This is a genomic window from Cellulomonas sp. Leaf395, from assembly GCF_001424125.1.
Lineage (GTDB): Bacteria > Actinomycetota > Actinomycetes > Actinomycetales > Cellulomonadaceae > Cellulomonas.
Window position 1 is genome coordinate 535,914 of the sequence record NZ_LMQI01000005.1, and the last position, 115,343, is coordinate 651,256.

General features: G+C 70.8%; 105 protein-coding genes and 3 pseudogenes. 60 read left to right on the forward strand and 48 right to left on the reverse strand.

Features of this window, described 5'->3' with window-relative positions:
• Window positions 1-580, forward strand: a 580-nt coding sequence (locus ASG23_RS20335; protein ID WP_200941631.1) for a cellulose binding domain-containing protein, incomplete at its 5' end; no start/stop codon positions are given.
• A gap of 90 nt (window positions 581-670) precedes the next feature.
• Entirely contained in the window at window positions 671-2,893 is a 2,223-nt protein-coding gene (locus tag ASG23_RS17075) for a cellulase family glycosylhydrolase (protein ID WP_056027534.1), read from the forward strand.
• A gap of 40 nt (window positions 2,894-2,933) precedes the next feature.
• On the opposite strand, the gene ASG23_RS17080 is transcribed toward ASG23_RS17075, so the two are convergent.
• Window positions 2,934-3,980 carry a threonine aldolase family protein gene (locus ASG23_RS17080; protein ID WP_056027536.1) on the reverse strand — a complete coding sequence of 349 codons (1,047 nt, stop codon included), beginning with the start codon at window positions 3,978-3,980 and terminating at the stop codon, window positions 2,934-2,936.
• 85 nt (window positions 3,981-4,065) lie between these two features.
• Between ASG23_RS17080 and ASG23_RS17085 the strand changes: the two genes are divergently transcribed.
• Entirely contained in the window at window positions 4,066-4,554 is a 489-nt protein-coding gene (locus tag ASG23_RS17085) for a DUF6328 family protein (protein ID WP_442856826.1), read from the forward strand.
• A 62-nt stretch (window positions 4,555-4,616) separates the two neighbouring features.
• Here the strand turns inward: ASG23_RS17085 and ASG23_RS17090 are convergent, their stop codons facing one another.
• From ASG23_RS17090 to ku, 4 genes are all read right to left on the reverse strand, one after another.
• Complete coding sequence (locus ASG23_RS17090) at window positions 4,617-5,021, reverse strand: Fur family transcriptional regulator (protein WP_056028532.1); 405 nt, start codon at window positions 5,019-5,021, stop codon at window positions 4,617-4,619.
• A gap of 91 nt (window positions 5,022-5,112) precedes the next feature.
• Entirely contained in the window at window positions 5,113-5,394 is a 282-nt protein-coding gene (locus ASG23_RS17095; protein WP_056027540.1) for an HU family DNA-binding protein, read from the reverse strand.
• A 144-nt stretch (window positions 5,395-5,538) separates the two neighbouring features.
• Window positions 5,539-6,573 carry a PHP domain-containing protein gene (locus ASG23_RS17100; protein WP_056027542.1) on the reverse strand — a complete coding sequence of 345 codons (1,035 nt, stop codon included), beginning with the start codon at window positions 6,571-6,573 and terminating at the stop codon, window positions 5,539-5,541.
• Window positions 6,570-7,478 (reverse strand): non-homologous end joining protein Ku, encoded by a 909-nt coding sequence (ku, locus tag ASG23_RS17105; RefSeq protein WP_056027544.1) that lies wholly within the window; start codon window positions 7,476-7,478, stop codon window positions 6,570-6,572. The genes ASG23_RS17100 and ku overlap by 4 nt, the downstream gene beginning before the upstream one ends.
• 92 nt (window positions 7,479-7,570) lie before the next feature.
• Here ku and ligD (ASG23_RS17110) point away from each other — a divergent pair, with 92 nt between their 5' ends.
• The 4 genes from ligD (ASG23_RS17110) (at window position 7,571) to ASG23_RS17125 (ending at window position 11,200) form a co-directional block, all read left to right on the forward strand.
• The gene (ligD, locus tag ASG23_RS17110; RefSeq protein ID WP_327019482.1) at window positions 7,571-8,491 is read left to right on the forward strand and encodes a non-homologous end-joining DNA ligase; all 921 of its coding nucleotides are present in this window, start codon (window positions 7,571-7,573) and stop codon (window positions 8,489-8,491) included.
• Window positions 8,488-9,366: a non-homologous end-joining DNA ligase gene (ligD, locus tag ASG23_RS17115; RefSeq protein WP_082516352.1), complete on the forward strand. Its 879-nt coding sequence runs from the start codon at window positions 8,488-8,490 to the stop codon at window positions 9,364-9,366. Before ligD (ASG23_RS17110) ends, ligD (ASG23_RS17115) begins: the two co-directional genes overlap by 4 nt.
• An 86-nt stretch (window positions 9,367-9,452) precedes the next feature.
• Window positions 9,453-10,013: a Dps family protein gene (locus tag ASG23_RS17120; RefSeq protein ID WP_056027551.1), complete on the forward strand. Its 561-nt coding sequence runs from the start codon at window positions 9,453-9,455 to the stop codon at window positions 10,011-10,013.
• The gene (locus ASG23_RS17125; RefSeq protein ID WP_082516294.1) at window positions 10,010-11,200 is read left to right on the forward strand and encodes an App1 family protein; all 1,191 of its coding nucleotides are present in this window, start codon (window positions 10,010-10,012) and stop codon (window positions 11,198-11,200) included. Before ASG23_RS17120 ends, ASG23_RS17125 begins: the two co-directional genes overlap by 4 nt.
• Here ASG23_RS17125 and ASG23_RS17130 read toward each other — a convergent pair.
• Complete coding sequence (locus ASG23_RS17130; protein WP_056027553.1) at window positions 11,197-11,403, reverse strand: hypothetical protein; 207 nt, start codon at window positions 11,401-11,403, stop codon at window positions 11,197-11,199. The two genes, ASG23_RS17125 and ASG23_RS17130, sit on opposite strands and share 4 nt — an antisense overlap.
• A 231-nt stretch (window positions 11,404-11,634) precedes the next feature.
• Between ASG23_RS17130 and ASG23_RS17135 the strand changes: the two genes are divergently transcribed.
• From ASG23_RS17135 to ASG23_RS17145, 3 genes are all read left to right on the forward strand, one after another.
• Window positions 11,635-14,406 (forward strand): cellulose-binding domain-containing protein, encoded by a 2,772-nt coding sequence (locus ASG23_RS17135; RefSeq protein ID WP_056027556.1) that lies wholly within the window; start codon window positions 11,635-11,637, stop codon window positions 14,404-14,406.
• Window positions 14,407-14,584: 178 nt separating this feature from the next.
• Window positions 14,585-16,069 (forward strand): malate dehydrogenase (quinone), encoded by a 1,485-nt coding sequence (gene mqo / locus ASG23_RS17140; RefSeq protein ID WP_200941632.1) that lies wholly within the window; start codon window positions 14,585-14,587, stop codon window positions 16,067-16,069.
• Between the two features lie 32 nt (window positions 16,070-16,101).
• Window positions 16,102-16,365 carry a hypothetical protein gene (locus ASG23_RS17145; RefSeq protein WP_056027558.1) on the forward strand — a complete coding sequence of 88 codons (264 nt, stop codon included), beginning with the start codon at window positions 16,102-16,104 and terminating at the stop codon, window positions 16,363-16,365.
• Here ASG23_RS17145 and ASG23_RS17150 read toward each other — a convergent pair.
• Genes ASG23_RS17150 through ASG23_RS17160 form a run of 3 tightly spaced genes read right to left on the reverse strand, consistent with a single transcriptional unit; the run spans window position 16,362 to window position 17,799 of the window.
• Window positions 16,362-16,700, reverse strand: coding sequence for a DUF2277 domain-containing protein (locus tag ASG23_RS17150; RefSeq protein ID WP_056027560.1), 339 nt, complete (start codon window positions 16,698-16,700; stop codon window positions 16,362-16,364). The genes ASG23_RS17145 and ASG23_RS17150 overlap by 4 nt on opposite strands.
• A 29-nt stretch (window positions 16,701-16,729) precedes the next feature.
• Window positions 16,730-17,326: a methylated-DNA--[protein]-cysteine S-methyltransferase gene (locus ASG23_RS17155; RefSeq protein ID WP_056027562.1), complete on the reverse strand. Its 597-nt coding sequence runs from the start codon at window positions 17,324-17,326 to the stop codon at window positions 16,730-16,732.
• The gene (locus ASG23_RS17160; protein WP_200941633.1) at window positions 17,323-17,799 is read right to left on the reverse strand and encodes an RNA polymerase sigma factor; all 477 of its coding nucleotides are present in this window, start codon (window positions 17,797-17,799) and stop codon (window positions 17,323-17,325) included. Before ASG23_RS17160 ends, ASG23_RS17155 begins: the two co-directional genes overlap by 4 nt.
• A gap of 61 nt (window positions 17,800-17,860) precedes the next feature.
• Here ASG23_RS17160 and ASG23_RS17165 point away from each other — a divergent pair, with 61 nt between their 5' ends.
• The 7 genes from ASG23_RS17165 to ASG23_RS17195 all read left to right on the forward strand — a co-directional run bounded on the left by ASG23_RS17165 (window position 17,861) and on the right by ASG23_RS17195 (window position 25,982).
• Window positions 17,861-18,841 (forward strand): pirin family protein, encoded by a 981-nt coding sequence (locus ASG23_RS17165; protein WP_056027565.1) that lies wholly within the window; start codon window positions 17,861-17,863, stop codon window positions 18,839-18,841.
• Entirely contained in the window at window positions 18,838-19,323 is a 486-nt protein-coding gene (locus ASG23_RS17170; protein WP_056027567.1) for a YbaK/EbsC family protein, read from the forward strand. Before ASG23_RS17165 ends, ASG23_RS17170 begins: the two co-directional genes overlap by 4 nt.
• A gap of 62 nt (window positions 19,324-19,385) precedes the next feature.
• A complete protein-coding gene (locus ASG23_RS17175) occupies window positions 19,386-21,059 on the forward strand; it encodes an FAD-dependent oxidoreductase (protein ID WP_056027568.1) in 1,674 nt (557 codons plus the stop codon).
• Window positions 21,056-22,540, forward strand: coding sequence for an ATP-binding protein (locus ASG23_RS17180; RefSeq protein WP_082516295.1), 1,485 nt, complete (start codon window positions 21,056-21,058; stop codon window positions 22,538-22,540). The genes ASG23_RS17175 and ASG23_RS17180 overlap by 4 nt, the downstream gene beginning before the upstream one ends.
• Window positions 22,537-22,881, forward strand: a complete 345-nt coding sequence (locus tag ASG23_RS17185; protein WP_056027570.1) for a UBP-type zinc finger domain-containing protein — start codon at window positions 22,537-22,539, stop codon at window positions 22,879-22,881. Before ASG23_RS17180 ends, ASG23_RS17185 begins: the two co-directional genes overlap by 4 nt.
• Window positions 22,882-22,966: 85 nt before the next feature.
• On the forward strand, window positions 22,967-24,052 hold the full coding sequence (locus ASG23_RS17190) for an ANTAR domain-containing protein (RefSeq protein WP_056027572.1): 1,086 nt from the start codon (window positions 22,967-22,969) through the stop codon (window positions 24,050-24,052).
• A 13-nt stretch (window positions 24,053-24,065) separates the two neighbouring features.
• Window positions 24,066-25,982 carry a SpoIIE family protein phosphatase gene (locus tag ASG23_RS17195; protein WP_056027574.1) on the forward strand — a complete coding sequence of 639 codons (1,917 nt, stop codon included), beginning with the start codon at window positions 24,066-24,068 and terminating at the stop codon, window positions 25,980-25,982.
• A gap of 118 nt (window positions 25,983-26,100) precedes the next feature.
• Here the strand turns inward: ASG23_RS17195 and ASG23_RS17200 are convergent, their stop codons facing one another.
• Together ASG23_RS17200 and ASG23_RS17205 are read right to left on the reverse strand one after the other, a co-directional pair.
• A complete protein-coding gene (locus ASG23_RS17200) occupies window positions 26,101-26,823 on the reverse strand; it encodes an anti-sigma factor family protein (RefSeq protein WP_056027576.1) in 723 nt (240 codons plus the stop codon).
• Entirely contained in the window at window positions 26,820-27,326 is a 507-nt protein-coding gene (locus tag ASG23_RS17205; protein ID WP_056027578.1) for a sigma-70 family RNA polymerase sigma factor, read from the reverse strand. Before ASG23_RS17205 ends, ASG23_RS17200 begins: the two co-directional genes overlap by 4 nt.
• 152 nt (window positions 27,327-27,478) lie before the next feature.
• Here ASG23_RS17205 and ASG23_RS17210 point away from each other — a divergent pair, with 152 nt between their 5' ends.
• Window positions 27,479-27,985, forward strand: a complete 507-nt coding sequence (locus ASG23_RS17210) for a COG4315 family predicted lipoprotein (protein ID WP_056027580.1) — start codon at window positions 27,479-27,481, stop codon at window positions 27,983-27,985.
• Between the two features lie 57 nt (window positions 27,986-28,042).
• Here ASG23_RS17210 and ASG23_RS17215 read toward each other — a convergent pair whose 3' ends face one another.
• Entirely contained in the window at window positions 28,043-28,441 is a 399-nt protein-coding gene (locus tag ASG23_RS17215) for a VOC family protein (protein ID WP_056027582.1), read from the reverse strand.
• 151 nt (window positions 28,442-28,592) lie between these two features.
• Between ASG23_RS17215 and ASG23_RS17220 the strand changes: the two genes are divergently transcribed.
• The 4 genes from ASG23_RS17220 to ASG23_RS17235 all read left to right on the forward strand — a co-directional run bounded on the left by ASG23_RS17220 (window position 28,593) and on the right by ASG23_RS17235 (window position 30,641).
• Window positions 28,593-29,159 carry a DUF6529 family protein gene (locus tag ASG23_RS17220; RefSeq protein WP_056027584.1) on the forward strand — a complete coding sequence of 189 codons (567 nt, stop codon included), beginning with the start codon at window positions 28,593-28,595 and terminating at the stop codon, window positions 29,157-29,159.
• 1 nt (window position 29,160) lies between these two features.
• Window positions 29,161-29,622: a Rieske (2Fe-2S) protein gene (locus ASG23_RS17225; protein ID WP_056027586.1), complete on the forward strand. Its 462-nt coding sequence runs from the start codon at window positions 29,161-29,163 to the stop codon at window positions 29,620-29,622.
• A gap of 244 nt (window positions 29,623-29,866) precedes the next feature.
• Complete coding sequence (locus ASG23_RS17230) at window positions 29,867-30,316, forward strand: DUF6325 family protein (protein ID WP_056027588.1); 450 nt, start codon at window positions 29,867-29,869, stop codon at window positions 30,314-30,316.
• Between the two features lie 19 nt (window positions 30,317-30,335).
• A complete protein-coding gene (locus tag ASG23_RS17235; RefSeq protein WP_056027590.1) occupies window positions 30,336-30,641 on the forward strand; it encodes an SHOCT domain-containing protein in 306 nt (101 codons plus the stop codon).
• An 86-nt stretch (window positions 30,642-30,727) separates the two neighbouring features.
• Here ASG23_RS17235 and ASG23_RS17240 read toward each other — a convergent pair whose 3' ends face one another.
• Together ASG23_RS17240 and ASG23_RS17245 are read right to left on the reverse strand one after the other, a co-directional pair.
• Complete coding sequence (locus ASG23_RS17240) at window positions 30,728-31,489, reverse strand: deoxyribonuclease IV (protein WP_200941654.1); 762 nt, start codon at window positions 31,487-31,489, stop codon at window positions 30,728-30,730.
• Window positions 31,490-31,555: 66 nt separating this feature from the next.
• Window positions 31,556-32,125: a CGNR zinc finger domain-containing protein gene (locus tag ASG23_RS17245; RefSeq protein ID WP_056027592.1), complete on the reverse strand. Its 570-nt coding sequence runs from the start codon at window positions 32,123-32,125 to the stop codon at window positions 31,556-31,558.
• 85 nt (window positions 32,126-32,210) lie between these two features.
• On the opposite strand from ASG23_RS17245, the gene ASG23_RS17250 reads away from it, so the two are divergent.
• Window positions 32,211-33,179, forward strand: coding sequence for an EamA family transporter (locus ASG23_RS17250; RefSeq protein WP_056027594.1), 969 nt, complete (start codon window positions 32,211-32,213; stop codon window positions 33,177-33,179).
• On the opposite strand, the gene ASG23_RS17255 is transcribed toward ASG23_RS17250, so the two are convergent.
• On the reverse strand, window positions 33,176-34,684 hold the full coding sequence (locus ASG23_RS17255; RefSeq protein ID WP_056027596.1) for an MFS transporter: 1,509 nt from the start codon (window positions 34,682-34,684) through the stop codon (window positions 33,176-33,178). The genes ASG23_RS17250 and ASG23_RS17255 overlap by 4 nt on opposite strands.
• Window positions 34,685-34,741: 57 nt before the next feature.
• On the opposite strand from ASG23_RS17255, the gene ASG23_RS17260 reads away from it, so the two are divergent.
• Window positions 34,742-35,329, forward strand: a complete 588-nt coding sequence (locus ASG23_RS17260; RefSeq protein ID WP_157465722.1) for a CGNR zinc finger domain-containing protein — start codon at window positions 34,742-34,744, stop codon at window positions 35,327-35,329.
• Window positions 35,330-35,339: 10 nt separating this feature from the next.
• On the opposite strand, the gene ASG23_RS17265 is transcribed toward ASG23_RS17260, so the two are convergent.
• On the reverse strand, window positions 35,340-35,738 hold the full coding sequence (locus ASG23_RS17265; protein WP_200941634.1) for a VOC family protein: 399 nt from the start codon (window positions 35,736-35,738) through the stop codon (window positions 35,340-35,342).
• A gap of 260 nt (window positions 35,739-35,998) precedes the next feature.
• On the opposite strand from ASG23_RS17265, the gene ASG23_RS17270 reads away from it, so the two are divergent.
• On the forward strand, window positions 35,999-37,198 hold the full coding sequence (locus ASG23_RS17270; RefSeq protein WP_056027601.1) for a zinc-dependent alcohol dehydrogenase: 1,200 nt from the start codon (window positions 35,999-36,001) through the stop codon (window positions 37,196-37,198).
• A gap of 75 nt (window positions 37,199-37,273) precedes the next feature.
• On the opposite strand, the gene ASG23_RS17275 is transcribed toward ASG23_RS17270, so the two are convergent.
• Together ASG23_RS17275 and ASG23_RS17280 are read right to left on the reverse strand one after the other, a co-directional pair.
• Window positions 37,274-37,942 carry an anaerobic ribonucleoside-triphosphate reductase activating protein gene (locus tag ASG23_RS17275; RefSeq protein ID WP_056027603.1) on the reverse strand — a complete coding sequence of 223 codons (669 nt, stop codon included), beginning with the start codon at window positions 37,940-37,942 and terminating at the stop codon, window positions 37,274-37,276.
• Entirely contained in the window at window positions 37,939-39,753 is a 1,815-nt protein-coding gene (locus ASG23_RS17280) for a ribonucleoside triphosphate reductase (RefSeq protein WP_056027605.1), read from the reverse strand. Before ASG23_RS17280 ends, ASG23_RS17275 begins: the two co-directional genes overlap by 4 nt.
• Window positions 39,754-39,960: 207 nt before the next feature.
• On the opposite strand from ASG23_RS17280, the gene ASG23_RS17285 reads away from it, so the two are divergent.
• Window positions 39,961-40,647: a DNA alkylation repair protein gene (locus tag ASG23_RS17285; RefSeq protein WP_056027607.1), complete on the forward strand. Its 687-nt coding sequence runs from the start codon at window positions 39,961-39,963 to the stop codon at window positions 40,645-40,647.
• 7 nt (window positions 40,648-40,654) lie between these two features.
• The gene (locus tag ASG23_RS17290) at window positions 40,655-41,131 is read left to right on the forward strand and encodes a PPOX class F420-dependent oxidoreductase (RefSeq protein ID WP_056027609.1); all 477 of its coding nucleotides are present in this window, start codon (window positions 40,655-40,657) and stop codon (window positions 41,129-41,131) included.
• 126 nt (window positions 41,132-41,257) lie between these two features.
• On the opposite strand, the gene ASG23_RS17295 is transcribed toward ASG23_RS17290, so the two are convergent.
• From ASG23_RS17295 to ASG23_RS17310, 4 genes are all read right to left on the reverse strand, one after another.
• Window positions 41,258-41,818, reverse strand: coding sequence for a signal peptidase I (locus ASG23_RS17295; RefSeq protein WP_056027611.1), 561 nt, complete (start codon window positions 41,816-41,818; stop codon window positions 41,258-41,260).
• Window positions 41,819-41,859: 41 nt separating this feature from the next.
• A complete protein-coding gene (locus ASG23_RS17300) occupies window positions 41,860-43,098 on the reverse strand; it encodes an RCC1 domain-containing protein (protein ID WP_157465724.1) in 1,239 nt (412 codons plus the stop codon).
• Between the two features lie 143 nt (window positions 43,099-43,241).
• The gene (locus ASG23_RS17305) at window positions 43,242-43,934 is read right to left on the reverse strand and encodes a hypothetical protein (RefSeq protein ID WP_056027615.1); all 693 of its coding nucleotides are present in this window, start codon (window positions 43,932-43,934) and stop codon (window positions 43,242-43,244) included.
• 47 nt (window positions 43,935-43,981) lie between these two features.
• On the reverse strand, window positions 43,982-44,530 hold the full coding sequence (locus tag ASG23_RS17310; protein ID WP_056027617.1) for a SipW-dependent-type signal peptide-containing protein: 549 nt from the start codon (window positions 44,528-44,530) through the stop codon (window positions 43,982-43,984).
• A 766-nt stretch (window positions 44,531-45,296) separates the two neighbouring features.
• Between ASG23_RS17310 and ASG23_RS17315 the strand changes: the two genes are divergently transcribed.
• Window positions 45,297-46,166 (forward strand): hypothetical protein, encoded by an 870-nt coding sequence (locus tag ASG23_RS17315; protein ID WP_056027619.1) that lies wholly within the window; start codon window positions 45,297-45,299, stop codon window positions 46,164-46,166.
• A 110-nt stretch (window positions 46,167-46,276) separates the two neighbouring features.
• On the opposite strand, the gene ASG23_RS17320 is transcribed toward ASG23_RS17315, so the two are convergent.
• Window positions 46,277-47,098 (reverse strand): class I SAM-dependent methyltransferase, encoded by an 822-nt coding sequence (locus ASG23_RS17320; protein WP_235521203.1) that lies wholly within the window; start codon window positions 47,096-47,098, stop codon window positions 46,277-46,279.
• Between the two features lie 184 nt (window positions 47,099-47,282).
• On the opposite strand from ASG23_RS17320, the gene ASG23_RS17325 reads away from it, so the two are divergent.
• The 9 genes from ASG23_RS17325 (at window position 47,283) to ASG23_RS20340 (ending at window position 62,103) form a co-directional block, all read left to right on the forward strand.
• Window positions 47,283-50,036 (forward strand): cation-translocating P-type ATPase, encoded by a 2,754-nt coding sequence (locus ASG23_RS17325; protein ID WP_056027621.1) that lies wholly within the window; start codon window positions 47,283-47,285, stop codon window positions 50,034-50,036.
• Between the two features lie 181 nt (window positions 50,037-50,217).
• Entirely contained in the window at window positions 50,218-53,679 is a 3,462-nt protein-coding gene (locus ASG23_RS17330) for a hypothetical protein (RefSeq protein WP_056027623.1), read from the forward strand.
• A gap of 104 nt (window positions 53,680-53,783) precedes the next feature.
• Window positions 53,784-54,329, forward strand: coding sequence for a hypothetical protein (locus ASG23_RS17335; RefSeq protein ID WP_056027624.1), 546 nt, complete (start codon window positions 53,784-53,786; stop codon window positions 54,327-54,329).
• A 21-nt stretch (window positions 54,330-54,350) separates the two neighbouring features.
• Complete coding sequence (locus ASG23_RS17340; RefSeq protein WP_235521206.1) at window positions 54,351-56,492, forward strand: bifunctional polysaccharide deacetylase/glycosyltransferase family 2 protein; 2,142 nt, start codon at window positions 54,351-54,353, stop codon at window positions 56,490-56,492.
• A gap of 134 nt (window positions 56,493-56,626) precedes the next feature.
• Window positions 56,627-56,773 (forward strand): hypothetical protein, encoded by a 147-nt coding sequence (locus ASG23_RS20040; RefSeq protein WP_157465727.1) that lies wholly within the window; start codon window positions 56,627-56,629, stop codon window positions 56,771-56,773.
• On the forward strand, window positions 56,770-57,537 hold the full coding sequence (locus ASG23_RS17345) for a histidine phosphatase family protein (protein WP_056027626.1): 768 nt from the start codon (window positions 56,770-56,772) through the stop codon (window positions 57,535-57,537). Before ASG23_RS20040 ends, ASG23_RS17345 begins: the two co-directional genes overlap by 4 nt.
• A complete protein-coding gene (locus ASG23_RS17350) occupies window positions 57,521-58,384 on the forward strand; it encodes an NAD(P)H-hydrate dehydratase (RefSeq protein WP_200941635.1) in 864 nt (287 codons plus the stop codon). The genes ASG23_RS17345 and ASG23_RS17350 overlap by 17 nt, the downstream gene beginning before the upstream one ends.
• A 75-nt stretch (window positions 58,385-58,459) precedes the next feature.
• A complete protein-coding gene (locus ASG23_RS17355; RefSeq protein ID WP_056027628.1) occupies window positions 58,460-58,729 on the forward strand; it encodes a hypothetical protein in 270 nt (89 codons plus the stop codon).
• Window positions 58,730-59,229: 500 nt separating this feature from the next.
• Entirely contained in the window at window positions 59,230-62,103 is a 2,874-nt protein-coding gene (locus ASG23_RS20340) for a hypothetical protein (protein ID WP_056027630.1), read from the forward strand.
• 134 nt (window positions 62,104-62,237) lie between these two features.
• Here the strand turns inward: ASG23_RS20340 and ASG23_RS17365 are convergent, their stop codons facing one another.
• A complete protein-coding gene (locus ASG23_RS17365; protein ID WP_056027632.1) occupies window positions 62,238-65,207 on the reverse strand; it encodes a DUF5107 domain-containing protein in 2,970 nt (989 codons plus the stop codon).
• Window positions 65,204-67,579, reverse strand: a complete 2,376-nt coding sequence (locus ASG23_RS17370; RefSeq protein WP_056027635.1) for a beta-galactosidase — start codon at window positions 67,577-67,579, stop codon at window positions 65,204-65,206. The genes ASG23_RS17365 and ASG23_RS17370 overlap by 4 nt, the downstream gene beginning before the upstream one ends.
• A 266-nt stretch (window positions 67,580-67,845) precedes the next feature.
• Here ASG23_RS17370 and ASG23_RS17375 point away from each other — a divergent pair, with 266 nt between their 5' ends.
• The 4 genes from ASG23_RS17375 (at window position 67,846) to ASG23_RS17390 (ending at window position 72,462) form a co-directional block, all read left to right on the forward strand.
• The gene (locus ASG23_RS17375) at window positions 67,846-68,736 is read left to right on the forward strand and encodes a helix-turn-helix domain-containing protein (RefSeq protein WP_056027637.1); all 891 of its coding nucleotides are present in this window, start codon (window positions 67,846-67,848) and stop codon (window positions 68,734-68,736) included.
• 146 nt (window positions 68,737-68,882) lie between these two features.
• A complete protein-coding gene (locus ASG23_RS17380; RefSeq protein WP_056028558.1) occupies window positions 68,883-69,293 on the forward strand; it encodes a nuclear transport factor 2 family protein in 411 nt (136 codons plus the stop codon).
• A 96-nt stretch (window positions 69,294-69,389) separates the two neighbouring features.
• Complete coding sequence (locus ASG23_RS20815; protein WP_056027638.1) at window positions 69,390-71,939, forward strand: helix-turn-helix transcriptional regulator; 2,550 nt, start codon at window positions 69,390-69,392, stop codon at window positions 71,937-71,939.
• Between the two features lie 76 nt (window positions 71,940-72,015).
• Window positions 72,016-72,462 (forward strand): cupin domain-containing protein, encoded by a 447-nt coding sequence (locus ASG23_RS17390; RefSeq protein ID WP_056027640.1) that lies wholly within the window; start codon window positions 72,016-72,018, stop codon window positions 72,460-72,462.
• Between the two features lie 25 nt (window positions 72,463-72,487).
• Here ASG23_RS17390 and ASG23_RS17395 read toward each other — a convergent pair whose 3' ends face one another.
• The 3 genes from ASG23_RS17395 to ASG23_RS17405 form a co-directional block, all read right to left on the reverse strand.
• A complete protein-coding gene (locus tag ASG23_RS17395; RefSeq protein ID WP_056027642.1) occupies window positions 72,488-73,831 on the reverse strand; it encodes an oligosaccharide MFS transporter in 1,344 nt (447 codons plus the stop codon).
• On the reverse strand, window positions 73,828-74,844 hold the full coding sequence (locus ASG23_RS17400; protein WP_235521208.1) for a glycoside hydrolase family 43 protein: 1,017 nt from the start codon (window positions 74,842-74,844) through the stop codon (window positions 73,828-73,830). The genes ASG23_RS17395 and ASG23_RS17400 overlap by 4 nt, the downstream gene beginning before the upstream one ends.
• 156 nt (window positions 74,845-75,000) lie before the next feature.
• Window positions 75,001-75,642, reverse strand: coding sequence for a class I SAM-dependent methyltransferase (locus ASG23_RS17405; protein ID WP_056027647.1), 642 nt, complete (start codon window positions 75,640-75,642; stop codon window positions 75,001-75,003).
• 172 nt (window positions 75,643-75,814) lie between these two features.
• Here ASG23_RS17405 and ASG23_RS17410 point away from each other — a divergent pair, with 172 nt between their 5' ends.
• Both ASG23_RS17410 and ASG23_RS17415 read left to right on the forward strand, forming a co-directional pair.
• Entirely contained in the window at window positions 75,815-76,675 is an 861-nt protein-coding gene (locus ASG23_RS17410) for a universal stress protein (RefSeq protein WP_056027649.1), read from the forward strand.
• A gap of 35 nt (window positions 76,676-76,710) precedes the next feature.
• Window positions 76,711-76,998, forward strand: a complete 288-nt coding sequence (locus ASG23_RS17415; RefSeq protein ID WP_056027651.1) for a dsRBD fold-containing protein — start codon at window positions 76,711-76,713, stop codon at window positions 76,996-76,998.
• A gap of 120 nt (window positions 76,999-77,118) precedes the next feature.
• On the opposite strand, the gene ASG23_RS19660 is transcribed toward ASG23_RS17415, so the two are convergent.
• Window positions 77,119-79,413, reverse strand: a complete 2,295-nt coding sequence (locus tag ASG23_RS19660) for a pectinesterase family protein (protein WP_082516298.1) — start codon at window positions 79,411-79,413, stop codon at window positions 77,119-77,121.
• A 60-nt stretch (window positions 79,414-79,473) separates the two neighbouring features.
• Window positions 79,474-80,253: a rhamnogalacturonan acetylesterase gene (locus ASG23_RS17425; RefSeq protein WP_200941636.1), complete on the reverse strand. Its 780-nt coding sequence runs from the start codon at window positions 80,251-80,253 to the stop codon at window positions 79,474-79,476.
• Window positions 80,254-80,531: 278 nt separating this feature from the next.
• On the opposite strand from ASG23_RS17425, the gene ASG23_RS17430 reads away from it, so the two are divergent.
• From ASG23_RS17430 to ASG23_RS17450, 5 genes are all read left to right on the forward strand, one after another.
• On the forward strand, window positions 80,532-81,314 hold the full coding sequence (locus ASG23_RS17430) for a DUF899 family protein (RefSeq protein WP_056028561.1): 783 nt from the start codon (window positions 80,532-80,534) through the stop codon (window positions 81,312-81,314).
• A 273-nt stretch (window positions 81,315-81,587) separates the two neighbouring features.
• A complete protein-coding gene (locus ASG23_RS17435; RefSeq protein WP_082516299.1) occupies window positions 81,588-82,016 on the forward strand; it encodes a hotdog fold thioesterase in 429 nt (142 codons plus the stop codon).
• 51 nt (window positions 82,017-82,067) lie between these two features.
• The gene (locus tag ASG23_RS17440) at window positions 82,068-83,099 is read left to right on the forward strand and encodes an alpha/beta fold hydrolase (RefSeq protein WP_235521210.1); all 1,032 of its coding nucleotides are present in this window, start codon (window positions 82,068-82,070) and stop codon (window positions 83,097-83,099) included.
• 48 nt (window positions 83,100-83,147) lie between these two features.
• Window positions 83,148-83,978 (forward strand): methyltransferase family protein, encoded by an 831-nt coding sequence (locus ASG23_RS17445; RefSeq protein WP_082516300.1) that lies wholly within the window; start codon window positions 83,148-83,150, stop codon window positions 83,976-83,978.
• Between the two features lie 247 nt (window positions 83,979-84,225).
• Window positions 84,226-84,606, forward strand: coding sequence for a VOC family protein (locus ASG23_RS17450; protein WP_056027657.1), 381 nt, complete (start codon window positions 84,226-84,228; stop codon window positions 84,604-84,606).
• Window positions 84,607-84,657: 51 nt separating this feature from the next.
• Here ASG23_RS17450 and ASG23_RS17455 read toward each other — a convergent pair whose 3' ends face one another.
• Entirely contained in the window at window positions 84,658-85,938 is a 1,281-nt protein-coding gene (locus ASG23_RS17455) for a DUF2254 domain-containing protein (RefSeq protein WP_056027659.1), read from the reverse strand.
• 682 nt (window positions 85,939-86,620) lie between these two features.
• Between ASG23_RS17455 and ASG23_RS17460 the strand changes: the two genes are divergently transcribed.
• Together ASG23_RS17460 and ASG23_RS17465 are read left to right on the forward strand one after the other, a co-directional pair.
• Window positions 86,621-87,607 (forward strand): phosphotransferase family protein, encoded by a 987-nt coding sequence (locus tag ASG23_RS17460; RefSeq protein WP_056027661.1) that lies wholly within the window; start codon window positions 86,621-86,623, stop codon window positions 87,605-87,607.
• On the forward strand, window positions 87,604-89,025 hold the full coding sequence (locus ASG23_RS17465; protein WP_235521212.1) for an MATE family efflux transporter: 1,422 nt from the start codon (window positions 87,604-87,606) through the stop codon (window positions 89,023-89,025). The genes ASG23_RS17460 and ASG23_RS17465 overlap by 4 nt, the downstream gene beginning before the upstream one ends.
• Window positions 89,026-89,063: 38 nt before the next feature.
• Here the strand turns inward: ASG23_RS17465 and ASG23_RS17470 are convergent, their stop codons facing one another.
• Together ASG23_RS17470 and ASG23_RS17475 are read right to left on the reverse strand one after the other, a co-directional pair.
• Entirely contained in the window at window positions 89,064-89,570 is a 507-nt protein-coding gene (locus ASG23_RS17470) for a metallophosphoesterase family protein (protein ID WP_056027662.1), read from the reverse strand.
• Window positions 89,571-89,640: 70 nt separating this feature from the next.
• Complete coding sequence (locus tag ASG23_RS17475; protein ID WP_056027664.1) at window positions 89,641-90,381, reverse strand: hypothetical protein; 741 nt, start codon at window positions 90,379-90,381, stop codon at window positions 89,641-89,643.
• Between the two features lie 342 nt (window positions 90,382-90,723).
• Here ASG23_RS17475 and ASG23_RS17480 point away from each other — a divergent pair, with 342 nt between their 5' ends.
• Window positions 90,724-93,942, forward strand: a complete 3,219-nt coding sequence (locus ASG23_RS17480; protein ID WP_442856830.1) for an nSTAND1 domain-containing NTPase — start codon at window positions 90,724-90,726, stop codon at window positions 93,940-93,942.
• A gap of 177 nt (window positions 93,943-94,119) precedes the next feature.
• Here ASG23_RS17480 and ASG23_RS17485 read toward each other — a convergent pair whose 3' ends face one another.
• The 4 genes from ASG23_RS17485 to ASG23_RS17500 are packed head-to-tail and all read right to left on the reverse strand — an operon-like array spanning window position 94,120 to window position 96,966.
• Window positions 94,120-94,956: an alpha/beta fold hydrolase gene (locus ASG23_RS17485; RefSeq protein WP_056027667.1), complete on the reverse strand. Its 837-nt coding sequence runs from the start codon at window positions 94,954-94,956 to the stop codon at window positions 94,120-94,122.
• A 3-nt stretch (window positions 94,957-94,959) separates the two neighbouring features.
• Complete coding sequence (locus ASG23_RS20725; protein WP_268760896.1) at window positions 94,960-95,088, reverse strand: hypothetical protein; 129 nt, start codon at window positions 95,086-95,088, stop codon at window positions 94,960-94,962.
• Between the two features lie 40 nt (window positions 95,089-95,128).
• Complete coding sequence (locus tag ASG23_RS17495; RefSeq protein ID WP_056027671.1) at window positions 95,129-96,052, reverse strand: RNA polymerase sigma-70 factor; 924 nt, start codon at window positions 96,050-96,052, stop codon at window positions 95,129-95,131.
• On the reverse strand, window positions 96,052-96,966 hold the full coding sequence (locus ASG23_RS17500; protein WP_056027673.1) for an NAD-dependent epimerase/dehydratase family protein: 915 nt from the start codon (window positions 96,964-96,966) through the stop codon (window positions 96,052-96,054). The genes ASG23_RS17495 and ASG23_RS17500 overlap by 1 nt, the downstream gene beginning before the upstream one ends.
• Before the next feature lie 420 nt (window positions 96,967-97,386).
• On the opposite strand from ASG23_RS17500, the gene ASG23_RS17505 reads away from it, so the two are divergent.
• The 5 genes from ASG23_RS17505 to ASG23_RS17525 all read left to right on the forward strand — a co-directional run bounded on the left by ASG23_RS17505 (window position 97,387) and on the right by ASG23_RS17525 (window position 100,998).
• Complete coding sequence (locus tag ASG23_RS17505) at window positions 97,387-97,728, forward strand: YciI family protein (RefSeq protein WP_056027675.1); 342 nt, start codon at window positions 97,387-97,389, stop codon at window positions 97,726-97,728.
• Window positions 97,729-98,150: 422 nt separating this feature from the next.
• Window positions 98,151-98,819, forward strand: coding sequence for a hypothetical protein (locus ASG23_RS17510; RefSeq protein WP_162242704.1), 669 nt, complete (start codon window positions 98,151-98,153; stop codon window positions 98,817-98,819).
• 119 nt (window positions 98,820-98,938) lie between these two features.
• Complete coding sequence (locus ASG23_RS17515) at window positions 98,939-99,706, forward strand: methyltransferase domain-containing protein (protein WP_056027678.1); 768 nt, start codon at window positions 98,939-98,941, stop codon at window positions 99,704-99,706.
• Between the two features lie 4 nt (window positions 99,707-99,710).
• Entirely contained in the window at window positions 99,711-99,974 is a 264-nt protein-coding gene (locus ASG23_RS20345; RefSeq protein WP_200941637.1) for a hypothetical protein, read from the forward strand.
• 271 nt (window positions 99,975-100,245) lie between these two features.
• Window positions 100,246-100,998 (forward strand): hypothetical protein, encoded by a 753-nt coding sequence (locus ASG23_RS17525; RefSeq protein ID WP_157465731.1) that lies wholly within the window; start codon window positions 100,246-100,248, stop codon window positions 100,996-100,998.
• Here the strand turns inward: ASG23_RS17525 and ASG23_RS17530 are convergent.
• The 10 genes and pseudogenes from ASG23_RS17530 to ASG23_RS17565 all read right to left on the reverse strand — a co-directional run bounded on the left by ASG23_RS17530 (window position 100,941) and on the right by ASG23_RS17565 (window position 111,166).
• On the reverse strand, window positions 100,941-102,248 hold the full coding sequence (locus ASG23_RS17530) for a glycosyltransferase (RefSeq protein WP_056027684.1): 1,308 nt from the start codon (window positions 102,246-102,248) through the stop codon (window positions 100,941-100,943). The genes ASG23_RS17525 and ASG23_RS17530 overlap by 58 nt on opposite strands.
• Window positions 102,245-104,404 carry a glycosyltransferase gene (locus tag ASG23_RS17535; RefSeq protein WP_056027685.1) on the reverse strand — a complete coding sequence of 720 codons (2,160 nt, stop codon included), beginning with the start codon at window positions 104,402-104,404 and terminating at the stop codon, window positions 102,245-102,247. Before ASG23_RS17535 ends, ASG23_RS17530 begins: the two co-directional genes overlap by 4 nt.
• A 546-nt stretch (window positions 104,405-104,950) precedes the next feature.
• A complete protein-coding gene (locus ASG23_RS20165; RefSeq protein ID WP_162242698.1) occupies window positions 104,951-105,232 on the reverse strand; it encodes an excisionase family DNA-binding protein in 282 nt (93 codons plus the stop codon).
• 33 nt (window positions 105,233-105,265) lie between these two features.
• Window positions 105,266-105,358, reverse strand: a pseudogene (locus ASG23_RS20730) (KUP/HAK/KT family potassium transporter); the annotation flags it as partial.
• Between the two features lie 79 nt (window positions 105,359-105,437).
• Window positions 105,438-105,545 (reverse strand): annotated as a pseudogene (locus ASG23_RS20735) (KUP/HAK/KT family potassium transporter); the annotation flags it as partial.
• Window positions 105,542-105,721: a KUP/HAK/KT family potassium transporter gene (locus ASG23_RS20740; RefSeq protein ID WP_056027687.1), complete on the reverse strand. Its 180-nt coding sequence runs from the start codon at window positions 105,719-105,721 to the stop codon at window positions 105,542-105,544. The pseudogene ASG23_RS20735 and the gene ASG23_RS20740, both read right to left, overlap by 4 nt.
• Complete coding sequence (locus tag ASG23_RS17550) at window positions 105,721-106,737, reverse strand: magnesium and cobalt transport protein CorA (protein ID WP_056028569.1); 1,017 nt, start codon at window positions 106,735-106,737, stop codon at window positions 105,721-105,723. The genes ASG23_RS20740 and ASG23_RS17550 overlap by 1 nt, the downstream gene beginning before the upstream one ends.
• Before the next feature lie 392 nt (window positions 106,738-107,129).
• Window positions 107,130-108,932 carry a SulP family inorganic anion transporter gene (locus ASG23_RS17555; protein ID WP_235521220.1) on the reverse strand — a complete coding sequence of 601 codons (1,803 nt, stop codon included), beginning with the start codon at window positions 108,930-108,932 and terminating at the stop codon, window positions 107,130-107,132.
• 66 nt (window positions 108,933-108,998) lie between these two features.
• Window positions 108,999-109,253, reverse strand: coding sequence for an ATP-binding protein (locus tag ASG23_RS17560; RefSeq protein WP_056027689.1), 255 nt, complete (start codon window positions 109,251-109,253; stop codon window positions 108,999-109,001).
• Window positions 109,254-110,053: 800 nt separating this feature from the next.
• A complete protein-coding gene (locus ASG23_RS17565) occupies window positions 110,054-111,166 on the reverse strand; it encodes an ABC transporter ATP-binding protein (RefSeq protein WP_056027690.1) in 1,113 nt (370 codons plus the stop codon).
• Between the two features lie 361 nt (window positions 111,167-111,527).
• Here ASG23_RS17565 and ASG23_RS17570 point away from each other — a divergent pair, with 361 nt between their 5' ends.
• From ASG23_RS17570 to ASG23_RS17580, 3 genes are read left to right on the forward strand one after another with little or no spacing between them, the layout of a single operon-like run.
• Window positions 111,528-112,856, forward strand: coding sequence for an ABC transporter substrate-binding protein (locus ASG23_RS17570; RefSeq protein WP_157465732.1), 1,329 nt, complete (start codon window positions 111,528-111,530; stop codon window positions 112,854-112,856).
• A gap of 3 nt (window positions 112,857-112,859) precedes the next feature.
• Window positions 112,860-113,840: a carbohydrate ABC transporter permease gene (locus ASG23_RS17575; RefSeq protein ID WP_082516306.1), complete on the forward strand. Its 981-nt coding sequence runs from the start codon at window positions 112,860-112,862 to the stop codon at window positions 113,838-113,840.
• Window positions 113,837-114,736, forward strand: coding sequence for a carbohydrate ABC transporter permease (locus ASG23_RS17580; RefSeq protein ID WP_235521221.1), 900 nt, complete (start codon window positions 113,837-113,839; stop codon window positions 114,734-114,736). The genes ASG23_RS17575 and ASG23_RS17580 overlap by 4 nt, the downstream gene beginning before the upstream one ends.
• Before the next feature lie 99 nt (window positions 114,737-114,835).
• Here the strand turns inward: ASG23_RS17580 and ASG23_RS17585 are convergent.
• A pseudogene (locus ASG23_RS17585) lies at window positions 114,836-115,003 on the reverse strand (DUF933 domain-containing protein); the annotation flags it as partial.
• A gap of 49 nt (window positions 115,004-115,052) precedes the next feature.
• On the opposite strand from ASG23_RS17585, the gene ASG23_RS20170 reads away from it, so the two are divergent.
• Complete coding sequence (locus ASG23_RS20170) at window positions 115,053-115,190, forward strand: hypothetical protein (protein WP_162242699.1); 138 nt, start codon at window positions 115,053-115,055, stop codon at window positions 115,188-115,190.
• Window positions 115,191-115,343 lie beyond the last annotated feature (153 nt).

Sequence of the window (115,343 nt, forward strand, 5' to 3'; positions counted from 1 at the left end):
ATCGGGTCTGACGGCGGGCACCACCACGACGACGTCGGTCCCGCTGTCCTGGACCGCGTCCACCGACAACGTGGCCGTCACCGGYTACGASGTCTACCGCGGCWCCACSSTGGTGGGSACGACSACCTCGACGAGCTACACCGTGACCGGCCTSACCGCCGGCACCGCGTACTCGTTCACGGTCAAGGCCAAGGACGCCGCCGGCAACGTGTCGGCAGCATCGGCRGCCGTCTCGGCCACSACGCAGKCCGGCACCTCGACGGGTGCGTGCTCGGTCAAGTACATCGCGAACAGCTGGAACACCGGCTTCACCGGCTCGATCAAGGTGACGAACACCGGCACCACCCCGCTGGCCGGCTGGACGCTCGGCTTCTCCTTCGCCAACGGCCAGGCCGTCACGCAGGGCTGGAGCGCCGACTGGTCCCAGTCCGGTTCGGCCGTCACCGCGAAGGGTCTGTCGTGGAACTCCACGCTGGCGCCCGGAGCCTCGACGGACATCGGCTTCAACGGCTCGCACACGGGCACGAACAACGCGCCCACCGCCTTCACGATCAACGGTGCTGCCTGCACCGTCGCGTGATCTAGCGGCATGACGAGCGGGGGTCCTCCAGCGGAGGGCCCCCGCTCTGCATGCCGGGCCACCCATACCCTTCAGCACCCGAGGAGAACCGTGTCCCCCACCCACCGCCTACGCGTCCTCGCCACCAGCGTCGCCGCGACAGCCGCCCTGGCCGCGCCCCTGGTGATCGGCGCGGTTCCCGCTCACGCCGCTGCCGGTGACGACTGGCTGCACGTGTCGGGCAACAAGATCGTCGACGAGTCAGGCAAGGAGGTGTGGCTGACCGGCACCAACTGGTTCGGGTTCAACGCCGGCGAGCGCGTCTTCCACGGCCTCTGGTCCGCCAACATCACGACCCTGACCAAGAGCATGGCCGACCGCGGCATCAACACCGTCCGCGTGCCGATCTCCACGCAGCTCCTGCTCGAGTGGAAGGCCGGGACATTCCTCAAGCCGAACGTCAACACCTACGCCAACCCCGAGCTCGAGGGCAAGAACAGTCTCCAGATCTTCGACTACTGGCTGACTCTCTGTGAGAAGTACGGCATCAAGGTCTTCCTCGACGTGCACAGCGCAGAGGCGGACAACGCGGGCCACGTGTACCCGGTGTGGTGGAAGGGGTCCATCACCACCGAGGACGCGTACGCCGGCTGGGAGTGGGTGGCCGAGCGGTACAAGGACAACGACACGATCGTCGGCGCGGACGTCAAGAACGAGCCGCACGGGACCCAGGGGGCCACCGAGCGCGCCAAGTGGGACGGCTCGACGGACCAGGACAACTTCAAGCACTTCGCAGAGACGGCCGGTCGCAAGATCCTGGCGATCAACCCGCACTGGCTGATCTTCGTCGAGGGCATCGAGGTGTACCCGAAGCCGGGTGTCCCCTGGACGTCGACCGGCCTGACGGACTACTACGGCACCTGGTGGGGCGGGAACCTGCGGGGCGTCCGGGACTTCCCGATCGACCTGGGGTCGAACCAGGACCAGCTCGTCTACTCCCCGCACGACTACGGACCGCTCGTGTTCGAGCAGAAGTGGTTCCAGGGCACGTGGGACCGGACGACGCTCGAGCGTGACGTGTGGGACCCGAACTGGCTCTTCCTGCACAAGGAGAACATCTCGCCGCTGCTCATCGGCGAGTGGGGCGGCTTCATGGACGGCGGCCGGAACGAGAAGTGGATGGTCGCGATCCGCGACCTCATCGTCGACCGCCGGCTCAGCCACACGTTCTGGGTGCTCAACCCGAACTCCGGCGACACCGGTGGCCTGCTCGGCTACGACTGGACCACCTGGGACGAGCCCAAGTACGCGCTGCTCAAGCCGTCGCTGTGGCAGGACGGCGGCAAGTTCGTCGGCCTCGACCACCAGGTGCCGCTGGGCGGGGCCGGCAGCAGCACCGGCAAGTCCGTGTCGGACGTCGGCGGACAGCCCGGCGACACCACCCCGCCGTCCACGCCGGCCAACCTCGCAGCCGGGACCGCGGCGGCGACCAGCATGCCGCTGACGTGGTCGGCGTCGACCGACTCCGGCTCGGGCGTCGCGGGCTACCAGGTGTACCTGGGCACGACCCTCGTCGGCAGCACGACGTCGACGAGCCTGACGGTGACCGGGCTGGCCGCGGACACCGCGTACCAGTTCTCGGTGCGCGCCAAGGACGTCGCCGGCAACGTCTCGGCGGCGTCCCCCGCCGTCACCGCCCGGACCGCTGTCGGCACCGGCACGGACACGGTCGCGCCGAGCGTCCCGACCGGGCTCGAGGCCGGGACGGGGACGACGACCTCGATCCCGCTGCGGTGGAACGCGTCGACAGACAGCTCCGGCGGCTCCGGCGTCGCGGGGTACGACGTCTACCGCGCGGGCACGCTCGTCGGCAGCACGACGACACCCAGCTACACGGCCACCGGCCTCGCGGCCGGGAACCCGTACGTGTTCACGGTCGTCGCGAAGGACGTCGCCGGCAACCGGTCGGCCGCGTCGTCGGCCCTGACCGCGTACACCTCCCCGGACGTGCCCACCGGCTCGTGCTCGGTCACCTACACGGCGAACAGCTGGAGCACCGGGTTCACGGGGTCCGTGCGCATCACCAACACGGGCACCATCGCACTGACCGGGTGGGAGCTCGCGTTCTCCTACGCGAACGGCCAGCAGGTGACGCAGGGCTGGAGCGCGACCTGGTCGCAGACGGGCTCTGCCGTCATCGCCACCGGCGTGGCGTGGAACTCGACGCTCGCGCCCGGTGCGAGCACCGAGATCGGGTTCAACGGCACCCACTCCGGCACCAACACGGCGCCGACCGCGTTCACGGTGAACGGGGCCGCCTGCGCCGTGAAGTGACCGTCTGACGCGCGGGGGTCCGGACCCGGACCCCCGCGCGTCAGCTCACGGCGTCGGTGACCGCTGCGACGAGCTCGTCGATGTCGGTGTCCGTGGTGTCGAACGAGCACATCAGGCGGACCTCCCCGGTCTCGACTATCCAGTCGTAGAACCGCCACCGCCGCCTCAAGACGTCCGCGACGCCGGGCGGGAAGATCACGAAGATGCCGTTCGCCTGCGTCGGGCGGGTCACCTTGACCCCCGGCAGGTTCTCGATGCCGGCACGCAGCCGCGCCGCCATCGCGTTGGCGTGCTGCGCGGACCGGAGCCAGAGGTCGCCCTCGTAGAGCGCCACGAGCTGCGCGGAGACGAAGCGCATCTTGGAGGCGAGCTGCATGTCCATCTTGCGAAGGTAGGTCAGACCACCGTCCGCCGCGGGGTCGAGCACGACGACGGCCTCGCCATACAGCAGACCGTTCTTGGTGCCGCCGAGCGACAGGATGTCGACGCCGGCGTCGGTGGTGAACGCGCGCAGCGGCACGTCGAGGCTCGCCGCCGCGTTGGAGATCCGGGCGCCGTCGAGGTGGAGCCGGAGCCCGTGCTCGTGCGCCTGGTCGGCCAGGGCGCGGATCTCCTCGGGCGTGTACAGCGTGCCCAGCTCGGTGGACTGGGTGATCGACACGACGCCCGGCTGCGCGCGGTGCTCGTCGCCGAACCCCCACGCCTGCGTCGCGACAAGCTCGGGGGTCAGCTTGCCGTCGGGCGTCGGCACGGTGAGCAGCTTGATGCCACCCATCCGCTCCGGGGCCCCGTTCTCGTCGGTGTGGATGTGTGCGGTCTCCGCGCAGACGACCGCGCCCCACCGCGGCAGGACCGACTGCAGCGACAGCACGTTGGCACCCGTGCCGTTGAACACCGGGAACACCGTCGCCTGGTCACCGAAGTGCTGGACGACCACCTCGTGCAGCCGGGACGTGTACACGTCCTCGCCGTACGAGGTCTGGTGGCCACCGTTGGCCTCGGCGATCGCGGCGAGCACCTCGGGGTGCACCCCCGCGTAGTTGTCGGAGGCGAAGTCGCGGCGGTCGGCATCGTGCAGTCGGGTCACGTGACCAGTCTCTACGACGACGCCTGTCCACCTGCGCACGACCGGCGGGTGCGGCATGATCCGACCAGACCGAAGGAGGACGACCGTGCACCAGCACGAGGCCGACCCGGACGACGGCCGGGACGAGACCCACAACGAGCGAGCCGACCGCAACTGGAACGAGCTGCTGCAAGAGCTGCGCGTCACGCAGACCGGGACGCAGATCCTCACGGGTTTCCTGCTGACCATCCCGTTCCAGCAGCGGTTCGCCGACCTCGACGCGTACCAGGAGGACCTCTACCTGGTGCTCGTGATCCTCGCGGTGCTGGCCACGGCCCTGTTCGTCGCACCGGTGAGCCTGCACCGCGTGCTCTTCGGCCGACGGCTCAAGCCCGAGCTCGTCACGGCAGGGGCGCGGTTCGCCCGGGCAGGCCTGGTGGTGCTGGCGTTCGTGATGGCCGGCAGCGCGACGCTGATCTTCGACGTCGTCCTGTCACGCGAGGCGGGCTGGACGGTGGGGATCGCATCGCTCGTGCTGTTGTTCGCGTCGTGGTGGCTGGTCCCCCGGCTCATCGCGCGGTCCGCCGGAGACTAGGGCCGGTCGCGACGCTGCGGGGCTCGCAACACCGCGTGGGCGGCTCTGTCGCTGCTCGGGGATCAGGACGCGGCGGCGGCCCGGCAGGTCGCGCAGGTACCCACCAGCTCGATCGTGTGGTCGACGTCGTCGAACCCGTGCGCGGCACCGACCTGCGCCGCCCATGCCTCAGCCTGCCCGGCCTCGATCTCGACCGTGCGCCCGCAGCTGCGGCAGACCAGGTGGTGGTGGTGGCTGCGCTGCTCGCAGCGCCGGTAGACGGACTCGCCGTCCTCGGTCCGCAGGACGTCGACGTCCCCGTGCTCGGACAGGGACTGCACCGCGCGGTACACCGTGGCCAGACCGACGCTCGACCCGCGGGCACGGAGCATCTCGTGGAGCTGCTGGGCGCTGCGGAACTCGTCGACGTCCTCGAGGAGGTCGAGGATCTCGGCGCGCTGCCGCGTCTGACGTGGGACCACGACCACGATGCCGACCTCCCTCTTGAGACTGGTTCCCACTATAGCGCGACCGAGCCCTCGATCCCGGAGGATCGAGGGCCCGGTCGAGGTGCTGAGGTCAGCCCTGGACGGCGCGCTTGAGGGCGCTGCCGGCGGTGAGCTTCACGCGGTAGCCCGCGGGGATCTCCAGCTTCTCGCCCGTCTGGGGGTTGATGCCGGTGCGAGCACCACGCTCGGCGCGGGCCACGGCAAGGAAGCCGGGGATCGTCACGGCCTCGCCGGCGGCGAGGTTCTCGATGAGGACCTCCTGGAAGGCCTTGAGGGCCTTGTCCGCGTCGGTGTTGGTGAGGCCGGTCTTGGCCGCGACGGCCTGGACGAGCTCGGTGCGGTTCACGCTCACTGGATGTGCTCCTCTGTGTTCACTCGGACATGCGGGCCCACTTCCGGGCCGTTCCCCGGGGCGCGCGAAGTACCGCGAGCACCGGGGACGATCGGCTGACACTAACCCGGGAACCGCACGAATCCGTGCATCAGGCGTGTCGCGTCAGCCATGGGTACGCGCCAGGAGGTCCTCCACGGGCCACGTCGTGATCACGCGTGCAGGGTCCAGGTCGTGCTCCACGGCTCGCTCGCAGCCGGCCCCGAGCCAGTCCAGCTGGCCCGGCGCGTGGGCGTCCGTGTCGATGGAGAAGTCGCAGCCGGCCTCGATGGCGATCGCGAGCAGCTCGTGCGGCGGGTCCAGCCGGTCGGGGCGGCAGTTGATCTCCACCGCGACCCCGTGCTCCGCGCACGCGTCGAACACCGCACGCGCGTCGAACTCGCTCTGCGGCCGGCTCTTGCCCTTGATCTGCCGACCCGTGCAGTGCCCGAGGACGTCGGTGCGCGGGTTGCTCACCGCAGCGATCATCCGGCGGGTCATCGGCCCCGACTCCATCCGGAGCTTCGAGTGGACGGACGCCACCACGACGTCGAGCTGGTCCAGCAGGTCTGGGTCCTGGTCGAGCCCGCCGTCGTCGAGGATGTCGACCTCGATCCCGGTGAGCACCCGGAACGGACCGACGGCGCCGTTCAGTGCCCTGACCTGGTCCAGCTGGGCGCGCAGCCGCGAGGCGGACAACCCGTTGGCCACGGTGAGCCGGGGCGAGTGGTCCGTGATCGCGAGGTACTCGTGCCCCAGCTCGAGGGCCGCGAGGACCATCTCCTGGATCGGCGTCTTCCCGTCGGACGCCTCGGTGTGCGAGTGCAGGTCGCCGCGGAGCCGCTCCCGCAGTGCGGCAGCGCGCGGTTCGAGCGGTGCCGCATAGTCGCGCTCGAGCTGGTCCAGATACTCGACCGGCTTGCCCCGCAGCACGTGCGCGACGACGTCCGCCGTGCGCGCCCCGACCGCCGGCAGGTCCGCCAGCGACCCCGAGGCCGCCAGCGCAGCCAGACGGTCAGGTGCCTGCCGTTCGATGCTGCGCGCCGCACCGCGGAACGCCTCGCTGCGGTACGGGCTCGCCTGGGCGCGCTCCAGCAGGAAGGCGATGCGGCGCAGAGCCGCGACCGCGGCTGCCTGCCGGTCGGCGGACGAGCCGCTCACGACGCCTTACGACGCGTCTTGCGCGGGGTCGGCTCGTCCTCGTCGGCCTTCTTCTTCGGCTTCGCCTTGGACTTGGGCTTGGACTCCGCCTCGGCGGCGGGCTCGTCACCGCGAGCGCCGCGCGCTTTCTCGACGCTGCGCTGCAGGGCTGCCAGCAGGTCGACGACGTCTCCCCCGCCGTCGCCCGCACCCTCCTCGCCGGCCGGCAGTGGGACCGCCCGGGTGCTGCCCGACGACACCTTGGCCTCGATCAGCTGCTCGAGCGCACCCGCGTAGCGGTCCTCGTACTGCGACGGGTCGAAGTCCGCGGCCAGCGAGTCCACCAGGGACGCGGCCATCGCGAGCTCCTGCGGGCGCACCGAGACGTCCTCGTCGAGCACGGGGAAGTCGGCGGCGCGCACCTCGTCCGGCCACAGGAGCGTCTGCATCACGATCACGTTGTCGCGCACCCGCAGGACCGCCATCGACTCGCGCTGGCGCAGGGCAACCTTCACCACAGCCACCCGGTCGGCCTGCTCGAGCGCGCCGCGCAGCAGCGCGTACGGCTTCGCGGCGGTCTTCTCCGGCTCCAGGTAGTACGTCTTCTGCAGCAGGATCGGGTCCACCTGGTCCACGGGGACGAACTCGAGCACCTCGATCTCGCGCTCCGTGGACAGCGGCAGGGACTTGAAGTCCTCGTCGGTGAGCACCACCAGCTCGCCGTCGTCCGTCTCGTACCCCTTGGCGATGTCCGACATCTCGACCGGCTCGCCGTCGATGCTGCAGAACTTGCGGTACCGGATGCGCCCGCCGTCCTCCTTGTGCACCTGGTGCAGCGTCACCTCGTGCTCACCGGTCGCCGAGTACAACCGCACCGGGACGTTGACCAGCCCGAAGGCGACCGCGCCCTTCCAGATCGCTCGCATGGCCCTGTCCTGTCGTCGATGGCTGCTGGGCGTGTCGATATCCAGCCGCGCCGGGCGCGGCCTCCTATGGGCAGGATGGACCCGTGGAGCCCATGCTCGCCACCCCTTCGACCGGTCCGGCGGAGCTTCCGCGCGGGCCGGAGTGGGCGTACGAGGTGAAGTGGGACGGCGTGCGTGCGCTCGCGGACACCACGTCGGGCCGGCTTCGGCTGTGGAGCCGCAACGAACGGGAGATCACCGCCGCCTACCCGGAGCTGCGCGGGCTGGAGGCGGTCCAGGGTGCTGTGCTCGACGGGGAGATCGTGCTGATGGCCGACGGGATCCCGTCGTTCACCGCCCTCGCGGAACGCATGCACGTGCGCGACCCGCGCCGCGCCGAGGCGCTCGCCACCAGGCGCCCGGTGACGTTCCTCGTGTTCGACGTGCTCCGCCTGTACGGCGTCGACCTCACACGGAGCACCTACGACGAGCGGCGCGACACGTTGACGCGGCTCGAGCTCCCCGACCGGGTCGAGCTCTCCCCCGTCTACCCCGACGGGCAGGAGCTGTGGGAGGTCACCAAGCAGCTCGGGCTCGAGGGCGTCGTCGCCAAGCGCCGGTCCTCCCCGTACGTCGCAGGCCGACGGTCGCCCGACTGGGTCAAGGCTCCACACCGACGCACTCGAGCCGCACTGGTCGGCGGGTGGCGCGAGGAGACGAACGGCTCGGGCCGGATGGGCGCGGTCCTGTTCGGTGCGCGTGACGCCGACGGCGCCCTGCGCTACCTCGGTCGGGCAGGCAGCGGACTGACCGGGCGACGCGCGGCCGACCTGCAGAAGCTGTTGATACCGCGCAGCGACTCCCCGTTCGACGACGACGTGCCCGCCGTCGACGCCCGCGGCACCCGGTGGTGCGAGCCGACGGTCGTCGTCGACACGCTGTACCTCGCCCGCAACCCGACCGGGCGGCTCAGGCAGCCGGTCGTGCGGGCCGTCCGCACCGACACCGACGCCGACCCGTGGGAGCAGCCGTGACGCCAGAACGCCAGATGGTCGACGTCGAGGGTCGCCAGGTCCGGGTCAGCCACCTCGAGAAGGTGATGTACCCGTCGACGGGGATGACCAAGGCCGAGGTCATGAACTACCTCGTCCAGGTGGCCCCGGCTCTGCTCCCCCAGCTGCGCGACCGGCCGGTGACCCGGATCCGGTGGCCCGACGGCGTGGGGGGCGAGAAGTTCTTCGAGAAGAACACACCGCGTGGCGCCCCGGACTGGGTCCGTCGGCAGACGCTGCGGGCGGCGCCCGGTGCCGAGGACGAGGGGGCGGAGCTGGAGCTGCCGTTCCTCGACGACCTCGCCGCTCTGGTGTGGGCGGCGAACCAGGGGGCGCTCGAGCTGCACACGCCGCAGTGGCGCGTCGGGCCGCGCGGCAAGATCCACAAGCCGGACCGGCTGGTGGTCGACCTGGACCCGGGCGCACCTGCCGGGCTCAAGGAGTGCGCGGCGGTCGCCCACCTGGTGGCCGACCGGCTGCGCGCGGACGGCCTCGACACGACCGTGCCCGTCACCTCCGGCAGCAAGGGCATGCAGCTGTACGCCCCGCTGCCCGGGAACCAGACCGTGATGGAGATCAGGCAGTACGCCCGGGACGTCGCGTACGAGATCGCCGCGGCGCACCCCGGCCAGGTCGTCGCGATCATGAAGAAGGACCTGCGCGGCGGGAAGGTGCTCATCGACTGGTCGCAGAACCACCCGGCGAAGACGACCATCACGCCGTACTCGCTGCGGGGTCGCGACGTCCCGCACGTCGCCGCGCCGCGGTGGTGGGACGAGGTCGGGCCGGGGTTGCAGCACCTGACCCCCGACGAGGTGGCGACGCGCCTCGCGGAGCGCGGAGATCCGTTCGCCTGACCCGTTCCGATGGCGACACCGCCGCAGGTGGGGCAGCGTGGGTCCCAGCCGGGATCGACCCGCACGAACACGAGAAGGAGCATTCGATGGCGCTGCCGAAGTACACCGTCCCGTCCCTCACCCTCCAGCAGGGTGCCGACGTCGCCGCCGTGCTCCAGCAGCGGCTGGACGCGCTGAACGACCTGGCGCTCACGCTCAAGCACATCCACTGGAACGTCGTCGGTCCGCACTTCATCGCCGTCCACGAGATGCTCGACCCGCAGGTGGACGCCGTGCGCCTCATGGTCGACGCGATCGCCGAGCGCATCGCCACGCTGGGCGTCGCACCCGTCGGCACCCCGGGCGAGCTGGTGAAGAACCGCACGTGGGAGGACTACTCCATCGGGCGGGACAGCGCGATCGCCCACCTGGGCGCGCTCGACGTTGTCTACATCGGCGTGATCGAGGACCACCGCAAGGCCGCCAAGGACGTCGAGGAGATCGACGACGTCACCAACGACCTGCTGGTGGGGCACCTGCACGAGCTCGAGCTGTTCCACTGGTTCGTCCGCGCCCACCTGGAGTCCGCCGGCGGCGTGCTCACCACCGGCAACGCGCAGAGCGAGAAGACCGCCGCGCGAAAGGCGTCCGCCAAGGACAACGCGTGACGTCATCCCCCAGCGCCCGGCCCGTCGTCGGCTCGTCCGGCGGCGGGCCGGTGCTTCGTACCGCTCGCCCCGGGGGCCCGTCGGCCGCGTCCACCAACCCCGCGTCGTCCGTCCCCCGCACGCACCTTGCTGCGCGCCTCGAGAACGGCTTCGACCGCGCCGTGGCGCACCAGCTCCGTCGACGTGGGTGGACCGTGCGGATCGAGCCGTACGCCGGGTACGGGGCGACGGGGTGGGTCCGGATCCTCGCCCGGACGCTGCTCGCCGCGCCGCACGTCCGCGACGACGAGCTCCCGGGCGCCGGAAGCAGCGCGCAGGCGGGTGCACGTTCGGCGTCCGCGGTGCGCGGCTGGCGCAGCTTCGCGACGGCCCAGGTGCCGGGTGCCGAGCTGGAGGTGCAGGTCGGTGACCGGACGCACCGCGTCGTCACCGACCGCGGCGGCTACGTCGACACGATCCTGGAGTCCGACCTGGCACCCGGGTGGCACGACATCCGCCTCACGACCGCCGACGGCGACAGCGCGACCGCGCCCGTGCACGTGATCGGGCCGGACGTGCGGTTCGGCATCGTCAGCGACATCGACGACACCGTCATGGTGACGCGTCTGCCCCGCCCCTTCGTCGCCGCCTGGAACGTCTTCGTGCGGCACGAGAACGCGCGCGAGGCCGTGCCGGGGATGGCCCGGCTGTACGCCGAGCTGCGCGCGGGCGACCAGGACGTCCCGGTGGTCTACCTGTCGACCGGTGCCTGGAACGCCGCACCGACGCTCGCCCGCTTCCTGCGCCGGCACCGCTACCCGGCAGGGCCTCTCCTGCTCACGGACTGGGGTCCTACCAACAGCGGCTGGTTCCGCAGCGGACCGACCCACAAGGTGACGCAGCTGCGCCGCCTGTTCCACGAGCTGCCGGACGTCCAGTGGGTGCTCGTCGGCGACGACGGCCAGCGCGACCCGCAGATCTACGCCGGCGCCGCGCAGCACTTCGGCGAGCGGGTGCGGGCGATCCTCATCCGCCAGCTCACGTTCGGCGAGCACGTGCTCGCGCACGGTGTCCCAGTACCCACCGCGGAGTCGGTCCGCGCCGAGGAGCAGGCGGCCCGGCGGCCCGACGGGCTCCCTGTCCTCCAGGGAGCCGACGGCAAGGAGCTGCTCCGCCAGGTCCGGGACGTGGGGCTCACCGGGTCCTAGAGGCGCTCCGGGTCGTCCCAGTCGTCGCTGCTGGCGATGGCCTCGTCGTCGGCCGCGAGCTCGACGGCGTGCAGCGAGCGCGGAGCGTCGTCGGGGTTGCCCCCCGAACGCGCGTCGGCAGCGTCGAGCTCCGCCTGCACCCGCTCGGGGTCGGCGAGGTGCTCGGCGGACGGGTCGGACGTCAGGTCGCGGTAGCGGCTCATGGTCCGGTTCTACCGCTCGCCGTGTCCCGGCGCACGCCGGACCACCCCCTGGTCGGTGGCGTCCCGTGCCGAGTCGCCGGGACGTCGGTCAGGTTGGCTAAACGATTAGTGCACTCCTGCACCTTCGAAGCGCTTCGATACGGTCGCGGCGGCCGCCCTCAGCGTCGGTCCATCGGGAAGTCCGGCACTGCCGCCGGGTCCCCTCACCGCCATCACGAAGGAGTGCCGCGGATGTCCGCCCCCTCGCTCGTTCCCCGCGCACCAGCCCGGCTCGCGGCGCTCGCCGCCGCCGGAGCCCTGGTCGCCGGAGCATTCGTCGCCATCGCCGGCCAGGAGCCCGCGCACGCCGCAGAGTCCCCCTACTCGTGGGGCAACGTCGAGATCGTCGGTGGCGGGTTCGTCCCCGGCATCATCTACAACCAGTCCGAGCAGGGCCTCGTCTACGCCCGCACCGACATCGGTGGCGCGTACCGGCTCGACAAGACCACCACGCGCTGGATCCCGCTGCTCGACCACGTCGGGTGGGACGACTGGAGCCACAACGGCGTCCTGTCGCTGGCCACCGACCCGGTGAACCCGGACAAGGTGTTCGCCGCCGTCGGCACGTACACGAACAGCTGGGACCCGAACAACGGCGCGATCCTGCGGTCCTCGGACCGCGGCGCCACCTGGTCCAAGACCAACCTGCCGTTCAAGGTCGGCGGCAACATGCCCGGCCGCGGCATGGGTGAGCGTCTCCAGGTGGACCCGAACGACAACCGCGTCCTGTACTTCGGCACCGAGGGCGGCAACGGCCTGTGGCGGAGCACCGACTCCGGCGTCACCTGGGGCAAGGTCTCCAGCTTCACCAACGTGGGCACCTACGCGCAGGACCCCAGCGACCCCAACGGGTACCTCACCACCAACCAGGGTGTCGTGTGGGTGACCTTCGACCCGACCAGCGGCACCAAGGGCTCGCCGACCAAGACGATCTACGTCGGCGTCGCCGACAAGGAGAACACCGTCTACAGGTCGACCGACGCGGGTGCGACCTGGTCGCGGATCGCCGGCCAGCCCACCGGCTACATCGCCCACAAGGGTGTGTTCGACTCCGTGGGCAAGCAGCTCTACATCGCGACGAGCGACACCGGTGGACCGTACGACGGTGGGCACGGTGACATGTGGCGGCTGGACGCGGCGACCGGCGTGTGGACCCAGATCAGCCCCGTCCCGTCGTCCAGCACCGACAACTACTTCGGGTACGGCGGCCTGACGATCGACCGCTTGGACCCCGACACGATCATGGCGGTCACGCAGATCTCGTGGTTCCCGGACATCCAGGTGTTCCGGTCCACCGACCGTGGCGCCACGTGGTCCCGGATCTGGGACTGGAACGGCTACCCGGACCGCACCCTGCGGTACACGCTCGACATCTCCGGCTCCGGCTGGCTGACGTTCGGCAAGCAGGCGGCCCCGCCGGAGCCCAGCCCGAAGCTCGGCTGGATGACGGAGTCCTTCGAGATCGACCCGTTCGACTCCGACTCGTTCCTGTACGGCACCGGCGCCACCATCTACGGCGGCTCCAACCTCACGGCCTGGGACACCGGCGGCAAGGTGGCCATCGGCGTCAAGGCGCAGGGCCTCGAGGAGACGGCCGTGCTCGACCTCGCCGCCCCCCCGGGATCGGTCCAGCTGGTCTCCGGACTGGGTGACATCGGTGGCTTCGTGCACACCGACATCACCAAGGCGCCGTCGGCGTACTCCGCCACCGCCCCGTTCATGGGCTCGGTCAACGGCACCGACTTCGCGGAGAAGACGCCGGCCACCATGGTCCGCGTCGGCTCCGGCGACGCCGGCAGCTCGCACATCAGCGTCTCCACGTCGAGCGGCGGCTCCTGGTGGGCCGGCCAGGAGCCCTCCGGCGTGACCGGCGGCGGCAACGTGGCCATGAGCGCCGACGGCAGCCGGATCGTCTGGAGCGCGGACGGAGCCGGTGTGCACACGTCGTCGACGCTCGGTTCGAGCTGGACCAAGTCGACGGGCACGGCCACCGGCGCACGCGTCGAGGCAGACCGGGTCAACCCGTCGAAGTTCTACGCGTTCTCGGGCGGCACCTTCTCCACCTCCACCGACGGCGGCGCCACCTTCACGGCATCGTCGGCCACAGGGCTGCCCGCGACCGGGAACGTGCGGTTCGCCGCGGTGCCCGGCCGGGAAGGCGACATCTGGCTCACCGGCGGGACGACGAACGCCACCTACGGCATGTGGCACTCGACCGACTCGGGTGCCACGTTCACCAAGATCGCGGCGGTGAACGAGGGGGACGCGATCGGCTTCGGCAAGGCGGCACCGGGTGCGTCCTACCCGGCCATCTACACGTCGTCCAAGATCAACGGGGTCCGCGGGATCTTCCGGTCGATCGACGCCGGGGCCAGCTGGGTGCGGCTCAACGACGACCGGCACCAGTGGGGCTGGACGGGGTCGGTCGTGATCGGCGACCCCGACGTCTACGGACGGGTCTACGTCGGCACTAACGGGCGCGGCGTGATCGTCGGCAACCTCACGGGCACCGACCCGACGACGTCACCCACCACGCCCAACCCGACACCCACCACACCGGACCCGACCCCGACGACACCGGACCCGACGCCGACCACGCCCGACCCGACACCGACGACGCCGAGCCCGACGCCGACGGTGCAGCCGGGGGTGTGCACGGTGAGGTACGCGACCTCCGACTGGAACACGGGCTTCACCGCCTCGGTGAAGATCACCAACGGGAGCACCTCGGCGATCACCGGTTGGTCGTTGGGCTTCGCGTTCCCCGCGCGCCAGACGGTGACCAACTTCTGGTCCGGCGCCTTCACCCAGGCGGGATCAGCGGTGACGGTGACCAACGCCGCGTGGAACGGGACGATCGCGGCCGGCGGCAGCGTGGAGATCGGCTTCAACGGTTCCCACACGGGCACCAACACCAAGCCGACGGCGTTCACGCTGAACGGCAGCACCTGCACCACCGGATGAGCCGCGGCGCGGGCGGCGTGTGACACGGACATCGCCGCCCGCACCGCACCGGCCCGACGTGCCGCACCGACCCCGCGGCAGGTCGGGCCTTTGTGCCCTGGCACGGTGCCCGTCAGCGTGCGCAACGTCACACATCCCAGGACTCGAGGTATCTCGACGTCAACATACGATCGATCTCGTGCCAGAACGCGAAGAGATCATCGACGTCGTCCTCGTCGGGGGCGGGATCATGAGCGCGACCCTCGCCGCGCTGATCACCACTCTCGAACCCACGTGGACGGTCCAGATCCACGAGCGCCGCGCCGAGCTGGCGCAGGAGAGCTCGAACGCCTGGAACAACGCGGGCACCGGCCACGCGGCCCTCTGCGAGCTCAACTACACGCCGCAGCGGCCCGACGGCTCGATCGACATCGCCAAGGCCGTGACGATCAACGAGCAGTTCGAGCTGTCGCGCGAGCTCTGGCACCACCTGGCGACGCACGACCGGCTCCCCGGCGGCGACGGGTTCCTCTCGACCACCCCGCACATGACCTTCGTGCGCGGCGCCGACAACGCCGACTACCTGCGCCGTCGCTACGAGACGCTGCGCAAGCACCCCCTGTTCTCCGACCTGGAGTTCAGCACCGACCCGGCGCAGATCGCGCAGTGGGCGCCCTTGCTCGTGGAGGGCCGCGACCCCGACGAGGTGGTCGCCGCGACGCGCGCCGCCGCCGGCACGGACGTGGACTTCGGCCGGCTGACGCGCGCGATGATCGGCGACGCCGTCGACCGCGGCGCGCAGCTGCACCTCGAGAGCGAGATCACCAAGCTTCGTCAGAAGAGGGACGGCACATGGTCGCTGCGGGTCAGCGACCGGCGCTGGAACGGGCACGTGCGCAGCCGCAAGGTCCGCGCGCGGTTCGTGTTCGTCGGCGCCGGCGGTGGCGCCCTCCCCCTGCTGCAGAGGTCGGGCATCCCGGAGGCCAAGGGCTTCGGCGGGTTCCCGATCAGCGGCCAGTTCCTCAAGACGATGAACCCGCAGATCGTCGCGCAGCACAAGGCCAAGGTGTACGGGAAGGCCGACATCGGCGCTCCCCCGATGTCCGTGCCGCACCTCGACACCAGGGTGGTCGACGGTGGCACCGCGCTGCTGTTCGGCCCCTACGCGGGCTGGAGCATGAAGTTCCTCAAGCACGGCTCGTGGACCGACCTGATCCGCTCGATCCGGCCCGGCAACCTGGTCCCGATGCTCGCCGTCGGCGTGCGGAACCTGGACCTGGTGAAGTACCTCGTCGGTGAGGTCACCGCGACGGATACGGACCGCCTGCGCACGCTGCGGGCGTTCATGCCGACGGCGCACCCGCGCGACTGGGAGCTCGTCACCGCCGGCCAGCGCGTCCAGGTGATCAAGAAGGACAAGGCCCAGGGCGGCGTGCTGGAGTTCGGCACCGAGCTGGTCACCGCGGCGGACGGCTCCATCGCCGGGCTGCTGGGCGCCTCCCCGGGCGCCTCGACGGCCGTCGCGACGATGCTCGACCTGCTGGAGCGCTGCTTCCCCGAGCGCGTCGACGGCTGGCAGCCGCAGCTGCGCGCGATGATGCCGAGCCTGGGCGGCGCCGAGTGGGACGAGTCGTTCGAGCTCGAGCACCTGGCGGAGGACGAGCACGTCGGGTCCGAACGCTGAAGCCACTGGTTCCGCTGCGCGATCATGGGGGCATGAACCAGCCCGTCGAAGCCGTCAGCGCCGAGATGCGCCACGCGAAGGTCCGCGCGGCCACCGACCACACGACGGTCGGTCAGGTCACGACCACCGACGACGGCCGCGTCAGCATCGCGTGCGCGTGCGGCATGGATCTGACCAACGGCCCGACGTGGTCCCTGGACGAGCACATCCGGCTGCACCGCGCGGAGGCCCGCTTCCTCGCGCTCGCGGCGGTCGCGCCGGAGGGCATCCCCCGGCTGGTGCGCTGGCCCCTCTAGACGCCGGCGTGCTCGTGGTCGTCCGCGTGCTCGTGGGGCAGCCCCAGCTCGTGCGCCCGCTCGTGCGCCTCGCGGGCCGCGATCCGGGCCTGGACCTCGGCACGACGAAGGGGCGGCACCGTGGTCGGCGGCTGCCGCCGCTGCGGCAGGTCGTCGAGCAGGCGCGCGGTGATGTCCGCGATCTGCCGCACGGCGACCTCGAACGGCTCGCGCGTCGCGTCGCTGAGGGACTGGACCCCGGTCACCTTGCGGACGTACTGCCGGGCTGCGGCCTCGATCTCCTCCGGGGTGGCCGCAGGCTCGAGCCCTCGGAGCGTGGTGATGTTCCTGCACATGGTCCCCGACGTTACGCCGGTCATCTTGGCTACGCGGCGACGCCGACGCGCGCCTCAAGATCGAGCAGCGTCAGCTTGGCCGCCGCGCCGCCTGCGTACTGACCCGGCGTGCCGTCCGAGCGCACCACCCGGTGGCACGGCAGCACGACCGGCAGAGGGTTGAGCGCGCACGCGGTCCCGACCGCGCGGACAGCGCGGGGGCTCCCCGCGAGCTGCGCCATCTGGGCGTAGCTGGCCGTCCGCCCGTAGGCGATGTCCGGCAGGTGCAGGACGACGTCACGGCGGAAGCCCCGCAGGAGCTGCAGGTCGAGCGGCAGGTCGAAGGTGGTCCGTCGGCCCGCGAAGTACTCGTCGAGCTCGCGAGCGACGTCGTCGAGCTGCGCGGGCGCCTCGAGCACCCGGGGGCTGACCTGCTGGGCGAGCGCGGTCAGGACGGCCTCGTGGTCCTGGACCCCGTAGGCCACGCGGACAAGTCCGGCGGGCGTGCGCGCCAGGAGCAGGGTGCCGACGGGACTGTCCAGCGTCCGGTACGCGACGTCGAGCAGGTCGTCGGCCGCGGCCCGCGCGACGAGGTGTCCGTGCAGGCGCGCCAGCTCGTCGTCGGCGATGTCGGGTGCGAACGTCATGACTCCTCCTGGTCGATCACGGGATACGTGCGCCGCAGGGTGGCGACGCCGTCCGAGCCGGCGCGACGGGCAGCGGCTGCCGTGCCGCCGACGAGCGCGGCGACGTCGTCGTAGGGCAGCCCGCCGAGGTGGTGGTACGCGACCACCTGCCGCTGCTTGGTGGGCAGCGCCGCGATGGCCGCCCACAGGTCGAGGTCCCGACCCTGCGGCGTGATCACCCGGTCCGGGACCTCGGCGACCGGCACCGCGTGCCGCGCGGCGCGGCGCACGACGTCGATCGCCTTGCGGTGCGCGATCGTCACCAGCCACGCCTCGACGTTCGCGTCGGGCGGCAGGTCCGGGTAGGCGCGCAGGGCCGCGAGGAACGTCTCCGACCAGGCGTCGTCGGCGTCGACCGGCCCGACCACCGCGCGGCACACGCGCAGGACGGTGGCGCCGTGCTGGACGACCACACGCTCGAAGGGTTCCTTCACCATCACAGTGTGCAGACGCGCCGGCTCCCCCGGGTGTGAGGTCGGCTCCTACAGTGGCCCGATGACGAACCTCGAGGTGCGACCGGTGCCGGAGCTGTGCGACCTCGTCCCGACCCACGGGCCGGTGGTGGAGCTGCACGAGGCCCGTGACGTGCCGCTGGGCGGCGTCCGGGCGATGCGCGTGCGCAGGACGCTCCCCCAGCGCGCGCTGCCGATGGTCGGTGCCTGGTGCTTCCTCGACGAGTTCGGGCCGCAGCACGTGGACATGCGGGTGCTCCCCCACCCGCACACGGGTCTGCAGACGGTGACGTGGCCCGTCGCCGGCGAGATCCTGCACCGCGACAGCGTCGGCTCCGAGGCGGTGGTGCGGCCCGGGCAGCTCAACCTCATGACCGCTGGGCACGGTGTGTCCCACTCGGAGTTCTCGCTCGGCACGCAACCGCTGCTGCACGCGGTCCAGCTGTGGGTAGCGCTGCCCGACGGGGTGTCCGACGGTGCCGCCGGGTTCGAGCAGGTGAGCGACCTGCCCGTCTGGGAGGCGCCGCGTGCACGGGCCACGGTGTTCATCGGCGACCTCGACGGGACCTGGTCGCCGGCCCACGTGCACACGCCGCTGCTCGGCGCAGAGGTGGTGCTGGACGCGCACGCGGACATCGAGATCCCGCTGGTCCGTGGCTTCGAGCATGCCGTCCTGCTCCTCGGGGGGACCGCCGAGGTCGCCGGGACGCCGCACACCACGAGCGGACTGCTCTACCTCGGCGACGGCCGTGACCATGTCCGGGTCCGGTCGACCGAGGGCGCCCGGCTCCTGCTGGTCGGCGGGGCACCGTTCGCGCACGACCTGGTGATGTGGTGGAACTTCGTCGGCCGTACGCACGCCGACATCGCCCGAGCACGTGCCGAGTGGGAGTCCGACGCACGCGCGGACCGCTTCGGGGTCGTCGCCGGCCACGACGGATCCCGCATCCCCGCGCCGGAGCTGCCGAACATCCGCCTCCAGCCGCGCCGCCGCCTGCCCTCCACGCCGAAGGAGCCCTCGTGACGGACCTCTCCCACCTGCCGGCCCGCTCCCAGGTGGTGGCCGCCGCGCTCACCGACGCCGGGGTCGTCGGCGCGGTGGTCGAGCTGCCGGACTCCGCGCGGACGGCTGCCGAGGCTGCGGCAGCGCTCGGCACGGAGGTCGGTGCGATCGCGAACAGCCTCATCTTCTGGGCCGACGACCGACCGCTGCTCGTGCTGACCAGCGGCCGGCACCGGGTGGACACCGTGGCGCTCGCGGGGCAGCTGGGGAGAACGCACGTCGGGCGGGCGACGCCGGAGCAGGTCCGGGCCGCCACCGGCCAGGCGATCGGCGGCGTGGCACCCCTCGGGCACCCGGAACGGGTCGAGACCGTGGTCGACGTGGCGCTGGCGGACTACCCGCAGGTCTGGGCGGCCGGCGGGACCCCGCACACGATCTTCCCGACGACGTTCGACGAGCTGGTGCGGATCACGGGCGGGTCCGCCCTCGTGGTGGGCGACTGAGTGTCCGCCGGCGCAGCCTGACCCGACAAGAACCCGACGAGAACCTGACGAGAGGGGACCACGTGGAGGACGCTTCCACCCGCAAGCCGGTGCTGCTGACGGTCGACGACGACCCCGCGGTGTCCCGGTCGGTGGCGCGGGACCTGCGACGACGCTACGGGGACGCGTACCGTGTGGTCCGCGCCGACTCGGGTCCGCTCGCGCTGGACGCGTTGCGTGAGCTCCGGCTGCGCGGCGACCAGGTCGCCGTCCTGCTGGCAGACCACCGGATGCCGGGGATGACCGGCATCGAGTTCCTCGAGCAGGCGATGGACATCTACCCGCAGGCACGGCGCGTCCTGCTCACCGCGTACGCCGACACGGACGTCGCGATCGACGCGGTGAACGTGGTCGACCTCGACCACTACCTGCTCAAGCCGTGGGACCCGCCCGAGGAGAAGTTCTACCCGGTGCTCGACGCGCAGCTCGAGGCGTGGACCGCCCACCCGCCCAGGACCGTCCACGAGACGAAGGTGGTCGGCCACCGGTGGTCGGCGAGGTCGTCGGAGGTGCGGGAGTTCCTGGCGCGCAACCAGGTGCCGTACCGCTGGTACGCCAGCGACAGTCCCGAGGGCCGCGTCCTGCTCGACGTCGCCGGCGCGGACGACACGACCCTGCCCGTCGTGGTCACCACGCAGGGCGAGGTGCTCGTCGCACCCAGCGACGGTGAGCTGGCGGAGCAGGTCGGTCTGTCGGTGAGCCCGTCGGAACGCTTCTACGACCTGGTCGTCATCGGCGGCGGACCGGCGGGGCTGAGCGCCGCGCTGTACGGGGCGTCGGAGGGCCTGCGCACCGCACTGGTCGAGCGGACCGCCACGGGCGGGCAGGCCGGGCAGAGCTCGCGGATCGAGAACTACCTCGGCTTCCCCGACGGCGTCTCCGGCGCGCAGCTCACCGAGCGGGCACGGCGGCAGGCGCTGAAGTTCGGCGCGGAGATCGTCATGACCCGGGACGCCGTGGCCCTGGAGGTGCGCGGTGCGGCGCGGACGGTGCGGTTCGACGACGGCAGCACGGTCGACGCCCACACCGTCATCGTGGCCAGCGGCGTCGCCTACCGTGAGCTCGCCGGACCCGGGATCGGGGCGCTGACCGGGCGCGGGGTCTACTACGGCTCCGCCCTCACCGAGGCGAGCGCGTGCGAGGACCAGGACATCTACGTCGTCGGCGGCGCCAACTCCGCGGGGCAGGCCGCGATGTACCTGTCCAGGCACGCGAGGTCGGTGACGCTCGTCGTGCGCGCGGCGTCGCTGGACCAGTCGATGTCCCGGTACCTCATCGCGCAGGTGGAGCAGAACGACCGCATCCGCGTCCGTACCCGCAGCGAGGTGGTGGAGGCCGTCGGGGACGACCACCTCGAGCGGATCGTGCTGCGCGACACCGTCACGGGCGAGCAGGAATCCGTCGACACCGGTTGGTTGTTCGTGTTCATCGGGGCCGCACCCCTGACCACGTGGCTGGACGGCACCGTGACCCGCGACGACCACGGGTTCGTGTGTGCCGGTCATGACCTCCTGGTCGAGGGCAAGGTGCCCGACTCGTGGCCGCTCGACCGTCCTCCGTACCACCTGGAGACGAGCGTCCCCGGGGTCTTCGCGGCCGGCGACGTGCGTGCCGAGTCCGCCAAGCGCGTGGCGTCCGCCGTGGGCGAGGGCGCCATGGCCGTGATGCTCGTCCACCGCTACCTGGAGCAGCTGTGACCACCACGGAACCCACCACACCGCTCGCGACGACGATCCGCACGCACCTCGCCTGCGACATCGACGAGCTGCGCACCCTGTTCCTGTTCGAGCACCTGAGCGACGAGCAGCTCCTCTGGCTGTGCGGGCACGGCCACGTCGAGCACGTCGAGCCCGGGGTGCTCTACCGCGAGGGCGACCCGGCGACGGACTTCTACGTGCTGCTCGAGGGCTCGCTCGCCATGTACCGCCGGGTCGGTGCCGACGACGTCGAGATCGCGCGCACGGGCCAGGTCGGCGTGTACGCGGGGGCGTGGGGTGCCTACCTGGGCGACCGGGTGCCGCAGACCTACTCGCAGACCCTTCGCGTCCTGGAGCGGTCCCGGTACTACGTGCTCGCCGCCGCCGACTTCGCGTCGTTCATGACCGACTGGTTCCCGATGGCGGTCCACCTGCTGGAGGGCCTGTTCTTCGGTCAGCAGAGCTCGCAGGCGGCAACCGGCCAGCGCGAGCGTCTGCTGGCGCTGGGGTCCCTGTCAGCGGGCCTGACGCACGAGCTGAACAACCCTGCGGCCGCCGCGACCCGGGCCACCGCGACCCTGCGCGAGCGCGTCGCGGGGATGCGGCACAAGCTCGCGCTCATCGCGTCCGGACCGTACGACCGCGAGCAGCTGGCACAGATCATCCACCTGCAGGAGAAGGCTGTCGCCGCCCTGGCGGGCGCACGGGCGTCCGACGTGGTCCCGACGGCGCTGGAGGTCTCCGACCTGGAGGATGCGCTCGGCGAGTGGATGGAGGACCACGACATCGCCGGCGGCTGGGAGCTAGCTCCGAGCTTCGTCGCCGCCGGGCTGGGGACCCACTGGCTCGACACGGTCGCGTCCTGCGTCGGCCCCGAGGTGCTCGAGGGTGCGGTCCGGTGGCTCGCGTACACGCTGGAGACCGAGTCGCTGATGAACGAGGTCGAGGACGCGACCGGGCGGATCTCGGCGCTCGTCGGCGCTGCCAAGCAGTACTCGCAGATCGGCCGCGCACCGGACCAGACCGTCGACATCCACGAGCTGCTGGACAGCACGGTCACCATGCTCGAACGGCAGCTGGGCGACGGGGTCACCGTGGTCAAGGACTACGACCGGACGGTGCCGCCGATACACGTGTTCGGCGCCGAGCTCAACCAGGTGTGGACCAACCTCATCGACAACGCGGCGCAGGCGATGGACGGGTACGGAACCCTGACCCTGACCACCCGGCGCGTCGACGACTGGCTCGAGGTCGAGGTCGCCGACACCGGCGCCGGCATCCCGGAGAGCGTCGTCGGCCGGATCTTCGAACCGTTCTTCACCACCAAGCCCGTCGGCTCCGGCACCGGCCTCGGGCTCGACATCTCGTGGCGGATCGTCGTCGGGAAGCACCACGGCGACCTCACCGTCTCCTCCGAGCCGGGCGACACGCGCTTCCTCGTCCGGCTGCCGTACTCCCCGACGGAAGGACCCACCCCATGACGCAGGCCCCCATCGACCCGACGGTGCCGCCGAGCGGGACCGGCTGCCTCGAGTGCGATGCCACCGACGGCTGGTGGTTCCACCTGCGCCGCTGCGCCACCTGTGGCCACGTGGGCTGCTGCGACACCTCCCCGTCGCAGCACGCGACCGCGCACTTCCGCGAGACCGGGCACCCCGTGATGCGCACGTTCGAGCCCGGCGAGGGCTGGTTCTGGGACTTTGCGGCCGACGACTACACGCAGGGTCCCGCGCTCGCGGCCCCCGAGCACCGCCCCCTCGAGCAGACCGTGCCGGGCCCGGCCGGTCGCGTCCCCGACGACTGGCGCCGCCGCCTGCACTGACGCCTTCGACGGGCTGCACCGGACGCCCTCGACGAGCCCAGCGCCGCATCCTGACATACGCTGCGGATCGCATCATGTCGGGCTCGTGCCCGACCTCACCGGGTTCAGCAACGAGCCCACGGAGAGCTCACGCCCCGGCCTCCGGGGCGCCGCGGAGGACGTCGTGACCACCCACACCACTCCCCGAACCGCTCTGGTCGGCCGCTTCGAGTACACGGCGTCCACGGGCCGGTGGCGGTGGTCCGACGGGATGTTCCTGATCCACGGGATGGCGCCCGGCGACGTGGTTCCGACCCTCGCGATCATGTCGCGTCACATCCACCCCGAGGACCGCGGCCGTGTCCTGGACGCCCTCGGGCAGTGTGGCGTCGATGGGCTGCCGTTCGGTTGCCAGTACCGTCTGCTCGACCTCACGGGTGCGGAACGGTCCGTGACGCTTACCGGTTCGGGGGGCTCGGACGACGACACGCTCCGCACCGTGGCCGGCTTCCTGGTGGACATCACGGCCGCTCAGCGGGACGCCGTCGCGCTCCAGGTCAACGAGGAGCTGACGCAGGCGCTGCGCTCGCACGCCGTGATCGACCAGGCCAAGGGCGCGTTGATGCTCGGCTACGGAATCGACGGCGACGCGGCCTTCGAGCTGCTGCGGTGGGGCTCGCAGCAGCGCAACGTCCGGCTCCTGACGCTCGCGGAGCGGCTCGTCGCGGCCGTCGAGGCCGGGGGCGGGCTCGGCTCGGACACGCGGCAGCGGCTCGACGACTTCTACTTCGCGAGCCTCACCGACGGCGCACCGGAGCCGCCTGTGGGCCTGACGACCCCGGGGCTGCACACCACGTTCGACACGAAGGGCGAGGTGCCGATCGTCCGCGTCCAGGGACCGGTCGACCTGGCGACCGCCCACGAGCTCACGGCAGCCGTCACCCAGCTCATGATCAAGGCCCGCCAGGTGGGGTCGATGGTCGTCGACATGCGGCAGGTGACGCACCTGGGCTCAGTCGGCGTCTCGGCGCTGACCGCTGCCCACCGGCGCAGCGCGGCCGCAGGTGTGAAGATGCGTATCGTGCTCTCCTCCGGGGCCAGCCTCGGGCTGGCCGGAGCGCACGGCCTGGACGTCATCACCGCCCCCGCGGGCACGTCACCGGAGCTGGACCAGGCCGCACCGACCAGCTGAGGAGGCACCGAGGATGGCTGTCGACGGGTCACCCGACGAGGCCGCGGTCCTGCGAGCGTTCGACGCCTCCCCCGGTATCCAGATCGCCGTGCGCGCCCCCGACCTGCGCATCGTGGCGGCCAACCAGGGCGCCCGCACGCTCCTGCAGCACGACCACCTGGTGGGCGTCCGGCTCGAGGACCTGCGCGACCCCGGGATCCAGACCGTCGTGACGGCCCTGTCCGAGGTGGTCCGCACCGGTTCGCGGTTCCACGAGGACGCGATCCCCGTGGTGCCCGACTGGTCCGACCCGGCCTCCGGCCTGTGGATCGACCTGCGCGTCACGCCGTGGCAGGACGAGTCCGGTGCGCTGCTCGGTGCTATCGCGGCGGGTGTCGACGTCACCGCGCGCGTCCGCGCCGCGAATCTCGAGCGCTCCGGCGCCGCCACCGCCGACGAGCGGCTGGCGCGGGCCCGTGAGGTGGTGCTCCGCCTGCAGGGTGCCCTCCTCCCCTCGACCGTCCCGTTGCTGCCGCGCGTGGACGTCGCGGCGTCCTACCTGGTGGCAGGCCTGGAGCAGGCGGCCGGCGGGGACTGGTTCGACTCGGCGACGCTCCCGGACGGACGCGTGTCGCTGACCGTCGGCGACGTCGTGGGGCACGGCGTCGAGGCGTCGGCGATCATGAGCCAGCTGCGCGCCGTGCTGGCTGCCCGCCTGCTCGAGGGTGCCGGCATCCTCGACGCGCTGGACGCCGTCGAGGCGTTCGCCGGACGCGTGTCGGGTGCGTTCGCCGCCACCCTGTGCGTCGCGCTGCTCGACCCGCACACGGGCGACCTGGAGTACGCCACCCGGGGGCACCCCGCCCCCCTCGTGGTGGGTCCGGACGGTGCTCGCATCCTGCCGACCACCGGCGACGGGCCGCTCGGCTCGCGGACCGAGGGCCGCGTCTCGACCACCCGACTGCGGGACGGGGACGCGATCGTCCTGTTCACCGACGGCCTGGTGGAGAACCTCCACCGGCCGCTGCGTGAAGGCATCGCGGTGCTCGAGACCACGGCGGTCCAGGCCTACCGGGGGGCGTCGGAAGCGTTCCGTGCCAATCCCTCCATCGCGAGCCGCATCTGCCAGCACGTGCCCGCGGTCCTGACCGACGGGGGTTTCACCGACGACGTCACGGTCCTCGCCGCCCATCGCCGGGACGCCCCCGCACCGCTCCACATCGGTGTGCCGGCGCAGCCGGGCCAGCTCGCCGACGTCCGCGGGGAGATCGACGCGTGGGGCCGTGGTGTCGGGCTCGGCACGCGCGACCGGGCCGCGCTCGTCCTGGGCGTCAGCGAGGTCATGGCCAACGCGGTCGAGCACGCCTACCGCGACGCCCCGGAAGGCAGGACCGGGAAGGTCGAGATCGACGCCAGGATCCGGGACGACGCGATCATCGAGGTCGTCGTCCGCGACCACGGACGCTGGCGGGAACCGGACCTCGACCCGGGAGAACGAGGACGCGGGTTCAGCATGATGGCGTCCGCGGGTCTGCAGGTGAGCGTCCAGACCGCGGCCGACGGCACCACGGTGACCCTGGAGTGCCCGGCCCGCCGGCCTGCCCCCGTCGACCAGGCCGATGTCGTCGTCGGTCTGGGCCCGCGCGACACAGCGCCGCTGGCGGTCAACACCGACCGGTCCGACTCCCGCGTCGTAAGAGTCGGTGGGGCGGTCGACCACCGCGCCGCCGCGGCGCAGGTGCAGGCGGAGATCCTGCGGCTCTCCCGCAACGGGCTGGTGCCGGTCACGATCGACCTGCGCGACGTCGTGCACCTGGGCAGCGCCGGTGTGCGGGTCCTGGAGTCCCTCCTGCTGACCATCGACCGTCTCGAGGTCATCGCGCCCGCAGGGACGCCGGCCGCTCAGACCCTGGAGGTGGCGGGCACGCCGTTCGTCTCCTCGGACAGCTGATCGGCCGAGATCTTCCGGGACGTCTCGGGAGACGTCCCGGCTGCGCAGGCGTCCCGAGGCTGATGCCGCGGCGAGCACCGTCGCGGTGTCGGGACGGTGCTCGCCTGCGACGCTCAGGTCAGGTCCGCGCGGCTGCCAGCGCCGTGTCCGACCCCTGCACCCGGATCTCCACCCGCCGGATCGTGTCCGTGACGATGCTCGACGACGCGCCGAGCCCTCGTGCCCCGGTGGCACCCCCGGTCCACGTCGCGACGACCGTGCTCGTGCCGTCGTCGTCGACGAGCACCAGCTCGTACGTCGGCACCGTGTCGTAGGGCCCCGCCGACGACGGGTACCGGCACTCCCAGTCGATCCGGGTGCCCCAGCGCTTCTCCTGCAGGGTGAGGTCTGCGCTGACCGCGGCAGCACCGACCGGTTCCAGCTGCAGCTCCGTGACCTGCGAGGACGCCGACGGGACGGCCACCGGGGTCGCAGCCGGTCGACCGAGGAGCACACCGGCGACCCCGGCGAGCACCAGCAGCACCGCCGCCGCGCTCGCCAGCACGGCGGTGCGGCGCCGTCGTTCCCGGTGCACGGCACGTGCCACGGAGGCCAGCTCCACGACCTCGGCCGCCGGGTGCCCACCGAGGGCGGTCGCCTCGTCGGCCGGCACCATCCGCAGCAGCCCGGGCATCCCCGCCAGCTCGGCGACGGCCGCATGGCAGGAGGCGCACGTGCGCAGGTGGTCCTCGAACGCGCGGCGGTCCGCGGGGTCCAGCGACCCGAGCACGTAGGCCGCGTCCCACTCGCGGAACGGGTCCTCGCCCGTGGCCCGCTGGTCGTCCGTGTCGCGGCCGGTCATGCCGAGACTCCTCTCTCCTGGAGCGCGAGACGCAGCGCGCGCAGCGCGTAGTGCATCCGGGACTTCACGGTCCCCTCCGGGATCCGCTGCTCGCGGGCCAGCTCCGCGACGGATCGTCCGCCGTAATAGGCGCCGACCACGACGGCCCGGTGCTCGGGCGTGAGCTGCTCGAGCGCATCAGCCACCAACCAGCTGTCGAGCACCGCCTGGGACGCGTCGGGCTGCGGCGTGTCGGGAGCCGCGGCCGTCGTGCGCTCCCGCGCGTGGCGTGCGCTGCGGCGGTCGTCGATCACGAGGTTGCGGACCACGGTGTAGAGCCACGCGCGCGCCGCCCCCTCCTCGCGCGCGAGCACCTCCGGATGCTTCCACGCCCGCACCATCGCCTCCTGCACCACGTCCTCGGCGAGCGCACGGTCGCCGGTCAGGCGCACGACGTAGCTCTGCAGCGGTCGCGCGTAGGACTCGTGGAGAGCGCGCAGGAGCGCGTCGGGTTCCTCGGCCACGCCGCCTCCTGCCCGTCATCGGTCCGTCTACCCACTCAACGATGAACCCCCGCGGGAGGTTCAGCGGGTGCGTGAACCGTCGGGTCGGCGGCCTCGTAGTCCCACGTAGCAGGTCCCGGGGCCGGGGCCGGCTACGACCAGAGGAGACCATCGTGCGACGGACCATCCTGTACTCGATCACTGCGCTCGTGGCTGCGGCCACCCTGACTGCGTGCGGAGGCGGTTCTGACGAGGAGACGCCCGAACCGGCGGGCGACGCGACCAGCGCCGAGGAGTCGCCGGCGGAGGAGATGACGGAGGAGATGTCGGTCGACCTCACGACGGCCGACTCCGAGCTGGGCATGATCGTCGTCGACGGCGACGGCATGACCGCGTACTACTTCCTCAACGACACCAAGGACTCCGGCGCGAGCGCCTGCGAGGGCGACTGCCTGACGGCCTGGCCGCCCATCACCACGGAGTCCGACACACCGACGGTCGAGGGCGTGACCGGTGAGGTCGGCACGATCACCGCGACCGACGGGTCGACGCAGATCACCATCGACGGTCGACCGGTCTACACGTTCGCGCAGGACACGGCACCCGGAGACGTGAAGGGACAGGGCGTCAACGACGTCTGGTACGTCATCGCGCCGGACGGCTCCGAGATCGATGACTGACGCGCGCGGACCCGGACGTCGGTCGCGTCGGCCGTCGTCCGGGTCGGGCGCGGTCCGTCAGCCGAGACCGTTGCGCGGGTCCGTCTCGACGTTGAGGACGTTCCCGTCGGGGTCGGCGAACCAGGCCGCGCTCATGGTTCCGTCGGTCAGGACACCGTCGGTCCACGTGGCGTCGCCCGGCAGATCGAACGTCTGGAACTGGATCCCGGCGGCTCGCAGTGCGGCGATCTCGGTGTCGAACGCGTCCGAGGACAGCTGGAAGGAGATCCCGGTCGCCTTGTTGGTGCCGGCGTAGGCGGACGGGTATACCAGGAACCCGCCGTTGGACGTGCGGTAGATGACGCCGTCGGGCACGTCGGGACCGCTGGAGAACCCCAGCGTTCCCTCGTAGAACTCCCGGGCCCGGTCCAGGTCACTGACGGCGAGGACGGGGATGGCGGCGTGGTCGGCGAGCATGGTGCCTCCCGTTGCGGGCCAGCCGTCCGTCGGCGGGCCGGCTCCTCGACGCTAGAACCGTGACGGACGACCGTCCAGGGCTCGTGCACATGTGTGCAGCACCTCACCCGCAGGCCTTCCCCGTCGGCGCTTCTCGGGCCACCATCGACCGGTGAGCACCGACGCGCGCGCGCCCGAGGCCCCGTCGCAGTGGGGGCTGGCCGTGCTCGGGGCGGTCGGACTCGCCGTGGCGGCCGCGCTCGCGGCGTACGCGGAGATGCACCCGGGCGACGGAGCCGCCCTCACGACTCTCGGGTTCGCCAGCATGCTCGAGATGAAGGCGTGGCTGACCACCGCGGCCACCGCCCTCGTCGTCGTCCAGGTGCTCTCGGCCTTGGCGATGTGGGGTCGGCTTCCCGGGGTGACGGACACACCCGCCTGGGTGTCCGGTCTGCACCGATGGTCCGGCACCGTCGCGTTCCTGCTGACGCTGCCGGTGGTCTTCCACTGCGTGTGGTCCCTCGGCTTCGAGGACGAGTCCGTCCGCGTGCTCGTCCACTCCGTCGCCGGATGCGTGCTCTACGGCGTGTTCGCGGCGAAGATGCTGGCCCTGCGCCTGCGTGGGCTGCCCTCGATCACCGTGCCCCTCCTCGGCGGCCTCCTCGCGGGCGCCATCGTGGTCCTCTGGTTCAGCTCCGCGCTGTGGTTCTTCAGCCAGTCCGGGGAGGTGAGCTACTGACATGGGCACCCCACAGGTCAGCCGCCGGTCGGTGCTCGAGGGGACCGGCGTCGCGCTCGCGGCCGGCGCGCTCGGGTACGTCGGCTTCGTGGCGCTCGGACCGGTACCCGGCTCCGAGGGCGATAACGACGACGGCGACTCCTCGGGGAAGGGGTCCGGCGGTGACGGCGAGGACTCGCACTTCCTGGCGGCCGTCGACGACATCCCCGACGGCGGCGGCATGGTGCTGAGCGACGACAAGCTGGTGCTCACCCGCGACGGCGACTCGGTCCGGTGCTTCTCGGCGGTGTGCACCCACCAGGGCTGCCTCGTCGCCGGTGTGCAGGACGGCGAGATCCGGTGCCCCTGCCACGGCAGCGCGTTCGACGCGGCGACGGGCGCCGTGGTCCGGGGCCCGGCGAGCGACCCGCTGGAGCCGGAGGACATCGAGGTCACCGACCAGGGCGAGGTGCTGCGCGCATGAGGTCCTTCTGGGGGCGCCTGCCCACGCTCCTGTGGATCGCCGGAGCGGCCGCGACCGCCGGCGCGATGCTGGCGGCACTGCGCGGCTGAGACGTCGCCGCCTCTTGTCTGGACACGCCTGACCTGGGTGGTACGTTCCAAGACGACGGGCACGAGGCGACCGTGACGGCGCCGGTGCCCGGGCGACGGGGACGTGTCGAGTCCTCGTGCTGATGTCGAACGGAAACAGCGAGAGGACGGCCCGAATGACGCAGGATCTGGCGGGGCTCGAGGAGACAGGCCCCATCGACTACCTGGTAGTCGCTTTCCCGCACGCTCACTTCACCGGTGAGGCATTTCCCATCCTGGTCGACCTGGTGGAGCGCGGCATCATCCGCATCCTCGACCTGTCCTTCATCCAGAAGGCGGAGGACGGCTCCGTCTCCGGCCTGGAGCTGACCGAGCTGACCGACGGCGGTGTCGACCTCACGATCTTCGACGGCGCGTCGTCCGGCCTCCTGGGCGACGACGACCTCGCGGAGGCCGCGAACGCGCTGTCCCCTGGGGATGCCGCCGCGGTGTTCGTGTACGAGAACCTGTGGGCCGCCCCGTTCGCGGTGGCCCTGCGGCGCGCGGGTGGCCAGCTCGTCGCCAGCGGACGCATCCCGGTGCAGGCGGTCATCGCTGCCCTGGACGCCATCGAACCCGTCGCCTGAAACCGAGGAGGAGCTACCGATGCCAGGACTGATCCGCGGGGTCGCCAGGACCGCCGTCATCGCAGGAACCGCCACCAGCGTCTCGAACCGGGTCTCCCGGCGACAGGCCGGACGCTGGGCCGACCAGGAGCAGCAGCAGCAGGCCGCCGCCGCACCACCGCCGCCGCAGTACGCCGCTCCCGCGCCGGTCTACGCGCCGCCGCCCCCCGGCCCGGACATGGACGCCAAGCTGGCCCAGCTCGCCCAGCTGGGCTCGCTGCGGGACGCCGGCGTGCTCAGTGACACCGAGTTCGAGGTGCAGAAGAACCGCATCCTGACGAGCTGACGCGTCCGAGACGCACACGACCCCGGTCCGGCACGAGCTACGTGCCGGACCGGGGTCGTTCTGCGGGGATCAGGCGACCGCCGCGCTCACCCGGCGAGGGCCGCCCGCAGGAACGCGATGTCCTGAGCCTGGCTCTCCGCCGGGGTCTCGACGAGCGCGTCGCAGCCGGCCTCCCGCACGACGTGAGCGATCAGCTCGGGCGGGATCGTGCCCGACGCGAAGCCCGCGTGCCGGTCGCGCGCGGAGCCCTGCGCGTCACGCGAGCTGTTGGCATGCACCAGGTCGACCTGCCCCGTGATGCGCCGCACCCGCTCGACCACGGTCTCCAGGTCCTCCCCCGCCGCCCACGCGTGGCACGTGTCGAGGCACAGCCCGACGTCGTAGCCGCCGATCGCGTCCCAGAGCATCGCGAGCCCGTCGAGGGTCCGGGCGCACGCGTTCTCACCACCGGCCGTGTTCTCGACCAGGATCTTCACGGGGAACGTCGCGCGCTCGAACGTCTTGCGCCAGTTCTCGATGCCGACCGCGATGTCGTCACCGTCGCCGACGTGGCCCCCGTGCACGATGAGTGCTCGCGCGCCCAGGCCTGCTGCGGCGGCGGCGTGCTGCGCGATCATGTTCCGGCTCGGGATCCGGATCCGGTTGTTGGTCGACGCGACGTTCACCAGGTACGGCGCGTGCGCGTAGATGCCGAGGCCCGAGGCCACCAAGGCGTCTGCGTCGTCGCGCGGGACCGGCTTCTTCCAGCCTTGCGGGTCGGCCAAGAACAGCTGGACACACTCTGCGTCCAGCTCGGCGGCGGTTGCCACCGGGTCGTCACCACGCACATGGGCGCCGATGAGCACCACGTCGGTCTCCCTCCGGTCGGGCACGCGCCAGGCTAGACCGGACCGGTGACAGTCGCACAGGTGTGGTCAGTCCTCCTGGCGGAGGGCCGGCGCGCCGGCGCGACGGGCACGGTAGGCAGCGACGTGCGCCCGGTTCGCGCAGCCGTTGACGTCGCAGAACCGGCGCGACCGGTTCCGGGACAGGTCGACGAGGACGGCGTCGCAGTCGTCGGCCTCGCAACGCTGGAGCCGGTCGTACTCGGCGCTGCGCACCACGTCGGCCATCGCCATCGCCGTCTCGACGAGCAGGACGGTCGCCAGCGGGGAGTGGGGTGCGGTGCCGTGCAGGTGCCAGTCCAGGTCGTCGTGCCGCGTGAGGTAGGGCACCGCTCCCCCGCGCGCCAGCATCTCGTTGAGAGTGCCGGCCGCGGTGTCGCGGTCGACGTCCCACAGGGCTGCGATCTGGTCGCGTGCGTCGCGCACCGCGGCGAGCTCGGTGGTGTCTCCGTCGTGCCGCGCCGTGTAGCCCCAGCGCGTGTAGAACTCGGTGACGTCGTCGACGGTCGCCATCGCGTCGTGGCCGTCGCGGCGGCGAGCAGTGTTCACCATCTCGACGGCCGCGGCGATGCTCATCTCGGTGTCAGGCGCGAAAACCACTTTGACTCCTGTCGGCATCCTAGGTAGCGTCATGAGTGTAATCGAACTTCACTCATGACATCTGTGCGGACGGGAGACCACGGCGATGCCCCAGACCGTCGCGACGAACCGCTCCGTCGGCATCGTCGCAGGTCTCGTCGCCGCCGTCGCCTTCGCCACCAGCGGCCCGGTGGTCAAGCCGCTGCTCGTAGCCGGGTGGTCACCCGGTTCCGCGATCCTCGTGCGGCTCTCCGTCGCCGCGCTGCTGCTGGCCCTCCCGGCGGCGTGGGCCGTCCGCGGACGCTGGCACGTGGTGCGCGACGAGTGGCGCACCATCCTCGGCTTCGGCGTGCTGGGCGTGGCCACCGCCTCGACCATGTACTACCTCGCGGTGGACCGGCTCCCCGTCGCCGTCGCCCTGCTCATCGAGTACACCGGACCGATCCTGCTGGTCGCCTGGCGGTGGGCGAAGGATCGGCAGGCACCCACCCGCGCCACGCTCGTGGGCGCTGCGCTCGCGACCGGTGGACTGGTCTTCGTCCTCGACCTCACCGGGTCGTTGGAGCTGGACCCGGTCGGGCTGGTGTTCGCCCTCGTCTCCGCCGTCGGCAACGCCGCGTACTTCGCGTTCACCGGCCGCCCGTCCCAGCTCCCCCCGATCACCCTGGCCGGCGCCGGGATGGCGGTGGGAGCTCTCACGGTCGCCGTCGTCGCCGCGCTCGGGGTGCTCCCCCTGGCGGCGCCGGACGTGCGGGTCGAGATGCTCGGGGCACACGTGCACTGGATCGTGCCGCTGCTCGTCGTCGCCACCGTCCCGACCGCCTTCGCGTACGGCGTGAGCGCCCTGTCCGTGCGGCTCCTCGGGGAACGGCTCGCGTCCTTCCTGGCCCTGTCCGAGGTCCTCGTCGCCGTGCTGCTCGCGTGGGCACTGGTCGGTGAGGCACCGCTGCCCGTCCAGATCGTCGGGATGGTCCTCGTGATCGCCGGGATCGCCCTGGTCCGGCGCGGGACCGACGTGGTCGAGGTCGAGACCGTCCTCGACCCAGCCCGAACCGTGGCTGACGCCCGCGTCTAGCCTGCGGAGATCCGTCGCAGAAGTACCACGACACTGATCGCCGACGTGACGAGCAGGCCGGCGCCGAGCTCCTGAGTCACCTGGAACGCGTTGCCGAATGCCGCGCCCGCCGCGTCGAGCAGCGGTCCCGCCGTCGACGCAGGGAGGTCACGAGCGACGTCCACCGCACCTGCGATGGTGCCCCGAGCGGGAGACCGGTCGCCCGTCGGCACGCCCGGCAGCGGGCTGCGACGCATCTCGGCGCGGAACACGATCCCCGCCACGCTGCCCAGGACGGCGATCCCGAGCGCTCCGCCGAGGTTGGTGCACGTCTCGAGCAAGGCGGAGGCGATACCGGCCCTCTGCTCCGGCGCAGCCGACACCGCCAACCCGGTGGCGACGACGTAGACCGGCGCCAGGCCCACCGAGAGGATCACCGACGCCACGACGTACAGCGTCAGCCCACCGCCGCTCGGCACGGGGACGAGCAGACCGAACCCGACCGCCGACACCAGCAGACCGGCCCCGAGAGCGGAGCCGGGGCTCAGCCGGTGGGCGACGTGCGGCGCGATCGCCGACCCGACCAGGTAGCCGAGCGCCGACGGGATGGTCCACAGGCCCGCCTCGAGCGGTGACAGCCCGAGCACCAGCTGGAGGTACTGCGCGAGCAGGAACTGCATGCCGTAGAGCACGAAGAACGCGACGGCGTTCGTCACCACCGGCAGTGTGAATGCGCGGCACCGGAAGAGGTCCAGCCCGAACGTGGGTCGACGACGCTGACGCGAGAGGAACCGGGCGCCGACGGCCGAGCCGACGACGAGGGCGGCCAGCGGCTGCGGACCGGGGCCGGACTCGGCGAGCCGCGTGATCCCGTAGACGAGCAGGAGAACCGAGACCAGCGAGAGTGCGAAGCTGCGCACGTCCAGGGCGTGCGAGTCATCGCCGCGGAACTCGGGCAGCAGGCGCGGACCGAGCACGACGAGCAGGAGCATGACGGGCGGTGCGAGGAAAAACACCGACCCCCACCAGAATGCGCCGAGCAGCACGCCGCCGACGAGAGGACCGATCACGCCGCCGAGCGCGAAGCTCGCGGTCCACACGCCGAGTGCCGTGGTGCGCTGCCCCTGATCGGTGAACATCGAGCGGATGAGGGACAGCGTGGACGGCATGAGCGTCGCGCCGGCGACGCCCAGCAGCATCCGCACGACGATGAGCATCTCGGGCGTCGTGGACAGAGCCGCCACCAGGGACAGCGCTCCGTAAGCGCCGCCGCCGATCAGGAGGAGACGTCGACGTCCGATCCTGTCGGCCAGCGCTCCCATCGTCATCAGCGATCCGGCGAGCAGGAAGACGTACCCGTCGACGATCCACAGGAGCTGCTCGTTCGTCGTGCCCAGCGCACCGGAGATCCCCGGCAGCGCGAGGTGCAGGACGTTCGAACCCATCGACACGACGAGGCAGGGAAGCGCGAGCACCGCCAGGCCGGTCCACTCGCGGGCACCCGCCCGCGTCTCGACGACACTCATCACACCAGTGAACGCTATTGACCGGTGTGACACCAGTCAGACACGTACAGTGGTGTGATGCGCGATGTGAAGAGTGCCGACGCCGAGGTCCGGTCCGCGATCCCACCTGCGGCTCTCGTCGTCAAGGACATCATCAACTCGGCGGACCTCGCAGCAGGTACGGAGGAGCTCACCACTCCGGCGGTGCTGGGCGGATGGTTGAGATCGCACGGGCTCGTCGACACGTCGCCCCGCCTCCATGAGGCCGACCTCGCGCTCGTGGTGGCCGTGCGTGAAGGACTGCGGCAGCTGCTCCTGGTCAACGCCGGCCACGACCCTGACACCGGCGTCCTGGACCGCTGCAACGCGGCACTGCGCTCAACCCCGCTGGTCGTCCGGTTCGACGCGACAGGCCGGCGGGCGCTCGAGGCGGCCGAGCCCCGGCCGGTCGCGACCGCGATCGCGACGCTGCTCACCGCCGTCGACCAGGCCCGCGCCGACGGCGTCTGGGAGCGACTGAAGGTCTGCGCCCGTGACGAGTGCAGGTGGGCGTACTACGACGCCTCCCGCAACCGGTCGGGCCGCTGGTGCTCGATGACGGACTGCGGCAACCGCGTCAAGATGAAGCGTGCGTACGCCGCTCGGGTCGGCCGCACGGGCGAGTGAACCGAGGGCCTCAGCCGACGAAGATGCAGAACGGGTGCCCCGCCGGGTCGGCGTAGACCCGCAGCGGCTCCTCGGGATCGTCGGACCGGTCGCGCAGCAGCCGAGCCCCCAGCCCGAGCGCCCGCTCGTGCTGGACATCGAGCTCCGCGGTGTCCGGAACCGTCGTGTCGAGGTGCAGCTGCTGCGGGACCGGTCCCTCCGGCCACGTCACCGCCGGCAGGGTCTCCACCTGCTGGAACGCGAGCGGGACGCCGCTCGATGACCGCAGCACCAGCCAGTCCTTCTCGCCGGCCTCCGGCTCGTCGCCTGACCGGTACTCCAGGCCGAACAGCTCGCGGTAGAACTCCGCCAGTGCACGGATGTCGACCGCGTCGAGAACCACCTGTCGGATGGTGGGGAACGTCGCCACGAGCACTCTCCTGTCGATCCGGGCCGGCGGACGCGTCCGCAGGCGTCGTCATGAGCAGCCTCGCGAACGATGCTCCCGCTCTGCGACCTCGCTCGCACGCCGGCCGCGTGACTCGACGGGCAGCGCGTCGGGCGCCGGGTTAGCGTCGGATGGGCGCGAAGCCAGCGGCGCCGGCGCGGTTCCACGGAGCCGAGCACGAGAACCGGAGCCGACCTCATCGGCGTGGACGCTCGTGCACACCCCCGCGAGGAGAACTCCAGATGCAGGCGTTGACCTGGCAAGGACGCGAGAACGTGAGCGTGGAGGAGGTCGCCGACCCCGTGATCCAGGAGCCGACCGACGCGATCATCCGTGTCACCTCCACGGCCATCTGCGGGTCGGACCTCCACCTGTACTCCGTGCTCGGCGCCTACCTCGACGCCGGCGACGTCCTCGGCCACGAGGCGATGGGCGTCGTGCAGGAAGTCGGCACCCAGGCGGGCTCGCTGCGCGTCGGTGACCGCGTCGTCGTCCCCTTCGGGATCGCGTGCGGCACCTGCTGGATGTGCAGCCGCGGGCTGCACTCGCAGTGCGAGACCACCCAGGTGCGGGAGCAGGGCAAGGGTGCAGCACTGTTCGGGTACACCAAGCTCTACGGTCAGGTCCCCGGCGGCCAGGCGCAGTACCTTCGCGTCCCCCAGGCGCAGTTCGGTCCGGTCGTCGTCCCCGACGACGGGAGCCCGGACGAGCGCTACCTCTTCCTCTCCGACGTGCTGCCGACCGCCTGGCAGGCCGTCGAGTACGCGCAGCTCCCCGCTGGAGGCACCATCGGCGTCCTCGGGCTGGGGCCCATCGGACAGATGACCGCGCGCATCGCCGCGCACCGCGGAGCCTCCCGCGTGATCGGGATCGACCTGGTCCCCGAGCGTCTCGCCATGGCACGCCGGCACGGCATCGACGTGATCGACCTGAGCACCACCGACGACCTCGCCGCGGCCGTTCGGGAGCTCACCGACGGGCGAGGAGTCGACGCCGCCGTCGACGCGGTCGGCATGGAGGCGCACGGCTCCCCCGTCGCGTCGGTCGGGCAGCGCGCCGCCACCCTGCTGCCGGACGCGCTCGCGGCCCCCCTCATCGAGAAGGCCGGCATCGACCGGCTCGACGCCCTGCGCTCCGCGATCGACATCACGCGCCGCGGCGGCACCGTGTCGATCTCCGGCGTGTACGGCGGGGCTGTCGACCCGCTGCCGATGATGGACCTGTTCGACCGGCAGCTGACCCTGCGCATGGGGCAGGCCAACGTCCGCCGCTGGACCGACGACCTGCTCCCGCTCGTCACCGACGACTCCGATCCGCTCGGCGTCCTCGACCTGCGGACCCACCGCGTCAGCCTGCACGAGGCCCCCGCCGCCTACGAGATGTTCCAGAAGAAGCACGACGGATGCATCAAGGTCGTGCTCGACCCGCACGCGGCGGCATGAGCAGGGAGCACCGCGCCGGGTCTCGAGCCGTCGCGGCGCTCCGTGCTCTCTGGCGGTCGCAGAGCGTCCGGGCGATCAGGTGGCGGAGGCGCTCACCCCGGAGCCGACGAGGCTGAGGGCACGCTTGTACTCGTCCGTCGTCCCGTCCGCTCGCACCTGCTGGAGCACGTGCGAGCGGACGCCCAGCCCGGCGAGCACGTCCGTCAGCTCCGCGACGTCGTCGGGCCCGAGGACGGTCGGGTCGACGGTCGTCCTGACCTCTACGTCGACGCCGGAGTCGAGCACCAGCCGCAGGGAGGCGAACGTCGCGTCGGCGCTCGTCGTCGGGCCGCCCACCCGGGTGATGGCGCGGTAGAGGCCCGCCGGGGCCTTCACGTCGAACCCCACCCAGTCGACGAGCGGGAGCAGCGCCGGCAACCGGCTCGGGTACGCGCCCGACGTGTGCAGACCGACCCCGAACCCGGCCTCGCGCACCTGCGCTGCCGCCGCGACGAGAGCCCGCTGCCGGGTCGGCTCGCCACCGGAGAACACGAGCCCGTCGAGCAGCCCGTGCCGGCGCGCGAGCAGCTCGAGCACGTCCCGCCACGGCACCGTGCCCGGCGCACGCGGGTCCAGGATCGCCGCGTTGTGGCAGTACGTGCACCGCCACGGGCAGCCCTGGAGGAAGGCGGTCGCGACGAGCCTGCCGGGCCAGTCGCACGACGACAGCGGCGTCAGACCCGCGATGGCGAGCTCGACCGTCACGCGAGAGCCGCCACCGACTCGCGGAACGGGGTGCGCTCCGCGTGCTCGCCCTTCTTGCCGATGTTGAACGAGCTCACCGGGCGGTGGTAGCCCATGACCCGCGTCCACACCTCGCACTCCACCGAGCCGTGCCCCTCGTCGTGGCACCGCGAGCACGTCGGGTGCTCCCCCGCCAGGTAGCCGTGGCGTGGGCAGATGGAGAACGTCGGCGTCACCGTCAGGTAGGGCAGCCGGAACCGCGAGAGCGCACGACGGACCAGCTCGCGGGCAGCGTCGGGCGTCGAGAGCCGCTCGGCCATGTACAGGTGCAGCACCGTGCCTCCCGTGTACTTGGTCTGCAGCTCGTCCTGGCGCTCCAGAGCCTCGAAGGGGTCCTCGGTGAAGCCCACCGGCAGCTGCGAGGAGTTGGTGTAGTACGGGTTGTCGTCCGTCCCCGCCTGCAGGATCCCCGGGAACCGGCGACGGTCCTCCTTGGCGAACCGGTAGGTCGTCCCCTCGGCGGGCGTGGCCTCCAGGTTGTACAGGTGCCCGGTGGACTCCTGGAACTCCACCATCCGGGCCCGCACGTGGTCGAGCAGGCGGACAACGAGCTCGTGCCCCTCGGGATCGGTCAGGTCGTACCGGTCGCCGGTGAAGTTGCGCACCATCTCGTTCAGGCCGTTCACCCCGATGGTCGAGAAGTGGTTGTCGAGCGTGCCGAGGTAGCGCCGGGTGTACGGGAACAGTCCCTCGTCGAGGTAGCGCTGGATGACGGTCCGCTTGAGCTCCAGCGACGTCCGCGCCAGGTCCAGCAGCCGGTCGAGCGCCGCGAGCAGGCCTGCCTCGTCCCCCGGGTGCAGGAAACCGAGACGCCCGCAGTTCACGGTGACGACGCCGAGCGACCCGGTCTGCTCCGCCGAGCCGAACAGGCCGTTGCCGCGCTTGAGCAGCTCGCGCAGGTCCAGCTGCAGCCGGCAGCACATCGAGCGCACGTCGCCGGGGTTCATCTCGGAGTTGAGGAAGTTCTGGAAGTACGGCAACCCGTACCGTGCCGTCATCGCGAACAGGCGGTCGGCGTTCTCGCTGTGCCAGTCGAAGTCGTGCGTGATGTTGTACGTCGGGATCGGGAACGTGAAGACGCGGCCCGACGCGTCACCGTCGGTCATGACCTCGATGTACGCGCGGTTGATCAGGTCCATCTCGCGCTGCAGGTCGCCGTACGTGAAGTCGCAGGGCTCCCCCGCGACGAACGGCACCTCCTCGCGCAGGTCCTCCGGGCACGTCCAGTCGAACGTGAGGTTGGTGAACGGCGTCTGCGTGCCCCATCGCGACGGCACGTTGAGGTTGTAGACGAGCTCCTGGATCCCCTGCCGCACCTGCTCGTAGGAGAGCCCGTCGAGCCGCACGAACGGGGCCATGTACGTGTCGAACGAGCTGAACGCCTGCGCGCCCGCCCACTCGTTCTGCATCGTCCCGAGGAAGTTCACGATCTGCCCCACCGCCGACCCGAAGTGCTTCGGCGGGCGGGCGTCCACCTTCCCGGGCACGCCGTTGAGCCCTTCGGCCAGGAACGACCGCAGCGACCAGCCCGCGCAGTAGCCGGAGAGCATGTCGAGGTCGTGGATGTGGAGGTCGCCCTCCCGGTGCGCCTCGCCCACGTCCGCCGGGTACACGTGGCTCAGCCAGTAGTTCGCCACCACCTTGCCCGCCGTCTGCAGGATCAGCCCGCCCAACGAGTACCCCTGGTTCGCGTTGGCGTTCACCCGCCAGTCGGTGCGCTCCAGGTACTCGTCGATCGACGAGCCGACATCCACGACAACCTTGTCCGACATGTCCCACTCCGGTCTCTGCGTCGAGGCCCCTCAGGCGTCAACCACAACATGCTGTGGTCGATCCGGTCCTGGGGAACTAGATGTAGACGTTAGGGCTCGGCGGATGCTCGTCGGACGGGCCTTTGGTCCCTAGTCCGGAGACCGCGTGAGGACGGGTCGCGACGTACGATCCGTGACGAGGACGGACGACGTACCAGAGGAGATCGTGTGGCAACCGATGTGCTTTCCCAGGCCACGGTCGGCACGGTGCTGGCCGATCTCGCAGCGCTGGAGGACCCGAAGATCCGGGCGGTGAACGAGCGCCACGGTGACGACCACGGCGTGAACCTCACCAAGCTCCGCGCGGTGGCCAAGGGCCTCAAGACCGACCACGAGCTCGCCGGCCGGCTCTGGGAGACCGGGGACACCGCCGCCCGGCTGGTCGCCATCCTCATCAGCCGCCCCAAGGCGTACTCGGGAGCCGAGCTGGACGCGATGCTGCGAGAGGCGCGCGTCCCCAAGGTGCACGACTGGCTGGTCAGCTACGTCGTCAAGAAGAACCCCCACGTCGAAGAGCTGCGCGTCGCGTGGTTCACCGACCCCGATCCCGTCGTCGCCAGTGCCGGCTGGGCGTTGACCAGCGACCGCGTCGCCAAGGCCCCCGACGGGCTCGACCTCGGCGAGCTGCTCGACCTCGTCGAGGCACAGATGAAGGACGCACCGGACCGCCTGCAGTGGGCCATGAACGAGTGCCTCGCCGCCATCGGCATCCACCACCCCGAGCACCGTGCACGCGCGATCGACATCGGCGAACGGCTCGAGGTGCTCAAGGACTACCCGACGCCGCCCGGCTGCACGTCCCCGTTCGCGCCCATCTGGATCACCGAGATCGTCCGACGCCAGGCGGAGAGGTAGACCGGCCGTGCCCCGATCCATCGCCACCACGCGCACGGTCGACCTGACCGGGCTGCTCGAGTTCATCCGCGACCGGCACCACATCCTCCTGGTCACCACGCGCGCCGACGGTCGACCGCAGGTGTCACCCGTCACCGGCGGCGTCGACGAGCAGGGACGCCTGGTCATCTCCACCTATCCCGGCCGGGCGAAGGCGGTGAACGCGGAGCGCGACCCTCGGGTGACGGTCTGCGTGCTGTCCGACGACTTCGGGGGCGCATGGGTGCAGGTCGACGGGGACGCCGAGGTTCTGCACATGCCGGAGGCGGAGGACGCGCTCGTCGACTACTACCGGTGCATCGCGGGCGAGCACCCCGACTGGGACGAGTACCGCGCCGCCATGCGGACGCAGGGCAAGTCGCTGATCCGCGTCACGCCCACCCGGTGGGGACCGATCGCCACCGGCGGCTTCCCGGCGGACGTCGCCGCACGCCTGGACGGCTGACCGCGCGGACCCGGGCGCTCGGATCGACTCCGCCGCCGAAGCCGGCTGTCGAGCCATCTGCCGCTCTCGCCGGTGCGGGTGACGGGAACGCAGAATGGCGAAGCGCGGGTAGACGACGACCCTCGATCACGCGGTCGTGTGGTCGCTCAGCGACTCGAGCGCTCCCTGCTCGGCCGCAGGCTCCTCGTTCTTCCGGGGCGAGCCGGAGAGCAGACCGATCCCGACCAGCGCGAGCACGGTGATCACGACGGGGATCGCCACCGTCGGCTCGTTCGCCAGCCGGATCACCTGGCCGGCCCCGGGAACCGTCACCATCGGCACAAGTGCTGTCTGCACCTCGTAGGGCCGCGCGTCCTCCGCCGTGTTGGCGTCACCCTTCATCTCGATAGCCATCGTCCCCGGGGCTCCGGCCGGCGATGGCGCGATCGACACCACGCGATGGGTGACGACGACGCCGTCCCCGCGCGGCAGGCTCGCGACCTCGCCGACCTCGAGCGTGGACGCCGGCACCGCCCGGGCGAGGATCACATCGTCCACCTGGTAGAGCGGCACCATCGACTCGGAGATGACCACGAGGGTGTGAACCTTGCCCGTCTGGGCTCCGACGAACAGCGCAAGACCGAGCACGCCGATCACCGCCGCCACCGTGAGCAGCGAATCTCCGACGATGCCCAGCGCCCGGCGCATCCGGGGATGGCGTCGCTCTGCGGGTGTGCGGGCTGATCGCCTCATCCTGTCCACGTATCCGTCATCGGGGTCTGGGGACGGAAGACGATCGTCGGATTCGTCCCTGTCGCCTGCTCACCGGAGGTTCCGGAGCCCCAGCAGTAGACCTTCGCGTCGGAGCCGCGTGCGCACACGTGAGTCGTCCCTGCGTCAATCTGGGTGAACGTGACACCGGCCGGGAGCTGGGACATGTCGACGGCTACGGGGACCAGGGAGTTAGCGGTGAGGTTGTTACCGAGCTGCCCGTTCGAGTTCTGGCCCCAGCAATAGGCGCGTCCCGCGGCCGAGAGCGCGCACGAGAACTGGTCGCCCGTGACGACCTGGGTGAGAGTCACGCCCGCGAGCACCCCGGCAGTGTCGACCGCGACCGGCTCGTCGGCGAAATCGGTCTGTGAGTTGTCACCGAGTGCGCCAGCGGCGCGGAGGCCCGAGCAGTACGCCGCACCGCCAGACAGGAAGCACAGGTGAAACCTGCCCATCGATGCAAAGGTGATCGGGCCGGTCCCACTCGCGCCTCGAGGCAGCGCCCTGGGTGCCATCACCGCAGCGGCAGCCGGCGGGCCGAGCTGTCCCTGGGTGTTCGCCCCCCAGCAGTACATCGGGCCGGTCGCGATCACGGCGCAGGTGTTCTGGAACTCCGTGGTGAGGCTCTGGATCCGCGTTCCGGGCGGCAACTGACTGGCCGGGTTCTCAGCCGTGGTTGGCACGAGGATGGGCGATGAGACTACCCGCTCCGGGACGTCCCCGACGGGCCTCGTGAGGAACGTGTACAGGCCCCAGCACGCGGCGCGGCCGGTGTCCATCACAGCGCAGCCAGCCTGCTCTCCGGTGAACACGTCGACGACCGTCTCCTGGTACAGCGGTGATTGGTACCCCCAGAACAGCACGTCGTCGTCGGCCCCCGCGTAGACAGCCACGGGGTCTTTCGATGGCGGCATGTTGAACGGATCGGAGGGGTTGTAGTTGCCCAGGGCTCCACCGCCGGTGCCCCAGCAGTAGGCGGCGCCGCCGGCCACGACGCAGGTCTGGTCCAGTCCGGTGTCGAGCTGCGTGATCGCGGTCGTACCCCGGGCGCCCGGCTGCACGAGCGTCATCACGTTGGTGTTCACGATCTCCCCCGTCTTGGGGATATCGATGCGCGCCTCTCCCGAGCACCAGGCCTGGCCCTCGATCCGTATGCACGTGTACCTGCCGCCAGCCGAGACAGCGTCCACGGGCGTCGACCACGTGCCGATCAGCACGTCGCCTCGGGCGTAGACGGGGTCGGTCCATACGGCGGTCGTGGGGCGGAGTGCGCCGGAGGCTGCCAAGGTGCCGGCCAGGAGGCACAGCACCGCGGCGACAGCAATGCGGCACCGCCACCGCGCTTGCACGACTCGCGCGGTCATGCCGCCGCCCTCCGTCGGACGTGGGCCTGCACGGCGACGCCCAAGCCGATCAGCGACAACGCCGCGACCAGCAGGGCAAGGCTGTCAGCACCGGTGCTCGATAGGCCGCCGGCAGGCGGTGGGCCAGGCTGCGAGCTCCCGCCCGACCCCGACGTCGGCGTCGGCGTCGGTGGAACCACGTCGGCACCCTCCAGGCTCACCACGTAGTTCAGCTGCCCGCTCGTGCTGTTCGGCACGTCGTCGGAGACTCCCACAGCCACCTCGAGATAGAGCGTGTCTGACGTCTGGACCGGGATACTCAGGCCCTGCGACGCGGGCACCGCCGCGAACGGGAACAACGTCTGCTCCCCCGCCCTGCACACCCCCGCCTGCCACGGCACGTCACAGGCCCGCAGCCCGGTCAGCACGAACGGCAGCAACTCCGCCGAGCCATCAACCTCGGCCTGGACAACGTGTCCCGGACCAGGCTCGGCCACCGACAGCACCAGGTACCGCAGCGCGGTCTCCCCCGGCACCAGATTGGCGAAGCTCAGCACCTCCTGGTCCACGCTCGACGCCGTCCCGGGAATGGACGACCCCCTCGCCGTGGCACCGGCAGGCGCGACGATGCCGGCGCTGCCGAATGCAATGAGCAGCAGCACCAGCAACCATCGCGCCGCGCCGGGGCGCATGCGGGGGCAGGAGGCCATCAACCGAGGATCAGCTCGACCGTTTCAGGGCGTGTCCGTCGCTCGGCTCAAGGAACCGTCACGGGGCTGCCGACGACCTGGATGACAAGAGTTCCCGTCGCTCCCATCACTGTCGTGGGGGCACTATCGGCCAGAGTGACCGTCACCGTGAACGGAACCTGAGCCGCCGGTGCGACAGACACCGCGTTGGCCGGCACGTCGTAGGCGACCGAGACGGTCAGCTGGGCGGCTAGCGCCGGGTCGAGCAGGCTCGTGTTCGCGGTGATGGCGGAGACGTTCGCATTCACCGTGCTGGTCGGGTCGTTGCGGATAAACCCCGTCCAGGTGTCCGTCTGGCCGGCCACGAGCGGCCCCATGTCAGCGAAGGCGAGCTCGATCGTGGGCAGGCCCGTCGCGGTCCCGTCCCAGGTGTTCGACTCCAGCCACGTGGCCGGCAACTCGCCGGTTGCCCCCTGGATATTGAATTTCGCAACCGACACATCACCCTGGAAGAACACCTGGTCGCTCCAGACCGCGCTGGTTGCCGCCGCCCCCACACCCAGCACCGCCACCGCGGCCAACACGATCTTTGTCTTCCTGCGTGCGATCGCATCCATGGGACTCCCCGCCTTCTGCCCGGGCTCGCACGGATCGCGCTCGCCTACGAAATGCAATGTAAGCCCACTTGTGATTCCGGCATAGCGTGCACGCCCGCCCCTCGACGGTGAACCCGGATGCACCGCAGGCGAGGCGTGTAGCCCTCCCGCGCTTTCCAGCCGAATTCACGAGGGTCCACCAATGGGCCGTGGGACTTTCGGCAGCGATGCGCTGGTTCTGGGTTCGGTGTCTCGGTGCCAGTCCCCGGGGCGATGCCACGGCAGCAGATGTTCTCCAGCGTGCATGGCAGCCGGAGCTCATCGAGACCCCGAGCTGCGAGAGGTAGCTGCCGAATGGAGAACCCGCTGGTCCCGGCCATGGGCACCGCGCTGGCCACGGCGCACGTCTGGTCGAGCCCGCGTCGAGTCCGGTGAGCTTCCATGTGCGATCGCACGCCGGCAGCGGGCCATCACGATCGCCGTAGAGGGCTGCCCGGTCGCAGGGGCGCCGCCGGACGCCTCCCGTGCACCGGCCAGCCCGCTGGGAGCGTCACCGAGGCGGCCGCCGGGGCTGTACCTCCCACGGAAATCCGCGGCGGGTCGCGGGGCAAAGCGAAAGATCCAAGAATGCACCGACGCCGTCACTTTCTGCGGCAGAGCATATTGACGCCAGGCGCCGCGGCGCCCATCTGTTCCCTCGGCCGCCCGCCACGAGTACCGTGGACGCCACATTCGGCAGGTGAGCGCGGCGCGAGCGCGGGGGGCGTGATGAACGAGCCGGCCGGCCATGAGTGACGGGGCCGCGCGCGCGGACGAACCCGCGTCCGCCGTGGCACGGCGCTCGGGCGGCATCCTGAGCAACCCGCAACGGGCCAGGCTCGCCACCGAGGTGCGGGACCTGGGTGCTCGACTCGACGCGGCCGGTGCCGCACCCGACGTCGAGCTCGCCCGGGTGTACCACTCGCTGGCGCGCGACGCCCACGGCAGGGGCGACGTCGACGACGGATGGCACTTCGCGTACCGCACTGCCGAAGCCCTGGTACGGACCATGGATGACGAGACGCTGATGGCAGAGGCGAGCGACCTGGCCGCGGAGGTCGAGGCTCCCGGCAAGTTCACGACGTGGCGCGCCCACGCCATCCGGTCGCACCTGGAGCTCGTCTCTGACCCGTCGCAGTCGGACGAGCGTCGTCGCGTGGAGTTCGAAGCGGCCCTGCGGGTGCGGCACATGGAGTACGAGAACGTCTACCGCCGGCTTGGGATCCTGCGCCGCCACCAGGCCATCCTCCTGATCATCGGCACGCCGGCGCTGCTCGTCGTCCTCGTCCTGGTCGTCGTCCAGCCGGACTGGTCCTGGATCGTTGTCGCCTCTGCGTTCATCGGTGTGGTGGGCGCCGTCGTGAGCGCTGCGGAGCGGTCGACCCGACTGGCCGGGAGCCGCATCCCGACGCAGCTGAGCTCGACGGTGGCGTCGTTGTCACGCATCCCCATCGGCGCGGTCGCGGGACTCACCGTGTGGCTCGCCGCTTCCGCGACCCAGAGTGGTGCGGAGAACGTCTACTACGTGCTCATCACGGGGTTCGCCGCGGGCTTCAGCGAGCGGCTGGTGACACCCAGGGTCGGCGGAGGAAGCACGGGTGGCGCCACCTCGACCTAGCCGCACCCGTCGAGCTCGGCAGTGCCCACAGCTCGAGGTCCGCTCGGACACGAGTGCGCCGGCTCGGGCCGACATCACCGAGCCCTACCCGGCGCCGGTCGACGCTCGGATCACCCCCGGCGCGCGGACACGATCCAGGAGCGTGCGCCGAACCACACGCCGTCGTCTCGCAGATGTTCCGACAGCGCCTCTCGCAGACGGATCAGTCCCCGTTCCGCCTCGTCGGGATCGAGCCGGTGCAGCAGCTCGCTGGTGCACGTGAAGCCGCGGACCCAGGCGAGGGCAGCTGGCACGTCACGGCCGTAGAAGACCGGCTCGTCGACATCGGCGAAGGCGATGTCGACAAATCCCGCCGCAGCCAGGAATCGGCTCGTGCGCGACGGGTCCGCGAGCGAGAACGCCTCCGACGTGCCGCCTGGCTCCGAACCGCCGGAGAGGGACCGGCGGATGGCGACGTCCCACTCGTTGCGTTCGCCGGCCTGCCAGACCATCAGCACGAGCCGCCCCGAAGGGCGCAGAGCCCGTCTGACGTTGGTGAACGCGGCGGTGGCGTCGTCGAAGAACATCGAGCCGAACCGGCTGATCGCCAGGTCGAAGCTCTCCTGCCGGAAGGGATGGACCTGTGCGTCAGCGCGCTCGAACGCGACGTTGCTGAGCCCTTCCGCGACGGCCAGCCCGCGGGCGCGCTCGATGGCGGCTGTGGAGATGTCCACGCCCAGCGCACTACCCTCCTGCGCGGACCGCGCTGCTGCCCGGGTCGTCTGACCTGTGCCGCATCCGACATCGAGGACGCGGTCCGATGCCTGGACGGCACAGGCCCGTCTGAACACCGGGTCGAGCCGCTTGAGCTCGGAGTCATAGCCCGATGGATCGGCCGACTCCGGGCGGCCCGAGGCGTGGCGCGCGCCCACCACCTTGTCGCTCCCGCTCACGTCGTCAGTTGACGCGTCGATCCCGCGTTTCGCAACGCCGACGGTGCCGTCGCGCGTACGGAGCCTAGGGAGACGTCGGCGCGGATCGCCAACGCCGGCGCGCCACCGAGCGAAGTGTTCGGAGGGTCGCTGCGAGGATGGGAGCGGTGCCCACGCCCTACGACTCTTCCGAGGAGTACGCCGCATGACTCCAGTCGCACCTGATCGCCCCGCACGTGCCGATGAGCTGGCCGCGCCCTGGTCGCTCGCAGTCGAAGACGTCCTCCGAGCCGCAGGGGGCTCGACAGTCGGGCTGACGGTGCTGGAAGCCGGGGAGCGGCTGGCGCGCGACGGTCGGAACGAGCTGCCGGAGCCGCCCCAGCCGTCGACGTTGGCGCGCCTTCTGAGCCAGTACGCCGACGTGCTCATCTACATCCTCATCGCGGCGGCGGTGCTCAAGGCGATCACGGGTGACTGGGTCGACTTCGCGGTCATCGTCGTGGTGATCGTCGCGACGGGCCTGATCGGCTTCATCCAGGAGGGCCGGGCGGTGTCGGCCCTCGCGGGGCTGCGCAAGATGCAGTCGCTGAGCGCGCAGGTCCGGCGCGACGGTGACTGGGGGGTGATCGACTCCGCGACGCTCGTCGTCGGAGACGTGGTCCGGGTGCGCAGCGGCGACCGGGTCCCGGCGGACGTCCGGCTGCTGTCCTCGGCCCAGCTGCAGGTCGACGAGTCGGCGCTGACGGGCGAGTCGGTTGCGTCGGACAAGTCCGACGACGTCAACGACCCCGACGTGAGCATCGGCGACCGGACGTCGATGCTCTTCTCCGGGACGATCGTGACCGCCGGCACCGGCGAGGGCGTGGTCGTGGCGACGGGCGGTGACACGGAGATCGGCCGCATCTCGGCGCTCGTCGCCGAGCAGGACGCCATGGACACACCGCTGGCCCGGCAGCTCGAGCACCTGGGCAAGCAGCTGTCGGTCCTCATCGGCGTGCTCGCTGTCGTCATGCTGCTGGTCGGCCGGTTCGTGCACGGCCTGGACGTCGACGAGCTGATCGATGCGGCCATCGGGTTCGCCGTCGCCGCGGTGCCCGAGGGGCTCCCCGCCCTGGTGACCATCACGCTGGCGCTCGGCGTGCAGCAGATGGCCCGGCACCGTGCGATCACCCGGAAGATGTCGGCGGTCGAGACGCTCGGCTCGACGACGACGATCTGCTCGGACAAGACGGGCACCCTCACGCAGAACGAGATGACGGCTCGCACCGTGGTCACCGCCAGGGGGACCTACACCGTCGAGGGCACCGGCTACGACCCCGCCGGTCGAGTCGTCACCGCGCACGGTGGGACGGCGGACCTGGCGGCGCACCCTGATCTCGCCGCGTTCGTGCTGGCCGTCGGCCTGTGCAACGACGCCCACGTCGAGCCGACCGAGGACGGCTGGCGCGTCGTCGGGGCGCCGACGGAGGGCGCGCTGGACGTGCTAGCCGCGAAGTCCGGTGCGCGGACCAGCGACGCCGTCCGGGTCAGCGAGGTGCCGTTCGACTCCGGCCACAAGTTCGCCGCGACCCTGGACGACGTCCCTGCTGGTCCCGCGTATGAGCGTGCGACCCGTGTCGTGCACGCCGTCGGCGCCCCGGACCGCCTGCTCGATCGCGCCCACACCGAACGGTCCGCCGACGGCGTCGTCAGGCCGCTGGACAGGGCCGCCTGGGACGATCGGATCGACGCGCTGTCCGCCCGGGGCCTGCGGGTGCTCGCAGCAGCGGTCCGCCCGGCGGCCGGCGTCGACGGGATCACACTGGACGACCTCGACGACGGCCTGACGTTCCTCGGCGTCGTCGGCATCGTCGACCCGCCGCGCCCGGAGGCGACCGCCGCGATCGCGGAGGCGCACTCCGCGGGCATCCGCGTCAAGATGATCACGGGCGACCACCGTGGCACCGCGACAGCCATCGCTCGCGAGCTCGGCATCGCGCCCGAGCACGGCAAGGTTCCCGCGCTGACGGGCGCCGACCTTCAGGCCATGGACGACGACGAGCTGCGTGCGGTCGTGCGCGACGTCGACGTCTACGCCCGCACCTCCCCCGAGCACAAGCTCCGGATCGTCCGCGCCCTGCAGTCCCACGGCGAGGTCGTGGCGATGACCGGCGACGGTGTCAACGACGCCCCCTCGATCACCCGGGCGGACGTCGGCGTCGCCATGGGCATCAAGGGCACCGAGGCCACCAAGGAGGCCGCGGACATCGTCCTCGCCGACGACAACTTCGCGACCATCGAACGCGCCGTCGAGGAAGGGCGACGGATCTACGACAACATCCGCAAGGCCGTCGTGTTCCTGCTCCCCACGAACGGCGCGCAGTCCCTGGTGATCCTGGTCGCTGTCCTGGCCGGGCTGGCACTGCCGCTCTCGCCCGTGCAGATCCTCTGGATCAACCTCGCGACCGCGATCACGCTCTCCCTGACTCTCGCGGGTGAGCCGGCGGAGCCCGGCATCATGAAGCGCAAGCCGCGGTCCCCGACCGAGCAGGTGCTGTCGTCGCGCGCGATCGCCGTGGTCCTGATCGCCTCCGTCATCCTCGGCGCCGCGACGCTCGCCGTCTTCGTCCTGGAGCGCGACCGCACGGGCGACTACGCCGTCGCACAGACATCCGCCGTCATGATGCTGGCGCTCGGCCAGCTCGCCTTCCTGCTCAACTGCCGACTGCTCAACGGCTCCGCCTTCACCGTGCGGGTGCTCACCGGCAACCGGAGCCTCTGGATCTCGGCCGGCGCCCTGCTGGTGCTCCAGCTCCTGTTCACGTACGCCCCGTTCATGAACGTGTGGTTCGACTCCACCCCCATCGGCCTGCACAGCTGGCTCCTCACGGCCGGGATCGCCGTGGTGGTCTTCCTGCTCATGGAAGCGGCGAAGGCCGTCCTTCGTCGCGTCGGCGACCGTGACGGCGCGGGGTCGTAGCACGATCGAACCCTCGCCTCGGAGTCACGTGAGGCGGTCAGCACCAGCCGTTGGACGTGCTGGCGTTGCCCTTCACCGATGACACGTGTCAATGTATGGGAGCGCATCCACGGCCGCACCGACGCGGCCGCGTGCCCGCCCTCGAGCGGTCCGTCGCGCGCGCGAACGAAGGACATCGGCAATGGCGTCGCAGACTTTCACGGCCGCACCCACGGTTGACGGCCGGGTGCCCGACGCCTCCGAGGCTGGGCTCGTCGACCTCGACGGGCGACGCTTCTACCGCATCACGTCCTACGACGACCTGCCGCCGTTCTTCATGACGCTCGTCGGCGCGAGCGACCTGTGGGTGTTCATCTCCAGCACCGGCGGCGTCACCGCCGGGCGCGAGGAGGCCGACCGCGCGCTGTTCCCCTACGCCACCGAGGACAAGGTCACCGCGGGTGCCGGCCGGACCGGCGGGCTCACGCTCCTGCGCGTCGCCACCGCCGACGGCACCGTGTTCTGGCAGCCGTTCGCCCCGCGCCGTCCGGACGACCCGCACGTCGCGCGCAACCTCTACAAGGACCCGCTCGGCACGAGCCTCGTGTTCGAGGAGACCCGGCCCGACGTGGGCCTGCGCGTGCGCGTGGCGTGGCGGACCGCCGCCCGGTTCGGCATCGTGCGCGAGGTCGAGGTCGCCTCCACGACCGACCGGGCCGTCCGGGCCGAGGTCCTGGACGGCTTCCTCGACCTGCTGCCTGCGGGAGTCACCGTGCAGACGCAGGGTGAGCTCAGCAGCCTGCTCGACGCGTACAAGCGCTCCGAGGTCGACCCCGCGACCGGCCTCGGGCTCGTCTACCTGAACTCGACGCTCACCGACAAGGCCGACCCGAGCGAGTCGCTCTCGACGACCGTCGCCTGGCAGGTCGGACTCGACGACGTCGACCACCTGCTCTCCGCGCGCCAGGTCGAGGCGTTCGCAGCAGGCCGCCCGGTCGTCGCGGAGCACGAGGTCCGCGGCGAGAAGGGCGCCTACCTGGTCCGCACGCACCTCACGCTCGCTCCGGGCGAGCAGCAGCGCTGGAGCGTCGTCGCCGACGTCGACCAGAGCGCCGCCGACGTCGTGCGCCTGCAGACGCAGCTCGCCGACCCCGCCGCGGCCGCCGCGGCGCTCGCCGCGGACGTCGAGGGCACGCGCGCACACCTCGACCGGCTCGTCGGGACCGCCGACGCCGTGCAGCTCACGGGAGACGAGCTCGCCACCACCCACCACCGCGCGAACGTGCTGTTCAACATCATGCGCGGCGGCGTCCTCGTCGACGGGTACACCGTCAGCACGCCCGACCTGCGTGCGTTCGTCGGTCAGCGCAGCCCACGGACCGCGGACCGCACCGGCGCGTGGTTCGACGCGCTCGGCACGACCGAGCAGCTCGACGACGTCGTCGCGCGGGCCGACGCGTCCGGTGACCCGGACCTGCTGCGGCTCGTGCGCGAGTACCTGCCACTGACGTTCAGCCGCCGGCACGGCGACCCGAGCCGCCCGTGGAACAAGTTCAAGATCGCTCTCACCAACGAAGGCGGCGAGACGCTCGTCGACTTCCAGGGCAACTGGCGGGACATCTTCCAGAACTGGGAGGCGCTCGCGTGGTCGTTCCCGGAGTACGTCGAGTCGATGGTCGCGGTGTTCCTCGACGCGACGACGGCCGACGGGTACAACCCGTACCGCATCTCTCGCTCCGGCATCGACTGGGAGGTGCCCGAGCCGTCCAACCCGTGGGCGAACATCGGCTACTGGAGCGACCACCAGGTGATCTACCTGGTCAAGCTCCTGGAGGCGTCGCGCCGGTTCCACCCCGGTCGCCTGGAGGCGCTCGTCGACCGGGCCGTCTTCACGCACGCCGATGTGCCGTACCGCATCGCGACGTACGACGAGACGGTCGTGGAGCCGATCGCGACGATCGCGTTCGACACCGAGGCTCAGGAGCGGGTCGCCCAGCGCGTCGCGACCCAGGGCGCCGACGGGCGGCTCGTGCACGGGCCCGACGGCGAGCTCGTCCGCGTCTCGCTCGGGGAGAAGCTCCTGCTGACCATCCTGGCAAAGGTCGTCAACCTGGTGCCCGACGGCGGCATCTGGATGAACACGCAGCGTCCGGAGTGGAACGACGCCAACAACGCGCTCGTCGGCAAGGGCCTGTCAGTGGTCACCCTCGCCTACCTGCGCCGCGCCCTCACCTTGGCCCGGGACCTGCTGGCCGACGACCTCACCGTGACGAGCGAGCTCGCGACCCTGCTGACGGACGTGCACGCCGCGCTCGACGATCACGTCGGGCAGGCGCGCGACGGGTTCGAGGACCTCGGCCGGCGGGCTGTCATGGACGCGCTCGGCGCGGCCGGCACCGCGTACCGCACGCGCGTGTACGCCGGGTTCAGCGGCGGACGCACGGGGGTCTCGGCGACGACCGTGCAAGCGTTCCTCTCGAGTGCGCAGGTCTACGTCGACGCCGCGCTGCAGGCCAACCGTCGCGAGGACGGCCTGTTCCACGCGTACAACCTGCTCGACCTGCGCGACGGGGCGGCCGTCGGTCGCCTGCAGGAGATGCTCGAGGGTCAGGTCGCGGTGCTCTCGTCCGGCCTGCTCACGCCCGCGGAGGCGCTCGAGCTCGTCCGCGCGCTGCGTCGCAGCGCGCTCTACCGGGCGGACCAGCACTCCTACCTGCTCTACCCCGACCGCGACCTGCCGACGTTCCTGGCGCGCAACCTGCTCACCGCGGAGCAGGCCGCGTCCGCGCCGCTGCTGGCGACGCTCGTCGCGGCCGGCGACACGTCGGTGGTCCTGCGCGACGTGCGCGGCGACCACCGGTTCGCGCCCGGCCTGCACAACGCTCGCGACCTCGACGCAGCCCTCGATGCACTCCCCAGCCGTGTCCCGGGCGTGACCGCGCAGCAGGTCGCCGACGGTCGCCAGGCCGTGCTCGACGCGTTCGAGCAGGTGTTCCGCCATGCCCGCTTCACCGGTCGGTCAGGGTCGTTCTTCGCGTACGAGGGACTCGGCAGCATCTACTGGCACATGGTGTCCAAGCTCCTCCTCGCCGTCCAGGAGAACCATGAGCGCGCGGTGGTCGAAGGCGCCGACGCGGCCATTGTCGCGGGCCTCGCCGACGCCTACGAGGACATCCGGCTCGGCCTCGGCTACTGCAAGACACCGGACACGTACGGCGCGTTCCCCGTCGACCCGTACTCGCACACCCCGGCCGGCAAGGGTGCCCGGCAGCCCGGCATGACCGGCCAGGTCAAGGAGGAGATCCTCACCCGGCTCGGCGAGCTGGGTCTGCGGGTCGAGGACGGGCACGTCGTCGTGCGACCCGTGCTGCTCCGCGCCGACGAGTGGACCACGACCCCGACGACCTTCACGTACCACGACGTCACCCAGCAGGAGAGGGCCGTTCCTCTCCCCGCGGGGTCGCTCGCGTTCACGTTCTGCCAGGTGCCGATCGTCTACCGGCGCGTCGACGGACCCGGTGCTGCGCCCACCGTCGTCGCGCACCTGGCCGACGGCACCCGCGTGGCGGGCGTTCACGGCGCGCTCGACGCCGGCGTGAGCGGGCTCGTGTTCCGGCGCACGGGCGACGTGGTCCGCGTGGATGTCGAGGTCCCCGCCGGCTGACGCCCGCCTCGTGGCGGACGGGCACCTGGACGTCTGACCTGCACGTTTCACCCGATGAGTGCGGGCGATGGCAGAATTGCGCCGTTTCCGACGGAAGGCAGAGGGTGAGCGGTCATCCAGGTGCGTCCAGCGCGGTCTTCGTCGACCCCTCCGGCCGCCGTGGACGAACGGTCCGGCGGATCACCTGGGCGCTCGGGGCGCTCGTCGCGACGTACGCCGTGCTCGTTGTCGCAGCGCTCGTGGTCCCCGTCGGGATGAACCGCCTCGCCGTCCCCGGGCTGGGTCCCCTGCTGCCTGGTCCGATCGCTCCCGCGCTCGCCGGTACGGCAGGCGACCCCACTCCCCCCGCTCCGGCCCCACCGTCGCCGACGGCCACGCCGACCCCGTCGCCCTCGGCGTCGGCGTCGGCCCGGGAGGCCAGGACCGTCCCCGCGACTCCGGCTCCCACCCCTGCCGCGATCCTGGCGGCCGCCCCGCCGCCCGTTCCCTCGGCCACACCGACCCAGGCCGCTCGGGGCCCGTCTGTCGCAGCGCCCGGGCAGACGGACGACCAGCCCGGCAACGCACCGACCGCGAAGCCCGAACCCGCGAAGCCCGAACCCGCGTCGACCCACGCCGCGACGCCGACCCCCCGACCGAACAAGGGCTGACCGCGCGTGCTGGACCAGAGCGTGAGCGTGTCCTCGGCGCCCGCACGCCCTCGCCGGCGTCGGGCGCACGTCCAGTACGTCACCCGCCGCCCGGCCGTCGCGCACTGGGTCCTGCTCGTCGCGGTGCTCGCGGTGCTTCTGCTCGCGCTCGGACTCCAGACGATCACCGCGAGCGTGTGGCAGGCGGGGACGGCGACGACCGGGGAGCGCGTCCCCGTCGCGACACCGCCCGGTGGGCCCGTCCTTGTCGCCGATGGTGACACGCTCGTCGGCGTTCCGCTGCAGGAGCGGACGGTTGCGCTGACCTTCGACGACGGTCCGGACCCGCGCTGGACCCCGCAGATTCTCGACGTCCTCGCCCGCGAGAACGTCCCTGCCACGTTCTTCGTCGTCGGGTCGCACGCGGTCGAGGAGCCCGAGCTGCTCCGTCAGGTGGTCGCCGCCGGTCACGAGCTGGGCGGGCACACCTGGTCGCACGCCGACCTGTCGGCCGTGCCCACCTGGCGGGCCAACCTCGAGCTCTCCCTCGGGCAGCTGGGACTCGCCGGCGGGGCGGGGATCAGCACCTCGCTCCTGCGTCCGCCGTACTCGTCGTCACCCGGGGACCTCGACGCCGCCGAGCTGACAGCCGTCCAGCGCGCAGCTGACGCCGGCTACCTCGTGGTCCTCGCCGACCGGGACACCAAGGACTGGAGCCGGCCAGGGGTCGAGCAGATCGTCGCCGACGGCTCACCCACCGGGACCGAGGGCCAGATCGTCCTGCTGCACGACGGAGGCGGCGACAGGTCCGAGACGCTCGCGGCACTCCCCGCCCTGATCGAGCGCTACCGCGAGGCCGGGTATCGCTTCACGACGGTCTCCGACGGGCTCGGCCTCGCCGTCGGGGCAACCCGTCCCGCCGAAGCGATCCCCGCGGTGCAGGGCCAGGTGCTCGACGTGGCGGTGCGCGCGTCTGGCTGGCTGGTGACGGCGGTGAGCTGGGCGGTGCTCGGGTTCGGCGTCCTGTCGCTCCTGCGGACCGTCCTGGTCGTCGGCCTCGCACCTCGGCACGGCCGCGTGTCCAAGCGTCGCGTCGCCCGAGGACAGTGGCTGCCGCCGGTGACGGTGCTGGTCCCCGCGTACAACGAGGCCGTCGGGATCGAGCGGGCGGTGCGCTCGCTGGTCGCGTCCGACCATCCCGAGCTCGAGGTGGTCGTCATCGACGACGGGTCCACCGACGGCACCGGGGACGTCGTCGAGCGCCTCGGCCTGCCCGGCGTCCGGCTGGTCCGGCAGGCCAACGCGGGCAAGGCCGCGGCCCTGCGGACCGGCACCCGGGTGGCCTCGCACGACGTCCTGGTCATGCTGGACGGCGACACCGTGTTCGAGCCCGACACCATCCGTCAGCTCGTCCAGCCCCTGCGCGACCTCGCGGTCGGCGCCGTCAGCGGCAACACCAAGGTGGGCAACCGGACCGGCCTGCTCGGACGCTGGCAGCACCTCGAGTACGTCAGCGGCTTCAACCTCGACCGCCGGCTGCAGGACCTGCTGGGCTGCATCACCACCGTCCCGGGCGCGGCGGGGGCGTTCCGTCGGCAGGCCGTCGAGGCGGCCGGCGGGCTCAGCTCGGAGACGCTCGCCGAGGACACCGACATCACGATGGGGGTCCTGCGGGCCGGCTACCGGGTGGTCCACGAGGAGCGCGCACGCGCCTGGACCGAGGCGCCCAGCAGCGTGAACGACCTGTGGCGCCAGCGGTACCGCTGGAGCTACGGGACCATGCAGTGCATCTGGAAGCACCGCCACGCCGTGCGGGACTCCACCGACGGCGGGCGCCGGCTCGGATGGGTCGGGATCCCCTACATGCTGCTCTTCCAGGTGCTGCTGCCGCTGCTGGCCCCGGCGATCGACCTGTTCGCGCTCTACGGGCTCTTCACCGGCAACGCCCGGTCGGTGATGACCGTGTGGCTGGCGTTCGCCCTGGTCCAGCTGGCCACCACCGCCTACGCGCTGCGGCTCGACGGCGAGAGCCTCAAGCCGCTGTGGAGCTTGCCGCTGCAGCAGGTGTTCTACCGCCAGCTGATCTACCTGGTCGTCATCCAGTCCATCGCCAGTGCCGTCGCCGGAGCCCGTCTGCCGTGGCACAAGCTGCACCGTTCCGGCGACGTGGTCGTGCGCGCCTGACCCTGCTCGTCGGGCGGGCGACTCGCCGCGGGCGGTGCTGTCGCGCACGCAGCAGCGCCTCCTTACGCTGGGCTGAGGTCCAGAAACGGCCGTGTCTCTGCGCAACCACTGAACCGGCGGAGAACGGAGCGATCGTGAGCGAGACCCCGACGAGCACCGACGACACGAGTCCCCTTCCTGGCACCACACCGCAGGAAGGGGAGCCCGAGCAGGGCGACAACCAGGACGTCCCGGCGCGCCGGATCTACCCGACGGATCCCACGGGCGCTGACCTGGCGTGAGCACCGACCCGACCCCTGGGGTCTTCGGTGCCGCGCAGCTCATGCTGGTGCGACATGGCGAGAGCATCGGCAACGTCGCCGCGGGCGAGGCCGAACGTGCGGGTCTCGAGGTCATCGATCTCGAGACCCGTGACGCCGACACCCCGCTGTCGGCGCAAGGTGCGGAACAAGCGGAGGCGCTCGGGACGTGGTTGCGGGACCAGACGGGGGGAAGCGGCCCTGAGTCCCTGTGGTGCTCGCCCTACGTCCGTGCGGTGCAGACGGCGACGATCGCGCTGCAGGCTGCGGGCTCGAGCCTCGCCCTGCACCTCGACGAGCGGCTGCGCGACCGGGAGCTGGGCATCCTGGACCTGCTCACCACGACCGGCATCGACGCCCGGTACCCCGCGGAGGCAGCGCGACGCCGCCACCTCGGCAAGTTCTACTACCGTCCCCCGGGCGGGGAGTCCTGGGCGGATCTCGCGATGCGGGTGCGCGCGCTCCTGTCGGACCTCGACCGGGTCGAGCACGGGAGGCGGGTGCTCGTCGTGGCGCACGACGCCGTCATCATGACCATCCGGTACGTCTGCGAAGGCATGGTCGAGAAGGACGTGCTCGATCTCGCGCGCGCCACCCCGGTGCGCAACGCCGCTGTCACCCGCCTCGTCCGGACGTCCGCCGGGGCGCCGTGGACGTTGGCGGCGTTCAATGAGGACGGCCACCTCGATCGCGAGGGTGCGCCGGTGACCACGCACGCCGGGGACCGTGATGCCTACCCGCACTGAGACGATCACCCCCGCGCTGCTCCGTGGGTGGCCCCTTCCTGCGGACGCCACCTCGAAGTACGGCCGCGGGCAGGTGGTCGTCGTCGGCGGCGCACGCAGCACGCCCGGCGCCGCGCTCCTGGCCGGCGTCGCGGCGCTCCGGGTCGGCGCGGGACGGCTCACCATGGCGGTCGCACGATCGGTCGCCGTCCCGTTGGCGATCCAGATCCCGGAAGCCGGTGTGGTCGGGCTCCCGGAGACGGAGGAAGGAAGCCCCGACGGCACCGGTACCGAGCAGCTCATGGACGACCTGAGGACGGCCGACGCGGTGCTCGTCGGACCCGGCCTCGACGATCCCGAGCGGACGATCGCTCTGCTCGAGGCGCTCACCGACGGCATCCCCGGCAAGGTCCCCATGCTGCTCGACGCGTTCGCGCTGGGCATCCTCCCCCGGATCCCCGAGGTCGCCGAACGGCTGGCAGGGCGGCTCGTCCTGACCCCCAACCCGAAAGAAGCCGCCTTCCTGCTCGGAGTGGACGAGATCGACGACCAGTCGTGCTCCCGCATCGCGAGGAAGTACGACGCGACGGTCACCTGTCAAGGACGGATCGCCGCGCCGGACGGATCCCGGTGGGAGGTGTCGACCGGTCTACCGGGTCTGGCGACGTCGGGCAGCGGCGATGTCCTGGCCGGGACGCTGGTCGGGCTCCTTGCCCGTGGCGCGGACCCCGCACAGGCCACGTGCTGGGCGACGCACCTGCACGCGGCCGCCGGTGACCGCCTTGCCACCCGGATCGGCTCTCTCGGCTACCTCGCACGCGAGCTCCCGGACGAGCTTCCTGTGCTCCTCGACGAGCTCTCTCCCTGAGGGTGTCCGGGCACTGCAGGACGGCGTCGACTCGTCCCGCCCGCCACAGCTGGTCTGCTGCTCGTCGGAACCTCGATGGCCAGCGCCGGAGAGGTGAACGGCAACGGCGACGACATCCCTGGGACGACCGTCTCCCTCTCGATCTGTGCCTTCTCCGGCCAGAACGACGAACCGGAGGCACCGTTACCCAAGGGTGGCCGCGTCCAGAACTTCGGCCACGTACTGAAGGTGGTCAAGTCCTTCGGTCGGTCGAAGGACGACCTCAAGGCAACGGGTGAATATCCCGGCTTCGCCTGCAATGGCGACCACGGCTTCCTCTCCGGCGGTGGCGGCGGCGAGCCCTAGCATCCCGAGCGGCGAGGACTTCACCTGAGCGAGCAGGCACCGCGCGACGATGGCGCTGCAGCGGCGTCCTTGCCCGGGCTCGGACGGCCTGCCGGCCGTCGGGCGACTCTCCGATCCGCCTCATCACACGCAGACCAGCGGCCGCTCCGGTTCGCCGGGGACAGTCGCTGACCTGCGCCTGGACGGGTGGGGGGATAACGGAGTTCGAACCTGTGTGCCGCGACCCCCCACGGCGTCGCGGCATCCACCCGCATCGGCTTTGGTGCGGCGGAGGTGTGCCCTTTCTCCGCGGTGGACGGACGGGCGGCGACGAGCTCGACGGCCGTGGCGAGCACACCGAGCCCGCCGCACTCGTCATCCTCGTCGAGGTGCTGAGCGAGCAGGGTCGCGCACCTTGTCGTGCATCGATCGACGGCCCGACTACTGAATCTCACCCGTTCCCACCTGACCGAATTCTTCTGTTAAGAGCACTATGTCTCTATGACCGAAGGAGTACACCCATGCTGATGAAGAAGATCGTGAGTGCCAGCACAGCGTTCGTGCTGGCCGTAGCGGGGATCATGTTCACTTCCTCCGCGTTCGCTGACGACACCGTTGTCGTCGACGCCACCGAGACGGTCGTCACCGAGCCGGCCGCGGAACCCGTGGCCGAGCCCGTCACGGCTGATGAGGCATCGGAGTCCGTCGCCCCGGCCCCAGTGGTCGAGGCACCCGCCCCGGCCCCCGTGGTCGAGGCACCCGCCCCGGCCCCCGCGGTCGAGGCCGCACCTGCGCCTGCCGCCAAGGTCGAGGCTCCCGCCCCAGCCGCGGCTGAGGCCCGTCAGGGGAACGTGGACACTGCGAAGGCGCAGCCCGAGTTCATCTGCGACGAGACCGGGACCGGATGGCTCGCGAAGGTCGATTGGGACGGCGTCGGTAACCCCACCGTCGAGGCTCCCGACGGCTACCTGATCGATGGCTACTGCGTCAAGGCAGGGACCACCGAGCACATCATCTGGCTCGACGAGCCGGCCGATGAAGTCGTGATCGACCACCCGCTCAAGGACTCGGTGAGCCACTACCAGATCCACGTGGTGCCGATCCCGGACGAGCCTGAGATCGTGGCGGTCCAGTTCGATGTCACGCCGACCGCACCGACCTGTGAGGCCGCTGGCGAGCTGGACACCTCGGTGTTCCCGATCGTCCGCACCGGCTACACGCTGACGGTGGATCGGCCGTACGACGGTCCTGGTGACTACACCATCACCGCCACGGCGCACGAGGGCTTCGTGTTCTCAGGCGAGGGCAATGCCACCGTCCGTTCCATCACCGTCACGGTCGATGGCGCGCTCGGCTACCAGAACGACGACCCTTACGAGGACTGCTATGTCCAGCAGCCTCCGCCCAAGTACGACACGTCCCGAGAGTGCACCGCTCCTGGCGTCAGGACCATCACCACCTCCAAGGCGGAGTACGTGTGGGACGCCGAGGCCGGCGAGTACGTGCTCGGCGACTGGGTCGTCACCTTCCAGAAGGACGTCGACGACCCCTACTGCCTCGTGACCATCCCGGCTCCGTCGGCGGTCGTCAGCGAGCAGACCTGCGACAACCTCGCAGCGGACGTCACGCTGACGTTCGAGCACGCCACTGCGACGTACTCCCTCAACGGTGGACCGGCCACTGCTGTCACGGCCGGCTACTACGCCAACCCGGCACCGGGCACGTACGTCATCACCCTGATGGCGGACGCGGGCTACGAGTTCGAGGAGGGTGAGGACACTCTCACCGTCGTCGTCCCGGAACCTCTGGAGGAGTGCGTCACTCCGGTTGCTGTCGTCTTCGACGTGGAGCCCACCGCACCCACGTGTGACGCTGCCGGCGACCTCGACACCGACGTGTTCCCGATCGTTCGTGAGGGCTACACCCTGACGGTCGACCGCGACTACGACGGACCGGGCGAGTACGTCATCACGGCCACCGCGAACGAGGGCTTCACGTTCGAGGGTGAGGGCGACCCGTTCGTCCGCACCGTGACCATCACGGTCGACGCGGCCATCGGCTACCAGAACACCGACCCGTACGCGCCGTGCTACATGCCGCCGCCTCCGGAGTGTGTCGAGGGTGGAGACACCACGTACCAGCGGTACAGCTGGATCGGTGGACCGTGGGAGTCGGACGAGGCTCCGGAGTTCGGTGACGGATCCAACTGGCAGGCGAACGTGCAGGGCGACCCGCACAACGTCGGACAGGCCGGCGCCTACTTCCGCAGCCACGGCAACTCGGGCAACGGTGACTGGTTCTACCTCGAGGAGATCGAGATCCCGCCGTGCGACATCGAGGTAACTCCTACCGCGACGTGGACTCCGCCGACCTGTGACGAGGACGGTGAGCTCGTCCTCGGCCCCGAGGAGGGCGTCATGTGGAGTGCCGTTGACGGCGAGGAGCCCGGCTCGCTGGTTCTCACCGCCAGCCCTGCTGAGGGCTACGTCTTCCCGGACGACGCTCAGACGCAGTGGTACGTGCCGAACCTCGACCAGCTGACGGGCTACGAGTGCGCCGAGCTGACGGCGTCGGCGTCGTGGACCACCACGCCGCCCACCTGTGACGACCTCGACGGCGCGGGCTTCCTCGCCTACGAGAACGCCACGCTGGTCTCGGCCACGCTCAACGGCGAGGACTACCCGAGCCTGGGTGACTTCCCCGAGGGCAACCACCCGAACCCGGCTCCGTCCGGTGGCGAGTGGACGCTGACGTTCGAGGCGAACGAGGACGCCGTGTTCGAGAACGGTGAGACCACACTGGTGGTCGAGTTCACCGTTCCGGAGTACCTCACCGAGGAGGACTGCGCGGAGGTGATGCCGACCGGCATTCCGTTCAGTGCCCCGGTGCCCGCTCCGACCTGCACCGCCGGTGCCTCGTTCGACGCCGCCGCTCTTGGCGGCGTGTTCGACGCTGAGTCCGGTCGGTGGGACTTCCCGAACGTGTCGGTCGAGGTCGTCACCAGTGTTCCTGGTGAGGTCACGCTGAACGTGTTCGCGAACGAGGGCTACGTGATCGACGCCGACCTCGTCTCTGACGAGTGGTTCGTCGAGGCAGGCGGCGCTCGCGCCTCCCGCACCATCGAGCTGGCTCCCGCCATCGGGTTCCAGACGACCAACCCGCAGGCTGCGTGCTACCAGACGACGACGGTGACCACGCCGCCGCCTAGCAGCACGCCGTCCACCACGCCGACCACCACGGTCGTCCTGGCGACGAATACGCCCGCCGCCAGCCCGACGTCCGCAACGCTGGCCGTCACTGGTAGCAACGGCGCCGGCTTGATCGGCCTCGCGGCCGTCCTGGCCGGCTTGGCGGGGACGGGCCTCGTGCTCGCCCGCCGCAGACTGCGGGCCTGACCGCAGCGCGTTGACCGCCCGCCTCCCCCGCCACAGGGGGAGGCGGGCGGTCTCATGTCTGTCCCGCGGTTAGCACCAACCGGGAAAGGGGACGCCCGCCGGCGCTCGCGAGGACAGATCCGCCACCCGGCCGCTCACCGGGCTTGGTCATCCTCGTCGGGCTCGCGCGAGAACAGCAGGAGCTCGGGCAGGCTCGTGGCGAAGTAGTCGGTGACGCCGTCGTCGCGGACGGCTGCCGGTGCCACGTACTGCGCACGCGCCTCGCCGAGGTTGGGCGGCGGGTCGGTCAGCGGCAGACCCAGCGCCTGCAGCGCCGCGTCCCACGCCGCGACCGTGCGCCCTTCGCCGCCCTCCCACGGGTGGAACGAACGGGTGACGAGGATCTCGTAGGCCTGTGCGGCGAGCCCGGAGTCGGTGAGGAGACGGACGTAGGCGATGGTGAAGTCGTCGCGCGTCAGGACGAGGTGCTCGACGGGCCGGACCCGTGCGAGCCGCTCCTCGGCGGCGTGCCCGAGCCGGGCGGCGAGCTGGTCCTGCTCGTAGCGCAGCCGCGCGTCATCCGGCGCGACGGCGATCGCCTCCTCATACCGCTGCCACGCGCGGGCGTCGTCGTGGGCGATGTTGAACGCGGCCATCCCGGCGTTGCGCAGGAGCACAGGGTGCCGCAGACCCAGCTCGGTCGCCCGGTCCCACAGGCGCAAGGCCTCCGGGCGACGGCCGTGCGCGTAGAGCAGCATGCCGAGCAGCGACCGGGCGGTGGCGTCGTCGGGATCCGCGTCGACCGCGCGCTGGAGAGCGTCGTGCGCGTCGAGGCCGTAAGGGAACGCCCAGGTCACGTCTGCTGCTCGGGCCTCAGCTCGGCGGTCGGCCGCCTCGGCGTCGAGACCGCTCTCCTCGAGCAGGCAGGCAGCCTCGTAGTGGGCGACCGGCCGCAGGTTGCCCGCGACCGACACCGGGGCTGCGACGACCTGGTCCAGGAGCCGCAGGGCGGCGGTGTGCTCGCCCGCCCGGCGGAGGTCGGTCGCGACGTCCAGGAGAAGTCCCGCGTCCGTGGGCGGGCGCCGACCGGCCAGGACCCGCAGGACGGCGTCGAGCGGGTCGAGCGCGAGCGCGTGCTCGAGCACGTCGACCGCGTCCTGCTCGCGCCCGAGCCGGCGCAGGACGACGACCAGCAGCGCCGTGCGTCGGGTGTCGTGCCCGACGACGCCGTCGAGCGTGTCCAGCACGCGCAGCGCAGCGCGGTTGTGCCCTCGGTGGGCGAGCGACCGAGCGAGCTCCAGACCGGCGGCGGCAGCCCAGGTGCCGTCCCAGCCGGCCTTGCCGAAGGATCGCTCCGCGTCCTCGACGCGGCCCAGGCGATTCTGGACCAGCCCTGCCAGGTAGTACGCCTCGGCGTCGAGCGGGTTCGCGTTGCGCCGGTTCAGGCGGCGCAACGCCACCTCGACCTGCTCGAGCGCACGGTCGTAGCGACCGGCGCGATAGTCGCGGTCGGCCAGGGCGAGGTTCGTGCGGGAGTCCCCGGGGTCACGCCGGAGCGCCTCGTGCCAGTAGGGCAGCGGGGACCGCGTCGGGTGCCGGTACTGGCTCAGGTGCAGACCGGTGAGGTAGAGCTCCTCGACCGACTCCACCGCCGCGGGCAGGGGCGGTTCGTCGGCGACCCAGGGCTCCTCGTCGCTGGTCTCGGTCGGGGTCCAGCGCACCAGCAGACGGCCGGCGGAGTCGAGGAGCTCGGCGATCAGGTCGTTGCCTGCCACGCTCTCCGCGGTCACGGACCGGGGCACCCCCGGGACGAGGTCCGCGACGCTGGACGCCAGCACCTCACGGCCACGCAGGATGCGCAGCTCGGCCCCGGGCTGGGGTGTCGTCACCGCGAACGAGGCCACGACCGCGCCGTCCCGCTCGACGTTCACGGCCGCGTCGGGGGTTGCCTGGTGCGCCGCGCCGATGGCAGGGATCGGATACCAGTACTGGGTGAAGACCTTCGTCTCCCCAGGAAGCAGCCAGCTGAAGTCAGGCTGGTTGTCCGTGTACACGCCGGCCATGAGCTCGACGTACGGGCCGTCACCGTCGGTGAGCTGCGCGTCCCAGGCGTGGCCGAACGGGGCGTTGCCCCACGTCCACTGCTTCTTCCCGGGCGAGACCCGACGCTCGGCCCAGTGCACGAAACCGGCGCCCGCGGCGTGGTCGTAGCCGCCGAAGAAGTCCTGCTGGGAGTCGACGATCATGTAGGACGTCGGGACCGGGATGTTCCGGTAGAAGTCGATCCGGTCCGCTCCCGGTTCCTGGTCCGCCCGGGCCGGGTAGTCGACCCCGTAGTACGGGCGGTCGGCGCACGGGAACGCGGTCAGGGCGCGGCGGGCGTGGTCGGCCACGTAGCGCACGTCCTCGGGGAAGAACGACTGGTACTCGTCGTGCACCCGTGCGGCCACGTTCGCCCACCACAGGAACGTCTGGCGTTCGCTCGTGCGGTTGTGCAGCCGGACCACGAGCTCGACGACGGAGCTGTCCGCGCGGAGTCGGATGCCGTGCTGGGCCGACATCCGCGCGAACGGGTCGTGGTCGTGGCACCAGACGGTCACCGAGCCGTCGTCACCCTGCTCGATGAGCGTCTCGACGGGCAGGTAGGTGGCGGGCCGGTGATGCTGCGGCCAGTTGAACTCGACCCCACCGCTGATCCACGGTCCTCCGAGGCCCACCAGCGCGGGCTTGATGACGTTGTTGCGGTAGAAGAAGTCGTAGCTGGTGGTCTTGTCGTACCCGATGTGGATCCGGCCACCGAGCTCGGGCAGGACCACCAGACGCACGTACGCGTTCTCGAGGTGGACCGCCTGCCACTGCCGGTCGACCCCGACGTCGGCGACGTGCTCGACGAACGGCAGCGGGTAGACCTTGCCGCTGGACCCCTGGTACACCCGGTGGTCCAGGTACATCGGGTAGGCGCTCGGCTCCCCCGCGTCGTACGTGCGGATCGTCAGCGGCTCGCTCCACGCCACGGCGGCTCCGCGCGCGAGCGCCTCGCTCAGGTGGGCGGGCGCGTCCGGGAGCGTGAGCGTGGCGTCTGCGTCCGCCTGCGTGCCGCCGTCGAGCGGCAGGGACGCGGTCACGTGAGCTCCAGCTCGACGCGCTGGACGCGCACCACGTCGACCGCCTGCACCTCGATGCCGTCCTCGACTCCACGGACGGAGGGGTCCACCCAGACGCCGACCTCGTGCCGCCACGGGAACAGCTGCAAGGTGATCCCGTCGGTGGAGACGTCCGAGCGACGGGGTGTGAGATCGACCTCCCAGACCCGCCCGTGCCAGAAGTGGTCGCTGACGACGTCCTCACCGATCACCGCCCGCCCCACGTCGCCGGTCCAGGTCACGCGCAGGAGGGCCCTGTCGGTGCCCTCGAGCAGATGAGGGGGAACGTCGAGGTGGACCCGTGCCGCGCCGTCGAAATCGGTCGGTGCGCTCAGCCGCTGCAGCGGGCCGCCGCGCACGGGATCGGGCACGTCGGCCGCGGTGGGCCGCAGACCTTCCGCGATCCGGTGGGTCCCGGCGGACGGGATCTCGACGGTCCAGCGCGACCACGGGCCGACGGCGACCCCTGAGCCGGACGCGCCGCGCAGTCCGGCCGGCGCGGGCAGGACGGCGACCGAGGCGACCTCCTGGCTCGTGTGGAGGACCAGCGTTCCGTCTGGCGACGAGAAAGCCGGGACGTCACAGAGCACGAGCCGCTCCCGACCACCCAGCTCCAACCGGTAGAGCTGGTTCGCGGTGGCCTCGTCGAGCACGAGGATCCGGACGCCCGGCAGCTCCACCACGGTCGATGGACCGGGCGCCTGGGCCAGGTCGACCACGGTGGCGCCGTCGACCGCCCGGGTGGCCCCTGCACCTCCGACCGGGACCTGGCCTTCGAGCACCAGCTCGACGGGGATCCCGTCTGTGGCGGCCAGCACGACAAGCTCGCCGCCGTCCAGCTCGATGCGGGTGACCAGCTGCGCGGTCGCGCTGCGCAGCACGACGCCGTCGGTGAGCGGGTACCGCAGCGGCCACGCCACGCTGATGTCGGCGGGCACGTCCACCGGGTGCGAGGGGATGCGCACGACTGCGCCGTCGTCGAGCTCCACCTCGACCTGCACGCCGTCCTGGGCCGCGATCGGGTGGTGGCTCGGCTGGTAGGTGCTGAGGAAGACGTACCCGCGGTGCCCGTCGGAACGGACCGACCAGCGCAGCTCCTCGGGGTCCTCGCTGCCGCCCCCGACGGTCGTGGTCATCGCCGCCAGCGCCGCCCCCTCGGTCGCGAGCCACAGGTGCTGGCGTCGCAGGAGGTGGTGGTGCGGTCGGATCTGCCCGTGCTCACCGATCGGCGCGTGGAAGTCGTAGGTCCGCGTCGGGACGTCGTTGGGGTAGCCCGTGGCGTGCGACTCCTGCTGTGTCCCGCCGGGCCCGGTGCGCTGCGTCCCGCCGGCGTACATGTAGTAGCCCTGCCAGATGGAGCCGCTGCCGATCTTCGCCAGCGCGAGCGCGGCGACGTCCTCGGGCTGCACGAGCGGCCGGCGGTGGTAGGCGACGTGCATGCCGCCGCCCAGTTCGCAGGTCGCGAACGGCAGCGCATCGTCGTCCTTGAGAGGCACGGCGTCCGGGTCCACGACGATGCCGTCGAGCGCCTCGCGCAGGTCCGCACCGACGCTCAGGTCGTCGCGCACCGGGCTGTAGCGGAAGTGGAAGGCCGCGAAGCCGGGCCACTCGGTCGTCGTCTCCTCCCAGAACCCGTCCGAGTACGCGCTGTACACCGGGAGCAGCGAGTCGGGGACCTGTGCACCGCCCCAGCCGGTCGCGGTCCAGAGAGGCACGCGCAGACCGAGACCCTCAGCGATGGTCCGGAGCCGGGCGAGGTGCTGTGGCTGGTCGTAGAGCTCGTTGTCCATCTGGGCACCGACGACCGGGCCCCCCTCCGCATGCGTCAAGCCGGCGATCTGGGCGACGATCTGCGCGAAGAGCCGCTCGACGAGCTCGAGATACGCGGGATCGTTCGTCCGCGTCGCGATCCCCTGCTCCACCAGCCAGTCCGGGAAGCCGCCGTAGCGTGCCTCGCCGTGCGCCCACGGGCCCATCCGCACGACGACCTGCAGACCGTGCCGGCCGGCGAGCTCGACGAAGGCCCGCAGGTCGAGGTTGCCGGCCCAGCTGAACTGTCCGGGTCGCGGCTCGTGGGCTTGCCAGAAGACGTAGGTGGCCACGGAGTCGAGCCCTCCGGCTCGCGCATGGCTGATGACCTCCGACCAGCGCTCGCGCGGGATGCGCGAGTAGTGGATCTCGCCCGTGACGGGGAACCAGGGACGGCCACCGCGCTCGATCGAGCGGCTCGTGACCTCGACGCGGTCCGGCGAACCGTCCGGCTCCCCCAGGGGCAGGTGATCCCGGCGAGGTTCCACGGGCAGCGGCACACGGAGCCGAGGGACGGTCCCGGTGAGATCGACCTGCGTGTGCAATCTGTCTCCTTCTGCAGAACACCCCGCCGGGGTGCTGGACGTGTCTGGGGCCTCCGAGCGGACGAGGCGGCAGCGGTGCCGTTCATCCGCGGCGAGACGTGCTCGATGAGGCCGCGATGCGAGGTTATGCCGGACGACCCTGCGTGCGCGATGGCGGTTTCGACGGGCTCATGGACGAATTGACAACGGCTCAACGTCGGCATCCACGCAAAGAGGGGGCATCGGCGACTTGACCTGACTCTGCGCAGCAGGCTTCGATCCGGATCATGGACGAAAGCGTGGTCGTCGAGTCCGAGTCGCTCCGCGAGGGGTTCGTCGGCCAGCGCTTGTTCGTGCTTCCGCGACCGGCAATCCGGGCCGCGCTCGCGCGACCGGTGACCAACCGCCTGCTGGTCACCGACGCCGGGTTCTTCCCGCACGCCGCCCGGCACGGCCGGGCTCGTCCCCACGGTGCGGGCCAGCACATCCTCATGATCTGCACCGACGGATCAGGGTGGTGCCGTACCCCTGACGGGCGTTTCGCCGTCCAGCGCGGCGACGCGGTGCTGGTGCCCGCGTCGGTCGCGCACGAGTACGCGGCCTCCGAGTCGGACCCGTGGACCCTGTGGTGGCTCCACGTCGTCGGGCACGACGCCGCCGACCTTGTCCAGGCCGCGCACGTGGCTGCCGGGGGGCCGGTCTCCCACCTGAGGGACCCGGCCGCGATCGCCAGCCTCGTCTCCCACGCGATCGACGCGCTGGACACCGGGACAGCAGGCGGTCTGGTCAGTGCGTCGGGTGCCGCCTGGAACGCGCTCGCACAGGTGGCCGCCACCGGTCGGCGAGGCCCCGGTCCTTCCCTCAGTCCCGTGGAACGCGCCGTCGAGCACCTGCGCGCCACCAGCCCGCGTCGTATCCCGATGGAGTCGCTCGCCGCGATGGTGGGGCTCAGCCCGTCGCAGCTGCGCACGGTCTTCCGTCAGCAGGTCGGCGTGGCTCCCCTGCGCTACCAGAGTGACCTGCGCATGGCGAAGGCCAGGGAGCTGCTCGACACCAGCACCTTGACCGTCGCCGCCGTCGCCGCCACGTGCGGGTACGAGGATGCGCTCTACTTCTCACGGCAGTTCACCCGGACGCACGGGCAGTCGCCGTCCGCGTTCCGCGCCCGAGCCCACTGACAGGTCGAACACTCGTCTGAGCGGTTTCTCCATCCGGCTCTGCCGGCCTCAGTCTCAATCGACCTGACGCCGTAGCGCCGGTGCCGGCTGGTGTGCAGGTCGAGCGGAACCGCACCCGACGCGCCGATCGCGAGCATCATGGTGTCATGACCGAGCAGGAGGACTTCTTGGCCTGGGTCACCACGACGCTGCTCGCCGCCGAGAGGGCGTTGCTCGGCGGTGACGCGGACCCGCGGCGGGCGATCTGGTCCCGCAACGAGCCGGTGAGCATCCAGGGCGCATGGCGCAACGCCTTCGGACAGGCGGATGTGGAGAAGATCTTCCGCTTCCTCGAGGACACCTTCTCGGACTGCACCTCGTACGAGTTCGAGCTGCTGGCGCACGACGTCGTGGGCGACATGGCCTATACCGCCGGCCTCGAGCACAGCTCGGTGTCCGTCGACGGTCGGCCGCGGACGTTCACCCTGCGCGCGACGCAGGTGTACCGACGCGAGGACGGTGAGTGGCGCGTGGCCCATCGTCACGCCGACACGGTGAGCGAGACGGTCGTCGGGTGAGTGCAGACCCGAGTCAGCAGGCTCTGACGCACCCGTCGGGGAGCTCGAGGATGCTAGGAGTGCGCTGTTCATCTCAGGCTGGCTAGCCTGACGGCTATGGAGCGGACGTGGCCGCTCACCGGCCGGGACGACGAGCTGCGGCGGGTTGCGGCGTCGATCCGGCCGGGTGCGAGCGGGGTGGTCGTGGCGGGCCCCGCCGGGGTGGGCAAGACGCGGCTCGCCCGCGAGGCCCTGACGAAGCTGGCCGGTACCGGCGTCACCGTCGTGTGGGGCCACGGCAGCACGGCCGCCCGTCAGATGCCGCTCGGTGCGTTCGCGGGCCTGCTCGACGTCCCGGCCGGCTACACCGCGGAGACCATCGGTCGCGCACTGGACCAACTCGCCGTGAGACGGCCGCTGGTCCTTGCGGTCGATGACGCACACCTGCTTGACGAGCACTCGGCGATCGTGCTGCACCGCACGGTCGTACGCCGGCTGGCACCGGTCCTGGTGACCCTTCGGACCAGGGAGCCGGTCCCCGACATCGTGACGGCTCTCTGGAAGGACGATCACCTCCCGCGCTTGGACCTGTCCCCGCTGGACGAGGCTGAGACCACCGGTCTGGTCGCCCGGGTGCTCGGCGGGCCTGTCGACTCCGCCTCCGCGCACAGGTTGTGGACGTTGACCCAGGGCAGCCCGCTGTTCCTGCGTCACCTGCTGGCCGCCGAGGTGTCAGCGGGACGGTTCACCCCGGCGTCCGGGATCTGGCGGTGGACCAGTCAGCCGATGATCTCGCCCGAGCTGGCCGACCTCATCGAGCACGAGATCGGCCGTCTGGCACCGGGGGTGCGGGACGTCGTGGACCTGGTGGCGCTGGCCGAGCCCGTCGCAGTCTCGACGGTGTCCATGTTGGCCACGCCCTCGGCCCTCGAGGAGGCCGAGGAGCGGGGCCTCGTGCGCACCGATGGACTCGTGGCCCGGCTGGCGCACCCGCTGTACGGCGAGGTCCGCCGGACCGTGATGGGCGCCCTGCGTGCCCGTCGGCTGCGCGGACAGGTGGCCGTGACCCTGCCGGCGGCGCCGGACCCGATCCCCCGAGCCGTGCTCACCCTCGACTCCGACCTGCCTGCCGACCCCGCACTGTTCCTGGAGGCAGCCGAGGCGGCGACCCGGTTGTTCGACCTCCCGCTGGCGGAGCGGCTGGCCCGTGCGGCCGCGGGAACCGGCGCGCCGGTCGCCCGGCTGGTGCACGCTGCAGCTCTGTCGTGGCTCAGCCGCGGGGACGAGGCCGAGGCGATCCTGCGGGACCTCGCGGAGACCGCTCCGAGCACCGAGTTCCGCGCGATGGCCCAGGTGCACCGCACCGGCAACCTGCTGTGGACGATGGCTCGACCGGAGGAGGCACGCCAGGCACTGGACGCGGCCGAGGCCAGCGGCGCGCTTCCCGTCCATGTCGCCGCCATGTCACTCGCCGTGGCGGCGGCGGCCGGCGACCTCTCGCCCCTCCTCGACCGCGGCCCTCAGCTGCTGCACGAGGACCTTCCCGACGACCTGGCCCGGATCCTCGTCGCCTCCGCGGTGTCGGCGGCGGCAGCCCTGACCGGGAGGCGCGACCTCCTCGACGAGGCCGCCGTCGTGGGAGGGCTCACCGCCGACCGTGTGCCCACCGTGATCCCCGGGTTCGGGCTCGCGGACCTGCAGGTGCTCGGGCACCGGCTCGACGGCACACCCGCCCGCGGTGACGACCAGGCGCGGAGGATGCGGGCGGCTTCGGCCGACCTGCCTGGCCCAGCGAGGCTGATGGGACTTGTCGTCGCCGGGCATGCCGCGCTCGCCGGAGGCCGGGTCGTCGAGGCGCTGGCCCTGCTGCGCGAGGCGTGGGCCGGGCTGGCGGACTCGGGTCACGAGTTCCGGTTCCGGTGCCGGACGCTTCTGGCGACGGCCCTGGCGCAGGCCGGCAACGCCGCCGAGGCAGCTCCCCTGCTCACTGGGATCCTCATGGGTCAGCATCCGGCGTACCGGTTCCTCGCACCTGAGGACCTCCTGGCACTGGCGTGGGGTGCTGCCGCCGAGGGATCGACCACCGAGTCGCTCGACCGCGCCGTCGCAGCCGCTGAGGTCGCCCGAGAGTCGGGCGCGCCCGCGTTCGAGGTGCTCGCCTGGCAGACCGCAGTCCAGCTCGGCGATGCGACGTCGGCACTCCCCCGCCTCATGGCACTCGCGCAGCTCGGCCCACGGGCCCGCGTCGCGTGCGCCCATGCCCGGGCGTGGGCCGACGCGGACGGCGAGAGGCTTCTCGAGGCCGCCGAGGACTGGGCCCGGCTCGGCGACCTCGTCGCCGCCGGAGACGCGGCCGCCCAGGCGGCCGACGCCTACCGTCACCAGGGGAGACAGGGGTCAGCACTCTCCGCGTCGGCCCTCGCTGTGAAGCTGGCCGCCAGGTCCGGCGCCAACACCCCGGCGCTTGCGATCGCGGTCCGACCGCTGCCCTTGACCGCCAGAGAACGCGAGATCGTCGAGCTGGCGGCCAGGGGGCTGCCGAACAAGGACATCGCCGAGCGGCTGACGGTATCGGTGCGGACCGTCGAGGGTCACCTGTACCGAGCCGGCCTCAAGCTCGGCGTGTCCGAGCGCACCGCGCTCAAGGACGTCCTCGGACTCGAGTAGCCCACTACTCGCACCGTCGCTGCTCCGCCGCAGGAGGCTGTTCGCACCCAGGAACTCCGACGAAGGAGAAGGAGCCGTGACCACCATCCATGTCCCGCCCGGACAAGGCGAGCACTACCCGATGATCGACGGTGACCACGTCGCGAAGGCCGCCGTCCGCGACACCAACGGTGCCTTCGAGGTCTTCGAGGTGATCGCACCCGCCGCGCCGATGGCGCCTCCTCACGTCTCGCCGTGGACCGGAGTGCTGTTCCTGCTCGATGGCCGAGTCACTGCGCTGGTCGGCGACACGACGTACAAGGTCGAGCCCGGCGGAGTGCTGGTGGCCCCCGCGGGCACTCCCGTCACCTTCGAGGTCGTCGGGGACTTCGCCCGCTTCGTGGCCATCACCTCCGGTGACGGGGCCGGACGGTTCTTCGCCGACTTCTCGGGCTCTGTGCCGTCCGACCAACCCGTCGAGAAGTCGATGGAAGCGATCCTCTCGGTCACCCAGCGACACGGCGTCCAGCTCGCGAGTGCATGAGACGCAAGCCTCCCCCGCGACAAGATCATGCACGCGCGGCGGATCTCCTTTCGTCGTCGAGCTCGCCGGCGCCCCCGTCGGCGAGCTCGCCTGTGGGAGCCTCACGGCCCTTGTCGTCGCCCATGAGCAGGCTCGCGAGGATGGTCGCGACCAGGATCACCACGGACATGACCACGTAGGACTCGGAGAACCCGTACTTGTCGTAGCCGCGCCCGAACACCCCGGAGAACAGCGCGACTCCCAGGGATTTCGCGACGCCGAAACCGAGCATGTACGCGGTCGCGGAGATCTTCACGTCGAACATCCGGGTGATGTACTTCATCACGGAGACGAGCATGAACGGCATCTCGACCGCGGCGAGCAGACGCCAGGCGATCAGTGCCTCCGTGCTGGTGAAGAGCGCGGAGCCCAGCACCCGCACCACGAGGATCCCGGCGAAGATCTGCAGTCCGCGCTTGGCGCCGATCCGGTTGATGATCGCGGGCGTGAAGAGCATCACCACGGCCTCGAGCAGGATCTGGATCGACACCACCGTGCCGAACAGCGCCTCCGGGTCCGGGTGGTCGACAAGGTCGCTGAAGTAGATCGAGAACTGCTGGTCGAACACGTCGTACAGGGCGGCCGTGCCCATCATGAGGACCACGAAGCCGAGGAAGTTGCGGTCCGTGATCAGCCCGCGGATGTCTTCCTTGCTGACCTTGTGAGCCTTCGACTCGCCCCCGGCCTGCTTCGCACCGGCCGCCTGGCGCGGCACCCGCGCGACAAAGAGCAGCACGCCCAGCACGAGCGCAGCGAACGACGCCGCCCACCAGATGTTGTCGGGGTTGGTGGCCCAGATCACTCCGCCGATGGCCGATGCGAAGGAGCCGCCGAGCGAACCGAAGAGCCGCGCGTGGCCGTACTCGAACTCGTTGGCGCGGCTCGCGCGCTCGTTGAAGGCCTCGACCACGGACACGCCCGCGTAGGTGACGAGGCTGAGGTAGATGCCTCCGACTACGGCGGCGAGGGTCTGGTCGACATCGATGAGCGGCTTGAACACGAACTGGAAGAACGGCCCGATCAATGCGGCGCACACGACCACGAACGCGAACAGCGGCTTGCGGAAGCCCAGGCGGTCCTGCAGGAATCCGTACAGCGGCTGCAGGCACAGGGCGGTGAGCGCCATGACCGTGCTCACCCTGCCGATGCTCGTCGACGACATGCCCTGGTCGTCGAGCCACAGGCCCATGAACGTGAAGATGAACTGCCAGGCGACGAAGTAGAAGAAGTAGATCCCGCCGTAGTTCCACAGCACCAGGCGCTTGATCGAGTCCACGAACCTGGGCCCGGTGACCGGTGCCGCGGCGCCCTGACCGCCGCCGCCGCTCATCGGATCGTCCCGTCGGACGCAAGCACCTCGACGCCGGAGGGCACCGGACGGCTCAGCGGCTGTGGTACCCCCCATCGGGGCTCGCCGTCCACGAACGGCAGGACCTGCGCGCAGGCGTGCCGGTTGGGGTCCCACAAGGGGTTGCCGATGAGCTCCGTATAGGTGCGAGCGTGATAGACGAGCACCGTCTCCCCCTCAGTCGACTCCGTGAAGCTGTTGTGGCCCGGACCGTAGATGCCGTTCTCGGGGGCGCTCGTGAAGACCGGCTCGGAAGACTTGGTCCAGCTCCCGGGGTCGAGGACATCCGCATCCGCGGACGCGGTCAGCAGCCCCATCGCATAGTCGATGCCCGTCGCAGAGGCGCTGTACGTGAGGAACAGCCGCCCGTCCCGCTGCAGGACCGAAGGACCCTCGGCGACCCAGAACCCGATGATCTCCCAGTCGAGCTCCGGCCGGCACAGCATCACCGCGGGCGTCGCGAGCGTCCACGGATTCTCCATGCGCGCGATGTAGAGGTTCGAGTGCCCCTTCACCGCGAAGTCCTGCTGCGCCCACACCAGATACTGGTCGTCCCGGTGGACGAAGCTCGTCGCGTCGAGCGCGAACGACTCCCAGCCGGTGTCCACCTGGCCCTTCTCCGTCCAGGTGCCGGTGAGGGGGTCCGCGTCGAGGCACTCGAGGCAGTAGACACGGTGGTTGAAGGTGTCGTCCGCGTCGGGGACGTCGAAGGTGACGTCCGGGTTGGGCGCCGCGGCGTAGTAGATGTACCAGGCATCACCGATGCGGTGGAGCTCGGGCGCCCAGATGAGGTGGGACTGCGGCCCCTCGGCGTGCTTGCTCCAGATGGTCACCTCGGGCGCGGCTTGCAGGTCCGCGAGGCGTTCGGCCCGGCGCAGGACGATGCGGTCATACAACGGGTACGAACCCGTGAAGTAGTAATGGCCGTCATGGCGCAGGACGCATGGATCCGCGCGCTGAAGCACGATGGGGTTCGGCATGGGATCCACGGGCACGGAATGCCTCCTCGTCGCTGAGACAGGGCCAGGTTTGCAACGTAGCAGCATTGACCCCGTGTGTTTTTGCATTGTCAGGCTGCTTCGCCCCGCCATTCCGCGAGCCACCCGGGCTGCGCGGTCGCCACACATCGAGACCGCATGTCCGGGAAGCGCTCATCGTTCGAAACCGACCACGTCCCAGACCAGACCGTGATGACGGTAGCGACGGGTCAGACCCTGAGCTGTCAGGACGTCCACCATGGCCGGAGGCGAATGCACGAAGCCGCGGAAGTCGTTTCCCCTCAGTCGGCTCAACGCGTTGTCACACCACAGCGCCGCACGCGTCATGCCGTTACGCGGTGGGTGGGAAAAGACCAGCATCCGCCGTGCATGGCTGCCTGCAGCCGCGAGCAGCCTTTCGTAGTCCGGGTAACAGCACACGACGCGGTGCAGTACGACCAGGTCGGCCGGCTCGACGTCGTCCGGGGCGGTCGCGATGTCGAGGAACCGGCGGCTCACTCGTCCGGTCATTCCGGATTGCTCGAGCAGAAGTCGAGCCTCGTCCTCATAGTTGGTCGAGATCTCCAGGTTCGTCGCCGAGGCCGCTCCGCGGCGCAGGAGCTCGATCTCGATCTCGCCGACGCCCCCGCCGATCTCCAGAACCGTGGCGCCCTCGATACCGCGGTCGGTGAGAAACCCGACCAGCCGCTCCTCGACGCGGCTCAGGCCGCGCTTGCGGAACCGCCGTGCCATCCGGCGCGCGAACCGGTCGGTGAACGTGGCCTGGTAGTGGTCACGACCGCAGCAATCGTCCACACCGTCAGTATCGGGCTGTCCGGTGGGACAACGCCATCATCAGGGTGATGGTGCTACGGGTCTCCAGGGTCGAAGCCCAGGACTTCCGACTCTACGAACGACGACCGCCGGGTCCGCACGATCGAGGTATCCGAACGAACGGATGGGACGAGGAAGTCCTCGGAGGTGCGAGATGAACCGAGAGATCGTGGTGGGCTACGACGGCTCCAACCACGCGGACGAGGCACTGGTATGGGCTGCCAGAGCGGCCCGACGGCGGCACGCTCCCCTGCGGATCGTGCACGTCGCACGCACGTTCCTGGACGGCTACGTCATCGCTGACCGCCCGTCCGATCTGACCGCCCAGGTAGGTGGCCAGGTGCTCGCTGACGGGATCGAACGTCTGCGGGCGATCGACCCCGACCTCGAGGTGACGACGCAGCTTGAGCCGCAGGACAGCGTGGCCGCAGTCCTCACCGAGGCATCCAGGAGCGCCGGACTGCTCGTCGTGGGCTCGCGAGGCCGCGGAGGGTTCGCCGGTCTGCTGCTGGGATCGGTCAGTGTCACCGTCGCTTCGCACGCGCACTGCCCCGTCGTGGTCGTCAGGACGAACCCCGCAACCGCGGGCGAGCCCGGCCGACCGGTCGTGGTGGGCGTGGACGGCTCCCCGGCGAGCGTGAGCGCCGTGGACTACGCCTTCGACCAGGCATCCCGGTGGGGCCTGCCACTCGTCGCCGTGCACGCGTGGGAGCTCCCCTCGCTCTTCGGACCTGTACCGCCCTGGATGCCGGAGGAGGTGGAGGAGATGCGCATGGCAGAGAAGGCTCTGCTGTCCGAGAGCCTCGCGGGGCACATGGAGCGCTATCCCGACGTGAACGTGACCTCCATGGTTCACCGCGGCGGTCCGGCCCACGTCATCCTGACCGCCGCCGCCGACGCTGAGCTCCTGGTGGTCGGGTCGCGTGGCCTGGGAGGCTTCCGCGGCCTGCTGTTGGGGTCGGTGAGCCAGGCGGTCCTGCACCATGCCACGTGTCCTGTGGTGGTCGTCCGTTAGTGCTGACCCCGTCAGGCGGGAAGGGAGAACGTGCCATGAACACCTGGAAGGTCGCGATCTACCTGTTCGACGCCGACGACCACGGACACGACACCGGCGTGACGAAGGCGCACGCGGTGCTCAGCACCTCGAGCGGCACCACTCTCGACGGCTACGGACGGGCATGCCGAGCGCCACGTGACGACGACGTCCCGGAGATCGGCGAGGAGCTCGCCGCGGCTCGGGCGCTGCGCAACCTGGCGGACCGGCTTCTGTCGGCAACCTCCGACGACATCGAGGCTATCGAGCACGACGACGTGCAGCTCGTCCGCCTCTGGTCATGACCAGGAGCGTCTAGAACCGCTTCCGGACAGGGCGCCTACCGCCCTGTCCGGAGGCAATGACGCGGGCAGCCTCCCTCCCGCACGAGTTCCTGAAGGAGCTCGGCGGCGGGACCGACCTGGTCAGTCGGTGTTGCCGGTGGGATCCCAGCCGTCGGACCCGCTGAGGTAGTCCTGGATCTCGTAGTCGGCGGCCTGGGCATCGGTCAGCTGGGGCCGGTCGGGGTTGATGCCGGCACCGGGGCCGTCGTTGCGGTACTCCAGGGCCCGACCCTCGCTCCAGTCACGCCCGGACATCGAGGTCCAGGGGTCGTCCTTGATGTGGTTGCCGAGGAACGAGTCGCGGACGACGACCTGCGGCTCAGCCGACGGGAAGCTGCTCGGACGCCACGGCCGGCCGAGGAAGTAGCTGTCCGGCTTCGCGTTCGAGATGAGCTTGCTGTCGGTGACGAGGAACCCGAGCCAGCCGGGAGAGGACGTGCTCGGCGCGACGACGTAGCCGTTGGGGTCGCTGTCTCGCTTCAGCGCCTTGATCGTCGAGCCGTCGATGACGGCGCTCGCCCGGCCGAAGATGAAGTCCACGTCGCCCTCGATCCACGAGCCGTGGACGTAGGCACGCGCGGGCGTCGTCGCGTTCGGGGAGTCGAGGTAGAGGGTGTCCTGGTTGCCGAGGAAGCGGACGTTGTCGAAGACCATCCGGTCAGCGGTGGTCTTGACCGCGACCGCCTGCTGGTTGGTGATCTCGGGATGGGCCTGCTCGTCGAAGGAGTTCTCGAAGGTGAGGTACCTCGCGGTGAAGTCCGCGCCGGCCAGCGTCGCCGTCGCGCTCCCGCTCGTACCGTACGTGCCCGAGCCGTCGGGCTTCGGCGTTCCCGCAGCATTGTCATAGGTGATCACGACGTCCTCGGCCCGCCCGGTGGCGCCGACGAACGACAACTTCGGCTTGGTCCGGTCGACGCGGACGACCTCGCGGTAGACGCCCGGCTCGATCACGATCTCGACGGTGCGGGTGGAGGCGGTGGGTGCGGCGTCGACCGCCGCCTGGACGCTGGTGACGTCGCCCCCGTTGCCCTGAGCGACGGTGATGTGCTCGGGCCGGCCGAGTCCCTGCGGGCCGGCGAGCGCGCCGACGACACGCGGGACGGAGGTGGCCGGGTGGACGGTCCGCCGAAGGGTCGGGGTCCAGCCCGCGCCCTCGGCGATGTCGGGATCGTGCGCCGCGTTGTGGGCGGCGAGCAGGTCCACCGGCTCGCCGTTGACGAGGTTGCCACCCTCCGTCATCGTCGTGCCCTTCCAGTACTTGATGACGCTGGAGGGTTCGATGGTGGGGGCGAGGGTGAAGGCGTTGTGCTCAGCCACGAGCTTCGACTGCACGCCGATGCCCCAGCTGTACTGGTAGTTCCCGGCGTCGTCCTCGACGTAGAGGTTGTTGTACACGTCGACCTGGCCGTAGCGGACCCGAGGGGTGCGCTGGCCCAGGTCACGCCACTCGTTGTGGTGCAGCGTGATGCGCAGCTTGCCGTCGTCCGACGTCCGGGAGTCGCTGGAGCCGATGAGCATGACCTTGTCGTGGTCGCGGAACCGGTTCCACGAGACGGTGACGAGGTCGGAGCCGTGGGTGATGTCGAGGAGGGCGTCGTGCACCTGGTACTGGCGCCCGTAGTAGGTCGGCTGCTCGGAGTCCGGCATCCCCTCGTCGCTGAACTCGTTGGAGTCGATCCACACGTTGGTCGCGCCGTAGAGCGAGAGCGGGTCGTACTCGGAGTTCCACTCGCCGAACTCGCCGTCGCCCGGGTCCCACGCGGGGAAGCAGTCGTACGCGTTCTGGAACTCGACGCCCCGGAGGATGACGTTCGACTCGCCGTCGACCTTGAGGTTGGCACCCTTCACGAGCGCGCCGGGGAGGCCGACGAGCGTGGTGTTGGAGCCGATCGGGACCTGCACCCGGGCGGCCTGTGCCCGCTGGGACGCGCGACGGGCGTCCTCGAGCGGGCCCGCCGGGTCGACCTTGCCCCAGGTCGCCGGGTCGTACGCCTCGAGGAACGCCTCGAGCGTGTACCCGTCCCGCGCGAAGTCCGCGCAGGTCAGCGGCTGGTTGTCCTCGTCCACGTTGCCGTCGATGGTCCCGTCGATGTACACGATCTTGGGCTGGTCACCGGCGACCGCTGCGGCGAGCTCGTCGCGGGTGCTGACGGTGAACACCTGGTCCGGCGTGGCTGCGGAGCCGCCTGTCGTGCCGTTGCCGAACGAGGCCCACCCGTCACCGGTGGCGAGGGTCTCGCGTGCGACGGCGGAGGGGTCGGTCGGTGGCTGGGCCGGGCCTGGGGCGGCCTGGGCGGGAGACGCCGTGACGGCCAGGGCAGCGACGCAGGCGGTTGCCGTGGCGGCGCGGACGAGCGGGTGCGGGCTGAAGCGCATGGGAGTCCTTGTCCTCGTTGACAGGGTTTCGGGGGTCGTGCTGTCGGGTTGCCGGCGAGGTCACCACACCTCGGGACCGGCGGGCCGCTCGAGCGGCCAGTCGAGGGCCGAGTCCGGGATCTGGTCGCCCAGTGCCCGGGTGTCCTGCGGCTGGAGCACCCGCTGGTCCTTCAGGTCGCGGACGACGAGGCGCGCGAGCTCGATCGCGCCGCGCGCCTGGAAGTGGGTGTTGTCAGTCACGCCGTCCGGGTAGTTGGGGTGCTCGCCGGGCGCGAGGTGCAGGAACTCCTCCGTCGTGCCCTCCGGGCCGAGCTCGGCCCATCGCAGCAGGCTGAGATGTGTCAGGTCGACCAGCGGCACGTCCTCACGCTCGGCGAGCTGACGCATCGCGTCCGGGTACTGCCCGAGGGAGGTGCGGACACCACCGGCGGCGTCGAACCGTCGGCGCTCCACCGGGGTGACCAGGACCGGGTGCGCGCCACGCTCCCGGGCGCCGTCGATGTAGAGCTCGAGGTACTCCTGGTAGGTCGTGTAGGGGTCGGTGCTGCGGTCGTCGGTCTTGGAGTCGTTGTGGCCGAACGAGACGAGCAGGTAGTCCCCGGGCTCGATGTCCTCCAGGACCTGATCGAGCAGGCCGGCCTCGGCGAAGCTCTTCGAGCTGGCCCCCGACCAGGCTTGGTTCACAACCTCGACGTCCTTGGCGAGGAACTCCTCGAGTGCTTGTCCCCACCCGGCCCTGGGCGCCTCGTACTCCGCGTACGTCGCAGCCGTGGAGTCACCGGTGACGAAGACCGTGACGTCCCCGTCGGGCTCTGCCGCAGCCGCCTGAGAGGGGAGCACAACGACGGCGGCAAGAGCCGACACCGCGAGAAGACGTAGTCGCTGACGAACGTGCACAAGGGCCTCCGGAGTGTGTAAGCGCTTTCCTATGGTGGAGGACTATGACCGAGGTCACACCGTGGAGTCAAGCGTGGGGAACTGGCTCGAGTCCGGTCGACGGAGCCGATCCGGTGAGACATCCCGCCTCGTGTCGATCTGACGTCCGCCCGCGCGTCGTTGAGGTGACGTCGCAGAACGCCGTGCGACGCCACCCGGCACGACACACGACGGAGGACATGATGACGACAGCTCACGATGACCTGACCGGCACCCTGCCCGGCCTTCCGACGGTCGTCGACCTCGCGACCTGGCATGCCGCCCGTGACGAGCTCCTGGTCCGGGAGAAGGCGCACACCCACGCTGGTGACGCACTCGCGGCCGCCCGCCGCCGACTGCCGATGGTCGAGATCGACGGCACGGTCGAGATCGTCGGACCCCACGGGTCGGTCCCGTTCCTCGAGCTGTTCGAGGGACGCGACGAGCTCATGGTCTACAAGCACATGTGGCACGACGGCGCTCCTCACCAGGGGCAGTGCGAGGGCTGCACGGTGACGGCCTGGCACATGAGGGACGCCGTCTACCTGAACGCCCGCGGCGTCTCCTTCGCCATCCTGACGACGGGACGATGGGACGAGGTCGCCCCGTACGTCGACTTCATGGGCTACACCCAGCCCTGGTACTCGGTTCGCGACGTCGAACCGCCCGTCGGCGACGACATGGGCTCCTTCGCCTCGTTCCTGCGCGAGGGCGACCGCGTGTTCCTCACCTACTCCACGACGGGCCGTGGCGTCGAACCGGCCAGCGGGTCCTTTGGTCTGCTCGACATGACGCCCTACGGACGCGGCGAGGCCTGGGAGGACAACCCCGCCGGCCGGCCCGAGGGACAGGGCCCGTGCTGGTACTGGCGATCGGACGCGGACGGGAGTGCCGGGTGGGCACAGACGAGTCGGCCGGTACCGCAGTGGACCCGTCCGGGCGCGACGCCTGTGGAGACGCTCGGTCGCAACACACACCACCACTGACGGGTTTGCCGCGCGGCACGCCGTACGCACCATGTGCCGCGGTCAGCTCAAGCGCGGCGGCACCACTCGGGGACGCTCGCGCGGCTGGTGCGTGACTCACGGTCGTGACCAAGTGAGGTGGTTCCACGGCTGCCTCCGTGCCGGCGAGTCGGAAGCATGGACAACATGCCTCTAGCCCCGGAACCAGACCTCGACCTCCCACCCACACGCCTCGATCACGAGCACATCCGCGCGGTGCCGGCAGTCCACAGCGTGCCTGGACGTGCCCAGCCGATGAGCGCAGCAATCTGGCATGGCAGTCCTGACCTGGACCAGGCCAACGAGATGAGCGCCGGCTGTGCGATAGGTCACCTCGGCATCGAGTTCACCGAGCTCGGCCCGAACCACCTGATCGGTCGGATGCCCGTCGACAGCCGAACGCGCCAGCCGTTCGGGATCCTGCACGGCGGCGCCTCGGTGCTGCTCGCCGAGACCTTGGTGAGCTGTGCGGCCACGTTCGTCGCCGCCCCTGGCACGGCGTGCGTCGGCCAGGAGATCAACGCCAACCACCTGCGACCGGTCACGTCCGGCTGGGTCACCGGCACCGCCCGGCCGGTCTCGTTGGGCCGTCGCAGCCAGGTCTGGGAAGTCCGGATCGTCGACGACAATGACAGGCTCGTGTGCATCTCGCGGTGCACGATGGCGGTGATCGAAGCGCCGTGAAGCGGGCCGACGCACGACGAGGTCGTGCCAGTCGTGTTGTTCACTGGTGCCGTGGCTGTGCGTGACCAGCGCTGGGGGACGGCGCACCTGGAGGACGGCGGGAAGGTGGCCTATGCGCTGACCGGCACCGGTCCCCCGCTGGTGGTGGTGCCGGGCTGGCTGAGCCACCTCGAGCTCGGCTGGGCGATCCCGGCCGAGCGCATGTTCCACGAGGCGCTGTCATCCGGCCGGACGCTGGTGCGCTACGACCGCCCGGGCTGCGGCCTCTCCGATCCCTACGACGGACCCCGGACGATGGCGCTAGAGCTGGCCGCGATCCGTGCTGTGACCGAGGCCGTCGGCGCGACGCATTTCGACCTGTTCGGCTGGTCGCTGGGAGCACCGGTGGCGGCACAGTGGGCCTCGGAACGACCCGAGACGGTCTCGAGGCTCGTGCTCTACGGCGGCTGGGCCACCGGCTCCGCCATCGGGGACGACGACAGCAGGCGGCATGTACTCGGCCTCCTCGCAACCCACTGGGGGCTGGGCTCCGACCTGCTCACCGAGATCTTCGCTCCTGACGCGGACGCCGGGACCCGTCGGGCACTCGCCCAGTACCAGCGAGCGGCCTCCTCCGCCAGCACGGCGGTCGCCCTCCTCGGCCTGGCCTACGACCTGGACGTGTCTCCCACCCTTGCGCGGATCTCCGCGCCGACGCTTGTGCTGCACCGGCAGGGAGACCGTGCGGCTCCGGCCGCAGAGAGCAGGACGCTCGCGGACGGGATCCCGGGCGCTGCGCTGGTGGAGCTCGAGGGCCGGTCGCATCTTCCGGCCTTCGGCGATGCGGAGGCGGTCGTCGAGCAGGTGCGGCGCTTCTTGGGCTTGCCCCGGCTGCGGCGGGCTGTGCCCACCGGTCTCACCCCTCGCCAGACAGAGGTCGCCGCGCTGGTGGCCGACGGCCTCACGAACCGGGAGCTGGCGACACGCCTCGGGATCACCGAGCGGTCGGCCGAGTCGCACGTGGAACGCATCCGGCTGCGCCTAGGGTTCAGGTCGCGTTCCCAGGTTGCTGCCTGGTACGTCGCGCGGGAACCGCACACGTGAGGTAGTTCCACGGCTGCGCCGGGCCCGTCGCTCGCGGAGCATCGGGGCATGCGCCGAGATCCGATCCTCCTGACCCTGTCTGCCGCCGCCTGGGCGGGATTCGTCGCCGTCACGCTGTGGACCATCGCCTTCCTCGCCGACGTCATCGTCTCCCCCACCGTGGACGGGCCACCGCGGACGAACGCCCTGACCGCGGTGACGGTCGACCTGGCACTCCTGCTCCTGTTCGCCGTGCAGCACTCGGTGATGGCGCGCCCCCAGGTCAAGGCAGTGCTGCGCCGCCGGATCCCGGCGGCGCTGGAGCGCACCTCGTACGTCCTCGCCACCGACATCTGCCTCGTCCTGGTGCTGGTGCTGTGGCAACCCTGGGGCGGCGCGGTGTGGCTCGTCGACGGTCCGGCCGGCCTCGTCCTCTGGTCGCTCTGCGCGGCCGGCTGGCTCCTGGCGATCTCGGCGACGTTCGCCGTCGACCACCTTGAGCTCACCGGGTTACGCCAAGCTGGTTGGTGGACGCCTGTGGAGGCTGCACCGCCCAGCGGGCTGAAGGTCGAGGGACTGCACGCCATCGTGCGGCACCCCCTGATGACCGGACTGGTCCTGGCCTTCTGGGCGACCCCGCACATGGGCGCTTCGCACCTTCTGTTCGCTGTCACCGCGACCGTCTACGTCGCCGTCGGGATCAGGTTCGAAGAGCGCGACCTGCGGCGCACGTTCGGCGCCGCCTACGACGCCTACGCCGCTCGGGTCCCGGCTCTGCTGCCCAGACTGCCTCGTCGGACCAGACGCCCAGCGAGCCCGCCGCAGCGGGCTGCTGGCACGGAGCCGCTCCAGAGCCTGCCGACCTACGTGAACGTCGATCCGCAGGGTGCACCCGACTAGGAACGAACAGTGCGGCGGCGACGGCAGTCATCGCACGAACCGCCCGAGACGGTCACCGGTCTCCGGCGATGCGGACGATTCCCCTCATCGGCTCCGTGCACGGCGGGCGTCGACGGCGAGGCGGACGTCGACGCCATGAGGTCCACGGTCCGCGGCAAACGCCCTCCGCCGTGGCTCGTCTCATCGGCGGCGCTCGCTCGTGCCATGGATTGCGCACGGAACTGGTCCTGCGGTGCCACCCTGGAACATGCCCGTGCTGCGAAAGGTCGATGCCGTCACCATCCCGGTGCCGGACCTCGACACCGGGATCAGTTGCTACGTCACCGGGTTGGGCCATCGGCTCCTGTGGCGCAACGAGGCCGTCGGCCAGGCCGGCCTCGCCTTCCCCGACAGTGACACCGAGCTCGATCTGACGACCACGCTGCCGTACGAGCCGACCTGGCTCGTGGACGATGTGCTCGCTGCGGTGCAGGACTTTCGATCGGTCGGCGGTGATCTCGTCAGCGGCCCCGAGGAGGTGCCGGTCGGGCGGCTCGCGGTCGTCGTCGATCCGTACGGCAACCGGCTGGTGCTCCTCGACCTGTCAAAGGGCAGGTACGTCACCGACGACGAGGGAGCTGTGACCTGAGTCCGGTGCGGGATCTCATGTGAGATCGAGTATCGAGCCCACATCCAGCCGCTAGGGGCGACGCTCTCCCTCTCCCGCAGCGACCCCGAGGCCCTGGCGGTCCGCTGCGAGTGCGACCTCGACATCTCCGGCCCGGGCCACCGACTCCCGGATGGTCTCGCCGAGCAATATGAGCTGGCGCTCCAGCGGTGGGGCGCGGTCCGGCAGTGCGACATCGACGAGGTCGCTCAGCGCAGCGGTGAGGCGCCGGGAGACCTGCGGCGAGGTGGCGCCGGCGATGCGGATCTCGTCGAAGGCAAGGTGGACGTAGGCGTCCCAGTCCATCACCGGCTCCATCAGTCGAATCTCGCCGGAGGCATCCCGGTACAGGCCGTCCGAGAGTGGCCGCCGGGCGATCTGGCGCAGGCAGTCGTGCAGGCGGTCGATCGCCTGCACCGCGGTGGTCGGGTCCTGCAGCGGGGAGTCGGCCAGCGAGCGTTGCGCGATGTCTACCAGCATCCGCAACCCGTATGCCGCGTCTCTGTCGAGCGTCCGTTCGAGACCCAGCACGACCGCCTCGTTGACCTTGCGCTCGTCGAGGTCGACTGGCTCCCCGTGCACCTGGAACAGCGGCGCCCCGGCCGGGACGAACTCACCGAGCGCGGGCAGCAGCTCGAGGACGCAGCCCGCCTTGGTGGCCTCGTCCACCAGATGCTGGTAGCCGATGACCGTGACGACCCCCGACTGCGGCGCGCGCAGCAGCTGACGGCCGTCGTCCGGGATCTCTTCCCCGTCGTCTGGGTAGATCTCGTCCAAGAGCTTGCGGGTCTGCTCACCGACGAGCTCGACCAGGCTGGAAACTCGCAGCGACTGCCCGATGTGATGCACGTAGATGATCAGGATCGCGATGCTGATGACGACCAGGACGAACGCGGTGAGCACGGCGGTCCCGGGCACATGGCCGGTGCCGTCTCCGTTGGACGTCACCTCGTGCAGGGCGACGACAGCGAAGGCGAAGGTCGCGACGAACAGCCCGATGGCACTCTGACTGGGCTTGTCCCGCAGCAGTCGCTGCACGATCCGGGGAGAGAACTGACCCATCGCCAGCTGGACCACGACCATCGTGATCGTCAGCACCAATGCGGCCATGCTGATCATCGAGGTCGCGACGACCGACAGGGTGGCGATCGCCGCCTCCGGGCCGCCCACCACGGAGGTCGGGATCAGCGAGTAGTCGAATCGGCGGTCGATGGTGATCGTGACGAGCGCCAGCGCGACGCCCCCGAGCACGAACAGCACGGGCACGAGCCACAGGCTGTTGCGGACACTGACCCACAGCTTGTAGAGCCACATGCGCGGGACCGCCCATCGCTGAGGGCGAGCACCCTGCGCGCCCATGACGAACTGAACGTATGCCCACAATCGATCGCCCGCGACGGCAGCCGCACGAGAGCCACCGACCCGCCGGGCGTGCGCTCGAGCAACGAGTGCAGATTGTCGACGATCCGCGTGTGTGTTCGCCCGGACGACTGCACCGAGGTCACCTGCCCGTCGCCGTGCGTAGACGTGCGGATCGGACGACACTGAAGGTGACCGGCCCGAGCACAACCCCCCTGTGTGCTCGGGCCGGCCGGCGAGTGAGGTGAGGCGATGAGCAACCCCGTCCCGGACCCGGGCGCGATCCCGGACCGCCCTGTCGAACAACCGCCCTTGGACGATCCTCATCGTGAGCCTGGCGACGTCCCCGACGCGCCGGACGACCCAGCCGATCCGCCCGCCGTCGATGGGCCTCTCAACTCGGCCTGACGTCGCGACCACCTGAGACGGTGCACGCCCGTCCGTGCTGTCGCGTCGTGCGCTCGACCGACAGTCGCTGGGTCCCGGGTGGCCGGGAAGTAGTCGACCTGCCTCGAGGGCCTGTCGACAGTGCGTGCCGCCAGGATGGTGACCGCGCAGGCCCTAGAGTGGCCGGACGCTTCGGGACCCCGATGACGCGCCGCCGTGGCCGGACAGCCCGCACTTCGACGAGGACTCGATGGAGAGCATCACGAAGAACCGCCAGACGCCCGCGACGCTGCGTGCGATGGTCGAGCGGGCCTACGGCGCCGGGCAGGTGCCCACGGGCGAGCCGGACACCTGGCTGGCGGAGCTGGGGCATGGCTGGTTCAACGTCGCGTACCGGATCCTGTTGCGCGACGGCCGGGCCGTGGTCGTGAAGATCGCGCCGCCGCGGGACGTGCCGGTGATGACCGCCGAGCGCGGCGCGATGCGCATCGAGCTCGACTCGCTGGCGCTGATCGCGGAACGCACCGACGTCCCGGTCCCGCACGTCGACCACGCCGACCTGAGCCACGAGCTCGTCGACGCCGACTACTTCTTCATGCCGTACGTCGACGCCGACAACCTCGGCATCATCACCAAGGGTCTGAGCACCGAGCAGCGCGACGCGTACAACGAGGCGCTCGGCGCCGCCAACCGCGAGCTGAACTCGATCCGCGGGGACTGGTTCGGACCGCTCGCGGGCCCGGGTCACTCGTCCTGGCGAACCGCGTTCACCGGCATCGTCGAGGCTAACCTGGCCGACGGGGAGGCCCGCAACGTCGACATCGGCCGGGACTACGACGAGATCCGCAAGATCTTCGCCCTGCACGGCGACGTCCTCGACGACGTCACCGAGCCGAGGTTCGTCGAGTGGGACCTCTGGGACTCCAACGTCATGGTCCGCGACGGCAGGATCGTCACGATCATCGACCACGAACGCGCCCTGTACGGGGACCCGCTGATGGAGGCCGGCTTCGCCGCCCTCGACCTGCCCGACTTCGGCGACTCGACCGCGTTCATGCGCGGCTACGGCCACGAGGAGCTCACCTCGAGGGAGCAGACGCGCCGGCGCCTGTACAGCCTGCACCTGGTCGTGATCATGGCGATCGAGACCGTCTACCGCGGACACACCACAGCCAGCCAGTACGACTGGGCACGCGGGCAGATCGATCGGATGATGCGGATGCTCACCGAACCGTGAGGAGTCGGCGGCGCGACCAGCTCGTGGAACGGCACCGCACGTTCGACACCGCCGCCCTGGGCGAGCGGCCCGTCGGGCGGCTGCTGTGGCACGCCTGCACCCAGACGACTATCGCGGTCGGGGTCTACGGGATCTATGCGCTGACAAACGCCTGGTTCGTCGCCCGTGGCGTCGGGATGACGGCGATGGCGGCCGTCAACCTGGTCGCTCCGTTGCTCCTGGCGCTGGGCGCGGTCTCGACCGCGCTCGGCGTGGGAGCGGCCTCGGTCGTCTCGCGGCACCTGGGTGCGGGCGACACGAGCACAGCCGCACGGGCGGCCGGGAACGCCTTCATCGTGTTCTGGACCGCTGCCGTCACGACCACCGTGGTCGGGCTGAGCGGGCTCGAGCCGCTCCTGCGGCTGCTCGGTGCCCGGGGCGAGACCCTCGGCTACGCACGCGACTACGCCGTGATCATCCTGGCCGGCGCGATCGTCTCGACCGGGTTCTCCAGCCTCGTCCGCGCCGAGGGTCGGATGCGGTTCGCCACGATGCTGTGGGTCGTCCCCGTCGCGGTCCAGATCACCCTCGATCCGCTGCTCATCCTCGGACTGGATCTCGGCGTCCGCGGAGCAGCCCTGGGAACAGTCGGCGGCCAGACCGTCTCCGCCGCGATGAGCATGTGGTTCTTCTTCGCCCAGAAGCACCGCCCGTACCGCATCCGGAGGTCCGACCTCCGTCCCCACCTGCCGACGGTTCGGACTCTCGTGGGCATCGGCGCCCCGTCGTTCCTCGCCGGCTTCGGCGCCACCCTGCTCGTCGTGGTCGTCAACACCACGCTGTCCCGGGTCGCCGCCGCCACCGCAGCCCTGGCCGCGTTCGCGATCTGCTCCCGCATCCAGACGTTCGTCGCGATGCCCCAGCTCGGCATCAGCCAGGGGATGCAGCCCATCGTCGGGTACAACGCCGGCCGCCGGCTCACCGCACGCGTCCAACGCGCCCGGACCCTGTCATTGCGCGCCACCCTCGTCTACAGCACCGTCGCCGCCGGTTCCGTCGCGCTGCTCGCGGAGCCGATCACCGCCGCCTTCATCGACGACCCGACCGTCCACGCTGAGTCCGTCGACGCTCTGCGCATCCTGGCGATCGGCTTCGCCGCTGCCGGCGTCCCACCGCTGGTCTCCGCGTACTTCCAGGCTCTCGGCCGACCGCGACCGTCGTACCTCATCTCGATCGGAACCCTCCTGCTCGTCAAGGTCCCGCTCGTGCTCGCCCTCGGACGAACCGGTCCCATCGGCACCTGGGCCGGCCTGGCCGCGGGCGAGCTCCTGTCCGCGGGGGCCGCGCTGCTGGTGCTGCGCCGCCTCGATGTCCCGGCCGCGCGCGGCGGACGCGCGACATCGACGACGAACACGCCCGAACTCCCGCCCGTGCAGTGAGGTCCGGCTCGGACCTCTGCTCAGTTCCGTCGTCGCTCTCACCGGTCCGAGCGCTGGATCCGGTGCAGCTCGACGTCGCCCAGCGCGCCGTCGTGGACCGAGGCGGTCATGAACGTCGCGAACGGCTGACGACGTCGGTCCGTGGGCGAGCCAGGGTTCAGCAACCTCATGCCGGACGGGCTCACCGTGTCCCACGGGATGTGGCTGTGGCCGAAGACCAGCACGTCCACGTCTGGGTGCTCGGCGTCGCAGCGGCGCTCCCGGCCGGTCGCCTGTCCGGTCTCGTGCACGACGGTCAGCCGGATCCCTGCCAGCTCGACCCGTGCGACGCGCGGCAGCAGCCGGTGGAGCTCCGGACCGTCGTTGTTGCCGTGGCACCCGACCAGCCGCCGGGAGCGCCGGGACAACGCTTCGTACAGCTCCACGGACACCCAGTCGCCCGCGTGCACGACGACGTCGGCCGCTTCGATGGCAGACCAGACCGGAGCGGGAAGGTCGCGTGCCCGGCGCGGGACGTGTGTGTCGGCGAGCAGAACGAGGTGCACACCCGGATCATGCTGCGGTTCAGGGCGCCCGGCGAGCCAGGAGCCCACGGCCCAGTGGCGAGGCCGACCGTCACTCGTCGGGCCCGACGAACTCGATCGAGTCGAAGATGGCGCGTCCCTCGTCGATCAGCGCCGGATCGATCGATGGGTCGGATTGGCCCAGCTCGATCACGGCGCGCTCGCCGTGCAGGTCGACCACGAGGTAGGTTGCGCGCTCGCCCCTAGCCGTGTACGCGCGTTCGGTGCAACCCTGCGCGGAATTCGACCTGATGCATAACCGGCCGCCGTCGCAGGCGGTGAAGTCGACGTCGCTCTCGGCGGCGTGGTCGAACTCGAAGCCGGAGTAGTCGCCCACCGTGACCTCGGCGGCAGGGGTGCTTACCGTTGAACCCTGCGCCGCCATCGCATCGACCAACGCCTCAGCCGTCGGATCGATCTCGACGAGCGTGCCCTGCCACGCGCATGCGTCCGTCGGGACATAGGTGGCGGGGTAGAAAGTCAGGGAGACATTCCATTCATCCGGGAGATCCGGGTCGTCCCTGCCCAGTTCCACGCCGTTGTAGGTCACCCAGCCGTCTGGGACGGTGATCTCGAAGGGCACCGGGTAGCCGGTCACGAGGTATGTGCCGGCGAGGGCGCCGCTCTCCGGGAACGGTGCGACCGTGTCAGCCTCCGTGGTCGATGCGGGGGACGGCGGCTCGGTCGCGGTGCACGCGGCGAGGCCGACGCACGCCAGTACAGCGACGGCAACACCCACCCGCCGCGAGCGTGTCGCGTGAGCGGCGCGGGTGCGCCGGGTTGAGGTCCACATGTCCCCGTCCTTTCGTTCGATCCGTTCAGCGCGATGGCTGCTCGATCAGTGAAGGACACGCCGGTATCAGCAGGATATTGGCGCCCGCGGGTTCGGTATCGGCGCGATATCAGCGGTCTTGTCGGATGTCGGGGTCGGGGTCACAGTGGCCCCATGGTGGTGCGCGTTCTGGGAGCGCTGACACTCGACGACGGCCGGATTCCCCTGGCGCCGCGGGATCGTGCGGTGATGGCCGCGCTCACGATCCGCCTGGGTGCGGAGGTGTCGGCCGCATCCCTCGCGGCGGCGCTGTGGGGCGACAATCCGCCCGCCTCGTGGTCGAAGGTCATCCCCGGATGCGTCATGCGGTTGCGCCGCCTCATCGCGCCGGCGCGGATCGACACCACCGCTCACGGGTACCGACTCGTCGCGGAGTACGTCGAGGTCGACGCGGAGCGGTTCGAACGGCTCGTCACGCGGGGTACGCAGCAGCTGGAGCTCGGTGAGCCCGAACGCGCCGCGCACACGTTCTCGGCGGCGCTCGCGCTGTGGCGGGGGGAGCCCTACGTCGAACTTCCCGACTGGGAACCGGCTCAGATCGCGTCCGGACGTCTGGAGGAGATTCGGCTCGGTGTCGAGGAGCTGCTCCTGGATGCACGGCTCCAGGCGGGCGAGGTTGCGGAGGTCGCCGCGCTCGCACGCGCCCGCGCCGCCGAAGCACCGTTGCGCGAGCGGCGCTGGGTCGTGCTGAGCGTGGCGCAGTACCGGCAGGGCCGGCAGGCGGACGCGCTCGCCACCGTCCGCAGGGCGCGGGGGCTGCTCGCTGCCGAGCTCGGTCTGGATCCGTGCACGGAGCTCGCCGAGCTGGAGCAGGCGATCCTCCGCCAGGATCCCTCGCTGCTGTCCGACCGGGTGTTCCGGGCCGCGAACCCGGAGTGTCCGTACTTCGGCCTGCCTCCCGCGGGCACGGGTGACGCCGAACGGTTCTTCGGTCGCGAGCAGGAGCTGTCCGGGGCACTGCGGGCGCTCGAGGAGCACGGCGTACTGCTCGTCGCGGGCTCATCAGGCGTCGGAAAGTCCTCATTCGTGAGGGCGGGGATCGGTGCGCAGTTCCTTGCGCGCGGCGTCGAGGTCGCCGTCGTGACGCCCGGCGAGCACCCGGTCGACTCTCTTCGCCATCTCGATCTTCCTGCCGGGGAGTCGCTGCTCATCGTCGATCAGTGCGAGCAGGCGTTCGCCGTGGCCGACCCCGCCGAGGTCCGGGAGTTCTTCGACGCCCTCTCGCGCATGGTGTTCCGCGGCCCGCTCGTGGTGACGATCCGCGCCGACCGTCTCGGGGACCTGGCCGATCGCGAAGGCTTCGCCCAGATCATCCAGTCGCACATGCTCATGCTCACGGCGCTCGGCCCCGACGGGCTGCGGACCGTGATCGAGAAGCCCGCGGAGCAGTCCGGACTCATCTTGGAGCCGGGCCTCGTCGAGATCCTGGTCCGCGACGCCGACGGGCGAACCCTTCCGCTGCTCTCCCACGCCCTGCGCCAGGTGTGGTCCCGACGTGAGGGCCGCGTCCTGACCGTCGAGGGATACCGCGCTTCTGGAGAGATCGACGGTGCCGTCGCGAAGACCGCGGAAGAGGTCTTCGCGACACTGTCGGAGGACGGCGCGCGGTTGCTGCGCGACATCCTGCTCCGGCTCGTCGAATCCTCCGCAGACGGCGCGGTGATCTCTCGCCGGGTAGAGCGCACCCGGATCGCCATCGACGACGCCCATGCGAAGATCGTCGACCGGCTGGCGGACGCACGCCTGCTCACCACCGATGAAGAGTCCGTGCAGCTGTCGCACGAAGCACTCGCACGGGAGTGGCCACGATTGAAGGAATGGCTCGCCGATGATGTCGAGGGCCAGCGCATCATGCGACACCTCGGCTCCGCGGCCGCCGCCTGGGATGCGATGGAACGACCCGACAGCGAGTTCTATCGCGGCAGCCGACTGACGACCGCCCAGCACTGGCGGGACACGGCCGGTCCCGCGCTCACGGGAGTCGAACGAGAGTTCCTCGATGCCTCGTCGGCGAATGAGACCGCAGGGCTCGCTGCCGCGCAGAACCAGCTTCGCAAGGAGCGCCGCATGGTGCGGCGACTCTCCTGGGTGTCCGTGGGCGCGGCCGCGCTCGCGATCTTTGCGGTGACGGCGAGCCTCGTTGCCAGATTCCAGGCGAATCTCGCAAGCGAGCGCGACACGGTCGCAGAGGCCCGGCGCGTCGCGGGCCTCGCGCTGGAGGAGCCGGACTTCGACCGTGCGCTGCTACTCGCCGTGGAGGCCATCCACATCTGGGACGATTCCGACACTCGCGTCAACCTCGTACGCCTCATCTCCCGCGCACCCCGTCTGACGAGCATCATCCGCATCCCGGAAGACGGAGTCGCCGCCGCGAGCATGTCGCTCGCGGAGGACGGGACCCGGGCAGCGGTGATCGACAGCGACCACGACCTGCGCCTGTTCGACCTCGACGACCGATCACAGCTCGGCGAGTACTCCCCGTTCTCGACGATGATGCTGACATCGGCCGTCGACCCTGTCTCCGGGGCCGTCGCATTCAGCGAGACATCCGACCGCTGTACCGACGCCCTCTGTACTCGGCGAACGGGAACGCTCGATCTCGCAGAGCAGGGCCGCTCCGGCGTGGCAACCTACGAGGGGATGGGCGGGACCGCGATAGACGTCGAGTACTCGGCCGACGGATCCCTGTTCGCAGCGCTCGCGGCGACACAGCAGCCTGATTCACCCGTGAGCGTCGCCCTCTGGCGAGGCGGCGCGGGAGACCCGACCGGCCCGATACTCCTGGATCTCGGCGTGATCAGTTCCGACCCGACCTCCACGCCCGGTCAGGCCCCGCCCGGTCCGGCCTGGCAATACAGTGCGGTGAAGTTCTCACCGGACGGCTCGCGCATCTACGCCAGCGGTTTCGGACCGACCGTCGTACTCGACACGGCATCGGGCGAGGAGCTCGACCGGATCCCCGGCACCGGGATTCTCGCCGTCAGTCCGGATGGCCGCCAGATCGCCGTCCGCGATGGCTCGCGCGCGGTGCGCATCGTCGACCCCTCCGGCCAAGCACCACCCATCACCGTCTCGCTGTCGTCCTTTCCAGCGGTGGCCGACGTCAGCCCAGACGGCACTCAGCTCGCCATCGCCGCCGGCGATGACGTCGTGGTGGCGAGCACCGCGACCGGCGAGATCTCGGAGACGCTCCGGGATCATGACGGCGTGGTCACCGCGGCCGAGTTCCGACCGACCGGCGAACTGGTGACCGCCGGAGCGGACGGCGCGATCATCACGTCGGACTTCGGGGACTGGTCGGCGGCCATTCGCAGCGACCTGCGCCCACGAGACCTTGCACCCGCTGAGCTCGATGAGCGCACCGTCGCGCTCGAACAGTCCGACGGGCGTCGGCAGGTCGTCGTCGCCGAGCCGGCGGCGTGGGAGGAACGCGCGTGCGAGATCGCCGGACGAGTACTCACCCAGCAGGAGTGGGCGGAGCTCCTCGGGGCTCGGCCGTACGCCCCGGCATGCGGGGAATGATCTGGTGACCCATCCCAGCACGGAATCGTCACCGAGTCCTGGTCGCCGATCGGGGGTCAGGGGGTGCCGGTGCTCGAGCTGCCGATCGTCCAGGAGATCGCCTCGCTGGTGCGAGGGACGCGGATCGACCTGTGCACGCACTAACCGCCGTCGGACCCGCGCTCGGTGACCCGGGCCTCAGCCCGGGTCGCCGAGGAACGCGAGGATCGCCTCGGCGAGCTGCTCGGGCTGGTCCTCCGGGACGAGGGTCGAGGAGTCGGCGATCTCGATCAGGCGTCCCCCTGGGTAGAGGGCCGCAAGCCGGGGCCCGTGCTCGCGAGGCATCATCGGGTCGTCCAGCGCCCAGACCACCAGGACGGGTCCCGTGAAGTCGCCGAGCCGGTCGGACCAGGACAGGAGCGTCGCGCGGTCCGGTGCCGAGGACGCGAACGCCGCGAAGTCGCGCCGGATCGCCCGGGACCTCGTCGCCGGCGCGAACCAGTCGTCGAGCACCGCGTCCGGGATGCCGCGCAGGCTCATGGCGCCGTAGCCGCGTCGGCTGTGCCGAAACCGGCGGGATCGCAGCAGCTGCATGACCAGCCAGATCCCGCCCGGCACCCGGGCCGCCGCCGCGAGGGCCTTCGCCGGTGCGGGCGGGAAGTTGTCGAACGCCTCGCACGCCACCAGCACCATCCGCCCGACGCGTTGCGCCCGGCCCTCGGAGACCAGGAACTGGCCACCGCCCCAGTCGTTGAGCACGAGCGTCACGTCCGTGAGGTCCAGCCGCTCGAGGAGTTCGCCGAGCAGCAGCGCCACGCCGCGGTGGGACAGGTCCGCACCCGGGCGCATCGGCTGCCGGTGCCCGCCGAGCGGGAGGGTCGGCAGGATGCACCGGCGCCCGGCAAGCAGTGGCACGACCTTGCGCCACTGCGTCTCGTTCATGGGTACGCCGTGCGCCAGGACGAGCACGGGTCCGTCGCCGCCCGTGTCCTCGTAGTCGATGCGGCCCGCGCTCAGCTCGATGTGATGACGCATGGCTCAGACGCCCTGCGGGATGACCCAGGGCTTCACCAACGCCGCGGTGCTCACGGGGATCGTCATCGGCGTGGGCTTCCTCGCCAGCGCGACGGGCGAGTACACGCACGGCACGATCCGGACCATGCTCACCCGGGGTCCGGGTCGGCTTCCCATGACCGTGCCTACCGCTTCACGCCGGCGGGCGGCGAAAGTCGTTCGCCTCCCGTAAGAGGGCGTAGGCGTCGGCAACCGGGCCGACGTGCCCGAGCTTGTCAGGGTTGATCACCGAGCGGACTGCCTGGACGCGACCGTCGAGCACGTCGAGCGACACGATGTTGAACACGCGGCCGTCGCGGTCGCGCAGGATCGCGCCGGGCTGACCGTTCACGTCGTGGCGCTCGAGCGTGACGCCGATGCTGCTCACCAGCGTGACGGTCGCGACCAGCAGGCGGGCCACGTTCTCGGGGCCGTAGATGCGGTTGGGCCACGCCGGGGCCTTGCCGCCCGCGTCGCCGATCATCTGCACGTCGGCGGCGAGCAGCTCACGCAGACCGTCCATGTCGCCCGCCATGACGGCGTCGAAGAACCGCGCTGCGAGCTCGTCACGCGCACGCCGATCCGCCTGGAACCGGGTACGCCCGGCGTCCATGTGCCTTCGCGCCCGCCCCGCGAGCTGGCGGCAGGCCGGCGCGGAGCGCCCCACGATCGAGGCGATCGACGGGTAGTCGAACTCGAAGACCTCCCGCAGGACGAACACCGCGCGCTCCAGCGGGGTCAGGCGCTCGAGCAGCAGGAGTGCCGCCGTCGAGACCGAGTCTGACAGCTCCGCCGCTCGTGTCGGATCGTCGTAGGGGTCGTCGATCAACGGCTCGGGCAGCCACTCGCCGACGTACTGCTCGCGGCGGACGCGCGCCGAGCGCAGCTCGTCGATCGCGATCCGGGTGACGACGGCAGACAGGAACGCCTTGGTCGACGACGGTTCGTCCTCGTAGCCGGAGAACCGCAGCCACGTGTCCTGGACCGCGTCCTCTGCCTCGCTGACGCTGCCGAGGACGCGGTACGCGATCGCGAACAGCAGCGGGCGCAGCTCCTCGAAGTCGTCGGCTCGGCTCATCAGATGCCTTCCTTGAACCCCTGACGCCACGATGGGTACCGCAGCTCCCAGCCCAGCTCACGCTTGGCCTTGGCGTTCGAGAACCCGCGACCCTCCGTCATCATCACCACCGCTGCCTCACCAGCCAGCATCCGGGCCAGCCACACGGGCACGCGCATCGGCCGCTTGGCGCCGGCACTCTCGGCCAGGTAGGGCAGCCACTCGTTGGCGGGCGCGGGCTCGTCGTCGACGATGTTGAAGACGCCGGTCGCCTTCTGCTCGATCACCAGGACCGTCGCGCTCGCGGCGTCGTCGACATGGATCCACGAGGTGTACCCCGTGGCCTTCCCGACGAGCGGGAACTGGCGCTTCTTGATGAGCTCGACCTGGTCGTCGGTGGCGCCCGGTCCGTAGAGCGCGCCGTAGCGCAGAACCGCGCCCCCGAAGGATCCGACGGCCGCCTCGAGATGCTTGATGGCGTTGGTCACCGGCTCCGCGCCGACCACCCCCGGATCCATCGGGTCCTCTTCTGTCTTGACCCAGCCGCCCTCACGAAGACCGTTCCACGCCCCGTAGCTCTGTGCGACGAACTGCGTGACGCCCGTGGCCGACGCGGCCGCGAGCAGGTTGTCGGTGCCCTCGGTGCGCAGCCGGTTGGTCGCGGCGAACCACTGGGCGATGTGCTTCAGATCGGGTGTGCCGGAGATCGCCGTCATCTCGTGCACGATCACGTCCGGTCCTGCCGACGCCACCGCCTCGCCCACCGACGCCGCATCAAGCCCGTCCATCACGACGGCCTGGGCACCCAGGCGTTCCAGCTCGCCGAGCCGACCCGAGTGGCTCGTCGTCGCCACGACGTCGTGCCCCCTCGCCACCAGCTGTGGCACCAGCCGCCGACCGATGACCCCACTACCGCCTGCCACGAACACGCGCATGATCGTTCCTCCAGTGTTGTCGGATCCCGTTAACCGAGACGAGACAGGAGCGCACTCTGTGACACGACCGCGGTCACTGGGTTCTCGCCTGCCGCCTCTTGCTCAGCCTGCGTAGTCGCCACCGGCCAGCCCTCGTCGTCCCAGGCGAGCTCGCGGATGTCGAGGCGGAAGTCGCCACCGGCGGTGGCGGGTCTGGGCGGCGAGGCGCTCCCCGCGGAACGCGGACCGCGGCGGTTGTGGCGTGCGCGGCCCGCAGGGAGTACGCGGCGAGCGACGTGGCACAGCTCCGCCGACGCACCTGGCAGCGCCCGCCCTCGGCACCCACCAGCGCGCCTTGCTCGACCGGCCTGTCGATTCCGGCGAGGCTCGTCCGTCACAGTGGTGACAGGCCACACCGGGCGGCCGCACAGGAGGAGCGACATGACGCAGTACGCCATCTACTTCCACCAGCAGTGGGTCGGAGACCACCCGGCCGAGTGGTTCCAGACCCGCGTGGAGCCCAGCACGGCGGTCGTCCGTGACATGGAGGCAGCCGGGGTCCTGGTCTTCGCCGGCGGGCTCGAGGAGGACCTGGCCGACGCGTTCAGCGCCGACGCAACGAGCGGGACCGTGTCGATCTCCGACGGTCCCTACACCGAGACCACCGAGTACCTGGGCGGGATCACCATCATCGACGTGCCCGACCTAGAGACGGCCAAGATGTGGGCGGGCAGGATCGCCGAGGGTTGCGGCTGGCCCCAGGAGGTCCGGGTCATCAAGTAGATCCCCGACCTCTGCACCGTCGGCCCGCACGGGTCAGCCGACGGCGACGGGCTCGGCACGGGTGCGCCCGTGCAGTTTCCGGGACAGCCGGTAGCCGTACACCACCTGCGTACGCGAACGTGCTCGATCGGTGCCGTGGCAACACCTAAGGTTGCGCTCCCCGCCGTCCGGTACCGAGGCGCGTGCAACTCCCTGGTTTTTGGTGCGTCGCTCAACGCGCATCTCCCCGCCGACGATGCCGCGGTCGCGGCAGCATCCCAGTCCGCCAACTCCGAGCATCAGGTCCGGCGTCACCTCCCGTGCAGCGGACCCGACTCGAACCGAGCCAGTTCACCCTCGATCGGGTTCCCTCGGTCCCTAGCATCGTTCCCGTGCACGCAATCGGCAGCACGGGGCCAGGGAGAATCCGGATGCGGCTGAGGATGATCAGGTTGTGGGTCGCCGTCGTCCTGGCTGCGTCAGGTGCGCTGATGGTCGCCGCGTCGTGGCAGCGATGGGCGGGATCGTGCTCCGGGGCGGAGGCGTGCGCGTCGCGTCAGGACCACCTCTTCGATTTCCTGCCACCGGCGGAGCCCTGGGAGCAGGCCGGCAGCGCCGCGCAGCTGGGCGGCATGTCGTTGCTCGTCTTCGCGCTCGCACTTCCGCTGCTGCCGTGGGCACTGACCGGTCGCCGCCCCGGGCCCTTCTCCGCGATCGCCCTGCTCGCCTCCGAGCTCGCGCTCGTGGCGGTCGCCGTGGCGACGCTCCGGTCCGGACTCTCCGGGGTGGTTGTCGCACCCACGCTCGGCGGATCGTCGGTGGCGGTCTGGCTGATCGGGCCGCCGGTCCTGCTCGGACGGTTCGCCGTGAGCGCGCGCGGATGGGCGCGCGCGTCGTCCGTCCTCCTGATCATGGCCACACCCCTGGTCGCATCGGTCACCTACGCCATCGGCGAGTACGACACCCGGCCATGGTGGGAGGCGGTCTCCGGATCGATCACCGTTACCGCCGCCCTGTGCCTGCTCGTCGCAGCAGTCCGGCGAGCCGGCCGTTCCCACGGACCGGATGCGTCCATCAACGCAGAGGTCGGGTCCGCGACTCAGCCCCGGTAAGCCACCGGCGGGTCCCACAGCGGTCCAGCCACTGAGTTCTGCCTTTTTAGGCCGCGGTCCCGTCTGCCGAGAGCAGACCGCGTGGCGCTTCCGCCACGACGGCTGCCACGCTCGATCCCATGACTGCGGGCGTGGGCTTCACTGGCGAAGTCGTCGAGTACTACGCGAAGTACCGGCGCGGCTACCCGCCCGAGGTCGCGGACCGGATCGCGGCGGCCTTCTCGCTCACACCTGACGACATCGCCGTCGACCTCGGCTGCGGCACTGGCCAGCTCACGACTGTCTTGGCCGAGCGGGTCGGAACGATGATCGGCATGGACCCGGAGCCCGACATGCTTAGCGCCGCAGCGCGTGCCGCGACGGGCATCACGTGGGTGCTCGGCTCCGACCGTGATCTGCCCACACTTGGCCGGGCGCTGCGGCCCCTGGGCGTGCTCACGGTCGCGACGGCTATCCATTGGATGGACCGAGACACGCTGTTCCGGGCAGCACGTCCACTGCTTCGTCCGGGCGGCGGTATCGCGGTGGTCACCAACGGGTTGCCTCTGTGGCTGCAAGCAGCGGAGTGGTCGCGTGAGCTCGGGTCGTTCCTCGGGGAGTGGACGGGCCGGCCAGCCGCGACCTGCCAGACCGACGACGCTGGACGCCGAGTCACCAGAGACGCACTGGAAGGTGCTGGCTACGAAGTGATCGAGAGGACCGTGGACTACACCGCGCCGCTCAGCGTTGACGCCGTCATCGGTGGCGTTCTCTCCGCCATGCACCCGCTCCCCGAACCCGAGCGTCGGCGCCTCACCAGTGAGCTCGAGCGTCGACTTCGCCCGTACGGACCCATGACCGAGGAGGTCAGCGTGAAGCTCCAGCTGGCCACGAGAAGCCCCGAATGACGACGTGCGCGCGATGTTCTGTGCGCGGCCCGCTGGGTCGGAGCTGACCCGGTTGCCCGCGAGCCTGACGACGATCGACGGGCCACCGTCGAGCCACGGACGGGTCCGCGACAACGGTCCCGGCCCAGCGACCGACGGCGTCGTCGGCCACGGCCTCGCCGGGATGCGGGAACGGGTCGCGATGGCAGGCGGAACGTTGTGGACGGGCCCGGGATCGCTGGGCGGCTTCGTCGTGCACGAAGAGCTCCCGGTCGCGGACGCGTGGTGACGACGACCCGTGTCGTCGTGGTCGACGTACGTGAGCTACGCCGACGCACCCGCAGCGAGACCCCGGGCCTGCACGGCACGCCCGCGTGCGAAGTCGGCGTGGTGCGTGAGCGTCCACAACGAGGATCCGTCACCGTGCACGACGATCTCTTTGCCCTTCGGTGTTCGCACCCGAGACGACCGAGTGGGGCTCCCGGAGGGCGCGCGTGCTCGATCCGGGTGGCAACGAGTGGCCGCTCGGCACGTACGCGCCGGGCGATCGCTGGTGAATCTTGTCCGCGACGCCCGAGCCAGCGGCCGGGAGCCGGACCGATTACGTTGATCGCGTGAGTTCCGTGACGGTCGTCATCCCGTGGCGCCCGCAACCCTCGCGTCTCGACGCGTTCGACCGCGTCCTGGCCTGGTACGAAGGCCACCTGCCCGATGTGTCGGTGCGGACCGTTGACTCTGGTGACGAGGCATTCAACGCGGCGAAGTGCCGCAACCTCGCCGTGGCGGCCGTCGATTCGGACGACGTGGTCGTCCTGAATGACGCGGACACGCTTCCGGAGCGTGAGCCGCTCTTGCGCGCGATCGACGGTGCATCCTCGACGCTGGCGGTGCACCTGCCGTACACCGAGTACCGCTGGTTCGGCGCCGATGGCAGCCGCCAGTTCTCCAGGGGGGTGCGGGCGGAAGACTGCGACTTCGACCTGGTCGACGGAGCGTGCTCGGGCGTGAATGTCACGACCCCGCGCGCCTGGTTCGCCCACGGCGGCCAGGACGAGCGCTTCCGAGGCTGGGGCTTCGAGGACGCCGCCTGGTTCCTGGCCCACACGACCATGCTCGGCCGCCCACCCGTGCGCACCGCCGGCCGCGTGTATGCGCTGCACCACGTCCCCGCCGAGCGCAGTGGCACCCAGTACGAGGCCAACGCCCGACTCATGGCGCGGTACCGCGCAGCCTCCGGCGACCGCGTGGCGATGGGTCAGCTGATCGCCGAGGCACCGGATGCGCGCCACGCCCTCGCCGGTCCCGGGTCCTGATCGAGCGCGAGAGCCGCGGACCGCAGAGTCTGCCTACCCGGACCAGAGAGGTCCAGGATCCGCACGAGCGCCGCACGGATCTCGTCGACAGAGGCCACGTTCGGGTCCAGGGCTTCGCCCATACCGGCGCGCTCGACTGCCGTGGCGCCGGCGAACTGGTCGGTGGAGAACGGCAGGACGAGCATCGGCGTGGCAGTGGCGACCGACTCGGTGACCGAGTTGTTGCCGCCGTGCGTGACCGCCGCGGACGCCTCCCGGAGCAGGCGCACCTGCGGCAGGTACTCCCGGACCAGCCAGCCGGACGGCACCTCCCCCAGCTCCGCCACCGGGGTGGCCCCGCTCGCGACCGCGGCCCGCACCCCGGCCGCCCGCAGGGCCGTCACGACGCGGGCCAGCACGTCCCCGCGCACAGACAAGAAGCTGCCGAAGCTGACGTACACGAACGGATCCCCGGTGCTCAGCCAGGTGTCTACCTCGCGATCGACGGGCTCCGCGCGTAGTGAGGCGCCAAGGTATCGGTGCGGCGGTAGCGCGGGTTCACGCTCCGGCAGTGCAAGTTCGCCTGGGTAGTTGTAGAGGACCAGGGGCCCGTGCAGGGCGAAGGCGTCGTCCACCGCCGGCAGGCCGGGGGCGAGCTGCGCGGCGGCCCTGTTCCACTCGGCCGTGAAGCCCGCTGCGACCCGACGACACAGCACCTCGAGCCCAGCCATCTCGACGGGGTCAGGGCGGAAGGCGCGCGGCCACACCGGTGGACAGCCGTAGACCTCGTCGCCGACGGGCAGGGCCGTCGGGTGACCGAGCACGACGTCGGCGTGCGGGACGTCCGTGGCCCACAAGGCCAGGCGAGCGCTGTAGGCGAGGTGGTCGACCAGGATGACGTCGGGGCGCACGGCCTCGATCAGCTGGAGGGTGGCGCGGGCCTTCTCGACCGGCTGCCACATGAGGTCGACCAGCCGCGCGGTCGCCTGATAAGTGAGCGTCGGCACCATCCCGCGACGGGTGGCGTCGAAGAAGCCACGGAGCGAGTCGGCCTCCGCGTCGGGCTGCTTGTCGGCCCTGATCACCCCGGGGTTGGATCCGCGCCCGAGCTGCAGAAGAGAGCGCTCGTAGCCGAACGACTCGACGATCTGTGCGGTGGCCGGGCCGGACGCCACGACGACCCGCTCCCCCGCGTCCTGCCAGGCAACGCCGAGGGCGGCCAGAGGCAGGAGGTGGGAGGCGTAGTCGGGGCTGATGACGAGCAGGGTCATCCCGGGACGACCAGCGAGGACCGGGCGGCCCGCTCGTCGGAGGCAACACCGGCGTAGACGTCCCCGAGCATCTGGGCCATGCGCTGGATGGTGAAGCTCTTCTCGACGATCCCGTGCGACCGGTCGGCCCGTCGGGCGTCTGTCTCCGCGACAGACGCCGCGAGCGCGGCGCCGATCGCCGTGGCCAGGCGTTCGGGATGCCAGGTGGCGGTCAGGACGCCGGTGTCGCCGTCGTCGACGTAGGTGGCCGGGCCGCCGCCGTCGGGAGCCACCACGAGCAGGCCTGACGCCATGGCCTCGAGCAGCGCAATCCCGAACTCCTCCTTCAGGCTCGCGCACACGTAGATGCCCCGCGGTGCGCTCAGACCCGGTAGCCCGGCGCGCGCGGCCGCGACCCAGCGGGCCACCACGTCGTTCGGTCGGTGCCCGGGGAGCAGCAGCCCGGTCGTGGTTCGCGCAGCGGCCGGCACGATGGCGTCGATCAGCTCCAGCTGCTCACGCTCGTCGGCAGACGGGTCGTCGAGGTCACCACCGATGACGAGCAAGTTCGCCCTGTGGCGCAGGTCACCGGCGGCCCAGGCCTGCACGAGTGTGGCCATGCCCTTGACGCGGTGCAGTCGCCCGACGCTCACGATCAGCGGCAGCGTCCGGCGCTCGATCGGCAAGGCCTCGACCAGGGCGCGCAGCTCGGCCACCGCTTCGGACGGTGCCGCACCGGCTGCGTGAGCCTGCGCCTCGGCCACGGCACGGTCGACGACCACGAGGTCGACTCCCTCGGGCACGATGGTGTGCCGCTCGGGGTGCGCAGTGATGTCGATACCGACGAGCTCGCGCATGTCGCGCTCCAGTGCCGGCCGCGGGAACAGCACCGTGTGCGACGCGTTGGCCGCGAGCCGCTGCACGAGGCGGGCTCGGAACCAGAAGTGCTCCACCTCGTCGACCGCCCCGAAGTTCTGCCTGGTCAGCCGGCCCGCGAGGTCGAGCGACTGGATGACGCCGTGCGGGTCCGGCGCGACGGTGAACACCACGGGTACGTCGAGCTCACGCGCGACGTCGGCCGCCGCCAGGCTGCCGACGTCGGCCATGCGCAGGTGGACCAGGTCGACACCGCCCGCGGCGCGCAGGATGCGGCGGATACCTCGACGGGCCGGCACGCGCAGGGACCAGGCCGTCGCGGTGGCCGACGGGTCCCGCGGCAGCGGTACTCGTCCATAGAGGTGCCCGACCTCTGCGAAGGTGCCCAGGTCGGCCGTAGCCTGCGCCGCCGTCCCGCGGGACATGGTGAGCACGCGCGTCGCGGCCGGCCCGGCGGGGCCCGGCGCCACGAGCGCGTCGCCGAGCCGTACCAGCAGGGTGGCGATCCCACCGTTGTCGCCGGCGCCGGCGGCGCTGAGCCGCGCATCAATGTCGGCGTGCAGGAACAGCTGAGCGACGGTGAGTCCGTCGCGCCCGAGCTCCTGTCGCCGCGGCGCCCCGGCGTCGATGTCGACGAGCGACAGCCGGGCGACCTCCGCGAGGTGGTCGTCTCCCGACGCCAGGTCATCGAGCAGGCCCATGACGGCGTGATCGCCGGGGCGCTGCCCGAGCGCGGCAACGGCGGCCGACCGCACTCCCTGCTCCTCGCTCGAGCTGGCCGCGATGGCGAGCAGGGGCCGCACCGCGATGGCGTGCCGGACCAGCCCGAGCGTCTCGACGACTCTGGCCCGGGAGGCGGGCTCGGCCGCGCCGAGCAGAGCGGTCTCGAGACCGACCGCGACGTGCTCGGCCGCGCCCGCAGACCACTGCTCGAGGGTCCGCTGCGCGAGCATGCCTCCGAACCCCCCGGCTGCCGTCATGCCGATCAGCCGCGCGATCGCATCGGGGCGCGGCAGCACCGAGCCGAGGACCCACGCGGCGTGCTCCCGGACGAAAAGCCGTTCGCTCGAAAGCAGCCGAACCAGTACCCGGGACGCTTCGTCGTCGGCAATCGTGCCGAGCGCGTGCACCGCCGCGATCGCGCACAGCTGATCCGTGTCCTCCAGGGCCGCGGTCAGCACGCGGATCGTGCGGACTCCGGGGTCCCTGCTGCTCTCGAACGCGAGCTCGTCGGCGAGCCGCATGGCGTCGACGATTCGGCCGGCCGCTCGCAGCGCGTCGAGAGAGGTCTGGATGCCCACAGTGGTCCTCCCCTCCTCGTGACGAGAGCGACACATTGGTCGCGGTGCTGCCGATGCTAAGTCGGCGGGCGGCGACCGGCCCGTCGAGATCAGGAAGCGGCGCTCCACCCGGGTGAGCGGCCCGGGACTCGAGTGTGGGCTGGCACCCGGAGCCTGCGGCGTGGAGCGCATCGCTCACCTTCCGGCAGCCGACGACGAGGCTTCGCACCTGTCCCAACACCTGGCGGTGCTGCGCCGTCACTGCCTCGCCGAGTCCGACCGGCGCGAGACCACGTTTACTCCGGGCCGGATAGAGCGGCCCCACCGCACTTGAGCCTGCGACCTGTCGTCGCACCGTGCGGCGCGCCGCCCTCAGCTCCTGCGCTCCCACCTGGCACGACGTGCATCCACGCCCTCGACCGACGCCGCGCGGACCGCTCGAAAGCGTGGGAATTGTGTGGGGTTCTCCGATTGCACCTGTGAGATCAGGGCACGTGGCGGCCATGACACGGCTCATCGAACCGCGATCCAGGCGAGCCCAATGAGCACGAGTCGGATCATCCCTCGCTAGCTCGGGTCGGCGTTGGCGGTCGTAGTGGCCGACGACCGCTCGACGTAATCCGTGAGCGCGGACACCGGTCCCTTGTGGAGGCGGCCGACGTGGACCGATGCCACCTCACCCGCGGCCAGCAGCTGATACATGAAGGTGCGGCCGATGCCGAGCCTGGCGGCAGCTTCGGCCACCGTCAGAAGCAGGCGCTCATCGGACTGCACCGTGACGTTGATGACCCGCCTCTCCCCCGCTGGCCGGTTCACGCAACCCCGGGCAGCTGCGTCCAGCCAGGCCACCCGCGTTCCTCGAGGATCGCCAACAGTCTTAAGGCCCTCGACCGCCGAGAGCACGGAGATGGCCGGAGTGATCATGCTGTCGCCGAAGAACAGAGACGCCCCGAACAGGCCTAGCCCCGCCAGCACCGCCGTCGTTTCGGACCGTGCTCGCCGTCGCGCGACGTCGAGTGAGGGTGATCAGCGACAGGATCCCGCCCTCGCCGTCGTTGTCCGCCCGGAGGACGAGCAGCACGTACTTCAGCGTGACGACGATCGTGACCGACCAGATGATCAGTGAAATCAGACCGTAAACGTTCTGCGTCGTCGCTGTCACCGGATGCGGGTCGCCGGGTTGAACAGGGTCTGGATCGTGTAGATCGGACTGGTTCCGATGTCGCCGAACACGACGCCCAGCGCCCCGATGGTGAGCGCGAGCCGGGCCGGAGAGCGCACGGAGGTGGGGTGGGACGTCACGGGGGGCGCCTGCTCGCCGGGAGTGGTGGTGGTCATCAGAGCCAGTGCCGATGCTTGAAGATCCGGTAGAGGATGAATCCCATGACGAACATGGCAGCGATCGACAGGGGGTACCCGAGGCGCCAGTCGAGCTCCGGCATATACGTGAAGTTCATTCCGTAGATCGTGCCGACCAGGGTCGGCGCGAACAGGATCGCAGCCCACGAGGAGATCTTCTTGATCTCCTCGTTCTGCGCGAGCCCAGTCTCGGACATCCGGCGCATCTCGTCGTTCTGCCCCTGAGTCACCAAGGTCGAGTGGACGGTCAGCGCGTTCTCCAGCAGCAGCTGGAAGGAGCCCGCACGCTCACAGGTGCGCAGCACGTGGTCGAGGACGTCGCGCAGCGACCGCTGCAGCTCCACGTCCACGTGGTACTTGTCGGCGCCGCGCTGCAGGGCGTCGAGCATCTCGCGGAGCGGACCGGTCGCCCGCTGGAAAGCGATCACCTCCCGCAGCAGCTCGTAGATCCGCCGTGAGACGGCAGGGTCCCCGCCGAAGAGCTGATCCTGGATCTCGTCGATGTCGTTCTCGAGACCCGCGATGACCGGCGCGTACCCGTCGACCACCTGGTCGAACACCGCATACAGCACCGCCTCGGGGCCCATGGCAAGCAGAGCGGGGTCGCCTTCGAGCCGCTGTCGGACGGCCGAGAGGTCGGGCTTCTCCGCATGCCGGACGGTGACGACGAAGTCCGGCCCGATGAAGAGGTGCACCTCGCCGAACTCGACCTGTTCCTCGGCGTCCAGGTACCACGCGGGGCGCAGCACGACGAACAGCGTGTCGCCGAAACGCTCCAGCTTGGCTCGCTGGTGCCCCTTCAGCGCGTCCTCGACCGCGAGCGGATGCAGGCTGAACTCCTGTGCGACGGACTGGAGCTCGGCCTCATCGGGTCGGTACAGACCGATCCATGCCATCCCGTCACGCTCACGCAGCAGCTCGTAGGTCTCCTCGAGTGTGTGCGGATTGCCGGTGCGGTGGCCGCGGACGTAGATGCCGTTGTCAACGAGCGCCACGGCGCCCCGCCCCGACGCGACGCGTTCCATGGGTCATCACGGTGCCTCCTCCTGCGATCGACGTTCCTCAGCCCGCTCGGGCCGGACGCAACCTACCCGGTTCCCCTGCGCGATCTGCCATCCAGGGTGCGCCGGCTCAGCATCCCTCGAGCGTGGCTGCTGCTCCCGTCCAGCGCCGAAAACGTTGCGCTAAGACCTGCCCATGCACCGTCAAGAAGCCGTCAAGACTTCCGCAGGTCCTCCGACGGAGTGCCTCGTACGCGACAGCGTCGTGGACTGCTCAGTCGCCACGATGACTGCCAGGCTCGTTGCCGATGTCGACGGCACGGATCGGGGCCGCTCCTTCTTCACCGGATCACCCGAAGGGAGCGGCGCAGCGCCTATCGAGGCCGTCAGGCCTCGTCAGGCACCTCCGCCGACCCCGCCGAACCGGCTCGCTCGGTCCGGTAGGCCCGGACGGCACTGTGCACGGTCGGGTAGAAGTGGTCGGGTCCGAACCGGCTGCCGACACCGAAGCGCACGAGGCGGTCCTTGACCGGCCCCTTCATCTCCGCGAACACCAGGTCGACCCCGCGTGCGGCGAGGTGGTCGTCCAGCTCGACGAGCTCGTCGAGCGCGGTCGTGTCGAGGCCCGTGATCGGTTCTGACGCGATGATCACGCGATGCACCGGCGTCGGGGCATCCTCGACTAGGCCCCGAACCCACATGTCGAACACGTCGCCGTTGGCGAAGAAGAGGGGTGCGTCGAACCGCGCGATCACCAGGCCCGGGACCCGCTCTCCCTCGGGGTGCCGGCTGAGGTCATGGAACCCGGGAACGCCGTCCACGCTGACCAGCTCGGCACGGTACGGCTCCCACGCCCGGCGCACGAACACCGCGAGCGACAACGCGACGGCGACGGCGATGCCTTGCAGCACGCCGACGAACGCCACACCCAGGAACGCCGCGACCAGCAGTGCCGCGTCGCTCCGGCTCATCCGCACGAGGCGGACGAGCGTGTGCACGTCGACGAAGGAGGACGCGGCCGCGATGACGACCGCGGCCAGGGTCGCCGACGGCAGGTATGCGGACAGGCCGGGCGCGACCAGCATGAAGACGACGAGCAGCACCGCGGCCACGGCACCGGTCAGCTGCGTGCGCCCGCCCGCCTGGACCGCGACCGGCGTGCGCGACGCACTTCCCGAGACGGGAAAGCCACCGAGCAGCCCGGTCGCGAGGTTCGAGGCGCCCAGCGCCCCCATCTCCTGGCTGCCGTCGACGGCCTTCTCCCCGCTCCCGCTGAGCGCGCGCGAGAGCACGGTCGTGTCGGCGAACGTGATGAGCGCGATGCCCGCCGCAGGGCCTACGAGCGCGAGCACGTCTCCGGGTTCGAGGCCCGCGAGGGCCGGCGCGGGCAGGCCGGACGGCAGAGCGCCGACCACGGGGATCTCGTCGGCGAGCACGAGCACCGCGGTCAGGACGCTCGCCCCGACGACCGCCAGCACGATGCCCTTTGCGGGGCCGCCCAGCGCGCGCGCCGCGACGATGACCGCGAGGGAGCCGACGCCGATCGCGGCCGCCGCGCCGTTGACCTGACCGTCGGCGACCGCGGTGACCGTCCGACCGAGGTGCTCCCAGACCGAGCCGGGAGGAACCGCGATGCCGAGGAGCTTGGGCAGCTGGCCGGCGATGACGACCAGCGCGATCCCGTTCATGTACCCGACGCGGATCGGCATCGACAGCAGTCCGGTCAGGAACCCCAGCCGCAGCACCCGTCCGCCGACCAGCATGAGACCCATCAGCACCGCCAGCATGCCGGCCAGCGCGACGGCACGGTCGGCGTCGCCAAGCGCGAGCGGCAGCACCGCGGCGCCGATCATCGGCGCGAGCGACGAGTCCGGCCCGAGCACGAGCACCCGCGACGGACCGACGAGCGCGTAGACGAGAAGGGGGACGATCGTCGCGTACAGGCCCGTGACCGGCGGCAGCCCTGCGGCCCCGCGGTGGGACGACGTCGTGGGCCGCCGCGACCATCGCCGACCCGATGGCCGCCTCGAGCCAGGTGCGACCGGTGGGCGATCGCTCGGACGGGACGCCCGGGCACCCCTGGCGCGCGCCGGGAGATCCTCGGACGCCGCGCACTCGCGGCAGCATCCCTCCGGGCGCGCCGACGCGATGGCCCGGAGGTGCTGGAGGCCGTCCCCTGACGGCCGCACGAGGTCACGTCGCCGGCGGCGCTCCGAGGCTGAGCGACACCCGGCGCCTGCGCGACCTGCTTCTCATCATCGATGATGGAGATCACTCGGGAGGGTGAGCACGAAGCGTGCACCAGGGTGGTGCTGCCGAGTGTCGAGAACGAGGGTGCCGTGATGTCGCTCCGCGATGTCGCGGGCGATCGCCAGCCCGAGCCCGATGCCGCTGGTCGCCGGGCGGGCGTCGTCGAGCTGGGTGAAGCGGTTGCGGCAGATCGCCGCGCTGGGCGGGCGTGGTCCGGACGTCGTCGGACTCCAGGAGGTCCGTGCCGCGAGCTTGCCCACGTGGCTCGACGGCTTGGCGGCGGCGGGCTTACCTCACCTGCTCGACAGTTCCGCCCAACTCGACGTCGCAGCTCTGAGCGGCCTCGAGTACCGGCGGATCTACTTCAACCTCATCGCGTCACGCTGGCCGCTGCTCCGACCCCAGATCTGCAGTTGGAGTTCGCTGAGCGCTACCTGGCGTCCGAGGTCGCCGGGACGGCGAGCCGTTCGAGCTCCACAACGTGCGTCTGCGTCCAGGGGGTGACGCGGGGGTTGGTGAAGGTCGAAGTGTTCGAGGCCCTGCACAGCCGGCTGGCCACGTACTCCGAGCGGCCGCGGATTCTCTGCGGCGACCTCAACACGCCACGGGCGGAACGTGAAGACGGCACCGTCGAGTTCTGGGGCGCGAGCCACCCGAAGCACCGCGAACGCCGGGACGCTGCGGAACGGAGCGTGATGCTCGGGCTCGCCGAGCACGACCTCCCCGACACCTTCCGTACCCTCAACGGCTATTCGGCGACCGACGCCAGCTGGGTCACGACCACCGTCGCGGCGACGACGCCGCGCAGTTGGCGGGTCCAGGATCGGTCCATGGTTTCCATCGGTGCCTCCCGAGTGGCCACACCCGAACGCTCGACCGGGCTCCCTTGCCCGCACCGCACTCGAGTAGTTGCCACGAAATGCGGCAGTCGTGCCGACGGGAAGGCCAGGCTCGGACCGACGCCGAACTCTGTCCGTCGAGCTGTGCCGTCGCCTGCGACTCGTGACGGTTCGCGACGGCCCACGCCGTGGTGGTGCGGACGTCCTGCCCGTCACGACGGTCAGGAGGAGAGACGCTTGCCGGTCTCGGTGGAGAACACATGCTCGGAGCCGGGCCGGATCTTGAGCCAGACGGTCTCGCCCTTCTTGGGCGGGCTGTGCGGCTCCACGCGGGCGATCACCTGGTCGGAGGTGATGGCCCCCATACCCGGACCCCCGTCTCGAGCCGGTTCGCCGTAGACGAATGCGTCCGAGCCGAGCGCCTCGACCAACCTGACACGGACGGGGAACGCTCCTGGCGTGCCCTCCGTGACGAGCTCCACAGTCTCCGGGCGGAACCCGAGGAGCACCTGGCCGCCCGCGGGCACCTCCGACAGCGTCCCGCGACTGAGGGGCACGACGGCGTTCCCGACCAGGGCCCCTCCGTCGGTCACCGCGAAGGTGCCCATGTTCATCGCCGGCGAACCGATGAAACCGGCGACGAAGGTGTTCGCCGGCATCTCGTACAGATCGAGCGGCGTGCCGACCTGCTGGAGCACGCCGTTCTCCATCACGGCGACCCGGTCGCCCATCGTCATGGCCTCGACTTGGTCGTGCGTGACGTAGACCGTGGTGACGCCGAGGCGGGTCTGCAGCGAGGCGATCTGCGTGCGGGTTTGCACGCGCAGCTTGGCGTCGAGGTTGGACAGCGGCTCGTCCATGAGGAACACCTGCGGTTGCCGGACGATGGCGCGGCCCATGGCCACCCGCTGCCGCTGACCGCCCGACAGCGCCTTCGGCTTGCGGTCGAGGAACGGCTCGAGGTCGAGGATCTTGGCGGCTTCGTTGACCCGGCGCTCGATCTCGTCCTTGGGTACCTTCGCGATGGTGAGGGCGAAGCCCATGTTCTGGGCCACACTCAGGTGCGGGTACAGCGCGTAGTTCTGGAAGACCATGGCGATGTCGCGTTCCTTGGGCGGGACGTGGGTGACGTCCCGCGCGCCGATCCGGATCGCGCCGGAGCTGACGTGCTCCAGGCCCGCGAGCATGCGCAGGCAGGTCGACTTGCCGCATCCGGAGGGCCCGACGAGAACGAGGAACTCCCCGTCCGCGATCTCCAGATCGAACGAGTTGACCGCAAGCCTGTCGGCGCCCGGGTATCGCCGGCTCACCTTGTCGAAGGTGATCGTCGCCATCGGACATCAGCTCCTCGACCCGTAGGCGCGGATCGGACGATCCTCGAAAAGCAGGTCACAGGCAGTCTGTCGCTCTTGCGAGGCCGTGGCAATCGTGGAGATCACGCGACTCCGGAGCGCAGTGGACCGTGAGCGGCGCGGGGCCTTCTCGGCCTGGCTTCGCGGCCACCAGTCCGTGACGTCACCCTTCCCCCTCCCGACCTCTGCCTCGCCGTAGCGTGGCGAATCAACTCTTGCTACGTTCGACCTGTCGACGTGCGCCGACCCAAGGACGCACCGCGAGGGTGCAAGGCCTGACCTCACGGAGTGCAACGGTGCCGGACGTTCGTGATTGACGTCCGCTCTCGACGGGGAGGGCTTCATGGCCACTCGGATTCGCCGGCGCGCGCACAGTTTCGGGGTTGCCGTGGCGGGCGCGCTGCTACTCGGGCTCGCCGGGTGCTCCCCGACGACGCTGTCGATCGACGCCGGCGCGCCGCTCGAGGAGGGCGGCTACACCGGTCCGCCAGTCACGATCGAGTACTGGAACGGGTTCACCGGTGGCGACGGCCCGTACATGCGGGCCATGGTCGACGAGTTCAACGCGACGCACGAGAACATCACGGTGAAATCGAACACCCTCGGCTGGACCGACTTCTACCAGCGGATCGTCGCTGCGGTCCACGCGGGACAGGGCCCCGACGTCGCCGCGATGCAGCTGGACAACCTGCCGACGCAGGCAGCCCGGTCCGTGATCGTCCCGATGGAGGACGCGATCGAGCAGATGGGCTTCACCGCTCAGGACTTCCCGCAGACGCTGGTCGAGGCGACGGAGTTCGACGGTCACGTGTGGGGGGTCCCGCTGGACTCCCACACGATCGCGTCGTACGCCAACACCGATCAGCTGACGGCCGCCGGTGTGACAGCGCAGGCAACGACCGGACAGGATTTCGGGTCGCAGCTGACGGCTCTGCAGACGGTCGGCGTCCCGGAGCCGTTCTGGATGCCGAACCAGTGGCCAGCGCACCTGATGTTCCTCAGTCTGCTGTGGCAGAACGGAGGCGAGCCCTACTCCGCGGACGGGCTGACGGCCACGTACAACAGCCCGGAGGGCGTGGCAGCACTCACCTGGATGGTCGACCAGGTGACGCAGGGCGTGAGCCCGACGAACGTGGCGAAGGACTCCCAGTACCTGGCGTTCAAGAACTCCCAGAACTCCGTGACCTGGGACGGCATCTGGCAGATCAACGACCTCAAGACCACGGCGCCCACCCTGAACTGGTCGCTCGCCCCGTTGCCGACCGTGTTCGGCCGCCCGGCCGCCTGGGCGAACTCGCACCAGCTGGTGATGCTGTCCCAGCGCAGCCCCGACCCCGACTCGCAGCAAGCCAGCAAGGAATTCATCAAGTGGATGGTCGAGCACTCGAGCGAATGGGCGGCCGCGGGGATGATCCCGGCGTACAACGAGGCGCGGAACGGTCCAGAGTTCACGAGCATGCCGCAGTCCGCACTGGCGGCCGAGGTGGAGAACTTCCACTACATGCCGTCGATCCCGGGCATCGGTGACGTCAACCAGCAGACCCTCGAGCTCGCCGTCAGCGAGGCGGTCCTGGGACGCAAGACACCTCAGGCCGCCCTCGATGAGCAGGCCGCCCGGGCGGACAGCATCCTTGCCAGCAATGCCGAGAAGTTCGCGACGGACCAGGGGTGAGCGATGGCGACCACCGACATCAGTGCTGCGGCCCCCACCGCGCCCGCCGACGAAGGGACGTGGGACCAGGCGAGGGCCGAGCGCAAGGACACGCGTGAAGGGTGGCTCTTCTGTGCGCCGTACCTGATCCTGTTCGTGCTGTTCGTCATCTTCCCCGCCGTGTGGGGCCTGTGGATCAGTCTTCACCGCTACGACTTCACGCTGCCCAACAAGCCGTTCATCGGCCTGGACAACTACACGAGCCTCTTCGACGGCAGCTCGCCGTGGTCGGCCGTGTTCTGGGAGTCCCTGCGAAACACCATCCTCTTCGGCGTCCTGTCGGTGCCGCTGCTGCTGGTGCTCCCGCTGGCGATAGCGATGGTGCTGAACCGGAAGTTCGCCGGACGGAACCTGTTCCGAGCGGTGTACTTCGCCCCGTACGTGCTGGGCGTGGCAGTCATCGCCGTGCTGTGGCGGTACCTGCTGGACACCAACGTCGGACTTCTCAACTACTACCTGGGAAGGGCTGTCCCTTGGCTCACTGACGTGCCTGAGGCGTGGGTGTCCCTCGTGGGGGTGACGGTGTGGTGGACCCTGGGGTTCAATTGCGCCATCTACCTGGCCGCGCTGCAGGGAGTGCCGCGCAGCCTCTACGAGGCGGCCGCGATGGACGGAGCGAGCCCGTCGCAGAAGTTCCGGAACGTCACGCTGCCCGGCATCCGCCCCGTGCTGGTGTTCGTGGTGAGCACGACGATCATCAGCTCGATGAACATGTTCGGGCAGTCGTACCTGATGACCGCGGGCGGCCCGGGCAACGAGACGCGGACGGCGATCATGCAGATCTCCGACACCGGTCTGCGGCAGTTCGACTCCGGTATGGCGTCGGCGATGTCCGTGATCTTCATGTTCTTCATCATCATCATCAGCGGCTCCGTCTTCCTGCTCACCAACCGCGACAGTGATGCGAGGACCCAGAAGAAGTCGAAGGCGAGGGCGACGGCATGAGCGCGCTGACCCGGGAACCGATGACCCCGGAAGAGATCGAGGCCATCCCGGACGACGAGGGAGGACCGGGAGAAGGTCGCCGCCGGCCGTGGTTGTTCTACACGCTCCTCGGACTTCTGACGCTGATCTTCATCGCACCCCTGATCTACATGGCGTCGACGTCGTTCAAGACCCCGGAGGACGCGATCTCCACGGTCCCGCAGTGGTTCCCGGCGCAACCCACCCTGCAGGCCTACGAGCGCGTGCTGAACGATCCCGCAACGCCAGTCGGGCGGTGGTTCGTGAACAGCATGGTCGCCGCCACGGCGAACTCCCTCCTCGCGGTCTCCACGGCCACCATGGCCGGGTACGCCCTCGCGCGCATCCCCTTCAAGGGTCGGCGAGCGCTGCTCGTGCTGATCATCGCGACGCTGTTCCTGCCTCCGGTCGTGCTGCTGGTACCCAACTACCTGACCCTGAACTACCTCGGCTGGCTCGACACCCTGCTCGCCGTCATCATCCCCGGGGCGGCTGGCGCTTTCGGCGTCTTCTTCATGCGGCAGTTCTTCGTCGGCCTGCCCAAGGAGCTGGAGGAGTCCGCCTTCCTGGACGGGGCCAGTCGGTGGCAGACGTTCCGCAGGATCCTCCTGCCGCTGGCCCGGCCTGCGATCGCCACCCTGCTGCTGCTGACGTTCCTGACAAACTGGAACGACTTCCTGTGGCCTATCTACACCCTGTTCAGCCCGGAGATGCAGACGCTGCCCGCGGGTCTGTCCACCCTGCAGAGCGCGAACAGCGTCCGGTACGACCTCCTGATGGCCGGCGCGATGATCTCGGCCGTGCCCGTCCTGATCATCTACTCGTTCACGCAACGGTTCATCGTCGAAGGCATCGCCTCCGCCGGAATGAAGGAGTGACGGCGGGAGCGCCACCGGCCCACGGGCACGCTGCCCGTCCGCTCGGTCGACATCGAAGCCCGGCTCCCGCTGGACGAACATCAGCCGCCGCGCCATGGCCTACTTTTGGCCAGATGTTGCCTGGAAGCGGAACTCCACCACGTCTCCGTCGGCCATCACGTAGTCCTTGCCCTCGATCCGAGCCTTGCCGGCAGCACGGGCAGCGGCGACGGAGCCGGCAGCCACAAGGTCGTCGAACGAGAGGACCTCGGCCCTGATCACCGGCCTGTCCCCCGCGGCGAGCACGCTCGGCGGAGCGGTGTGGACCAGGACCTGGATGACGATCGCCCTGGGTCTCGCCATCGGCGTCGCGTTCCTCGTGACCAGGAACGGCCGGGCCGACGAGGAGGTCGGGCGCACCGAGCTGCTGCGCTGCACCGACACCACGAAGATCAGTCGAGCATCAGGCTTCTGATCCACACGCCCCGCCGGGACCAGCCGCAAACCACCCAGCGTCGCCGGGGACCACCTGATCGCCGGGGTGTGTGAGTTGATCCACCAGCGACTCCTGGTGCGCGACCACCTCCTGGACCCTCGATCTCGCGCTCACGGGGATAGGTCGCCGCTC

Coding starts and splice junctions, on each gene's coding strand:
- ku (WP_056027544.1), bottom strand. CDS start 7,478: ATGCGAGCGATCTGGAAGGGCGCGGTCGCCTTCGGGCTGGTCAACGTC.
- ligD (WP_327019482.1), top strand. CDS start 7,571: ATGCTCGCCACCCCTTCGACCGGTCCGGCGGAGCTTCCGCGCGGGCCG.
- ASG23_RS17120 (WP_056027551.1), top strand. CDS start 9,453: ATGGCGCTGCCGAAGTACACCGTCCCGTCCCTCACCCTCCAGCAGGGT.
- ASG23_RS17130 (WP_056027553.1), bottom strand. CDS start 11,403: ATGAGCCGCTACCGCGACCTGACGTCCGACCCGTCCGCCGAGCACCTC.
- ASG23_RS17135 (WP_056027556.1), top strand. CDS start 11,635: ATGTCCGCCCCCTCGCTCGTTCCCCGCGCACCAGCCCGGCTCGCGGCG.
- ASG23_RS17145 (WP_056027558.1), top strand. CDS start 16,102: ATGAACCAGCCCGTCGAAGCCGTCAGCGCCGAGATGCGCCACGCGAAG.
- ASG23_RS17150 (WP_056027560.1), bottom strand. CDS start 16,700: ATGTGCAGGAACATCACCACGCTCCGAGGGCTCGAGCCTGCGGCCACC.
- ASG23_RS17155 (WP_056027562.1), bottom strand. CDS start 17,326: ATGACGTTCGCACCCGACATCGCCGACGACGAGCTGGCGCGCCTGCAC.
- ASG23_RS17165 (WP_056027565.1), top strand. CDS start 17,861: ATGACGAACCTCGAGGTGCGACCGGTGCCGGAGCTGTGCGACCTCGTC.
- ASG23_RS17185 (WP_056027570.1), top strand. CDS start 22,537: ATGACGCAGGCCCCCATCGACCCGACGGTGCCGCCGAGCGGGACCGGC.
- ASG23_RS17195 (WP_056027574.1), top strand. CDS start 24,066: ATGGCTGTCGACGGGTCACCCGACGAGGCCGCGGTCCTGCGAGCGTTC.
- ASG23_RS17200 (WP_056027576.1), bottom strand. CDS start 26,823: ATGACCGGCCGCGACACGGACGACCAGCGGGCCACGGGCGAGGACCCG.
- ASG23_RS17215 (WP_056027582.1), bottom strand. CDS start 28,441: ATGCTCGCCGACCACGCCGCCATCCCCGTCCTCGCCGTCAGTGACCTG.
- ASG23_RS17225 (WP_056027586.1), top strand. CDS start 29,161: ATGGGCACCCCACAGGTCAGCCGCCGGTCGGTGCTCGAGGGGACCGGC.
- ASG23_RS17230 (WP_056027588.1), top strand. CDS start 29,867: ATGACGCAGGATCTGGCGGGGCTCGAGGAGACAGGCCCCATCGACTAC.
- ASG23_RS17235 (WP_056027590.1), top strand. CDS start 30,336: ATGCCAGGACTGATCCGCGGGGTCGCCAGGACCGCCGTCATCGCAGGA.
- ASG23_RS17250 (WP_056027594.1), top strand. CDS start 32,211: ATGCCCCAGACCGTCGCGACGAACCGCTCCGTCGGCATCGTCGCAGGT.
- ASG23_RS17255 (WP_056027596.1), bottom strand. CDS start 34,684: ATGAGTGTCGTCGAGACGCGGGCGGGTGCCCGCGAGTGGACCGGCCTG.
- ASG23_RS17260 (WP_157465722.1), top strand. CDS start 34,742: ATGCGCGATGTGAAGAGTGCCGACGCCGAGGTCCGGTCCGCGATCCCA.
- ASG23_RS17270 (WP_056027601.1), top strand. CDS start 35,999: ATGCAGGCGTTGACCTGGCAAGGACGCGAGAACGTGAGCGTGGAGGAG.
- ASG23_RS17280 (WP_056027605.1), bottom strand. CDS start 39,753: ATGTCGGACAAGGTTGTCGTGGATGTCGGCTCGTCGATCGACGAGTAC.
- ASG23_RS17295 (WP_056027611.1), bottom strand. CDS start 41,818: ATGCGCCGGGCGCTGGGCATCGTCGGAGATTCGCTGCTCACGGTGGCG.
- ASG23_RS17305 (WP_056027615.1), bottom strand. CDS start 43,934: ATGGCCTCCTGCCCCCGCATGCGCCCCGGCGCGGCGCGATGGTTGCTG.
- ASG23_RS17310 (WP_056027617.1), bottom strand. CDS start 44,530: ATGGATGCGATCGCACGCAGGAAGACAAAGATCGTGTTGGCCGCGGTG.
- ASG23_RS17315 (WP_056027619.1), top strand. CDS start 45,297: ATGAGTGACGGGGCCGCGCGCGCGGACGAACCCGCGTCCGCCGTGGCA.
- ASG23_RS17325 (WP_056027621.1), top strand. CDS start 47,283: ATGACTCCAGTCGCACCTGATCGCCCCGCACGTGCCGATGAGCTGGCC.
- ASG23_RS17330 (WP_056027623.1), top strand. CDS start 50,218: ATGGCGTCGCAGACTTTCACGGCCGCACCCACGGTTGACGGCCGGGTG.
- ASG23_RS17350 (WP_200941635.1), top strand. CDS start 57,521: ATGCCTACCCGCACTGAGACGATCACCCCCGCGCTGCTCCGTGGGTGG.
- ASG23_RS17355 (WP_056027628.1), top strand. CDS start 58,460: ATGGCCAGCGCCGGAGAGGTGAACGGCAACGGCGACGACATCCCTGGG.
- ASG23_RS20340 (WP_056027630.1), top strand. CDS start 59,230: ATGCTGATGAAGAAGATCGTGAGTGCCAGCACAGCGTTCGTGCTGGCC.
- ASG23_RS17375 (WP_056027637.1), top strand. CDS start 67,846: ATGGACGAAAGCGTGGTCGTCGAGTCCGAGTCGCTCCGCGAGGGGTTC.
- ASG23_RS17380 (WP_056028558.1), top strand. CDS start 68,883: ATGACCGAGCAGGAGGACTTCTTGGCCTGGGTCACCACGACGCTGCTC.
- ASG23_RS20815 (WP_056027638.1), top strand. CDS start 69,390: ATGGAGCGGACGTGGCCGCTCACCGGCCGGGACGACGAGCTGCGGCGG.
- ASG23_RS17395 (WP_056027642.1), bottom strand. CDS start 73,831: ATGAGCGGCGGCGGCGGTCAGGGCGCCGCGGCACCGGTCACCGGGCCC.
- ASG23_RS17410 (WP_056027649.1), top strand. CDS start 75,815: ATGAACCGAGAGATCGTGGTGGGCTACGACGGCTCCAACCACGCGGAC.
- ASG23_RS17415 (WP_056027651.1), top strand. CDS start 76,711: ATGAACACCTGGAAGGTCGCGATCTACCTGTTCGACGCCGACGACCAC.
- ASG23_RS19660 (WP_082516298.1), bottom strand. CDS start 79,413: ATGCGCTTCAGCCCGCACCCGCTCGTCCGCGCCGCCACGGCAACCGCC.
- ASG23_RS17430 (WP_056028561.1), top strand. CDS start 80,532: ATGACGACAGCTCACGATGACCTGACCGGCACCCTGCCCGGCCTTCCG.
- ASG23_RS17435 (WP_082516299.1), top strand. CDS start 81,588: ATGAGCGCAGCAATCTGGCATGGCAGTCCTGACCTGGACCAGGCCAAC.
- ASG23_RS17445 (WP_082516300.1), top strand. CDS start 83,148: ATGCGCCGAGATCCGATCCTCCTGACCCTGTCTGCCGCCGCCTGGGCG.
- ASG23_RS17450 (WP_056027657.1), top strand. CDS start 84,226: ATGCCCGTGCTGCGAAAGGTCGATGCCGTCACCATCCCGGTGCCGGAC.
- ASG23_RS17455 (WP_056027659.1), bottom strand. CDS start 85,938: ATGTGGCTCTACAAGCTGTGGGTCAGTGTCCGCAACAGCCTGTGGCTC.
- ASG23_RS17460 (WP_056027661.1), top strand. CDS start 86,621: ATGGAGAGCATCACGAAGAACCGCCAGACGCCCGCGACGCTGCGTGCG.
- ASG23_RS17475 (WP_056027664.1), bottom strand. CDS start 90,381: ATGTGGACCTCAACCCGGCGCACCCGCGCCGCTCACGCGACACGCTCG.
- ASG23_RS17480 (WP_442856830.1), top strand. CDS start 90,724: ATGCGGTTGCGCCGCCTCATCGCGCCGGCGCGGATCGACACCACCGCT.
- ASG23_RS17485 (WP_056027667.1), bottom strand. CDS start 94,956: ATGCGTCATCACATCGAGCTGAGCGCGGGCCGCATCGACTACGAGGAC.
- ASG23_RS17495 (WP_056027671.1), bottom strand. CDS start 96,052: ATGAGCCGAGCCGACGACTTCGAGGAGCTGCGCCCGCTGCTGTTCGCG.
- ASG23_RS17500 (WP_056027673.1), bottom strand. CDS start 96,966: ATGCGCGTGTTCGTGGCAGGCGGTAGTGGGGTCATCGGTCGGCGGCTG.
- ASG23_RS17505 (WP_056027675.1), top strand. CDS start 97,387: ATGACGCAGTACGCCATCTACTTCCACCAGCAGTGGGTCGGAGACCAC.
- ASG23_RS17510 (WP_162242704.1), top strand. CDS start 98,151: ATGATCAGGTTGTGGGTCGCCGTCGTCCTGGCTGCGTCAGGTGCGCTG.
- ASG23_RS17515 (WP_056027678.1), top strand. CDS start 98,939: ATGACTGCGGGCGTGGGCTTCACTGGCGAAGTCGTCGAGTACTACGCG.
- ASG23_RS17530 (WP_056027684.1), bottom strand. CDS start 102,248: ATGACCCTGCTCGTCATCAGCCCCGACTACGCCTCCCACCTCCTGCCT.
- ASG23_RS20740 (WP_056027687.1), bottom strand. CDS start 105,721: ATGACCACCACCACTCCCGGCGAGCAGGCGCCCCCCGTGACGTCCCAC.
- ASG23_RS17565 (WP_056027690.1), bottom strand. CDS start 111,166: ATGGCGACGATCACCTTCGACAAGGTGAGCCGGCGATACCCGGGCGCC.
- ASG23_RS17570 (WP_157465732.1), top strand. CDS start 111,528: ATGGCCACTCGGATTCGCCGGCGCGCGCACAGTTTCGGGGTTGCCGTG.
- ASG23_RS17575 (WP_082516306.1), top strand. CDS start 112,860: ATGGCGACCACCGACATCAGTGCTGCGGCCCCCACCGCGCCCGCCGAC.
- ASG23_RS17580 (WP_235521221.1), top strand. CDS start 113,837: ATGAGCGCGCTGACCCGGGAACCGATGACCCCGGAAGAGATCGAGGCC.
- ASG23_RS20170 (WP_162242699.1), top strand. CDS start 115,053: ATGACGATCGCCCTGGGTCTCGCCATCGGCGTCGCGTTCCTCGTGACC.